Raw genomic sequence first — 84,025 nt, 5'->3', positions numbered from 1 at the left:
CAACCAGTACGCGGGTGCCCGGCCGGCACGCCGAGAGCACGCACCTGACGCCGCGCGGCCGCCCTTCGGGCGACGACGCGAATCGTCAGACAGGCCCCGGCGCCGTACGGGAAGATCCGCGAGGTCAGCGGTCAGTCGCGGGCCTCGCCGCCCAGGTGGTGGACCCGGACCATGTTGGTGGTGCCGGGGACACCGGGCGGGGAGCCGGCCGTGATGACCACGACGTCGCCCGGGCTGAAGCGGTTGAGCTTGACGACCTCCTGGTCGACCAGGTCGACCATCTCGTCGGTGCTGTTCACGAACGGCACCACGTGCGGGTCGACGCCCCAGCTCAGCGTCAGCTGGTTGCGGGTGCCCTCGTCCGTGGTGAACGCCACGATCGGCTGGGCCGCGCGGTAGCGGCACAGACGGCGGGCGGTGTCGCCGGACTGGGTGAAGGCGATCAGGCCCTTGCCGCCGAGGAAGTCGGCGATCTCGCAGGCCGCGCGGGCCACCGAACCGCCCTGCGTGCGCGGCTTCTTGCCCGGCACGAGCGGCTGCAGGCCCTTGCTGAGCAGCTCCTCCTCGGCCGCGGCGACGATCTTCGACATCGTCTTGACGGTCTCGATCGGGTACGCGCCCACACTGGACTCGGCGGACAGCATGACCGCGTCGGCGCCGTCCAGGATCGCGTTGGCCACGTCGGAGGCCTCGGCGCGGGTCGGACGGGAGTTGGTGATCATCGACTCCATCATCTGGGTCGCCACGATCACCGGCTTGGCGTTGCGCCGGCACAGCTCGATCAGGCGCTTCTGCACCATGGGGACCTTCTCGAGCGGGTACTCGACGGCGAGGTCGCCACGGGCGACCATGACACCGTCGAACGCCATCACGACGTCCTCCATGTTCTCCACCGCCTGCGGCTTCTCCACCTTGGCGATGACGGGGACGCGGCGGCCCTCCTCGTCCATGACGCGGTGGACGTCCTGCACGTCCTTGGCGTCGCGGACGAAGGACAGGGCGACCAGGTCGCAGCCCATGCGGAGGGCGAAGCGCAGGTCCTCGACGTCCTTCTCGGACAGGGCCGGGACGTTGACGGCCGCGCCGGGCAGGTTGATGCCCTTGTGGTCGGAGACGACACCGCCCTCGATGACGATCGTCCTCACGCGCGGGCCGTCGACCTCGGTGACCTTCAGCTCGACGTTGCCGTCGTTGATGAGGATCTGGTCGCCCTTGGCCACGTCGCCGGGCAGGCCCTTGTAGGTCGTGCCGCAGATGTGCTTGTCGCCCGGCACGTCCTCGGTCGTGATGACGAACTCGTCACCCCGCTCCAGCTCGACCGGACCCTCGGCGAAGGTCTCCAGACGGATCTTCGGGCCCTGCAGGTCGGCGAGGACGCCGACGGCGCGGCCGGTCTCCTTGGACGCGGCGCGCACCCGGTCGTAACGACCCTGGTGCTCGGCGTGGGTGCCGTGGCTGAAGTTGAAGCGGGCTACGTTCATGCCGGCTTCGATCAGCGCGACGAGCTGCTCGTGGGAGTCGACCGCGGGGCCGAGGGTACAGACGATTTTCGAACGGCGCATGGGGCGATCCTATCGGTTTGTTTCGCCGCGGAATATTCCGTCTGGCGGAAGATACAAATGGGCGTGGTGATGCTCAGGTGTTCTTTCCGACCAGTGCATAGGTCTGTGTCGCGATCTCCAGTTCCTCGTCCGTCGGCACCACGGCGACCGCCACCCGCGCGGAGTCGGGCGAAATCACCCGAGGCGCGTCCCCGCGCACCGCGTTGCGCTCCGGGTCGACCGCCAGCCCCAGGCCCTCCAGGCCCGCGACGGCCGCCTCCCGCACCGGAGCCGCGTTCTCCCCGACCCCGGCGGTGAACGCCACCGCGTCCACCCGGCCCAGCACGGCGTAATAGGCGCCGATGTACTTCTTCAACCGGTGAATGTAAATGTCGAAGGCGAGCGCCGCCTCTTCGTCGCCCTCGTCGATCCGCCGCCGGATCTCCCGCATGTCGTTGTCCCCGCACAGACCGAACAGACCGCTCCTCTTGTTGAGAAGAGTGTCGATCTCGTCCATGGACATATGGCCGACACGAGCCAAATGGAAGATGACCGCCGGATCCAGATCTCCCGAGCGCGTACCCATCACGAGCCCCTCCAAAGGCGTCAGCCCCATGGAGGTGTCCACACACCGGCCGCCGCGCACCGCCGACGCGGACGCCCCGTTGCCCAGGTGCAGCACGATGACGTTCACCTCTTCCGGCGACCTCCCGAGCAGCTCCGCCGTCGCCCGCGCGACGTACGCGTGCGACGTGCCGTGGAAGCCGTACCGGCGGATGCGGTGCCGATCGGCGATCTTCGGGTCGATCGCGTACCGGGCCGCCGACTCCGGCATCGTCGTGTGGAACGCGGTGTCGAAGACCGCGACCTGCGGCAGGTCCGGGCGCAGCGCCTGCGCGGTGCGGATGCCGGTGAGGTTGGCCGGGTTGTGCAGCGGGGCCACCGGGATCAGCCGCTCGATCTCGGCGATCACCTCGTCGTCGATGACGGTCGGCTCGGTGAAGAACATCCCGCCGTGCACCACCCGGTGCCCGATCGCGGCCAGCTCGGGGGAGTCCAGGCCCAGACCGTCCCGGGACAGCTCCTCCGCGACGGCCTTCAGGGCGGCGTCGTGGTCGGCGATCGGCCCGGTGTGCTCACGGGTGTCGCCGGAGGTCAGGCAGGTGTGCTTCAGCCGGGAGGTCTGCTCGCCGATCCGCTCGACGAGCCCCACCGCCAGCCGCCTGCTGTCGCGCATGTCGAGCAGCTGGTACTTCACCGACGAGGAGCCGGAGTTGAGGACGAGGACACGGGTGCCGGTCACTGCTGGGAAGCCTTCTGGGTGGGGGACTGGGCCTGGATCGCCGTGATGGCGACGGTGTTGACGATGTCCTGGACGAGCGCGCCCCGGGACAGGTCGTTGACGGGCTTGTTCAGGCCCTGCAGCACCGGCCCGACGGCGATCGCGCCGGCCGAACGCTGCACGGCCTTGTAGGTGTTGTTGCCCGTGTTGAGGTCCGGGAAGATCAGAACCGTTGCCTGCCCGGCCACCTCCGAACCGGGCAGCTTGGTCGCGGCGACCGAGGGCTCGACCGCGGCGTCGTACTGGATGGGCCCCTCGATCTTCAGGTCGGGCCGCCGCAGCCGCACGATCTCGGTGGCCTCGCGCACCTTGTCCACGTCGGCGCCCGAACCGGACGTCCCCGTCGAGTACGACAGCATCGCGATCCGCGGCTCCACGCCGAACTGCGCGGCCGTCGCCGCCGACTGGACGGCGATGTCGGCCAGCTGCTCGGCATCCGGGTCCGGGTTGACCGCGCAGTCGCCGTACACCAGCACCCGGTCGGCCAGGCACATGAAGAACACCGACGACACGATCGAGGAGTCCGGCTTCGTCTTGATGATCTCGAAGGCCGGCCGGATCGTCGCGGCCGTGGAGTGCACCGAACCGGACACCATGCCGTCGGCGAGCCCCTCCTGGACCATCAGCGTGCCGAAGTAGTTCACGTCGGACACCACGTCGTAGGCCAGCTCGACGGTGACGCCCTTGTGGGCGCGCAGCGCCGCGTACTGCTCGGCGAAACCGTCGCGCAGCTCGCTGGTGGCCGGGTCGATCAGCTGCGAGTCACCGAGGTCGATGCCGAGGTCGGCGGCCTTCTTGCGGATCTGGTCGACCGGCCCGAGCAGCGTCAGCTCGCACACCCCGCGGCGCAGCAGCACCTCGGCGGCGTGCAGCACCCGCTCCTCGGTGCCCTCGGGCAGCACCACCCGCCGCTTGTCGGTACGGGCCTGCTCCAGCAGCTTGTGCTCGAACATCATCGGCGTCACACGGTCGCTGCTCGGCGCCGACACCCGCTTGAGCAGGTCCGCGGTGTCGACGTACCGCTCGAACAGGCCGAGTGCCCGCTCCGCCTTGCGCGGGGTGGCCGCGTTCAACTTGCCCTCCAGCGAGAACAGCTGCTCCGCCGTCGGGAAGCTGTTGCCGGCCACCGACAGCACCGGGGTGCCGGGCGCGAGGCGGGCGGCCAGGGTCAGGATGTCCTCGCCCGGCACCTCGTTCAGGGTGAGCAGCACACCGGCGATCGGCGGGGTGCCGGCGCTGTGCGCGGCCAGCGTGCCGACGACCAGGTCGGCGCGGTCCCCGGGGGTGACGACCAGACAGCCCGGCGTCAGGGCGCCGAGGAAGTTCGGCAGCATCGCGCCGCCGAAGACGAAGTCGAGCGCGTCCCGCGCCAGCCCCGAGTCGTCGCCGAGCAGCACCTTCGCGCCGAGCGCCTGGCTGATCTGCGCGACCGTCGGCGCGGACAGGGCGGGCTCGTCGGGCACCACCCAGCAGGGCACCGGCAGCCGGTTCGCGAGCCGCTCGGCGATCCGGTCGCGGTCCTCGCGGGCGACCCGGTTGGTGACCATCGCCAGCACGTCGCAGCCCAGGCCGTCGTAGGCCCGGTAGGCGTTGCGCGTCTCGGCGAGCACCGACTCCGCGGTCTGCTTGCGCCCGCCGACGACGGGTATCACGGACGCGCCGAACTCGTTGGCCAGGCGCGCGTTCAGCGACAGCTCGTCGGGCAGCTGCGTGTCGGCGAAGTCGGTGCCGAGGACCAGGACGACGTCGTAGTCCCGGGCCACCAGGTGGAAGCGGTCGACGAGCGTGGACACCAGCTCGTCCGTGCCCTGCTCGGCCTGGAGCGCGGACGCCTCGTGGTAGTCCATGCCGTACACCGTCGCCGGGTCCTGCGACAGCCGGTACCGGGCGCGCAGCAGGTCGAACAGGCGGTCGGGCCCGTCGTGGACGAGCGGACGGAACACACCCACCCGGTCGACCTGGCGGGTCAACAGCTCCATGACCCCCAGCTCGACGACCTGGCGGCCGTCGCCGCGGTCGATTCCGGTCACGTACACGCTGCGCGTCACGTGTGCTCTCCGTTCCGTCTCCGTCGCTGCACAAAAATCGCCCACCGAGGTGAGCAGAACCCTCTTGACAATACCTCCGTCGCTAGCTAAGGCGCCCGTCAAGAGAGGGGAGCGGCACCGGGGTGCGCGCCATGAAACAATCAGGGGGAAGCTCACCGGTACCCACAGCGAGCAGGAGACACAGCACGATGCGCATCGGAGTTCTCACCGCAGGCGGCGACTGCCCCGGCCTGAACGCAGTGATCCGGTCGGTCGTGCACCGCGCGGTCGCCCACTACGGCGACGAGGTCATCGGCTTCGAGGACGGATACGCCGGCCTGCTCGACGGCCGCTACCGCGGCCTCGACCTCAACGCGGTGAGCGGCATCCTCGCCCGCGGCGGCACCATCCTCGGCTCCTCCCGCCTGGAGCGCGACCGGCTGCGCGAGGCCTGCGAGAACGCCGCCGACATCGTCAGCGACTTCGGCATCGACGCGCTCATCCCGATCGGCGGCGAGGGCACCCTGACCGCGGCCCGCATGCTGTCCGACGCGGGCCTGCCGGTCGTCGGCGTCCCCAAGACGATCGACAACGACATCTCCTCCACCGACCGCACCTTCGGCTTCGACACCGCCGTCGGCGTCGCCACGGAGGCCATGGACCGCCTGAAGACCACCGCCGAGTCCCACCAGCGGGTCATGGTCGTCGAGGTCATGGGCCGCCACGCCGGCTGGATCGCCCTGGAGTCCGGCATGGCCGCCGGCGCCCACGGCATCTGCCTGCCCGAACGCCCCTTCGACCCGGCCGACCTGGTCAAGATGGTCGAGGAGCGCTTCGCCCGCGGCAAGAAGTTCGCCGTCATCTGCGTCGCCGAGGGCGCCCACCCCGCCGAGGGCAGCATGGACTACGGCAAGGGCGAGATCGACCAGTTCGGCCACGAGCGCTTCCAGGGCATCGGCACCGCCCTCGCCCACGAACTGGAGAAGCGCCTCGGCAAGGAGGCCCGCCCGGTCATCCTCGGCCACGTCCAGCGCGGCGGCACCCCCACCGCGTACGACCGCGTCCTCGCCACCCGCTTCGGCTGGCACGCCGTCGAGGCCGCGCACCGGGGCGAGTTCGGCAAGATGACCGCGCTGCGCGGCACCGACATCGTCATGGTGCCGCTCGCGGAGGCGGTCACCGAGCTGAAGACGGTGCCGAAGGACCGGATGGACGAGGCGGAGTCGGTCTTCTAGGACGGTACCCACGGGCGGCGGGCCGGCTCTGCTAGGCCCGCTGCGCCACGGCCGCCCAGAAGTTCCCCACGATCCGGTCGAGGAACACCCGCCCGGTCTCACTGGAGTCACTGCTGCCGCCACCCCAGCTGAGGGTGGCGGCCATGTGCCCCTGATAGTCCTCGTGCAACCGCTGGAGCACCGCCTCCAGCACCGCCCGCTCCACCGGAGCCACCTTCCCCACCGGCTTCACATACGCCTGCCAGCGCGTCGTCACCGCACTGCGCAGCAGCTCCGCGAGCCGCTGCTCGCGCCCCGTCACCGCCACGAAGTCCGGCAGCGACAGCCGCAGCACCTGCGCGAGGGCGGCGGACTGGCGCTCGTTGCCGCGCCACTGCTCGCTCTCCTCCATCCGCAGATACGCCCGCAGGTCGAGCCCGGCCGCCCGCGCCACGTCCTCCGGCGCCACCCCGGCGGCGATCCGGTGCTCGCGCAGCGTGCGGGGCCGCCCGATCAGCTCGCCCGGCGCACACCACAGCACGCCCGCGAGCGCGGTCAGCTCCTGGTTGCCGGGCTGGGCGACGCCGCGCTCCCAGGCGACGACGAGATCCGGGGTGACGTACGGCAGCCCGTACGAGACCCGCATGCCGTGGGCGACGTGTTCCGGGCCCATGCCCAGCGCTGCGCGGAGGCGGCGGGCGGCGGGGGCGTTGAACGGGGGGCCGGGCTGCTGGTGAGGGCCGGCGCCGGGCTGGTGCTGGGGAGCTGAGGGATGGTGCACCCGCCACACCGTACGGATGCGGCGGGATGCTGGCTACGGTCCGTTCGGACAGGATCACGCATCGTAGGAACCTACGGTTCCGTAGGTTTTACCTTTCTTGACAGGTGTCACCTCTTGACCGGTGTCGTCCATGGGTCGATGTCGTCCATGGGTCGGTGTCGTCCATGGGTCGGTGTCACCCCTTCATCGCCCCGCCGAGGGCGAAGCCGCCGCCGAGCCGCCGGGCGATCAGCACGTACAGCAGGATCACCGGCGTCGAGTACACGACGGAGAACGCGGCGAGCTGGCCGTAGGCGACCATGCCGCGGTTGCCGAAGAACTCGTTGATGCTCACGGAGGCCGGCATCTGGTCCGGGGTGAGCAGCAGCATGAAGGGGACGAAGAAGTTCCCCCACATCATCACGAAGGAGAACACGGTCACGACGGCGACGCCGGGCCCCATGAGCGGCAGCACGATCCGGGTGAGGGACTGGAACGCGGACGCCCCGTCGGTCCAGGCCGCCTCCTCCAGCTCCTTCGGCACGCCGTCCATGAAGTTCTTCATCAGCCAGATGGCGAAGGGGAGTTGGGAGGCGGCGAAGAACAGGATGGTGCCCTGGAAGGTGTCGATCAGATCGATCCGCACGAACAGCGCGTAGACCGGCACCATGATCGCGGTGATCGGCAGCCCGGTCGCGAACAGGACCGCCAGCAGGAACGGCCGGTTGAGCCGGGACCGGAACCGGGACAGCGGGTAGGCGGCGAGCGCGGCGCACACGACGGTGAGGGCGGTGCCGCCGCCGCACAGGATCAGGCTGTTGAGCAGGGGCCGGAACGTGACGTCCGTCGTGAGGACCGCGTTGAAGTTGCCGAGCGTGAGCCCGTCCGGGGCTCTGACGGTGAGGCCGGCGTCCGGGTCGACCGACGACAGGAGCACCCAGGCGAGGGGGAGGCAGAAGGCGGCGGCTACGAGGAGGAGGGCGAGGTCGGCGGCGAGACGGTGGGTGGGGCGACGGGACATGGGTTCCTTACACCTCCGTCCGCAGAAGCCGCAGGTAGACGGCGGAGAACAGCGCACCGACAAGCAGGAGGAGCAGGGCGACGGCAGTGCCGTACCCGATCATGCTGTTCTGGAAGGCCTGCTCGTACATGAACAGCGGCAGCGTCTGGCTCTTGTCGCCGGGCCCGCCTCGGGTCATCACCCAGATCAGCCCGAAGACGGACAGGGTCTGGAGCGTGTTGAGCATGAGGTTGGTCCCGATGGACCGCCGGATCATCGGCAGCGTGATGTGCCACAGCCGCCGCCACCCTCCCGCCCCGTCGACCTCGGCGGCCTCGGTGATCTCCTTCGGTATCTCCTGGAGGGCGGCCGAGTACACGAGCATCGAGAAGGCGGTGCCGCGCCAGACGTTGGCGAAGGACACGGCGAGGATCGGCAGGGTGAACAGCCAGTTCTGGCGGGGGAGGTGGAGGGCGTCGAGGAGGGCGTTGAGGGTGCCCTCGCGCCGGAAGAAGGCGTAGAGCAGAAACCCGGCGACGACCTCGGGCAGCACCCACGCCGTGATCACGATGCCGCCGGTGAGGGTCCTGACGGGCTTGGACGCGCGCTGCATGAGCGAGGCGAGGGCCAGCCCGAGGGTGTTCTGCCCGAGGAGCGACGACAGCACGGTGAAGACGAGGGTCAGCCAGACGGCGTTGAGGAAACCGTCGTCGGTGAAGGCGGTACGGAAGTTGTCGAGCCCGACGTAGGAGGCGTGCGCCTGGCCGGTGAGCTGGAGGTCGGTGAAGGCGATGTAGGCGCAGTAGGCGATGGGGCCGGCGAGGAAGAGGAGCAGGAGGGCGAGGGCGGGGGCGAGGGGGAGGACGCGGGTTATGGGGAGGACGCGGGCGCGTGGGCGGGCCCGGGTGAGGGAGCGGGCGGTCACTGGGCTGTCACTTGGTTGTCGGTGACGTCCTTGAGGGTGCTGTCGTACTCGGCCGCGGCCTTGTCGACGGACAGGTCACCGGTCGTGACGGCCTCCATGGCCTCCTGGATGGCGGTGGAGACCTTCGGATAGGCCGGGTAGGCGGGCCGGTAGTGGGTCACGGACACGAGGTCGGTGAAGAACTTGGTGCCGGGCTGGGCGGTGACGTAGGAGGGATCGGCGGCGACGTCCTCGCGGACGGCGATCCCGGAGTTGGCGACGTACCACTTCTTGGCGTTCGCCTTGCTCTGCATGGTCTTGATGAACTCGAAGGCGAGGTCGGGGTTCCCGGCCTTGGCGGGGATCGCCCAGGTCCAGCCGCCGGACATGCTGACCTTGCCGGGCGCCTGCCCGTGCTGGGTGGGCATGGCGGCGAGCCCGAGCCTGTCCGGCCACTCCGGCCACTCGTGCCCGCTGCCCGGCAGCCAGTCCTGCGGCAGCCAGGAGCCGTCGAGGTCGATGCCGAGCTTGCCCTTGGGGAGGAGGTCGCCGCGGACGATGGTCTGGATGTTGGGGTCGAGGGCGGTGGAGACGTCGGGGCCGAGCTTGTCCTTGTAGACGGTTTCGACGAAGGCGAGCGCGTCCTTGAAGGCGTCGCTCCCGGCGATCCACTTCTTGGTCTTCTCGTCGTAGAGGGGGTCGCCGTGGGCGGCGGCGTCGGTGCCGTAGAGCAGCATCTCGAAGCCCTGCATGGTGGCGGCCTCGCCGGCGGGCTTGCCGGTGTAGACGTTGAGGGGGGTGACGCCGGGGACTTTCCGCTTGATGGCGCGGGCGGCATCGAGGACGTCGTCCCAGGTCTTGGGTTGCCAGGGGGTCGGGATCCCGGCCTTGGCGAAGATGCCCTTGTCGTACCAGAGGCCGCGGGTGTCGGTGCCGTCCGGGACGCCGTACGTCCTGCCGTCCTGGCCGCGGGCGGCGGTCTTGGCGGTGTCGATGAACCGGCCCCAGTCGGGCCACTTGGCGAGGTAGGCGTCGAGGGGCTTGAGATACCCGCTGGTGATGTCGGAGTTGATGAGGAAGGTGTCCTCGTAGACCAGGTCCGGGGCGGTCTTGGGGGAGCGGAGCATCTGCTGGAGCTTGGTGTAGTACTCCGAGTCCGGGGCCTTGATGGGGACGAGGTCGACCTTCTTGCCGGGATGGCTCTTCTCGAACTCCTCTTTGACGCCTTTGAGATAGTTGTCCATCACGTGGATGGAGTTGTCCGTCGACTGCTTGAAACTGACCTTCACGGTGTCCGGGCTGCTGCCGGAGCCGTTGCCGCAGGCGGTGAGGGCGGTGGCGGCGGTGGCGGCGAGGACGGACGTCAGGAACAGGGCGGCGGTGGGGCGCACGGGCATGACCTCCAGGCGGCGCACGTCGTTGTGGCGGTGGAGATGGCTGCCGTGTGAACGTAGGAGGAGTGGTCTAGTCAGGTCAATGGGGCGTGCAGCGGGGGCGGCGATCCACAATGAGTGGATGGTCGTGCTGGAGACACCTCGTTTGGTTCTGCGTCGCTGGCGCGAGGAAGACGTGGCACCCATGGCTGCCGTCAACGCTGATCCCGAGGTCATGCGGTGGATCCGTGACGGCAGAGTGCGTGACGAACAGCAGACGCGCGCGGGGATCCAGGCATGGGAGCGGGAGTGGGAGTCACAGGGCTTCGGCCTGTTCGCCGTCGAGATCCGGTCCACGGGTGAACTCGCCGGGTTCACCGGCCTTTCGGTGCCCGCCTACTTGCCGGAGGTACTGCCGGCGGTGGAGATCGGGTGGCGGCTGGGACGCTCCCACTGGGGGCAAGGCCTGGCCACCGAGGCGGCCGCGGCGGTCGTGCGGTTCGGGTTCGAGGAGCGCGGGCTGGAGCGGATCGTCAGCATCGCGCAGGTGGGCAACGACGCGTCCGAGCGGGTCATGGCCAAGCTGGGTATGCGTCCGGTGCGTGAGACCGTGAATACCGACGGGGGGCGGCGGGTCCGGGTGTTCGAGTTGTCGTCGGACCAGTACGAGTACGCCTAGAGGAGGTGGTCGGCTTCCCCGGCCTTGACGGCGCGGATGAGGGCGCGGAGGGCTTCGCGGGAGTCGACGAGGGGGTTTTCCTCCTGTCCGGCGATGGCGATGTAGGCGTTGCCGGTGGGGTCGGTGCCTATGCGGAAGCAGTTGGCGCCTTCGCCGCAGAAGGGGGCTTCCCAGGTGATGTCGTCCATGGGGGCTCAGGGCTCCTAGAGGTCGTCGGCCAGGGTGCGGATGAAGTCGCGCGAGGCGGAGGGCGCGAGGGCGAGGGACTGCGCGGCGTCCAATTGGGCCCGGTACTTGGCGAGTTGCTCGGTGGAGTCGAGGAACTCCGGGCCGTGCGTGCTGTCCAGCTCCACGGTGTCGAGGCGGGGGACGACGGACTCGGCGTAGACGACGGACTGCCCCGCCCCGGGGAAGCCGCCCGCCCTGAACGGGATGACGCGGAGCGTCACGTTCTTCCGCTCGGACATGCGGAGCAGATGTTTCAGTTGGCGCCGGGCGACTGCTGGGCCGCCGAACTCCATCCGCAGTGCGGCCTCGTGGAGTATCGCGTCGAGCGTCGGGGGCTCGGGCCTGTCCAGCACTTGCTGTCGGTCGAGGCGGTGTACGACGCGGACGTCGACCTCGTCGGGCGGCAGCTGTGGGATGACGGCTCCGAAGACGGCGCGGGCGTGATCCTCGGTCTGGAGCAGCCCCGGAAGGTGGACGGTGACGGCGACGCGCAGCCGTGTGGCGTGCCACTCCATCTCGGCGATGTCGAGGAAATCGTCCCTCAGCTGTCCTCTGTATGCCTCCCACCAGCCCTTCTCGCGGCCGGCTGCCATGGCGGCGAGCGCGTCGACAAGGTCGTCGTCGGTGCAACCGTAGTTCGCAGCGAGGGCGCGGACCCGCTCGGCGCTGATGCCTGAGCGTCCCGACTCCATGTTGGGGACGTTCGTACGCGGGACGCCCAGCAGCGCGGCAGCCTGCTCCGTCGTCATCCCGGCAGCGAGCCGAAGCTTGCGCAACTCGGCACCGAGCCGTCTCTGACGCTCCGTCGGAGCGCTCCTCGGTGGCATCCGCCCTCCTGTTCGGCCTGTGACGGGGACAGTCTGCCGCTGGTGCGAGTGATCGGTCCACCGATGCGTTCTGTGAACCGTAGTACATGTACTCCTCTCATGCTCTACAGTCGGTGACGAGTCGCCTACCGACCGGTGCCGTCGGAAGTGCATCGCGCGAGCCTGCCCGCGTCCTCCTGCCCCGGGAGGGGCGGGCCCGCGCCGGGGAGACGGGCCACCGGTGCCGGTCGGGTCGCCGGCTCACACACCTGACCTCGCGAAGGAGTTGCCCGTGTCCGCATCGGTCACCGTCTCGGCCTGCCCTCTGTCCGGCGACGAGCGAGAGATGCCGCCACCGTGCCCCGAGAGCCTCGCCTACAGCTTCACCCTGCCCCCGGGCACGGCCGGTCCGCGTATCGCCCGTGCGGCCACGCGGGTCGCCCTCCAGACGCACGGTCTGGCCGACATGACGGACGCGGTGGTGCAGGTGGTCGGCGAACTGGCCGCGTGTGCCTGCCGGTTCACCCCCGACGGGGAGGTGTACGTGTCGCTGCGGTACCGGGACGGGGAGGTGCGGGTGATCCTCTACGACGGGCACGCGCGGCACTCCCACCCCCGGCTGGCGGCAGCCTGCGATGCGCGGCGGCGGGCGGCGCTGCGGGTGCTGGGGTGCGTGGTGCGGGCGTGCGAGGGGGAGTGGGGGTTCGGGGAGGTGCGGGAGCCCGGGGGTGGGACGCGGATGTGGGCGGTGGTGCCTTGGCGGAGGGCTCGGCTATTCCGGTAGTTCGGCAGCGTAAGTGCGGGCATGGGCGGCTTCGGTGGGGGCGTTGGCGCGGGTGTAGGCGTCGGCTGATTGGAGATAGGCGGTGTGCGCCTCGGGATGGCGGCTGGCCCTCTCGTAGGTGAGGGCCAGGTTGAAGAAGGTTTGCCCCTCGCTGTACCAGTCCTCGAACTCCTGGAAGGCTTTCAGAGCCTCGCTGTACATCTCGATCGCCTCCTCCGCCCGGTCCGCCTTCATAAGAGAGTTGCCCAGGTTGTTCCAGGCCGTGGCCTCGCGGTGACGGTCCCCCGCGGCCTGGTACAGGTCACGGGCGCGGGTGTGGGCGTCGATGGCCTCCTCCACCCGGCCTGCCTCCTGCAGGGCGTTGCCGAGGTTGTTCCACGCCATGGCCTCACGGTGGCGGTCCCCGATGGTCCTGTGCAGGTCACGGGCGCGGGTGTGGGCGTCGATGGCCTCCTCGGCTCGCTCGGCCTCCTGCAGTGCGAGGCCGAGGCTGTTCCACGCTATGGCCTCGTAGTGTCGGCGCCCGGTGGCCTGGAACAGGTCACGGCCGTGGGTGAGGGCGTCGATGGCTTCCTCCGCCCGGCCCGTCCCGTAGAGGGCGAGGCCGAGGTTGTTCCACGCGGCTGCCTCGCCCAGCCGGTCCTCAACAAGTTGTGCGGCCTCACGCGCCGCCTCCGAGGTCGCGATCCAATCATCGAAATACCGCCGCCAGGACAGGTATTCACCCAGTGACTCGGCCAGCCTTATCGCCGCATTAGCGAACCGTTCCTCCCGCCCCCACCCGGCTGCCGCCACCAGCGCCGCCCGCTCCCCGTCCAACCAGGCCAATGCCTGCCCACGCTCCGGGAACCACGCCGGCTCCGCCCTCCCCGGCAGCCACCGCAAGCGGTCATCCGCCGCATCCGCCCGCTGTACGTAGAAGGCCAGGACCCGCTCCCGCGCCGCCTCCCCCTCCTCCCGCAACCCTGCATCCCCCGACACCACACCGGCCGCGAACACCCGCACCAAGTCATGCACCCGCCAGCGCACACCGGAAGCCGCACCATCACCACCCCGCACCGGGGTGACGAGATGTGTAGCCGCCAAGTCCTCCAACAGCGATAGCGCAGCCTCCATGTCGAGGTCGGCAAGCGCGGCGATGGCTTCCGTACCCGTCTCCGCACCGGGAGCCACACCGAGGAGGCGCAGCAACCGGGCCTGGTCGGGTGGCAGACGGCGATACGAGGTCTCCAGCACGGGACGCAAGATGAGCGACCGCCCGTACAGGTCCGTTCCGGGGCTGCCGCCATCGAGGACAGCGGTAGGGTCCCCGGCGCTCCGGATGTCCGCCACCAGGGAAGCGATGCGCCGGTGGCGTCTCCTGCGCAGCATGCCTGCGGCGATCTGCAGCGCCAGAGGCAGGTGGCCGCAAAGGTCCGTCAGTTCTCGCAGAGCGTCCGGTTCGCGTGCCGGGCGGTCGTCGCGCTCATCGGTGTGGTGAAGTGCACGGGTCACTAGGGTGACGGATTCGTCCGCGGCGAGTGTCTCCAGGTCGATGAGCCGCACCGCGAGTGAGTTGGGCCGGTCCCGGGACGTGATGAGTACACGGTGGCGGTCCGTGCCGGGGAGGAGGGGCAGGTATTGGTACGGGCCTGACGCGTTGTCCAGGATCAGCAGCGTTCGTTCCCGCCTTTCGGCGAGCAGCGCCCGGTACGCGTCGATTTGCCGCTCGGGCGTCGGCGGCAGGTCCTGGCCTCGTACCCCGAGTGCGTCCAGTAGGGCGAGGACCGCCTGGTCGGCCGTAACCGGGTCGTCGTCGTACCCCCGCAGGTCCACGAAGAGAGTCCCGCCGGGGAACCAGCCACGCGCTCGCGCCTGATGCGCCGCTTCAACTGCCAGCGCCGTCTTGCCGATGCCGCCCATGCCGGTGACTGCGGAGATCAGGACGGCGGTGTCGTCCGAGGAGTCGGGATCGAAGAGGGGGAGCAGGCGGTCCAGCTCCGCCGAACGCCCCGTGAAGCCGAGCGGACGCGGCGGCAGGGTCGCCGTCGCGCGCGGGACCGGGCCGTGGACCGTACCTCTAGCCCCTCCGCTCGTCCCGCTTGCCGGTGACGGGGCCGTGGAAGACCCCGCCCCGGAAGTCGATGTGGTCGCCCCCATAGGCGGCGCCGCCGTCGGCATGGGGACCCTCCTTGGCGTCGGCGCTGCCGCGTGGCTGCTGCTTCCGCAGGACGGCGACCGCGACCCGGGCCGCCTGCGTGGCGGCGAGTTCCTGGGAGCCCGACGCGTCCGCTTCGGCCTTTCGCGCATCGGCGTGGTCACTGATGCCGCGGATGACCAAGGCGTCCAGCCCGCCGTTGATCAGCGCGGCGTGGGACGCGCCGGAGCCTTCCATCTCGATGGCGTACGCGTCGTTGTAGTGCTGCCGGATGAACTCGGCGATCGCGGACCGGTCGTCGGCGAGGACGACGTCCCCGACCGCGATCGGCTTGCGATGCGCTCGTACGTCCTTCAGCTCCCGCAGCGCGGAGCGTGCCGCCTGCACCAGCCGGTGCGAGCCGTGCCAGACCTCGGGGCGGGTGTGGAAGCCCTCCGGCGTCTGCTTGCCGCCCTGGATGGCGTAGACCTTCGTGCCGACGACGACGTCCCCGATCTCCAGGTCCTTCCTCAGCCCGCCGGCGACTCCGACGAACAGCAGCACTTCCGGGCGCAGCCAGTCCACCAGCTGCGTCGCGATGGCCGCCGTGTTCAGTGCGCCCTCGCCCAGCTCCGCGACCGCCACCCGCCAGGCCGTGCCGTCGAGCCGGCCGACATCCACCCGGGTCCCGTCGCGGTGCACCTCTTCCTCGGGGTCTGTCAGGTGAGCGGCTACGGCGTCGTACTCCACCGGCAGCGCCGTGAGGACGACGGCGGTGGCGGTGTGCTGCGGGTGTGCCATCTGCCTAAGGTACTGCCCAGTCGAAGGGGGAGGGGGCGGTCCCGTTGGCCGAACAGGACGTAAGCGTGGGGCAGTTGCTGCTCGCCGAGTACCAGAGCGTCAAGGACGAGCAGAAGGCGCGGATCGGGTTCCGGGACAACCTGCTGTACGTCACGCTTGCCGTGGTCGCCGCCGTCATCGCCGCCGCGGCCCAGGCCAAGCAGTCGTCGATGCTGCTGGCGCTGCCGCCGGTGTGCGTGGTCCTCGGGTGGACCTACCTGGTCAACGACGAGAAGATCTCGGCGATCGGGCGGTATGTGCGGGACGAGTTGGGGCCGCGCCTGTCCCAACTGGCCGACACATCCGGCGGCTTCGCCGCCTTCGGGTGGGAGACCGCCCACCGCTCCGACGCCCGCCGGGGCACCCGCAAGGCCATCCAGTGCGTGGTCGACCTGACGGCCTTCTGCGCGGTGCCGCTCGCCGCGCTGGTGGTGTTCTGGGCGTCGGGGGACGGGGGTGGACTGCTGGTCGGGCTGTCGGTGCTGGAGGCGTTGACGGTGGTGGGGCTGGCCGTGCAGGTGGTTCTTTACACGAGGCCAGCATGAAGTTGTCGGCAGCGCCGTACCGTTGAGCCACGCGAGGTGCAGGGTGGGGTGACATGAGAGCAGCGTTGCTTGCGGCTCTGGCCGACGGGGCGGGCGGCGACGCCGGACGCCGGGCGGTGGAGGAGCTGGCGGCTTCGGTGGGGCGCGACGCCTGGGTGTCCGTCGAGGAACTGGCCGAGGCAGCAGGGGAGCCGGCGTGGCGGGACGCCGTGCGGCAGTGGGGCGATCGGCTCGCCGAGTTGTTGGCCGAAGATCCCTCTGCCGCCGCCGCTGTGGCACGGGCCATGGAGCGGAACGCTCCGGGCAGTACAGCAGCCTGGTACGAGGGGGACCACCTCGACTTCCGGGGCGGGGTCTTCCTGCGTGAAGTGGTCGGCGTTCAGATTGTGATCCAGCAAGGAGTCAGCGCCGTACCCGAGACCCCTTTCCACCTGCCGCCCAGACGGATCGGGTTCTGCGGGCGCAAGGCCGAGCTGGCGGCCCTGGAGGAGGCGCTGACCCCGGTTGGGCCGCGGTCCGTCCGATTACCGCTTGTCGCAGCAGTGTCCGGGCTGGGTGGCATTGGCAAGACAGCACTGGCCGTCGAGGCCGCATACCGGGCTTACGACAGCGGGTTCTTCCCCGGCGGCGTGCTCTTTGTCGACCTGCACGGATATGATCCCGCCCCCCTCAGCGCAGACCAAGCCCTTCACTCCGTTCTGAGGGCCCTCGGCATTGGGCCCGAGGACATCCCGGCGACGGCGGACGAACGGTCGGCGCTGTATCGGTCGGTGCTGGCCGAGCGAGCGCGGAGCCGAAAGGCCGTGCTTATCGTGGCGGACAACGCGTCGGCACCGGGCCAGGTGCGACCCCTGCTGCCCGGTGATGCCCCTCACCGCGTCCTGGTCACGTCCAGGAACCGGCTGCCGCATATGGAGGCCCGGCTCATCGCCATGGGCGAACTGTCACCCTTGGAGGCGTACGAACTTCTCGAACTGGCGTTGCGGCTCGCCCACCCGAACGACACTCGGATCGCCGATGAGGCAGACGCGGCCGAGCGGCTGGCATCCCTGTGCGGTCACTTACCGCTCGCCGTGCAGATCGCAGCCGCCATGTTGACGGTAAACCAGGGAAGGTCCGTGGCCGAACTCGTCTACGAGCTTGCTGATTCGCATGATCGCCTGGAACACCTGACCTACGGCGATCGCAGCGTTCGCGCCGTGTTCGACCTCTCCTACCGACGGCTCCCCGGCGAACAGGCACGGCTGTTGCGTCTGCTCGCGCTCGCGCCAGGACCTGAGGTGAGTGACGAGGTCGTCGCCGCGTTGGTCGGAGCCGAGCAGCCTCCCACACAGGAACTGGATGCGCTGAGAGACACGCATCTCGTCGAGCGGGGGAGCGGGCGGACTCGGTGGCGGCTGCACGACTTGGTGCGGGAGTTCGCGGCGGGGATGGCGGTGCGGGACCCGGTGCTGCGGGAAGAGGGAGACGCGGCGCGGGAGCGGGTGCTGGACTTCTACTGCCAGAGGGCGGATGCGGCAGACGACTGGGTAAGAGCGGTTCCGGGGAATCCGGATCCGGAGCGGTTCGCAACCCGTGAGCAGGCGTTCGCCTGGCTGGACGGGGAGCATGCTGGGTTGGTTGCTGCGGTGGGGTGGGCGCGGGAGGGCCGGTTCACGCGTCAGGCCGTACGGCTTGCCCAGTATCTCGGGCAGTACCTGGCACAGCGACGCCATTTCGACGACGAGATCGCGGTCGCGGAGACCGCATGGGAAACAGCGGACCTTCATGGTGAGGGCACTGGGAACCTGGCGACATTCTTCGGCTGTGCGCTACTGGAAGTGGGCCGGGCCGAGGAGGCGATCCAGATGCACACCCGCGCCCGGGACCTGTTTCACACCCGCGGTGATTTTCACGGCGAGGCGGTGGCATGGACCAACCTCGGCGCGGCTCTGGGTGAGGCCGACAGACGGGTGGCGGCGCTGCACGCCCACACCCGCGCCGCCGAGCTTTTCAGCGCGCTTGGCGACCTGCGCAGCGAGGCCGCGGCATACACCAATATCGGCGTGACTGTGCAGGAGTTCGGGCACCACGAGGCGGCAATCAAGGCTCATACGCTCGCCCGCGTCATATTCCAGGCGATCGGCGATCGGCGCTCCGAGGCCGGGGCGTTGACCAACCTCAGCATCGGCCTGCGGGAGGTGGGCCGCGTGGACGAAGCGATCGAGCTGTGCCGCAAGTCTCTCGAGATGCGCAGGGAGTCCGACGACTTCTACGGCGAGGCCAGGACACTCAGTAACTTGGCCCTGGCCCACGAGGCCGCCCACCATCACACCGAAGCGCGCAGCGCCTACCTCCAGTCCGCCGACGCCTACACGCGCGCCAACGCTCCGACCGAGGCGGCCGAAGCACGTGCCCGCGCCGAAGCGATCAGCGCCGACGGGTCACCCACCGATAAACCAACTCCGGCCTCCCCACCTGCCCATAAACCGGCTTCCGCTCAGCCCTCCCCGCCTCCACCAGGTGCTCCAGGTACCGCCGAGCCGTGATCCGCGATATCCCCACCGCCTCGGCCACCCCCGCCGCAGTGAGCCCTTCCTCCACCCCCCGCACCGCCCCCGTCACCCGCTCCAGCGTCGGGGCACTCAACCCCTTCGGCAGCGCCGCCGGCGACGGCGCCCGCAGGGCCGCCAGCGCCCGGTCCACCTCGTCCTGCCCGCTCGCCTCGCCCGCCGTCGCCCGGAACTCCGCGTACCGCACCAGCCGGTCCCGCAAGGTGGCGAACGTGAAGGGCTTCAGCACGTACTGCACGACCCCGAGCGACACCCCCTCCCGCACCACCGCCAGATCCCGCGCCGACGTCACCGCTATCACGTCCGCGTGATAGCCAGCGGCCCGAAGCGATCGCGCCAACTGCAGGCCGTGTACATCCGGCAAGTGCAGGTCCAGCAGCAGCAGATCCACCCGCGTCCGCTCCAGCGCCCGCCGCGCCTCCGCCCCCGTGTGCGCCTTGCCGACCGCGACGAAACCCGGCACCCGGCCGACGTACATCACGTGCGCGTCGGCAGCGACAGGGTCGTCCTCGACGACCAGCACGCGGATGGCGGCGTCGTCAGCGCTCATCGGCCACCTCCGCCACTACCGCCGCCCCCCGCCGCAACGGCAACCGCACCTCGAACTCCGCCCCGCCGTCCTCCGCCTCCGCCACCGACAGCACACCCCCGTGCCGCTGCACCGCCTGACGGACCAGGGCAAGGCCCAGGCCCCGCCCCCGACCGCCCGGCCCGGACGGCTTCGTCGAGAAGCCCCTCTGGAAGACCAGGTCCGCGTGGGCAGGGTCGACCCCCGGGCCGGTGTCCGCCACGCCCAGGACCAGTTCCGCGCCCCCCTCCGCATACGCAGTGACCGTCACCCGCCCCCGCACACTCCCCTGCGCCGCGTCCACCGCGTTGTCGATCAGGTTGCCGAGGATGGTGACCAGGTCACGCGCGGGCAGGTCCGGCGGCAGGACCCCGTCGTCCAGGCGGCTGTCGTCCGAGACCACCAGTTCCACGCCCCGCTCGTTCGCCTGGGCCGTCTTGCCCAGGAGCAGGGCGGCCAGTACCGGTTCCGCGACCGCCGCCACCACCTGGTCGGTCAAGGCCTGCGCCAGCTCCAGCTCCGCCGTCGCGAAGTCCACCGCCTCCTCCGCGCGGCCCAGCTCGATCAGGGACACCACCGTGTGCAGGCGGTTCGCCGCCTCGTGCGCCTGGGAGCGCAGGGCCTGGGTGAAGCCGCGCTCCGAGTCCAGCTCGCCCATCAGGGACTGGAGTTCGGTGACATCGCGCAGGGTCACTATCGTGCCGCGGTGCTCGCCGCCCGACACCGGGGACGTGTTGACCGCCACCACCCGGTCCGCCGTCAGGTGCACCTCGTCCACCCTCGGCGCGGACGACAGCAGCGCGCCCGTCAGCGGGGCCGGCAGGCCCAGGTCCGCCACCGATGTGCCCACCACCTCGCCGGTCACCCCCAGCAGCTCACGCCCGCCGTCGTTGATCAGCGCCACACGGTACTGCCCGTCGAGCAGCAGCAGCCCCTCGCGTACGGCGTGCAGCGCGGCCTGGTGGTAGTCGTGCATCCGGCTCAGCTCGGCCGCGTTCATGCCGTGGGTGTGGCGGCGCAGACGGGCGTTGATGACGTACGTGCCGACCGCGCCCAGCAGCAGTGCGCCCGCGGCGACGCCGATCAGCGCCGTCAGCTGGCCGCGCGCCCGCTCGCTGATCGCCTCCACCCTGATGCCCGCGCTGACCAGGCCCACGATCCGCTTGTCGTCGTCCTCGATCGGGGTGACCGCGCGGACGGACGGGCCGAGGGTGCCGGTGTAGGTCTCGGTGAACGAGATCCCCCGGAGAGCCGGGGCCGTGTTGCCGACGAAGTGGCGGCCGATCTGGGTGGGGTCGGGGTGGGTCCAGCGGATGCCCTTCGGGTTCATGATCGTGACGAAGTCGACGTCGGCGTCCCGCATGACGCGCAGGGCGTACGGCTGGAGCACGGCCGAGGGGTCCGGGGCGCGGACCGCCGCGCGGACCGAGGGGGAATCGGCCACCGTACGGGCCACCGCCATCGCCTGCCGGCCGGCCGCGTCCTCGGCCTGCCCGCGGTCGCTGACGTACGTGAACAGCGCGTATCCGGCCACCAGGACCGCGATGAGGACGGCCTGCATGGCGAAGAGCTGGCCCGCCAGGCTGCGGGGTCTCGGCCGGGGTATGCGCATGCCGCCAGTCTGCCTCCTCTCCTCGGCGGCTGATCCAGGTGGCCGATTACGAACTCAATGAACGTAAGGGTGACCGGCCTCACAGGGCGCGACATAGTCACGGCAATCCCCGAATCGGCGGGGGTCCGGGAGCCCCACTCTCCGGGACCCCCGCGTCCCCCGATCCCCCGGACGTGAGCCGCACGCCGGTAATGGTCGTACCGACGAAGACGTCAAGGAGGGCAGCCGTGGCCGCCAGCACCCCCGATACGGCACCTGCCGCGCCCGCGCAGAAGCGGGACCGCAGGGACCGCACCCACTACCTGTACATCGCGGTGATCGTCGCGGTCGCCGTCGGCATCGTCGTGGGCCTGGCCGCGCCCGACTTCGCCGTGGAGCTCAAGCCGATCGGCACGGGCTTCGTGAACCTGATCAAGATGATGATCTCGCCGATCATCTTCTGCACGATCGTGCTGGGCATCGGCTCGGTGCGGAAGGCCGCGAAGGTCGGCGCCGTGGGCGGTATCGCGCTGGCGTACTTCCTCGTGATGTCGCTGGTCGCGCTCGGGATCGGCCTCCTCGTCGGCAACATCCTGGAGCCCGGCAGCAGCCTCGCCGTCACCGACGCCGTCAAGAACGCCGGTCACGCTCAGGTCGACGCCGAGGCCAAGGACACCACCGAGTTCCTGCTCGGCATCATCCCGAAGACGATCGTCTCCGCCTTCACCGAGGGCGAGGTGCTCCAGACGCTGCTGATCGCGCTGCTGTGCGGGTTCGCGCTGCAGGCCATGGGCAAGGCCGGGCAGCCGGTGCTGCGCGGCATCGAGCACATCCAGCGGCTCGTCTTCCGCGTCCTCGCCATGATCATGTGGGCTGCCCCGATCGGTGCCTTCGGCGCCATGGCCGCCGTCGTCGGCTCGGCCGGCGTCGACGCCCTCAAGAGCCTCGCCGTGCTGATGCTCGGGTTCTACGTCACCTGCTTCCTGTTCGTCTTCCTCGTGCTCGGCGCGCTGCTGCGGGCCGTCGCCGGTCTGAACGTGTTCTCCCTGTTCAAGTACCTGGCCCGCGAGTTCCTGCTGATCCTGTCCACCTCCTCCTCCGAGTCCGCGCTGCCGCGGCTCATCGCGAAGATGGAGCACCTGGGCGTCAGCAAGCCGGTCGTCGGCATCACCGTCCCGACCGGCTACTCCTTCAACCTCGACGGCACCATGATCTACATGACCATGGCGTCCCTGTTCATCGCCGACGCCATGGGTACGCCGATGTCGGTGGGCGAGCAGATCCCGCTGCTGCTGTTCCTGCTGGTCGCCTCCAAGGGCGCGGCCGGTGTCACCGGTGCCGGGCTGGCGACGCTCGCCGGTGGTCTGCAGTCGCACAAGCCCGCCCTCGTCGACGGCATCGGCCTCATCGTCGGCATCGACCGGTTCATGAGCGAGGCCCGCGCCCTGACCAACTTCGCGGGCAACGCGGTCGCCACCGTCCTGATCGGCACCTGGACCAAGGAGATCGACAAGGCCCGCGTCCGGCAGGTGCTCGCCGGTGAGATCCCCTTCGACGAGAAGACGCTCCTGGACGAGGGCGAGCCCGTCTCCGACGCCCCCGAGGCCGGTCTGCCGGCCCCGCGGGAGGACGGCGAGAAGGAGCTGGCCAAGGCCTGAGCCCTAAGGGGACAACCCCTGGACCCACCCCCCTGACGGCCACCTGGCCGCCCGAAGAGCCCCACCCCTGACGGCCACCTGGCCGCCCGAAGAACTCCGGACGCCCGGACCCGCCTGAACCGGGGCCGGGCGTCCGGCCGTTCCGGCCCGGGGGACGGTCACTCGCTCAGCTCGGCCACCAGTGCCGTGGCCTTCGAGGCGGGCACGCCCGCCGCGGTCAGGACCGTGACCGCGGCCGAGCGGCCCGCCTCCCGCGTGTCCAGCAGGCCGTCGTTCACGGCCTCCATCAGCCCGAACAGCACCTGCTCGTGCACATACGCCAGCGCCGGCGCCGGCAGCGGCGAGGTGAAGACGCCCTCGTCCAGGCCCCGCTGGAGGACCCGGACGCTGTTCTCCCGGACCGGTGCCAGCCGCTCCCGGATGCCCTGCATGGTGACCGTGCGCTGCGCCAGCGCCACCAGCAGCCGGTAGCGGTCGGCGATCTCCCACACCCTCAGCACCGACCGGGCCACCGACTCCGCCGGGTCCTCGACGCCCTCACGGCCGGCCGCGTGCGCCGCCGCCAGCGCCTGAACCGCCTCGTCGACCAGCGTGCTGATCAGCGCCTCACGGCTCGGGAAGTGGCCGTACACGGTCCGTCGTACGACGCCCGCGGCGCGTGCGATCTGGTCCATGGACGCGTCCGGGTCGCGCAGCAGCTCGGCGAGGGCCACGTCGAGGATGCGGCGGCGGTTGGCGTCGGCGCGTGTGGGGGTACCCGCGTTACCCGTGTTACCCGAGGTCATGGCTGACATTCTGCCCTCCCGTGCCCCTCCATCGATTTGCACATCCTTGTGCAACGACGTACATTGCACAGTGTTGTGCAATTGCACTTCAGTGTGCAAGTTCCATGCAGCTTCGGTGTGCACGTTCGTGGAGGAAGGCGACCCCTGGCCATGCGACTCGTCATGAACCAACCGGTCGAGAGGATGGAGCGGCCCTACGCCCGCCGCTGGTGGGCCCTGCTGGTGCTCTGTCTGAGCCTGCTGATCATCGTGATGGCGAACACCGCCCTCACGGTCGCCGCGCCCGACATGACCGAGGACCTCGGTCTGTCCAGCGCCGACCTGCAGTGGGTCATCGACGGCTACACCGTCCCGTACGCGGCGCTGATGCTGCTGCTGGGCGCGATCGGCGACAAGTACAGCCGCCGGGGCGCGCTCGTCCTCGGGCTCGTCGTGTTCGGCGGCGGCGCCGTCTCCGGCTACCTCGCCGGCAGCGCCACGGCGGTCATAGCGGCCCGCGCGGTGATGGGCGTCGGCGCGGCCCTCATCATGCCCGCCACCCTCTCGCTGCTCGCCGCGACCTTCCCGCGCGCCGAACGCGCCAAGGCGATCACCCTGTGGACGGCCACCGCCGGACTCGCCATCGCGGCGGGCCCGCTGGTCGCCGGCGCGCTGCTGGAGGACCACGGCTGGTCCTCCACCTTCCTGATCAACGTGCCGATCGCCGCGCTCGCGATCGTCGGCGCCTTCGTCCTCGTACCGCCGTCCAAGGCCGACCACCACGACCGCATCGACTACGTCGGCGGGCTGCTGTCCGTCGTCTGGATCGGCGCGCTCGTCTACATGATCATCGAAGGACCGCACTTCGGCTGGGGCGCCAAGGCGATCGGCGCCGCCGTCCTCGCCGGCGTGGGTCTGGTCGCGTTCGTGCTGTGGGAGCTGCGCCACCCGCGCCCGGTGCTGGACGTCCGCCGCTTCACCGAACGCCGCTTCGCCGGGTCCAACCTCGCCGTGGCCCTGTTCTTCCTCGCCGTCTTCGGTGCCTTCTACTTCCTCACCCAGCACCTGCAGTTCGTCCTCGGCTACGACGCCCTGGACACCGGCCTGCGCATGCTGCCGCTCGCCGGCGCGGTCTTCGTCGGCTCGGCCCTGACCGGCTACCTCACCCCGCGCGTCGGCATGAAGTGGACGGTGAGCGCGGGCATGGTCGGCGGCACGGTCGCGCTGGCCCTGCTGACCCGCGTCGACGCGGGCTCGTCGTACGGCGATTTCGTCGTCCCCCTCGTCGTCCTCGGCCTCGCGATCGGCCTCGCGCTCTCGCCCTGCACGGACGCGATCATGGGCTCCTTCCCCGAGTCCGAACTCGGCGTCGGCGGCGCGGTGAACGACACCTCGCTGGAGCTGGGCGGCTCGCTCGGCATCGCGATCCTCGGCTCGCTGCTCGGCACGTCGTACTCCGACCACCTCGCCGACGCCACCCGGGGCGGCAAGCTGCCCCCCTCCGCGCTGGCCACCGCGCAGGATTCCGTCGGCGCCGGGTACGCCGTCGCGCAGGGCATCGGCGACAAGGCCCGCGAGGCCGCCGGGCAGGCGGCCCGGGCCACCGACCCGCAGCAGGCCGCGCAGCTGAAGGCGCAGGCCGGGCAACTCGGGCAGGGCGCACGCCAGATGGCCGACGCCGTCGGGTCCTCCTTCTCCGACGCCGTCGCCCACACCAGCCTGGTCGGCGCGATCGTCCTCGGCGCCGGTACGGTCCTCGTCGCGCTGCTGCTGCCGCGGAAGGAAAAGCCGGCCGAGGAGCCCGCGGAGCAGGAGGAGCGGGAGCCGGCCGACGTGTGCTGAGGTCCTGAAACGCTAGGAGGCCCAGGGGTCCGTGATCTCGCGCAACAGGGTCAGCGCCTCCCGCAGCTGCCGGTAGCGGCGGCGGCCCAGGTGCTCCTCCCACTCCCGCTCGACCTCGGCGACCACCGCGTCCGCGATCTCCTTCGCCGCCCACAGCTTCTCCGCCCCGCACACCAGCCGGGCCCGACGGTCGGTCGGGTCCGGCTCGCGGCGTACGTACCCCGCCTTCTCCAGCTGGTCCACCAGGAAGCCCGCCGTCTGCTTGGTGATCTGCGCCTGCGCGGCCAGCTCCGTCAGCCGGGTGCCGTCCGGGCTGATCCGCTGCATCACCCGGGCCTGGGCGGGCGTGAAGTCGTCGTAGCCGGCCTCGGCGAGCGCGGCGAAGATCCGGTCCTCCAGCGCCCGGTACGGGAGGAACAGCAGCAGCCCCGTGTTGGGCCCGCCGTCCGCCTCCGGCCCGTCCTCCGCCGTCATCACCGGCACTCCCTCCGACACCCTCGACGACCCTTGACGATGGTCAGAGTCTCTGACTAATTTGGTCAGAGAAGCTTACCACTCCAGTGGACAGTGGACGGTGATCGCATGGGCGGCGTGACCGGGGTCGTGCTCGACGAGGACAGGTGCTGGCAGGTCGTCGACCGGGAGCGCGCGAGCCTCGCGGAGCTGCTGGAGGGGCTGAGCGCCGAGGAGTGGGACACGCCGACGGGGTGCGGCGACTGGCGGGTGCGGGAGGTGGCCGCGCACGTCTCCGCCGGGGCCCGCTTCGGGTACGGCACCGTGCTGCGGGAGCTGCTGCGGGCCCGCGGGAGCGTCGACCGCATGATCCACGACACCGCCGTACGGGAGGGCCGGCTGCCCGCCGAGCAGATCGTCGCCCACCTGCGGTCGATCATCGGCTCCCGCCGCTGGGCCCCCGGCACCACCCGCCGCGAGGCCCTGCTCGACATCCTCGTCCACGGCCAGGACATCGCTCTCGCCCTCGGCCGCACCCGCGCGATGCCCCCCGAGGCCGCCCGCGACGCCTGCGAACGCGTCTGGACGATGCGCTTCCCGCCCCGCCCCTGGCCGCTGCCGCGCGCCCGGCTCGTCGCCACCGACATCGAGTGGACCCGGGGCACCGGCGAGGAGGTCCAAGGCCCCGTCGCGGCGCTGCTCCTGCTGCTCACCGGCCGGCCGGACGCGGCCCGCGTGTGGTGCGAGCGGGACGGCGGGCAGGAGGGCCGGCTGCCGGAGATGCTCTGAGGGGCGACCGCGGCGGACAGACGCCAAGAGCGGCCGCTCACGACGGACGGCTACGCGGCGGCCGGGAGACCCGCGTCCAGGCGCGCCAGCTCCGGCTCCGTCAGCTCCAGGTCCGCCGCGCCCGCCGAGTCCCGGATCGTCTCCGGCCGGCTGGCGCCCGGGATCGGGATCACCGCCGGGGACTTCGCCAGCAGCCAGGCCAGAGCCACCTGCTGCGGGCTCACCCCGCGCTCCCGTCCGACGGCATGGAAGGCCCCCTCGGCGCCCGGCGCCCCCGACAGCCCGTCCAGCGCGCTGCGCGAGATCCCGCCGAGCGGGCTCCACGGCAGGAACGCCAGGCCCAGCTCGGCGCAGAGCCGCAGCTCCGGCTCGCTGTCGCGGACGGCCGGCGAGTACCGGTTCTGCACCGACACCAGCCGGTCACCGAGGATCTCCCGCGCCGCGCGGATCTGGTCCGCGTCGACGTTGGACAGCCCGGCCAGCCGGATCACCCCCTCGTCCAGCAGCTCCTTCAGCGCCCCGACCGACTCGGTGAAGGGGACGGCCGGGTCGGGCTTGTGCAGCTGGTACAGGCCGATCGCCTCGACGCCGAGCCGCCGCAGGGACGCCTTGGCGGCGGCCTTGAGGTGGGCGGGGTCGCCGTTCACCGTCCAGCTGCCGTCGGCCGGCCGGCCCCGGCCGCCCTTGGTGGCGACCAGCACACCGGAGGTGTCACCGCCGTAGGAGGCCAGCGCGCGGGCGAGCAGCAGCTCGTTGTGGCCCGGTCCGGCCCCGGGCAGGGTGTAGGAGTCGGCGGTGTCCAGCAGGGTCACGCCCGCGTCCAGCGCCGCGTGCACGGTGGCCACGGCCCGTGCCTCGTCCGGGCGGCCCTCGATGGACAGCGGCATCGCGCCGAGCCCGACCGCGCCGACCCGCAGCCCGCCAAGGTTCCTGTGCTGCACGTCAGTTGTCCTTCCCGAGGGTTTCGGCGACGGCCCGGGCGAGCCACTGCCGGGCGGGGGAGAAGCGGTAACCGAGCCGGACGGCCCGGGAGTTGTCCATGCCGTAGAAGCGGAAGAAGGAGAACGGCGAGACCTGGCCGACCTCGACCGGGCTCAGGACCGTACGGCCGCCGCCGAGGTGCGCCTCGACCGCCGCGCACAGGTCCTCGGTGCTCAGCGTGGAGTGGGAGGCCGCGTTGACCGGCCCGGTGAAGTCCTGGCCGGCCGCCCAGAACAGGAAGCCGGCGATCTCCTCGACGTGGATGTAGGTCGCCGGACGGTTCCGTGCGGGCACGGCGATCGGTTCCCCGGCGGCGATCCGGTCCGCGTAGTGCTTCAGCCGCCCCGTGAAGTCGTCCTCGCCGCCCAGCACATGGGCGACCCGCACCGACGTCCACGGCAGGGCCGGACCGGCGGCGGCGAACACCGCCTCGGCCTGCCGCTTGCCCTCCCCGTAGTGGGTGTCGAGGAACGCCGGGTCGTCCCAGGGCAGGTCCGGGTCGACGGCGACGGTGAGCGGGTCGACGGCGTCCTCGGGGACCGGCGCGATCGAGTCCTCGTACTCGTACACCTCGACCGTCGACGTCAGCACATAGCGTCCGGTGCGTCCGGTGAACACCCGGCGGGCGATCTCCGCCTGGCGCGGGGTGTAGCAGACCTGGTCGACGACCACGTCGAAGGTCCGCTCCCCGAGCGCCGCCCGCAGCGACGCCTCGTCGTCCCGGTCGGCGACCAGGTGAGCGGCGCCCGGGGGAGGGGGTGACGACCCGCGGTTCAGTACGGTCACCCGGTCCCCGGCGGCCAGCAGCCGCTCCACCAGCCGCTTGCCGAAGTAGCGGTTCCCCCCGATGACCAGCACGTTCCTGCCTTGATTCATGACCATAATTCTCGTGGTCACCCACCACGTCCTGAAGGGGAAGACATGGGAGTTCCGGCCTCCGCACCGAAAGAACATCGGCATCTGCGGCCTGCCGCCAACGAAACCTCGGCCGCCTTCGACGCGCTGGACCGGCAGATCCTCCAGCTGCTGCAGACCGACGGCCGGATCAAGCTCAGCGAGCTGGGGCGGCGGGTGCGGCTGAGCCCCGCCGCGGTGACCGAGCGGGTGCGCCGGCTGGAGGCGGCGGGCGTGATCACGGGGTACGGCGCCCATGTCGCCCCGGCCCGGCTCGGGTACGGCATCCAGGCCTTCATCCGGGTCAACCCGCACGGCGGCTACACCCTGAAGCACCCGAGGACCCTGGAGCTGATCGAACGGCCGGAGATCACCGAGGTGCACCACGTGGTCGGCGAGGACTGCTGGATCCTCAAGGTCGCGGTCACGGACACCGTGCACCTGGAGGAGGTGCTGGAGGCGGTGTCCGCGCTCGGCCGCACGACCACGTCGATCGTGCTGACGTCCCCGGTGGAACGCAAACCGCTGTTGCCTTGACGTCGGCGTCAAGGCTTACCGTCGTCGGCATGCGAATCGGCGAGCTGGCCGCACGGGCCGGGACCACCACGCGGACGCTGCGGTACTACGAGGCGCGGGGCCTGCTGCCCGCGCGGCGCGGGGAGAACGGGTACCGGACGTACGACGAGGACGACCTGCGGCTGCTGCGGCAGATCCGCACGCTGCAGGACTTCGGGTTCGACCTGGAGGAGACGCGGCCGTTCGTGGAGTGCCTGCGGGCCGGACACCCCGAGGGCGACTCCTGCCCGGCCTCGCTCGCGGTCTACCGGCGCAAGCTGGCGGAGCTGGACGCGCTGATCGGCGAGCTGGAGGCCGTACGGACCAAGATCGGCCTGCGGCTGGCGACGGCCGAGGCGGAAGAACCGATGTGCGAACTGGGAGGGCAGGGACTGTGATCAAGGCCGCTGGTGTGGACGAGGTGACCGACGCGGACTTCGCGGCGGAGGTGCTGGGCTCGGAGCGTCCGGTGCTGGTGGAGTTCACCGCCGACTGGTGCGGGCCCTGCCGGCAGCTCGCGCCGGTGCTGAGCAGCATCGCCGCCGAGGAGGGCGAGCGGCTGCGGATCGTGCAGCTCGACGTGGACCGCAATCCGGGCACGGCCCTTACCTACAACGTGCTGTCGATGCCCACCCTCATGGTGTTCCGGGGCGGTGAGCCGGTGAAGTCCATGGTGGGCGCCCGGCCGAAGCGACGACTCCTTGAGGAGCTGGCCGACGTGCTGTGACGCGCCCCGCACCCCACAAAGAAATCCCCCGGGCAATTGCGCCCGGGGGATTTCTCTGCGTATATTCGATGTTTCGCATTGTCCCGCTAAATCGGGGCACGGAGAAGTTCAGTGAGCACAGTATATCCGGGCGGGAGTGGAATTGTCAAACACCGAATTTCCGGACGATGAATTGCGGCGCGAGCAGGAATTCATCGACGGTCTGTACGCGCGGGTCGACGCGCTGCGCGGCGACACCGAGACCTCCGTCGCGGACGCCCTCGCCCAGGGCGACAAGCCGATGCAGGCGCGGCTGGAGCGGGACATCCTGGTCGCCGAGCGCTCGGGACTGCTCGCCGCGCTGAACGCGGTGGACGGCTCGCTGTGCTTCGGCCGGATCGACCTCACCTCCGGCGCCGGCCACCACATCGGCCGGATCGGCCTGCGCGCCGACGACGCCGAACGCACCCCGGTCCTGATCGACTGGCGGGCGGACGTGGCCCGCCCCTTCTACCTGGCGACCGGCCACACCCCGCTCGGCCTGCGCCGCCGCCGGCACATCAGCACCGACGGCCGCACGGTCACCGCGCTGCACGACGAGATCCTCGACCTCGGCGACCGGGAACGCACCGGCCACGAGGACCCGAGCGGCGACGCCGTGCTGCTCGCCGCGCTCGACGCCGCGCGCACCGGCCGGATGCACGACATCGTGCAGACCATCCAGGCCGAGCAGGACGAGATCATCCGCGCCCCGCACCGCGGGATCCTGGTCGTCGAGGGCGGCCCCGGCACCGGCAAGACGGCGGTGGCCCTGCACCGGGCCGCGTACCTGCTGTACGAGCACCGGGAACTGCTCGCCAAGCGCGCGGTCCTGATCGTCGGCCCGAACCCCGCCTTCCTCGGCTACATCGGCGAGGTGCTGCCCTCCCTCGGCGAGACCGGCGTGCTGCTCGCCACGGTCGGCGAGCTGTTCCCCGGCGTGAAGGCGACGGCGGCGGACACGCCCGAGGCGGCGGCGGTCAAGGGCCGCGCCGACATGGCCGACGTGCTCGCCGCGGTCGTCCGCGACCGGCAGGCGCTGCCCGACCCGGTCATCGCGATCGAGCACGACCGCGAGGTCCTGATGCTCGACGAGGGCCTGGTGGCCGTCGCCCGCGAGCGGAGCCGTGCCGCGAAGCTGCCGCACAACGCGGCCCGCGAGCACTTCGAGGGCCACATCCTCAACACCCTCACCGAGCTGTACGCCGAGCGCGTCGGCACCGACCCCTACGACGGCAGCAGCCTGCTCGACCCGGCGGACATCACCCAGATCCGCGACGAACTCGCCGAGAACCCCGAGGTCTGGGCCGCCATCGACCAGCTGTGGCCGCGGATCACCCCGCAGCGCCTGGTCGCCGACTTCCTCGCCGAACCGGAGGGATACGTCGGCGACGCGGACGCGGCCGCGATCCGCCGCCCGGTGACACGGCGGTGGACGGTCGCGGACATCCCGCTGTTGGACGAGGCGGCCGAACTCCTCGGAGAAGACGACCGCCTGGCCCGGGCGCGCGCCGAACGCGAACGCGAGCAGCAGGTGGCGTACGCGCAGGGCGTGCTGGACGTGTCGTACGCGTCGCGCACCTACGAGTTCGACGACAAGGACGACGAGGCCAGCGAGGTGCTGTCCGCGCACGACATCATCGACGCCGAGCGCTTCGCCGAACGCCAGGAGGAGGACGACCACCGCAGCGCCGCCGAGCGGGCCGCGGCCGACCGCACCTGGGCCTTCGGGCACATCATCGTCGACGAGGCGCAGGAGCTGTCCCCGATGGCGTGGCGGCTGCTGATGCGGCGCAGCCCCACCCGCTCGATGACCCTGGTCGGCGACCCGGTGCAGACGGCGGAGGCGGCGGGCGTCGGCTCCTGGCAGGACATCCTCGCCCCGTTCGTCGAGGACCGCTGGGAGCACACCCGCCTCGGCGTCAACTACCGCACCCCCGCCGAGATCATGGAGCTGGCCGCGGCCGTGGTCCGCGCCGAGCACCCGGACTTCGAGCCGCCCATCTCCGTGCGCTCCACGGGCGTACGGCCGTGGATCCGCGCGTCCGCGGCCGACGAGCTGCCGGCCGCGGTGGCGAAGGCGGTCGCCGAACTCACCCCGGCCGAGGGCCGCCTCGCGGTCATCGCCCCGCGCGACCTCCACCGCCGGCTGGCCGCCCACCTGGACGGCGTCACGGCCGGCGAGGAACCCGACCTGACGCGGACGGTCGTCCTGCTGGACCCCCGCCAGTCCAAGGGCCTGGAGTTCGACTCGGTCCTCGTGGTCGAGCCGTCCCGCTACGGCACGAGCGACCTGTACGTGGCCCTGACCCGGGCCACGCAGCGCCTCGGCGTCCTGCACACGGGCACGCTGCCCGACGGGCTCAGGCAGGCCGCAGCCACACCGTAGCCAGCGGGGGCAGGGTCACGCGGATGCTGGCCGGGTGGCCGTGCCAGCCGCGGGGTTCCGGCTTGATCGGGTCGGGTCGGGTGACGTCGCTGCCGCCGTAGCGGGTGGCGTCGGTGTTCAGGACCTCGTGCCAGGCCGGAACCTCGTCGGGCACGCCGAGGCGGTAATCCGGGCGCACGACCGGCGCGAAGTTGCAGACCGCGAGGAGCGGGGTGCCCTCGGCGTCGTAGCGCAGGAACGCGAAGACGTTGTCCTCGGTGGCGTCCCCCACCACCCACTGGAAGCCGTCGGGGTGGACGTCCCGCTCCCACAGGGCCGGCGTCGCCCGGTACACCGCGTTCAGGTCCCGGACCAGGTCGAGCACGCCGCGGTGGTCGGCCTCGGCGCCGTAGTGCGGGTCGAGCAGCCACCAGTCCGGGCCGCGCGTCTCCGACCACTCGGCGCCCTGCGCGAACTCCTGGCCCATGAAGAGCAGTTGCTTGCCGGGGTGGGCCCACATGTAGGCCAGGTAGGCCCGGAGGTTGGCGCGCTGCTGCCACCAGTCGCCCGGCATCTTCGACACCAGGGAGCCCTTGCCGTGCACGACCTCGTCGTGGCTGATCGGCAGGACGTAGTTCTCGCTGTAGGCGTACACCATCGAGAACGTCATCTCGTGGTGGTGGTACCTGCGGTGGATCGGGTCGTGGCTCATGTACTGGAGCGAGTCGTGCATCCAGCCCATGTTCCACTTCAGGCCGAAGCCGAGGCCGCCGAAGCCGCTCGGGCCCATGTGGTGGGTGGCGCGCGTGACCCCGTCCCACGCCGTGGACTCCTCGGCCACCGTCACCACGCCCGGCACCCTGCGGTACACCGTGGCGTTCATCTCCTGGAGGAAGGCCACCGCGTCCAGGTTCTCCCGGCCGCCGTGCTCGTTCGGCGTCCACTGGCCCGGCTCACGCGAGTAGTCCAGGTACAGCATGGAGGCGACCGCGTCCACGCGCAGGCCGTCGATGTGGAACTCCTCGCACCAGTACACGGCGTTGGCGACGAGGAAGTTGCGCACCTCGTTGCGCCCGAAGTCGAACTCCAGCGTGCCCCAGTCGGGGTGCGCGGCCCGCAGCGGGTCCGCGTGCTCGTACAGCGGACGCCCGTCGAACTCCGCCAGCGCCCAGTCGTCGCGCGGGAAGTGCGCCGGCACCCAGTCCATCAGGACGCCTATCCCGGCCTGGTGCAGCCGGTCGACCAGGTACCGGAAGTCGTCCGGGCCGCCCATCCGGGCCGTCGGCGCGTAGAAGCCGGTGACCTGGTAGCCCCAGGAGCCGCCGAAGGGGTGCTCGGCGACCGGCATCAGCTCCACGTGCGTGAAGCCCAGGTCCTTGACATAGGCGGGGAGCTGCTCGGCCAGCTGACGGTACGTCAGACCGGGCCGCCAGGACGGCAGGTGCACCTCGTACACCGAGAACGCCGCCTCATGCGCCGGGCGTTCGGCGCGCCGGGCCAGCCACTCCTCGTCGCCCCACTCGTACGCCGACGACGTGATGATCGACGCCGTCTCCGGCGGGACCTGGGTGCGGCGGGCCATCGGGTCCGCGCGCAGCGTCTTCGAGCCGTCCGGGCGGGTGATCTCGAACTTGTACAGCTCGCCCTCGCCGATGCCCGGCGCGAACAGCTCCCACACCCCGGACGAGCCGAGCGACCGCATCGGCCAGCCCGTGCCGTCCCAGAAGTTGAAGGTGCCGGCCACCCGCACGCCCCGCGCGTTCGGCGCCCACACCGAGAAGCGGGTACCGGCCACGCCCTCGTGGGTCATCGGATGCGCGCCGAGCACCTCCCACAGCTGCTCGTGCCGGCCCTCGCCGATCAGATGCAGGTCCAGCTCGCCCAGCGTCGGCAGGAAGCGGTAGGCGTCCTCCGTCTCCAGCACCGTGCCCTCGTAGGCGACCAGCAGGCGGTATTCGGGAACCTCCTCCAAGGGCAGCAGCCCGGAGAAGAAGCCGTTCCCGTCGTGGTGCAGGTCCGCCCGCAGCTCCCCGGCGACCACGCTGACGCCCAGCGCGTACGGCCGGAACGCCCGGAAGACGACCCCGCCGTCCACCGGGTGGGCGCCCAGGACGGAGTGCGGGGAGTGGTGGGTGCCCGCGAGCAGCCGCTCACGGTCCTCGGGGTCGAGGACGGGGGCGACGGCCACGGAGACGGGCGCCGGGGCGGCGGCGGGGGCGGGAGCGGGTGCCGCGGCGGCCCGGGCGGGTGCCTTCTTGGCCGGCGCCTTCGCGGGCCGGGCCGCCTTGGCCTCGGCCGTCCTGCCCTGTGCTGTCTTGCCCTGGGCCGTCTTGGCCTGGGCTTTCTTGGCCTGGGCCTTTTTGACTCCCTTGACGGTCTTCCCGGCCGTCTTCTTCGGATCCGTCACGGGCGGAGCCTCCTCGGCGAAGGTCGGGTCAGATCAGGTCGGATGTGGCGTACCGCTCGACCGCGGCCATCGGCACCGGCAGCCAGTCGGGGCGGTGCCGGGCCTCGTACAGGACCTCGTAGATCGCCTTGTCGGTCTCGAAGGCCCGCAGCAGCACCGGCTCGGTACGCGGATCGGCGCCGCTGACCTCGCCGTACCCGGTGCAGTAGGCGGCCCGGCAGCGCCGCGCCCACTCCGGGTCGGGCGGGCTCACGGAGTACGCCGCGTAGTCGAAGGAGCGGAGCATCCCGGCGACGTCCCGGATCACCGGCTGCGGCATCCGCCGCTCCGCCAGCGGCCGGGCCGGCTCCCCCTCGAAGTCGATCAGCGACCACTGCCCGTCGGGCGAGCGCAGGCACTGCCCGAGGTGCAGGTCGCCGTGGACGCGCTGGGCGGTGAGCGTACGGCCCTCCGCGGCCAGGTCGGCCACCGCCGTGAACGCGGTGCGCAGCCCCGCCGCGTACGGCCGCAGCGCCGGCACCGCGTGCACCGCCGCCTCCAGCCGCTCGATCATGCCGGCGACCAGCGGCTCCAGCTGTGTGTGCCCCAGCGTGACGGTGGGCAGGGCGCGGGCCAGCGCGGTGTGCACCTCGGCCGTGGCGCGGCCCAGCGCGTGCGCCTCGGCGGCGAAGTCCTCGCCCTTGGCCAGCTCCCGCAGGGCCAGGTCCCAGCCGTCGGAGGCGCCCTGCACGAAGGGCTGCAGCACGCCGAGGACGTATGTCTCCCCGTGCACGTCGGCCTGCATCCAGGCCGTCGGCGCGGGCACCCGGGCGCACCCCTCGCGGGCGAGGGCGAGCGGCAGCTCCAGGTCGGGGTTGACGCCGGGCACGACCCGGCGCAGCAGTTTCAGGATGAACGTATCGCCGTAGACGATCGAGGAGTTCGACTGCTCGGCGGTCATCAGGCGGGGCACCAGGCCCGGGCGTATCTCCCGGCTCTGGTCCCGGTCGAAACGCAGCCCGCCGATGCGGGCCTGGGAGCGCAGGGCCTCCAGGAGCACCTCGGCGGGCCGGGAGTCGTAGAGGGCGTCGTACACCGTGTGTCCGGTGAGCGGGCCCTCGGTCACGTGGCCGATCAGCGCGGGCGCCAGCCGGGGCGGCAGCGCCTCGCGCACGCCTATGAGCAGCTGGTAGCAGTCGGCGGGGTGGGTGGCCGCGCCGACCACGGGCACGGTCGGCTGGTGGGCCCGCACCAGCAGGTGGTACAGGCCGAGCCGGCCGCCGAGCGGCAGCAGCTCCACCGCCGCGACCAGGGAGAATCCGGTGACCGGCCGTCCTTTGCCGGCGAACCAGCGCTGCCGCGGCAGCCACTCGCGCAACAGCGGATCGAGTGACGCGAGGAGGCTGGGGCTGACAGCGCCAGAGACTGTGACCGTTTCCGCCATGGGCGTCACGTCCTTTCCCCGGTGGGAGGCCGTCGGGGTGTTACTGATGCGTGCCCCGGGCGGGGCGGGGGAAACCGCCCCGCCCCGGGGTTCCTACGGGGCTTCCTTGCGGAGGCGGAACCAGTAGAAGCCGTGGCCCGCCAGGGTCAGCAAGTACGGCAGCTCGCCGATGGCCGGGAATCGCACCCCGCCGAACAGCTCGACCGGGTGGCGGCCGGTGAACGCCTGGAGGTCCAGTTCCGTGGGCTGGGCGAAGCGGGAGAAGTTGTTGACGCACAGCACGAGGTCGTCCTCGTACTCGCGCAGGAACGCCAGCACGGCCGGGTTCGACGAGGGCAGCTCGGTGAAGGAGCCCAGGCCGAAGGCCGGGTTCTGCTTGCGGATCTCGATCATGCGGCGGGTCCAGTGCAGCAGTGACGACGGCGACGCCATGGACGCCTCGACGTTGGTGACCTGGTAGCCGTAGACCGGGTCCATGATCGTGGGGAGGTAGAGCCGCCCGGGGTCGCAGGAGGAGAAGCCCGCGTTGCGGTCCGGGGTCCACTGCATGGGCGTGCGGACGCTGTCCCGGTCGCCGAGCCAGATGTTGTCGCCCATGCCGATCTCGTCGCCGTAGTAGAGGATCGGCGAGCCCGGCAGGGACAGCAGCAGGGCCGTGAACAGCTCGATCTGGTTGCGGTCGTTGTCCAGCAGCGGGGCCAGCCGGCGGCGGATGCCGATGTTGGCGCGCATCCGCGGGTCCTTGGCGTACTCCGCGTACATGTAGTCGCGCTCTTCGTCGGTGACCATCTCCAGGGTCAGCTCGTCGTGGTTGCGCAGGAAGATGCCCCACTGGCAGCCCGACGGGATCGCCGGGGTCTTCGCCAGGATCTCCGACACCGGGTAGCGCGACTCACGCCGTACCGCCATGAAGATGCGCGGCATGACCGGGAAGTGGAACGCCATGTGGCACTCGTCGCCGCCGGACTCGAAGTCGCCGAAGTAGTCGACGACGTCCTCCGGCCACTGGTTGGCCTCGGCGAGGATCACCGTGTCCGGGTACTGCGCGTCGATCTCCTTGCGCACCCGCTTGAGGAACTCGTGGGTTGCCGGAAGGTTTTCGCAGTTCGTTCCCTCCTCGGCGTACAGGTACGGCACCGCGTCCAGCCGGAAGCCGTCGATGCCCAGGTCCAGCCAGAACTTCAGCGCGGAGATCATCTCCTCCTGCACGGCCGGGTTCTCGTAGTTCAGGTCCGGCTGGTGCGAGAAGAAGCGGTGGAAGAAGTACTGCTTGCGGACCGGGTCGAAGGTCCAGTTCGACACTTCCGTGTCGACGAAGATGATCCGCGCGTCCGCGTACTGCTTGTCGTCGTCGGCCCACATGTAGTAGTCGCCGTACGGCCCGTCGGGATTGCTGCGGGACTCCTGGAACCACGGGTGCTGGTCGCTGGTGTGGTTCATGACGAAGTCGATGATCACGCGCATGCCGCGCTGGTGGGCGGCGTCGACGAACTCGACGAAGTCGGCCAGGTCACCGAACTCGGGCAGCACCGAGGTGTAGTCGGAGACGTCGTAGCCGCCGTCACGCAGGGGTGACTTGAAGAAGGGCGGCAGCCACAGGCAGTCGACGCCCAGCCATTGCAGGTAGTCCAGCTTGGCGGTGAGGCCCTTGAGGTCGCCCACGCCGTCGCCGTTGCTGTCCTGGAAGGAACGGACGAGGACCTCGTAGAAGACGGCGCGCTTGAACCAGTCGGGGTCCCGGTCCTTGGCCGGGGTGTCCTCGAAGGTGTCCGGGACGGGTTCGTTGACGATCATGTTGTGGGTGACCCTCCGATCTGCGGGGTGGACGGTCGCAGGACGGTGAAGACATGCGCGGGCCGGATGCCCGGTTCGAGTCGCACGTAGTTGGCCCTGCCCCAGTGATAGGTCTCGCCGGTGAGCTCGTCGCGCACCGGCACCGACTCGTGCCAGTCCAGGCCGAGTTGCGGCATGTCCAACGAGACCGTGGCCTCCTGGGTGTGGTGGGGGTCGAGGTTGGCGACCACCAGAACCGTGTTCGAACCGCTCCGCCTGGAGTACGCGATCACCGCGTCCTGGTCGGCGTGGTGGAAGTGCAGATCACGCAGCCGGCGCAGGGCCGGGCTGCCGCGGCGGATCTCGTTGAGTCGGGTGATCAGGGGCGCGATGGTGCGGCCCTCGCGCTCGGCGGCCTCCCAGTCGCGGGGGCGCAGCTGGTACTTCTCCGAGTCCAGGTACTCCTCGCTGCCCTCGCGGAGCGGGGTGTTCTCGCACAGCTCGTAGCCGGAGTAGATGCCCCAGGTGGGGGAGAGGGTGGCGGCCAGCACGGCGCGGACCTCGAAGGCGGGCCGGCCGCCGTGCTGGAGGTATTCGTGCAGGATGTCGGGGGTGTTGGCGAAGAAGTTCGGCCGCATGTAGGCGGCGGCCTCGCCGGACAGCTCGGTCAGGTACTCGGTGAGCTCCTGCTTGCTGTTGCGCCAGGTGAAATACGTGTACGACTGCTGGAAGCCGATCTGGGCCAGGGTGTGCATCATCGCGGGCCGGGTGAAGGCCTCCGCCAGGAAGATCACGTCCGGGTCGGCCGCGTTGATCTCGCCGATCACCCGCTCCCAGAACACCACCGGCTTGGTGTGCGGGTTGTCCACCCGGAAGATCCGCACCCCGTGGTCCATCCAGTGCCGCAGGACGCGGACCGTCTCGGCGACCAGGCCGTCCATGTCGGCGTCGAAGGCGATGGGGTAGATGTCCTGGTACTTCTTCGGCGGGTTCTCCGCGTAGGCGATCGTCCCGTCCGGGCGGTGGTGGAACCACTCCGGATGCTTGTGCACCCACGGGTGGTCGGGGGAGCACTGGAGCGCGAAGTCGAGGGCGACCTCCAGACCGTGCTCCGCGGCCCGCTGCACGAACCAGTCGAAGTCCTCGATCGTGCCGAGGTCGGGGTGCACGGCGTCGTGGCCGCCCTCCGGCGAGCCGATCGCCCAGGGCACGCCCACGTCGTCCGGGCCGGGGTCGAGCGTGTTGTTCTTGCCCTTGCGGAAGGTGGTGCCGATCGGATGGATCGGCGGCAGGTAGACGACGTCGAAGCCCATCTCCGCGATCTTCGGCAGACGCCGGGCCGCCGTGCGGAACGTGCCGTGCGGGCGCTCCGGCGTCCCCTCGGAGCGGGGGAAGAACTCGTACCAGGAGCCGAACAGCGCCCGCTCCCGCTCCACCTGCAGCGGCAGCGGCTCGGACGCGGTCACCAGCTCCCGCAGCGGATACCGGGCCAGCACCGCGTCCACCTCCGGGGTCAGCGCCCCGGCCAGCCGGGCCGCCGCGGGCCGCGTCTCGTCCCGCAAGGCCGCCACGGCCCCCAGGACGACGTCGCGCCGCCCGTCCTCCTCGGGGACGCCGGCGGCGGCCCGCTCGTACAGCCGCGCGCCCTCCTCCAGGACGATGTCCGTGTCCATCCCCGCGGGGATCTTGATCCGGGCGTGGTGCCGCCACGTCGCGACCGGATCGGCCCACGCCTCCACCTGGTACGTCCACCGGCCCGGCTCACCGGCCGTGACCGGGGCGCCCCAGCGGTCGGTGCCGGGGGCGAGCTCCCGCATCGGGGTCCAGGGGCCCGCACGGCCCTCCGGATCGCGCAGGACGACGTTGGCGGCCACGGCGTCGTGCCCCTCGCGGAACACGGTCGCGGTGATCTGGAACGTCTCCCCGGTCACCGCCTTCGCGGGGCGGCGGCCGTGCTGCACGATCGGCCGGACGTCCAGGACGGGTATGCGCCCGACGGCGGTGGCGCCGGACGCGCCGGACGCGCCGCGTGCGGCGGGCGGATCCGGCGGGGGCACGGGGGCGGCGGCCGGGCGCGACACGGGCGCGTCGGTGCGTGAGGTCGTGGGGGCTGACGAGTGGTGCGTGGCGGGCATGACCGCTCCTGTCCGCGTCAGACGTATGTGGGCGGATGGCTGTGGGAGAGGCGGGTCGTGCTGTCTGTGCCTGGAGGGGTACCCCCTTGGCTACCGGTGGAGCCTTCCCACTCTGTTCGGGTGGGCAATCCGGCACTTTGTTAACTACCCAGGCGTATGTCTACACACAAGACCGGCCCTGTTCCACAGGAACGAGACCGGTGGCGGCGGTCGGCCACCAGGACGCCGGGACCGGGAGGAATTCATCCCGCGCACCGGGCCCCCGGCCGGACACCTTCCCGGGCACGCCCGCTGTGACCAGTGCTTTTGTGTAACGTGCCGGTGACGCCTTCGGGTGACCGGCCGGGCGGAGGGCGCCCGCGCCCGCCGCGCGCGGCGCCCGAGACGGCGCGGACGTCCCCGGTTCGCGCCCGTCTCGGCGGTGTACCGGACCGGGACCGCGCCGCAGGTTGGCTGATTCCGGCCCGTGCGAGGCGGCGCGCCGCTTCCCGGCCGCGGGCGGCGACGGGCGCCACCGCGGGCGTGACGACCGGCCACCCGGCGGGAACGGCGCCCGCGCGGCAGCGTCCCGTGCGCGGCGGACGGTTACAAGAGGGCCCGCGGGACACGCGCCTGGAATCGGTCGTTCCGCCCGAAAGAGGGGTGCATCGGCTCAGCCCCCGGCGAGCCGGACACCGACGCCGGTACCGTCGTAAGGGACGACGCACCAAGGCTCACCGCCGCACCGAAGAGGTGGAATGTGAAGGCGATCCGTCGTTTCACCGTCCGACCCGTCCTCCCCGAGCCCCTGAGGCCCCTGAGCGACCTGGCCCGCAACCTGCGCTGGTCCTGGCACGCGGAGACCCGCGACCTGTTCCAGTCGGTGGACCCCGAACGCTGGGCCTCCTCGGGCGGCGACCCGATAAAGCTCCTCGGCAGCGTGCGCCCCGCCCGGCTCGCCGAACTGGCCGAGGACCGCCGCTTCCTGCGCCGCCTCGCCGCGGCCGCCGACGACCTGCACGACTACGTCACCGGCGCCCGCTGGTACCAGGCGCAGTCCGCCGAACTGCCCGCCGCGATCGCCTACTTCTCGCCCGAGTTCGGCATCACCGCCGCCCTGCCCCAGTACTCCGGCGGCCTCGGCATCCTCGCCGGCGACCACCTGAAGGCCGCCAGCGACCTCGGCGTGCCGCTGATCGGCGTCGGGCTGCTCTACCGGCACGGCTACTTCCGGCAGACCCTGTCCCGCGAGGGCTGGCAGCAGGAGCACTACCCGGTCCTCGACCCCAATGAGCTGCCCGTCGTCCTGCTCGACGAGGAGGACGGCACCCCCGCCCAGGTCAGCCTCGCGCTGCCCGGCGGCAAGCGGCTGCACGCCCGGATCTGGCTGGCCCAGGTCGGCCGGGTGCCGCTGCTGATGCTCGACTCCGACGTCGAGGAGAACGACCTCGGCGAGCGCGGGGTGACCGACCGGCTCTACGGCGGCGGCAGCGAGCACCGGCTGCTCCAGGAGATGCTGCTCGGCATAGGAGGTGTCCGGGCGGTACGGACGTACTGCCGCCTCACCGGCCACCCGGCGCCGGAGGTCTTCCACACCAACGAGGGCCACGCCGGCTTCCTCGGCCTGGAGCGCATCGCCGAGCTGTGCGACGAGGGCCTCGACTTCGACGCGGCGCTGGAGGCGGTCCGCGCCGGGACCGTGTTCACCACGCACACCCCCGTCCCGGCCGGCATCGACCGCTTCGACCGGGAGCTGGTCGCCCGCCACTTCGGGCCCGGCGCCGAGCTGCCGCGCATCGAGGTGGAGCGGGTGCTGCGGCTGGGCATGGAGACCTACCCCGGCGGCGAGCCCAACCTGTTCAACATGGCCGTGATGGGGCTCAGGCTGGCCCAGCGCGCCAACGGCGTGTCACTGCTGCACGGCCACGTCAGCCGGGAGATGTTCTCCGGCCTGTGGCCCGGCTTCGACCCCGACGAGGTGCCGATCACCTCGGTGACGAACGGCGTGCACGCGCCGACCTGGGTGGCGCCGGAGGTCTTCCGGCTCGGCGCCCGGCAGATCGGCGCCCAGCGCGCCGAGGACGCGCTGGCCGTGGGCGGCTCCGAACGCTGGGACTCCGTCGCCGACATCCCCGACCAGGACATCTGGGAGCTGCGCCGCTCCCTGCGGGAACAACTGGTCGACGAGGTGCGCGAGCGGCTGCGGGCCTCCTGGCGGCAGCGCGGCGCGGGCACGGCCGAGCTGGGCTGGATCGACCAGGTCCTCGACCCCGACGTGCTGACGATCGGATTCGCCCGCCGCGTCCCGTCGTACAAGCGGCTGACCCTGATGCTGCGCGACCGGGACCGCCTGATGGACCTGCTGCTGCACCCCGAGCGGCCGATCCAGATCGTGGTCGCGGGCAAGGCCCACCCCGCCGACGACGGCGGCAAACGCCTCGTGCAGGAGCTGGTCCGCTTCGCCGACGACCCGCGGGTGCGCCACCGGATCGTCTTCCTCCCCGACTACGGCATGGCGATGGCGCAGAAGCTCTACCCCGGCTGCGACATCTGGCTGAACAACCCGCTGCGCCCGCTGGAGGCCTGCGGCACGAGCGGTATGAAGGCCGCCCTCAACGGCTGCCTGAACCTGTCCGTGCTGGACGGCTGGTGGGACGAGTGGTTCCAGCCCGACTTCGGCTGGGCGATCCCCACGGCCGACGGGCAGGGCACCGACACCGACCGCCGCGACGACCTGGAGGCGGCGGCCCTCTACGACCTGCTGGAACAGCGGATCACCCCGCGCTTCTACGAGCGCGGCGGCAGCGGTCTGCCCGACCGGTGGATCGAGATGGTCCGCCAGACCCTCACCCACCTCGGGCCGAAGGTGCTGGCCGGCCGCATGGTCCGCGAATACGTCGAACGGCTGTACGCCCCCGCCGCGCACGCCCACCGCGCGCTCAGCACGGACGCGGCACGCGAACTGGCGGAGTGGAAGGCGCGGGTGCGCGGGGCCTGGCACGGGGTGACCGTCGACCACGTGGAGACCTCGGCGACGACGGCCACGGCCGAACTGGGCACGACGCTCACCCTGCGGGTACGGGTGGCGCTCGGTGACCTGAGCCCCGAGGACGTCGAGGTGCAGGCGGTGTCGGGCCGCGTCGACGCGGAGGACCGCATCACGGACGCGACGGCGGTCCCGCTGAAGCCGGTGGGCGGCCCCGACATGGAGGGCCGCTGGAGCTACGAGGGCCCCCTGTCCCTGGACCGCACGGGCCCGTACGGCTACACGGTGCGCATCCTTCCCGACCACCGCCTGCTGGCGTCCCACGCCGAGCTGGGCCTCGTCGCCGTACCGGCGGAGGACGTGGTGGAGGGGGCAGGGGTGTTGCTGAGGTAGCAAAAGACGTTCCGGGCCGGTGGTGGTCCCGCGCAGCATGGCGGCATGACCACCACCCGGCTCGTCGCCGCTCCTCCCCAGGGTCTCGGCCCGCGCAGACGCCGCACGGTTCTCGCCGTGTGCTGCCTCAGCCTCTTCCTCGTCGGCATGGACACCACCATCGTCAACATCGGGCTGCCGGCCATCGGACGGGACCTCGGGGGCGGGACCCGGGGACTGGAGTGGATCGTCGACGCCTACACGCTCGTGCTCGCCGGGTTGCTGATCACCTCCGGGGCGGTGGCCGACCGGGTGGGGCGGCGGCGGGTGTTCCAGACGGGTCTTGTGGTGTTCGGGGTCGCCTCCGTGGGGTGTGCGGTGGCGCCCTCGCTGGGGGTGCTCGTCGCCGCCCGGGTGGTGCAGGGGGTGGGGGCGTCCATGCTCAGTCCCGTCGCGCTCGCCATCGTGGTCAACGCCATCACCGACCCGAGGGAGCGGGCCCGGGCCATCGGGGTGTGGGCCGCCGTGTTCGGGGTGAGCATGGCCGCGGGGCCCGTCGTGGGCGGGGCGCTCGTCTCCGCCGTGGGCTGGCGGGGCGTCTTCTGGGTCAACCTGCCCGTGATCGTGGGTGCGTTGGTGCTCAGTGCCGTGTTCGTGCCCGAGTCGCGGGCCGCGCGGGCGAGGCGGCTCGATCCGCCCGGGCAGGTCCTGCTGATGCTGCTGGTCGGGCTGACGGTCGGGGTGCTCATCGAAGGGCCGCGCCTCGGGTGGGGGTCGGACCGGGCGCTCGCCGGGTACGGGGCCGTCCTGGGGCTGGGAGTGGTGTTCGTGCTCGTCGAGTCCCGGCGGGCCGAGCCGCTCATGGACCCCCGGCTGTTCCGGCGGCGGTCGTTCGCCGGGGCCGTGTTCGGGGCGGTCGTCGTCTTCGTCGCGCTGAACGTGACCCTGCTGCTCAACACCCTGTACCTGCAGCACGTGCGGGGCATGTCGCCCGCCGCGGCGGGCGCGCTGACCTTGCCGATGGCGGTCGGGGCGACCGTGTGTGCGCCGTGGGCGGGGCGGATGGTCGGGCAGCGGGGGCCGCGTCTGCCGTTGGCTCTGGCGGGTGCGTTCACGGCGGCCGGGGGCCTGGTGCTGGCGGGGGTGGACGCGCGGACGCCCTGGCCGGTGCTGCTCTGTGCCTACCTCGCGATCGGGGTCGGGTTCGGCTTCGCCAACGCTCCGCTGACCAACACCGCCGTCAGCGGGCTGCCGGCCGAGCGGGCCGGGGTGGCGGGGGGTACGACGTCCACCGCGCGGCAGGTGGGGGCGGCGGTGGGGATCGCGGTCGCCGGGGCGTTTGTCTCCGACGGTGGGGGTGGGGGGCTCGTGGCTGCCGCCCGGCCGGGGTGGCTGGTGGTTGCGGGGTGTGGGGTGCTGTTGGTGGGGGTGGCGGCGGTGGCAGCCGGGTGAGGTGGTGGGGCGTCTGCGGGTGGGTGGGGGCTGGTCGCGCCCACGCGGCGGAGCCGCATATCGATACAGCCCCGCGCCCCTGTATGCCTGCGGCGGCCCGTTGCGGTTGCGTTGTGGCGTGCGTAGCGCCTACGGGCGGTTTGTGGGTCGGGGCCGCGCCGGGGGGTGTCCGTCCTCGGTGCGCCGCTGGGTACGGTCACATTCTTGCCGCTTCTTTACGGCGCCCGCTGCGGGCGGACACCCCCCGACACGGCCCCTCGCCGTCGTACGCGAGTGCGGGCCGTCACGCCTCATGGGGCGCGCAGAGTTTGCGCAGGACCGTTCCGCAGCGGCGGGCGTAGGCGTTCTGGAGGCCGCGGGTGGCGGGGCCGCCCGCTCTGGCGTACCACTTGGCCGGGCGGCTGAACGCGGCGATCGTCAGCCAGACCGTGCCGTCCCCGGTGCGCTCCACCAGGAAGGCCTCCTCGCCGCACTCGGGGTGGCCGGTCAGGGTGCCGTAGGCCCAGCCGGCCCGGCGGGGCTCCTCGGCCGTCCAGACGATGCGGCAGGGGGCCTTGATCATGCCGGCCAGGGTGACCGTGACGTCGACGCCCTCGGCGGCGCGGGGGGCCGTGGCGTCGATGCCGACGCCCAGCGCACGGTGCATCTCCCAGGTGAGGACCGCCTCCGCGGCCCGGCGGAAGACCGGCTCGCCCTCGCCCAGGCGGGTGCGGACGTGCAGGGGGTGGAAGCCGGGCGGGCAGGCGGTGACGTTCTCGCGGGTCGCGCCGACCGCGTCGTACGTGAAGTCCTCCGAAGACATGGGGTCCAAGCGTACGGCCCCCGGGAGACGCGCTCTCCCGGGGGCCGTCGTCAGGTCAGCTGACGTTGACCGCGGACCAGGCGGCGGCCACCGCCTTGTACTCGGTGCTGGTGGAGCCGTACAGCGCCGACGCCGCGTTCAGGGTCGCCGTGCGGGCGCCCTTGTAGTTCGTCGTGGAGGTCATGTACGTGGTGAGCGCCTTGTACCAGATCTGCAGCGCCTTGGCGCGGCCGATGCCGGTGACCGTGGAGCCGTTGTACGTCGGGGAGTTGTAGCTGACCCCGTTGATCGTCTTCGAGCCGCTGCCCTCCGACAGCAGGTAGAAGAAGTGGTTCGCGACACCGGACGAGTAGTGGACGTCCTTGCTGCCGACGGAGGAGGACCAGTAGTCGGCCGAGCCGCCGTCCTTGCTGGGCTTGTCCATGTAGCGCAGCGGGGTGCCGTCGCCGTTGATGTTGATCTTCTCGCCGATGAGGTAGTCGCCGGCGTCGGAGCTGTTGCCGGCGTAGAACTCCACGCCGGTGCCGAAGATGTCGGAGGTCGCCTCGTTCAGGCCGCCGGACTCGCCGGAGTAGTTCAGGCCCGCGGTGTTGGAGGTGACGCCGTGGCTCATCTCGTGGCCGGCCACGTCGAGCGACGTCAGCGGGTGGGTGTTGCCCGAGCCGTCGCCGTACGTCATGCAGAAGCAGCTGTCGTCCCAGAAGGCGTTGACGTACGCGTTGCCGTAGTGGACGCGGGAATAGGCGGCCTTGCCGTCGTTCTTGATGCCGGAGCGGCCGAAGGTGTTCTTGTAGAAGTCCCAGGTGACCTGGGCGCCGTAGGCCGCGTCGACGGCCGCCGTCTGGTCGGTGGAGGAGCTGGAGGCGGTGCCGGTGCCCCAGATGTCGTCCGCGTCGGTGAACAGGCTGCCGGTGCCGGACGTGCCGTGCGCGAGGTTGTACGTCTTGTGGCCGCCGCGCGTGGTGTCGTACAGCTGGTACGCCGTGCTGGCCTTGTAGGTGCCGAGGGTGACGGTGCCCGAGTACAGGCTCTTGCCGGTGCCCGTCTCGATGCCCTGGTACTCGTAGAGCTTCTTGCCGGTCGCAGCGTCGGTGATGACGTGCAGCTCGTTCGGGGTGCCGTCGTCCTGGAGGCCGCCGACGACCGTCTCGTAGGCGAGGACCGGCGTGCCGGTCGCCGCCCAGATCACCTTGCGGGGCGCCTGGGTGGCGGTGGTCTGGTCCGAGCCCGCCGCCTGGGCCGCGGTGAGGGCCTGGGCCTGCGCCTTCGACGCGGTGACCTTCGGGGTCAGCGTGGCCGGCTTGACCGACGCCTGGACCGCCTTCGTCACGCCTCTGGTCTCGCCGGACGCGCTCTGGTGGACGACCAGGTCGCCGCCGAGGACCGGCAGGCCCGCGTAGGTGCGCTCGTAGCGGGTGTGGACCGAGCCGTCGGCGTCCTTCACGACGTCCTTGACGACCAGGCTCTCCTGCGAGGCCAGGCCTATCTCGCGGGCCGTCGTCGTCGCCTCGGACTGCTTCTCCTGGATCAGCGTCGTGCGGGCGGCCGACGAGAGCAGGACGGGGGCCGCGGCGAGCTTCGGCGCCGGGGTCTGCGCGGCCGCGGAACCGGTGGTCAGACCGGTGGTAAGGAGGGCTCCGGCCGCGACGGCGGTGGCGACGGCCAGTGTCGTGCGCTTGTGACGCGCGTAGAGGGAGGACACACAAGCTCCTTTGTGGGGGAGTCCGGGCCGGAGTGGGGCAACCGGCCGGAGTGGCGGTGAAGTTGTGCGGCGGGTGAGGTGAAGCGTGGCAGAGAGGGCGCGTACATGTCATGACCCTGACGTGATGTTGGCCGAAATTCGGCTGTCCGGTAAACGTTTCAGGAATGTAAAAACGGGCGCCGCCCCGGGGAGTCGAACCTCCGGGGCGGCGCCCTGTCTCAGGGGCCGGTACGGCCTACGGGAAGGTCAGCTTCCACCCGTTGATGTAGCCCGTGTCGTAGGTCGCCTGGTCCTGGACCCGCAACTTCCAGGTGCCGTTGGCGACTTCGGAGGAGGCGTTGACCGTGTAGGTCGTCTGGACGTTGTCCGCCGAGTCCGAGGAGCTGAAGTTCTTCAGGCGGTACGCCGTGCCGTCCGGGGCCACCAGGTCGATCACCAGGTCACCGCGCCAGGTGTGGATGATGTCGACGCCGACCTGGAGGTTGGAGGGGGCGTTACCGGACCGGCCGGACACCGTGATCGAGGAGGTCACGGCCGCGCCGTTGTCCGGAATCGATACGTCGGCGGTGTTCTCGAAGACGGTGCCGCCACCGCCGCCGCCACCCGAGCGCGAACCGACCGCGACGCCGGCCCAGGCGTCCTGTACCGCCTTGTACTCGGCGGAGGAGGTGCCGTACAGCTCACCGGCCGCCGCGAGGGTGCCGGTGCGGGCGCCCGCGTAGTTGGTGGTCGAGGTGAACTTCGTGGTCAGCGCCCGGTACCAGATCTGCAGCGCCTTGTCCCGGCCGATGCCGGTGACCGGGAGGCCGTCCGCGGTCGGCGAGTTGTAGCTCACGCCGTTGATGACCTTGGCGCCGCTGCCCTCCGACAGGAGGTAGAAGAAGTGGTTGGCCGGGCCCGAGGAGTAGTGCACGTCGACCGAGCCGATGCCGGAGTACCAGCTGTCCTTGGACGCGCCGTCCTTGCTGGGCTTGTCCATGTAGCGCAGCGGGGTGCCGTCGCCGTTGATGTCGATCTTCTCGCCGATGAGGTAGTCACCGACGTCCGTGCTGTTGTTGGCGTAGAACTCCACGCCGGTGCCGAAGATGTCGGAGGTCGCCTCGTTCAGGCCGCCGGACTCGCCGGAGTAGTTCAGGCCCGCGGTGTTGGAGGTGACGCCGTGGCTCATCTCGTGGCCGGCCACGTCGAGGGAGGTCAGCGGGTGGGTGTTGCTGGTCCCGTCGCCGTAGGTCATGCAGAAGCAGCTGTCGTCCCAGAACGCGTTGACGTACGCGTTGCCGTAGTGGACGCGGCTGTACGCCGCCACCCCGTCGTTGCGGATGCCGCTGCGGCCGAAGGTGTTCTTGTAGAAGTCCCAGGTGACCGCCGCGCCGTAGTGCGCGTCCGCGCCCGCGGTGGCGGAGTTGGACGCCGTGCCGTTGCCCCAGGTGTCGCTGGTCTGCGAGAACAGGGTGCCGGTGCCGGAGGTGCCGCGGTTGAGGTTGTACGTCTTGTGACCGCCGCGCGCCCCGTCGTTGAGGGTGTACGTCGAGCCCGACAGGGTCGTGGTCAGGGGCACCGTGCCGCTGTACATGGTGTTGCCGGTGCCGTTCCTGACGCCCTGGTACTCGTACAGCTTCTGGCCGGTGGCCGCGTCGGTGATGACGTGCAGTTCGTTCGGCGTGCCGTCGTCCTGGAGGCCGCCCACGACCGTCTCGTACGCCAGGACCGGCTTGCCGCTCGCCGCCCAGATCACCTTGCGCGAGGAGTCCGCCGCCGACTTGGTGCCGCCGAGGGCCTTGGCGCGGGCCACGGCCTGCTGCTCGGCGGCGCTCTTGGTGACGTCCGGGGTCAGGTCGGAGACCTTCAGCGCGGCGTTCGTCGCCTTGATGACCCGCTGGGTCTCACCCGACTTGGCGGTGTCGACGATCAGGTCGCCGCCGAGGACCGGCAGACCGGCGTAGGTGCGCTCGTAGCGGGTGTGCAGCGTGCCGTCGGCGTCCTTGACGACGTCCCGCACGACCAGCCGCTCCTGGTCGCCCAGGCCTATCGCCGCGGCCGTGCGGGCGGTGCCGGAGGAGGCGTCGCGCAGCAGCTCCGCGCGCTGCGACGGGGAGAGCTGGACGGAGGCGTGCGCGGCGGCGGCCGACGGTGCCTGCTGCGGGGCGGCGGTCGCCGCGCCCGACTGGATCGCCGCGGTCAGGAGCGCGGCCACACCGACCAGGGCGGCGCCGGCCGTCCGGCGGTGCAGTGTGTGGGAGGTGCGTCTGCGCGAGGAACTGCTTCTCAACACTGACTCCTTCTGCGTGGCCGCGGGTCGCGCGGCCAGGGGAGATCCGGACGGGGGGATGCGCCGTCCGGGCAGAACAGGGTGGTGCAGGTGGTACGGGAAACCACGTGCGGCAGTGCGGGTCCGGCGCCACAGCGGTGGTGGATCTGTGGGGTTGCTGTGACGCGGCCGTGGGAAGAGTGGCAGGAGTCTCCCGGTCCTGTCAGGAGCGCGTCAGAAAGTTGGCCGGAAATCGTTCGTTGTCCGGATGTTCATGTTCGGTATACGGACTCGTGGCCCATGGGGCGAACGGGGCGCCAACCGCTGAACGGTCCTATCGCGCCACGGTGGGCGTCTCGCCGAGGCGCCGGGCGGCGGCCGCCACGGCCGGCGCCTCCATGGCCGCCGCCACCTGGGTCAGCCAGCGGATCTCCGCGTCCAGATCCGGCGCCCCCGGCCCCTTCGGCCGGTCGCCGGGCACCTCCCGGCGGCCCGCCAGCTCCGCCTCCAGGGCGTAGCGCAGCAGTACCGCCTCGACGGCCGGGGCGAGCAGGGTCTCGTCCACGCCGGCCGCCCGCAGCTCCGCCTCGGCGGCCGGCGGATGGCTCGCGTCCAGGTGCCGTTCGAGGTGCAGCACACCGTCCTGGATCTCCACCACGTACCGGTACAGCCGCAGCCGGGGGTGGTTGCGCCGCAGTTCGTCCGGCAGCGGCAGCACCACACCCGGAGCGCCCGTCTGCAGCATCCGCCACAGCGGCGCGATCCCGTCGGCCTGCCGCGCCGCCGCCCGCCGGAGCCGGTGCTCCGCGAGCGCCGGCCAGATCACGGCCAGCGCGAACAGCAGCCAGGACAGCCCCAGCAGCGCCTGGGTCGTCCCGGTCACCACGGCGGAGTCCGGCACGGGCCAGCGCAGGTGACGTGCCGTCACATAAGTGAAGCGGTGCAGCAGGTAGACGGCGTCCGCCGCGATGGCCACCCGCATCAGCCGCAGCGAGATCCGGGCCGGGCCGGGCACGGCGTACCGGCCGTGCGTCCAGCAGACCCACGCGGACACCAGCAGGCCGATCGCGGAGTACCCGGTCTGCACCGTCCAGTAGACGTACCCCGCGGTGGAGTCCTGGCTGTAGGTCAGCAGATCGACCTCGCCGTCCGGCCGGGGCATCACCGCGAACGCGACGGCCAGCGTCGCCGCCCCGGCCGCGAGCCCGGCCAGATTCCACCGCGACACCCGGCCCCGCGCCTGTCCCGTCACCTCACGGATGAACTCCAGCACCGCGGCCGTCGCGGTCAGCCCGAGCAGATGCACCAGGAGGTTCGTGACGCTGGCGACCCCGAGCACCGCGTCCACCACCCGCCGCACGGCGGGCGTGCCCAGCGTCACGGCCAGCGTCCAGCACAGCCACATCGTCGACAGCACCCGGTTGCGCCGGGGCGCGGACCGCCACCTGCCGACGCCGTACAGGGTGAGCAGCCACATCGGCGGCAGCATCACCAGCTCATACGGCCTCACTCGGCCCCCTCCACTCGTACGCGTCGGCGAAGGTGCACCACGCCAGGGACAGGGTGTCGGCCGACTTCCGCGAAGCACTGGGCAGCGCCGCCGGGGCGGCGTCGAAGTGCTGCCACAGCAGCGAGGCCAGCAACTCGGCCTCCTCCTCCTGCCCCGTCGTCGAGCGGGTCCGGTCCCGGGCCAGCAGCCGGGCCACCGTCGCCGGGTCGAGGTCGGGGAACAGCCGCCGCAGACCGTCGTGGTCCGGTTCGCCGTCCTGCCGGTGGTCCAGCAGGACGTGGGCCAGCTCGTGCAGCACGATGTGGACCTGGTGGACGCGGCTGGTCACGACCGAGTAGTAGACGTGGTCGGCGTCGGCGAGGGCGATCCACACCCCGCAGATCCCCGCCCCGGTGGACTGCGTGCCGGGCAGCGGGATCAGCCGGAGCGGCCGGCCGCGCGGCCGGGCCACCGCCGCGGCCAGGTCCTCGATACGGAACGGCCTCGGAACGTCCAGCTGCCCGATGAGGCTGTCACAGCGCGCCTTGAACCGGCGCCAGTACCGCTCCTCCACACCGCCCCCCGCGCGCCCGGGCGCGCGGTCGCGCGGCCCCTCCCTGCCCGAACGGAGTTTAGGACACCCGTTCGGCGGAGCCCGGTGACGGCTCCGGCGGACCGGACGGCCCGCCCCCGCCCTCCCGGGCGCCGCGTACCGTCGGCCGGCGGCGCGGAGGGCGGCCGGGACGCCCTCACACCAGACTGTCCCGCCACGCCCGGTGCAGGTCCGAGAACCGCCCGCGGCCCGCGACCAGCTTGGCCGGGCTGCCGTCCTCCACGATCCGCCCGTGCTCCATCACCAGCACCCGGTCGGCGATCTCCACCGTCGACAGCCGGTGCGCGATCACCACCGCGGTACGGCCCTGCAGCACCGTCGCCATCGCCCGCTGCACCGCCCGCTCCCCGGGGATGTCCAGCGAACTCGTCGCCTCGTCCAGGATCAGCACCGCCGGGTCGGCGAGCAACGCCCGCGCGAACGCCACCAGTTGCCGCTGTCCGGCGGAGATACGGCCGCCCCGCCGGCGCACGTCGGTGTCGTAGCCGTCGGGCAGGGCGCTGATGAACTCGTGCGCGCCGATCGCCTTCGCCGCCCGCTCGATCTCCTCGCGGGTGGCGTCGGGCCGGCCGAGCGCGATGTTGTCGGCGACCGAGCCGGAGAACAGGAACGCCTCCTGCGTCACCATCACCACCCCGCGCCGCAGCTCGGGCGTGGCCAGCTCGCGCAGGTCCACCCCGTCCAGCAGCACCCGCCCCTCGGTCGGGTCGTAGAACCGGGCGAGCAGCTTGGCCAGCGTCGACTTGCCGGCGCCGGTGGTGCCGACGACCGCGACCGTCTGCCCGGCCGGCAGGGTCAGGTCGAAGCGGGGCAGCACCTCGCCACCGGTGCGGTACGCGAAGCGCACCCCGTCGAAGACGACCTCGCGGCCCGGCATGTCGCCCTTGAGCGGCGGCAGTTCCCTCGGCGCGGACGGCTCCGGCACCGACGGCGTCTGCGCGAGCAGGCCCGCGATCTTCTCCAGGGACGCGGCGGCCGACTGGTAGGAGTTGAGGAACATGCCGAGCCGGTCGATCGGGTCGTACAGGCGCCGCAGGTACAGCACCGCCGCGGCCAGCACACCCAGCTCCAGTGAGCCGTCCGCGACCCGGTAGGCGCCCCACAGCACGATGAGCGCGACCGCCGTGTTGGCGACCAGCCGGGAGCCGACGACATAGCGGGCCATCTCCAGCAGCGCGTCGCCGTTGCTGCGCTCGTGCCGCCGGTTGAGCACCCGGAACTCGGCGTCGTTGGCGTCCTCGCGGCGGAAGGCGCGCACCGGGCGGATGCCGTTCATCGTCTCGACGAACTTCACGATCACCGCAGCGATCGCGGTGGACCGCACGCGGTACACCTCGCCCGCCCGCCGCTGGTACAGCCGTACCAGCAGGTACAGCGGCACGAAGGAGGCGACGGCCACCGCGCCCAGCCCCAGGTCCAGCCAGAGCAGCATCGCCGAGATGTAGACGAAGGACAGGATGACCGTCACCAGCTCCTGCAGCCCCTCGCTGAGCAGTTCCCGCAGCGACTCGACGTCCGTGGTGGAGCGGGAGATCAGTCGGCCGCTCGTGTAGCGCTCGTGGAAGTCGATGCTCAGCGCCTGCGCGTGGCGGAAGATCCGGCCGCGCAGGTCGAGCAGCACGTCCTGGTTGACGCGCGCGGAGGCGGTGATGAACGCGTACTGCAGCGCGCCGGAGGCGGCCGCGCTCAGCAGGTAGCCGACGGCCACCGCGATCAGCGGGCCGTGGTCGTCGCGGCGGAAGGCGGGGACGGCGCGGTCGATGGCGTACGCCACCAGCAGCGGGCCCGCCTGCACGGCCGCCTGCTGGAGCAGCAGCAGAAGCGTGGTGACCGCGACGCGGGCCCTCATCGGCGCGAGCAGGGACCGCAGCAGGGCGGCGGTCGCGCCGGGCGGGGTGGGCAGGACGTCGCGGTCGAAGGGGTCGCCCGCGCCGCCCTGGGGGCGGGGGGTGCTGTCGTCGTCGGAGGGGGTGACGGAGGTGGTGGGGGCCGTCATCGGGTGGGGTCCTCCTGGTACTCCTCGGCGCCGGACATCAGGTGGGCGTACTCGGCGTTCGTGCGCAGGAGCTCGTGGTGGGTGCCGACGGCGGTGATCCGGCCGCCGGACAGCAGGGCGACGCGGTCGGCGAGCAGCACGGTGGACGGGCGGTGCGCCACGATCAGCGCGGTGGTGTCGGCGAGCACCTGCCGCAGCGCCGCCTCCACGGCGGCCTCCGTGTGCACGTCCAGCGCGGACAGCGGGTCGTCAAGGACGAGGAACCGCGGCCGCCCGACGACCGCCCGGGCCAGAGCGAGGCGCTGCCGCTGCCCGCCGGACAGGCTGTGGCCCTGCTCGCCGACCTGGGTCGCGGTGCCCTGCGGGAGGGCGTGGACGAAGTCGGCCTGGGCGACGGCGAGCGCGCGGTCCAGGTCGTCGGGGCCGGCGTCGGGGCCGGCGCCCATGAGGACGTTCTCGCCGACGCTCGCGGAGAAGAGGGTGGGTTCCTCGAAGGCGACGGCGACCTTGGCGCGCAGCTCGGCACGGCTCATGGCGCGGATGTCCTCGCCGTCGAGCGTGATCCGACCCTCCGTCACCTCGTGCAGCCGGGGCACGAGCGCGGTGAGCGTCGTCTTGCCGCTGCCGGTCGCGCCGACCAGGGCCAGGGACTCGCCGGGGCGGATGTGCAGGTCGACGCGGTCGAGGACGGGCGGGGAGCCGGGGGGCGCGTCGGGGTAGCGGAAGCTGACACTCTCGAACCGGATCCCGCCGGCGTCTGCACCCTTGGACGCCCCGTCAGCGGGGACCGTGACCTCGGCGGCGACCGCCGCCCCGGCATCCTTCCTCATCCCGCCCCCGGCGACCGCGACCGGCGTGGTCGACTCCGGCAGCTCGTCCATGACCTCGAAGTACCGCTCGGTGGCGGTCGCCGCCTCCTGGCTCATCGCCAGCAGGAAGCCGATCGACTCCACGGGCCACCGCAGGGCGAGCGCGGTCGACAGGAAGGCGACCAGCGTCCCCGCGGACAGCTCCCCGTCGGCCACCTGCACGGCCCCGACCACCAGCGCCGCGCCGATCGCGACCTCGGGCAGGGTCACGATCACCGCCCAGATGGCGGCCAGCAGCCGCGCCTTGCGCAGCTCCGTGCCGCGCAGGGTGGCGGACAGCTCGCGGAAAGCGCGCGCCTGGCTGCGGTGGCGTCCGAAGCCCTTGATGATGCGGATGCCGAGGACGCCCTCCTCGACGACGGTGGTCAGATCGCCGACCTGGTCCTGGGCGAGGCGGGCGACATCGGCGTACCGCTTCTCGAAGACGACGCACATCACGATCATCGGGACGACCGGTCCCAGGATGACCACGCCCAGCGTCCAGTCCTGGGCCAGCATGATGATCACGCCGACGAGGATCGTCACGCCGTTGACCAGCAGGAAGGTCAGCGGGAAGGCGAGGAACATGCGCAGCAGCATCAGGTCGGTCGTCCCGCGGGACAGCAACTGCCCCGAGGCCCACCGGTCGTGGAAGGCGACCGGCAGCCGCTGCAGATGCCGGTAGAGGCCGGCCCGCATCTCCGCCTCGACGTGCGACAGCGGCCGGGCCACCAGCCACCGCCGGAGTCCGAACAGCAGCGCCTCGGTCAGGCCGAGCAGCAGCAGGTACAGGGCGCCGAGCCACACCCCGGCCGGGTCGCGGTCGGCGACCGGCCCGTCCACCATCCACTTCAGCACGAGCGGGATCACCAGCCCCACACAGGAGGCGACGACGGCGACGCCGGCGGCGGTGAACAACCGCACGCGCACGGGCCGCACGTACGGCCACAGGCGCAGCAGCGTGCGCACGGCGGAGCGGGGGTCGGTTTCCCGGGCGGCGGTGGCAGGTGTCGTGGACATCAGCAGCGAGCCTACGGTTCACCACTGACATCGCCCACCGAGTTTCGGACGGTCCCCGCTCCTCCCGTGGTCCTAGGACCCGCCACGGCGCCGGGTTCTGAGTATCCGTACGGATAGCGCGTTCCCGAACGCGTGCGCGATGATCGACCGTCGTCCGCAAGATCCGCAAGATCCGCGAGATCCGCAAGATCCGCAAGATCCGCGAGATCCACAGCAGCCCGAGGAGAAACCGACGTGAGACGTCGCTGGGTGAAGGTGCTCACTGTCACGGTCGTCGTACTCGCCGTGCTGTTCACGGTCGTGGACCGCGTGGCCGTGCACTACGCGGACGGCGAGGTCGCCGACCTCGCGGCGCAGAAGTACGGCTACGACAGCGCCACCGACGCGAACCTGGACGTGTCCATCACCGGCTTCCCCTTCCTCACCCAGGCCCTGGGCCGCGACTTCGACCACGTCACGCTGGACGCCGACCACCTGCTGCTGAACAGCGAGGCCAACCGCACCGGCGACTACCTCGACCTCACCGGCCTGCACATCGACCTCTACGACGTCAGCGTGCCGTCCTTCACCGCCCGCTCGGCGGAGGCGAACCGCGCCTCCGGCCGCGTGACCCTGCCCTACGCCAACCTGGCCGCGGTCCTCGGCCGCCTCGCCAACGGGAAGTTCACCGTCACCCCGGCCGGCGACGACCAGGTCACCGTCGCGGGTGACCTGGTCGACTTCGAGACCGGGGCACGCACCCCGGTCCGCTCCACGGGCCGCCTCCAGCTGGCGGGCGACGAGTTCGGCATCACCGTCCCCGGCGCCCGGAAGGCCGACGCGATGTGGCGCGTCCCCCTCCCGGAGGGCGTCTCCATGACCGCCGTCCACACCAGGGAGACGGGCGTCGAGGTGACCCTGGAGGGCCACCTGGTGACCTTGGGCAGCAGCCGCTTCACCCGCTGAGCCCGGGAGACGACCGCGTACGGCGTTCAGCGCACCCGCAGCAGCAGCACCGCCCGCTCCGGCACCGTGATCTCCGTCCCCGCGGCGTGCACCGCGCCCGGTCCCTCCGGCTGCTCCTCGCGTGAGGTGTCCACCACGACCTCGTAGTGTTCCGCCCACGGGGGGCCCGGCAGCAGGAACCGGACCGGTTCCTCCCCGGCGTGCAGCACGGCGAGGAAGCTGTCGTCGAGGATCGGGTCGCCGCGCTCGTCACGGCCGGGGATGTCCCGGCCGGAGAGGTACATGCCGAGGGTGGCGGCGGGGGCGTACCAGTCGCCCTCCGTCATCTCCGTGCCCCGGGCGGTGAACCAGGCCAGGTCGCGCAGCCCGTCCGCCGAGTGCGCCCGGCCGGAGAAGAACGCGCGGCGGCGCAGCACCGGGTGGCGGTGGCGCAGGGCGATGAGGCGGGAGGTGAGGTCGTACAGGGCCCGCCAGCCGGGGTCGTCCAGCAGGCTCCAGTCCAGCCAGCTGATCTCGTTGTCCTGGCAGTAGGCGTTGTTGTTGCCGCGCTGGGTGCGGCCCAGTTCGTCGCCCGCGACCAGCATGGGCACGCCGGTGGAGAGCAGGAGGGTGGTGAGCAGGTTCCTCAGCTGCCGTCGCCTGAGCGCGAGGACCCGCTCGTCGTCGGTCTCGCCCTCCACCCCGCAGTTCCAGGCGCGGTTGTCGTCCGTGCCGTCCCGGTTGCCCTCGCCGTTGGCCTCGTTGTGCTTGCGCTCGTACGACACCAGGTCGCGCAGGGTGAAGCCGTCGTGGGCCGTCACGAAGTTGACGGAGGCGTACGGGCGGCGCCCGCCCCAGGCGTACAGGTCGCTGGAGCCGGACAGGCGGTAGCCCATCTCGCGGACGTCGGGCAGCGCGTGCCGCCAGAAGTCGCGGACGGCGTCGCGGTAGCGGTCGTTCCACTCGGTCCACAGCGGGGGGAAGGCGCCCACCTGGTAGCCGCCCGAGCCCACGTCCCACGGCTCGGCGATGAGCTTCACCCGCCGCAGCACCGGGTCCTGCGCGATGACCGCCAGAAAGGGCGACAGCATGTCCACGTCGTGCATGGAGCGGGCCAGCGCCGCCGCCAGGTCGAAGCGGAAGCCGTCCACGCCCATCTCCGTCACCCAGTAGCGCAGCGAGTCGGTGATCAGGCGCAGCACGTGCGGCTGCACGACGTGCAGGGTGTTGCCGCAGCCCGTGTAGTCGGCGTAGCGGCGGGCGTCGGTCTGCAGGCGGTAGTAGCCGCGGTTGTCGATGCCCTTCAGGGACAGCGTCGGGCCGTACTCGCCGGCCTCCGCGGTGTGGTTGTAGACCACGTCGAGGATGACCTCGATGCCGGCCGCGTGCAGCGCCCGCACCATCCGCTTGAACTCGCCGACCTGCTGGCCGGTGGTGCCGGAGGCGGCGTACGCGGCGTGCGGGGCGAAGTAGCCGATGGAGTTGTAGCCCCAGTAGTTCTTCAGCCCCCGCCGCAGCAGGTGGTCCTCGTGCGCGAACTGGTGGACCGGCAGCAGCTCCACCGCCGTCACGCCGAGCTTCACCAGGTGCTCGATCGCCGCCGGGTGCGCGAGTCCGGCGTACGTGCCGCGCAGCTCCTCGGGGATGCCCGGGTGCAGCCGGGTGAAGCCGCGCACATGCAGCTCGTAGATGACCGAGTCGGCCCACGGCGTCTTCGGGCGCCGGTCGTCCGCCCAGTCGTCGTCATCGTGGACGACGACGCCCTTCGGGACGTACGGCGCCGAGTCGCGGTCGTCCCGGACGGTGTCGGCGACGTGCTGGTCCGGCCAGTCCCGTACGTGCCCGTACACCTCCGGCGGCAGCGAGAACTCGCCGTCGACCGCCCGCGCGTACGGGTCGAGGAGCAGCTTCGCCGGGTTCCAGCGGCCGCCGGTCCACGGGTCCCAGCGGCCGTGCACCCGGTACCCGTACCGCTGCCCGGGCAGCACACCCGGCACGAAGCCGTGCCAGATCTCATGGGTCAGCTCCGTCAGGCGGAGACGGGTCTCGACGCCCGCGTCGTCGAACAGGCACAGCTCGACACCCTCCGCGCCGCCCGCCCACAGGGCGAAGTTGGTGCCGGCCACGCCGCCCGGGCCGACCCGGAACCGTGCGCCCAGCGGCATCGGCGTCCCCGGCCACACGGGCCCGGCCGGCGGGCGCCGCGTCCCGTTCACCACGGCGGCCGGGCGCCGCTCGCCGGCGGTCCGCCCCTCGGCGACCGCCTCCTGCTCGGCTGCGCTCGACACCTGATATCGGCCCTTCGTCGGTCCGGCTCTGGCACGGCATGCCGGGGCGGCGGCGTCCCGGCCGCGGCGCCCCCGTACGGCGTCCTTCTCACAGTTCTGCCCAGACGGGCGCTCGCACTCACGTTTCCCCAGGGCGGGCCCGTCGTTGGGCAGGCCGTGAGGCACGTACACGGACGCGCACGGCGCGCGGGGGCCGCCCTGGCCGCCGTACTGACATGGGCGGGACTGCTGGCCGGAGTGGCCGGCTGCACCGCCGACGGCACGACACCGATCGACAGCGTGTTCGGCAAGGCACCCGCCCCCGAGGACGTCATCCGGGTGACCCCCGACGACGGCAGCAAGGAGGTGCGCCCCGACCGGCCGCTGCGGGTTCACGTCCCGGACGGGCGCCTGGAGTCGGTGAAGGTGGTGAAGTCGCAGGACGCCCAGGAGTCCCCGGTGCCCGGCCGGATCTCCGCCGACGGCCTGACCTGGCAGCCCGCCGAGGACCGGCTCGCGCTCGCCGCCGAGTACACCGTCGACGCGGTCGCCGTCGACGGCGAGGGCCGCCGCTCCGCCCGCCACACCACCTTCACCACCCATGTCCCCGAGGAGCGGTTCGTCGGCTACGTCACCCCCGAGAACCGTGCCGTCGTCGGCACCGGGATGATCGTCTCCGTCGAGTTCAACCGGGAGATCACCCGCCGGGCCGCCGTCGAGCGCGCCATCGAGGTGAGCGCCGAACCCGCCGTCGAGGTCCGCCCGCACTGGTTCGGCAGCGGGCGCCTGGACTTCCGGCCCGAGCACTACTGGAAGCCCGGCACCCGCGTCACCGTCGCGCTGAGGCTGCGGGACGTGGAGGGCGCGCCCGGCGTCTACGGGCTCCAGTACAAGACGTTCTCCTTCACCGTCGGGCGCAGCCAGGTCTCCCTGGTCGACGCCGCCGAGCACACCATGCAGGTGCGGCGTGACGGGGAACTGCTGGCCACCGTGCCGATCACGGCGGGCGCCCCGAAGACCACCACCTACAACGGCAAGATGGTGGTGATGGAGATGCTGGACGTCACCCGGATGAACGGGGCGACGGTCGGCTTCCGCAAGAGCAACGGCAAGAGCGAGTACGACATCCCCGACGTGCCGCACGCCATGCGCCTGACCGACTCCGGCACCTTCCTGCACGGCAACTACTGGGCGCCGGACGCCTTCGGCCGGGTGAACGTCAGCCACGGCTGCGTCGGACTGCGGGACGTGAAGGGCGGCGGCTCGGACACGCCCGCGGGCTGGTTCTTCGACCGCAGCCTCGTCGGGGACGTCGTCGAGGTCGTGCACAGCAAGGACAAGACGGTCGCTCCCGACAACGGCCTCGGCGGCTGGAACATGGGGTGGAAGGAGTGGAAGGCGGGCAGCGCGGTCAAATGAACCCGAACCGGCGGGCGCGCGGTTGGGACCGAACGGTGACAATCTTGCCCCGCCGACCCCCCTGACCATGCAGTTAATATGCGCCCACAGCGTCCGCGCGAGCCGCGGCGACGCTGCGGTGCGGGCCCGGACCGGGCCCGGGGGAGGGGAGACACAACTTGAACGTGCGTCCGATACGGGGGGCGTCGGTTGACGCGCGCGGACGGCGGCGCAGGCTGACGGCGGTCGCCGTCGGCGCGCTGCTGCTGGCCGCGACGGCCTGCGGCGGGGGCGACTCGGACTCCGGGTCCGGGGACGGCAAGAGCCCGGGGAAGGGCTCCACCGCCGCGCAGAGCGGTCAGTCCGACGCCGTCGTCACGATCGCGCCGAAGAACGGCGCCGCCTCGGTCGACACCAGCGGGGCCCTCAAGGTCACCGCGGCCAAGGGCAAGCTGACGGAGGTCGTCGTCAAGGACGACAAGGGCACGAGGATCGACGGGGCGATATCCGCCGACGGCAGCGGCTGGACGCCCGCGACCCACCTCGCCGCGTCCACGAAGTACCAGGTGCACGCGGTCGCCAAGGACGCCGAGGGCCGTACGGCGGCCGAGGATGCGAGCTTCACCACCCTCACCCCGCAGAACACCTTCGTCGGCACCTTCACCCCCGAGGACGGCTCCACCGTCGGCGTCGGGATGCCGTTCTCCGTCCGCTTCACCCGGGGCATCACCCACCCGGAGGACGTCGAGAAGGCCATCAAGGTCACCACCGAGCCGGCCGTCGACGTCGAGGGCCACTGGTTCGGCAACGACCGCCTCGACTTCCGCCCCGAGAAGTACTGGCAGGAGGGCACCAAGGTCACCGTCCGGCTCAACCTGGACGGCGTCGAGGGCCGCCCCGGCGTCTACGGCAAGCAGGCGAAGACGGTCTCCTTCACCATCGGCCGCAACCAGGTCTCCGTCGTCGACGCCAAGACCCACAAGATGCAGGTCACGCAGGACGGCAAGGTCGTGAAGACCATCCCGGTCACCACCGGCAAGCCCGGGTACGCCACCTGGAACGGCGAGATGGTCATCAGCCAGAAGTTCACCGTCACCCGGATGAACGGCGACACGGTCGGCTACGACGGCGAGTACGACATCAAGGACGTCCCGCACGCCATGCGCCTGACCGACTCCGGCACCTTCGTGCACGGCAACTACTGGGGCGGCGACGCCTTCGGCAACTACAACGCCAGCCACGGCTGCATCGGCCTGCGCGACGTGCGCGGCGGCTACGACGGCGGGGTGCCGGCCGCCTGGTTCTTCGACCACTCGATGATCGGTGACGTCGTGGTCGTGAAGAACTCCACCGACCCGGTCGTCGACCCGTCCAACGGGCTCAACGGCTGGAACATGTCCTGGGAGAAGTGGAAGGCCTGACCCGGCGACCGGCGCGGCCGGCGCACACGCGCCCGGCCGCGCCGGTACGGCAGGTCCGCGGCCGTCACCTCAGGAGCCGGCCTCGATCGCGTCCAGGGAGGCCAGCACGGCCTGCACGTTCAGCCGGCCGGAGGCGACCAGCTGGGCGCCGCCGCGCCGCAGGGCGGCCGCGAAGGGGGCCGCCCACGTGTTCTCGTAGATCAGCAGGCCCGCCGAGTTGCCCGGCTCCACCGCCGCGGCGGCCTCCTCCAGGTCGTCCTGGCCGAGAAGCCCGGAGTTGACCCCCTCGAAGACGGCGAGGTCGAGCAGCCCGTCACCGGTGAGGTCGGCGATCTCCAGGGCGGTCACCGAGCCGTCCTCGTCCTTCCTGATGAACCTCAGGTCCAGGATCCGGATGATGCCCCGGTCCACCAGGTCCACCAGCAGCGGCAGGCCCTCGCCCGTCATGCGGTTGCCGGGGAACTCCACGACCAGGTAGTCGATGGGTCCCGTCTCGTCGAGTGGCTCGCTCATACTCGGTCACCTCTGGCGCTCGTCGCCCCCTGAGTGCCATTGCATCACCGGCGGCGGACCCGTGCACCTCCTGCCCGCCTCGCCTAGCCCCGGGCCGGCTCAGGACACCAGCTGGTGGATGCTCCTGCCGACCAGGAACAACCCGGCCGCCAGGGCCACGGCCACGATCGCCTGGTCCTGGTGCGTCTGGAGCCAGACGCGCAGTCTCCCCAGGCGCGCCCGGGCGCTCGCGGGGGCGAAGGTGGCGTAGACCTCCATGGCCAGCAGACTGCTCGTGGCGAGGACGCAGTACGCGAACAGCGCCAGCGTGGAGGAGGTCTCCGACAGATCGGCGTCCACCACGGTCGCCGCTCCGGCCGCGACCAGTCCCCAGGGCTGGAGCAGCGGCGCGAGGCCCGCCGCGGTCCACAGGGAGATCCGGTCGAGCCGCGCCGTCAGCCCGCCCGGGGACGCGGACGGCCCGTTCCCGCCCGTCCGCCCGCGTCGCACGTGCCGGTACCAGCCGTACCCGACCAGTCCGACGCCGATGGCCAGCTTGACGGCGGAGGAGGCGGTGGACGGCGGTGAATCGGGCGCCGGCGGCTTGCCGCCCGTCGTGAGCAGGACGGCGGCGAGGACGGCCACGAAACAGGCCAGCCAGGAGAGGATGAACACCAGGCCCTTCCAGATGCCGCCCTCGGTCGACAGCACCAGGACGAACGCGGTTACCGACAGCGGGAACACCGCGATCGCCAGCCCGATGAGCACCAGGTCAAGCACCATCGGGGCCCCCGCGCCGCGTCGAGGCCCCGGCCGGCGGGCCGTTCCTGCCCATGCACCCATCCTCGGCGCCGCGTCGGGGCCGCACAAACGCTCGCCCGCGGCGCCCCCGCGCGCGGGCGGCCGGCGGGCGAGGTGCCGCCGGGACCCGGCGGTGCTCTACTGGAGGTGCTGTTCTTCGTTCGGTTGCCGGTGGGAGGCGATCACCATGCCAGGCCTGCTCCGCGGAATCGCCCGCACCGCCGTGATCTCGGGCACGGCGACCGCGGTCTCCAACCGGGTGTCACGCCGCCAGCAGGGCCGCTGGGCCGCCCAGGCCGCCCAGCAGTCCTACGAGCAGCCCCCGCAGTACCAGCAGCCGTCCTACCAGGAGCCGCCGGCGGCGGAGACGACCACGTCCACGCCGGACGAGATGACCGCCAAGATCGAGCAGCTCAAGCAGCTCGGCGAGCTGAAGGCCCAGGGCGTGCTCACCGACGCCGAGTTCCAGGAGCAGAAGCGCAGGCTGCTCGCCTGACGGCCCCGCCCGCCGGCCCCGCGCGGTGTGACGGACCGCACCGGACCCGGTCCCGTTAGTGGCCGTTAACCTGGCTGCCATGACCGTGAATCTCGAAGTCGCCGAGGGCGTCGGCACGCTGCGCCTGGACCGCCCGCCCATGAACGCGCTGGACGTCGCCACCCAGGACCGGCTGAAGGAACTCGCCGAGGAGGCCGCGCGCCGCGACGACGTGCGCGCGGTGGTGATCTACGGCGGGGAGAAGGTGTTCGCGGCGGGCGCGGACATCAAGGAGATGCAGGCCATGGACCACACCGCGATGGTCCTGCGCGCCCGCGCCCTGCAGGACTCCTTCACCGCGGTCGCCCGCATCCCCAAGCCGGTCGTCGCGGCCGTCACGGGGTACGCGCTGGGCGGCGGCTGCGAGCTGGCCCTGTGCGCGGACTACCGCATCGCCGCCGACAACGCCAAGCTCGGCCAGCCGGAGATCCTGCTCGGCCTGATCCCCGGCGCCGGCGGCACCCAGCGCCTGTCCCGGCTGGTCGGCCCGTCCAAGGCCAAGGACCTCATCTTCACCGGCCGGATGGTCAGGGCCGACGAGGCCCTGACGCTCGGCCTGGTCGACCGCGTGGTCGCGCCCGAGCAGGTGTACGCCGAGGCCCACGCCTGGGCGGCGAAGCTGGCGCAGGGCCCGGCGATCGCGCTGCGCGCGGCGAAGGAGTCGATCGACACCGGTCTGGAGACCGACATCGAGACCGGCCTCGCGGTCGAACGGAACTGGTTCGCGGGCCTGTTCGCCACGGAGGACCGCGAGCGCGGGATGCGCAGCTTCGTGGAGGAGGGGCCGGGGAAGGCCAAGTTCCTCTGACGGGGCCGCAAGTACGGCCGGAGCGCTCGTCATTGACGCGATGTCTGATGCGGGTCCCTCGAAGGGGCGGTTTGTGGGAACCTTGGGACGACCTTGAGCCTGTCTCGACGAGGGAGCCCGTCGATTGCCTCCGGCCGAGCCGTCACCGCAGGTCACAAGCGCCGCGGCGGAGAACGAAGTGCCGTTGTCATATGCCGGTGGAATGGAGCGTTACCGGCGCGTCCAGGGGGCGTATTCCTCCAGAACGCCTCCGCCGCCCGCGCCCGACGGCCATGATGGGGGCATGGCGGGGCTGGAGGGCATCGAACAGCCGCGGGGACACGGCCGTGCCGCGGCGGCGCGCTGGTCGCCCGCGGTCGAGGACGAACGGGCGCTGAAGGCGCTGGAGTTGTTCGGCAACCCGACGGAGGCGGAGGTCCCGCTGCCGTCCCGCCCCGAGTCCGCCGCCACCGCCCGCCGTCTCGTCCAGGTCGTGGTCCTGCGGCACTGGGGGCTGAGCCCCAAACTGACCGAGGACGCGGTCTTGTTGGTCTCCGAACTCGTCGGCAACGCGGTACGGCACACCGGCGCCCGCGTCTTCGGCCTCCGTATGCGCCGCCGCCGCGGCTGGATCCGCGTCGAGGTCCGCGACCCCTCCCGGGGCCTGCCCTGTCTGCTGCCGGTCCGGGACCTCGACATCAGCGGCCGCGGCCTCTTCCTCGTCGACAAACTCGCCGACCGCTGGGGCGTGGACCTGCTGCCGCGGGGCAAGACGACGTGGTTCGAGATGCGGGTGGTGGACCGCTAGGGGGCATTCCTCCGCCCCAGGGGGCGACCCGCGTCCTCACCGCCGACCGGGTGAATCACCCCTTTTTGCCCTATAACGCGCCTTAAATGGTCCGGTGACCTCCACCGACCGCCGCGCAGCGCTCCGCGCCGGCGCCGCCCTCCTCGCGGGGGCCGCCGTCACCCCCGCCTGCACGCCCACCGGCGCCGGCACCGTCATGTCCCCCACACCGGAACAGCCCACCCAGGAGCAGCCCGGCCCGAAGCAGCCCGGTCCGGGACAGCCCACCCCGGAACACAAGCCGCCCGCGGCACCCGGCCCCCGTCGCTTCCCCGGCCAGCCGGACCAGATTACCCACGGCCCCCGCACCCACCCCCGCGTCGCCCTCACCTTCCACGGCCAGGGCGACCCCGCCACCGCCCGCGCCCTGCTCACCGAGGCCGAACGGCACGGCGCCCGCGTCACCGTCCTCGCCGTCGGCACCTGGCTGGACGACCACCCCGAGCTGGCCCGCCGCATCCTCGACGGCGGCCACGACCTCGGCAACCACACCCACCGCCACCTCGACATCGACGCGATGCCGGAAGCCGAGGCCCGCGCCGAGATCACCGCCTGCGCCGAGCGGCTGAAGCGGCTCACCGGATCCATCGGCACCTGGTTCCGCCCCTCCCGCGCACCCCGCGCCTCCCCCCTCGTCGCCCGCCTCGCCCGCGAGGCCGGCTACCCCCACGTCCTCTCCTACGACGTGGACTCCCTCGACTACACCGCGCCCGGCGCCGACGCCGTCACCCGCACCGTCCTCGCCCGGGTCCGCGCCGGATCCGTGGTGAGCCTGCACTTCGGCCACCCCGACACGGTCGCCGCGCTCCCCGCCGTACTGAACGCACTCGACCGCCGCGGCCTGCGCGCGGTCACCACCACGGAGCTGCTCAGCTGATGCCCACCATGCGCCCCACCCGCGCCCTGCTCACCGGCACCGCCCTGCTCGCCGCCGCGGCCCTCGCCGCCTGCGGCACCGGGGGCGAGGACCGGCAGGCCGACGGGACCACCAAGGCCGCCGTGCCCGCCCCGGCGAAGAAGAGGCAGCCGCCGGCCGTCCAGGGCCTGCCCGGCATGCCGCCCGTCCTCGACCCGAAGGACGTCTACGCCGCCGACCGCCCCAACCGGCTCTCCCCGGTCGTCAAGGGCTTCCCGTCCCGGGTGTACGTGCCCAACACCGAGTCGGACACGGTCTCCGTCATCGACCCGAAGACGTACAGGATCATCGACACGATCCGGGTCGGCCGGCAGCCCCAGCACGTCGTGCCCTCCTGGGACATGAAGACCCTGTGGGTCAACAACAACCGGGGCCACACCCTCACCCCCATCGACCCGAAGACGGGGAAGGCGGGGAAGCCGGTCGACGTGCACGACCCGTACAACCTGTACTTCACGCCCGACGGCAAGTACGCCGTCGTCATGGCCTCCCTCGACCGCGAACTGGTCTTCCGCGACCCGCACACCATGGCGCGCAAGAAGACCGTCCCCGTCACCTGCTACGGCGTCAACCACGCCGACTTCTCCCTCGACGGCCGCTACTTCATCGTCTCCTGCGAGTTCAGCGGCGAACTGCTGAAGGTCGACACCGCGAAGATGAAGGTGATCGGGCAGCAGAAGCTCCCGTTCAAGGGGGCCATGCCGCAGGACGTCAAGGTCTCGCCCGACGGCAAGCGGTTCTACATCGCCGACATGGTGGCCGACGGCATGTGGGTGCTGGACGGCGACAAGTTCACCCAGCCGACCCTGCTGCCCACCGGCAAGGGCACCCACGGCCTGTACGTCAGCCGCGACTCGCGCGAGATGTACGTCTCCAACCGCGGCGAGGGCACCATCTCCGTCTTCGACTTCCAGCAGCAGAAGGTCACCAGGAAGTGGCGGCTGCCCGACGGCGGCAGCCCCGACATGGGCGGCGTCTCCGCCGACGGCAAGGTGCTGTGGCTGTCCGGCCGCTACAACTCCGAGGTGTACGCCGTCGACACCCGCACCGGCGAACAGCTCGCCCGCATCAAGGTCGGCAGCGGCCCGCACGGCCTCGCCGTCTACCCCCAGCCCGGCCGCTACTCCCTCGGCCACACCGGCATCTTCCGCTGACCGCGCCGCCTGCCGGGGCAGCCCGCAGCAGCGGCCGCACCGCCTACCGGGGCAGCCGCAGCAGCGCCTCCGCGCCCACCTGCCGGTAGCCCGCCGCCTGGAACGCCCGCGCGCTGCGGGCGTTCCCCGGCGAGACCTGCGCCCACAGCGGCTCGTCCGCCAGCTGCCGCGCCGCCGCCACCAGGGCGCGGCCCAGCCCCCGGTGCCGTACGTCCTCGTCCACCTCCACGGACACCTCAAGACGCCCGGCGACCCCGCGGCCCATGACCAGGACCCCGCCCTCGGCCGTCCAGGCCCGCACGCCGTCGCGGCGCGCGCGGGCGTAGGCCACCCGGGGATGGTCCGAGCCGACCTCCCGCAGCGCGAGCGGCGGCTCGCCCGGCAGCGGGTCGGCGACCAGCACCGCGTCGATGGTCTCGGTCGTGCGTCCGGTGCGGTCCAGGAAGGCGGCGAGGAAGCGCGGGTTCATCGTGGCGGCGAGCGGGTCGCAGTCCAGGGCGCCCAGCGTGCCGTACACCCAGTCCGGGTCCTCGTCGGTGAAGACGACCGAGTGCGCGGTGAACGCCATCACCCCCGCGTCGCGCCGGTCGTGCTGCGGCACGACGGTCGTCCCGCCGTCCGCGGGCGGGAAGACGCCCCGCGCCGCCGCCTGAAGAATGTCCCGCAGCCCCTGCCCCACGCCCGCTCCTCGTCTCTTCGTACCGCAGCAGGCCAAGACTCACACAGGGCAGCCGCACGGGAGGCACCCACGGGCCGTTAATCTGACCTGCGGCACTACGCCAGGTGTACCGGAAAAACGCGACAAAAGGGGCGGATCGGTGGCGGACATCGAGGAAGCACGCAAGCAGTTCGAGCGGATCGACACGGACGGGGACGGCCAGATCACCGCTGCCGAGTTCAAGACCGCGCTCGCCCAGGGCGGCGACTGGAACGTCACGGACACGGTCGCCGAGGCGATCATCGCCAGCCGTGACCTGGACGGCGACAAGCAGCTGTCCTTCGACGAGTTCTGGGCCTACCTGAACAAGTGAGGCACGGCACAAGGGGCGCCCATCCGTTCACCGGAGGGGCGCCCCTTCGCCGTGCCGGGACGGCCCTCAGGCCCGGCGCCGGATCCGTACGCTCCAGCGTCCGTCGTGCCGCTCCAGGGCCAGCGGCAGGCCGAAGCACGCGCCGACCCGCTCGCCGGTGAGGACGCCGGCCGCCGGGCCGTGGGCGAGCACCCGGCCCTCGCGCAGCAGCACGGCGTGCGTGGTGTGCGCCGGCAGCTCCTCCAGGTGGTGGGTGACCAGCACCGTCGCCAGCCGCGGGTGCTCCCGGCGCAGCGCGTCCAGCGCCTCCAGCAGCCGCTCCCGGCCCGGCAGGTCCAGGCCCGTCGCCGGCTCGTCCAGGAGCAGCAGCCGCGGCTCGGGCATCAGCGCCCGGGCGATCAGGGTCCGGCCCCGCTGCCCCTGCGAGAGGACGGGCCAGCGGGCCGTGCGGTGCCCGGCCAGGCCCAGTGTCCCGATCAGCCGGTCGGCGCGGGCCTCCTGCGCGGGCGTGGGACGCCACCGGGGGAGCGGTGCCACGGAGTTGGTCAGGCCGGTCAGGACGACGTCCCGCACGGTGAGCGGCTCGGTGAGCGGATGACGGGGATCGACATGGCCGACGTACGAGCGCAGCTCCCGCACGTCCACCCGGCCCAGCCGGCGGCCCAGCACCTCCACCGTGCCGTGCGTCGGATGGAAGCGGGCGCCGAGCAGGCCGAGCAGCGTGGACTTGCCGGCGCCGTTGGCGCCGAGCAGCGCCCAGTGCTCGCCCGCCCGGACGGTGAGGGAGACGTCCTGGAGCACCGGCCGCCCGTCCCGCACGACCCGCACCTGCCGGGCCCGCAGGACCTCCGTCACCGGGCGGCCGCCCGGTTCACCGCCGAGACGACCGCCTGGACCCGGGCCGCGAGGGCGGAGGTCTCGACGCCGGCGCCCCAGACCGCGGTGCCGTTGACGCGGCACTCGGCGTAGGCGGCCGTGCCCCCGTCCAGCGGGTGGTCGGTGACCTCCAGGACCTCGACGGTGTACCCGGCGCCGGTCAGCGCGTCGGCGAACGCGGTCAGCGGCCCGCTGCCGGTGCCCTCCAGGTCGGCGGTCCGGTCGCCGGTGTCCAGCGTGCAGACGAAGCGGTGGGCGCCGGACGGGTCGGTGTGCACCGACCAGACGGCCGGCCGGACCCCGCCGTCGGCGAGATACGTCGCCCGGAACAGCTCCTCCAGCTCCTTCGGCGTGGCCTCGGCACCGCTGTCGTCCGTGGCCTCCTGCACCACGCGGGCGAAGTCGGGCCGCATCCGCTCCGGCAGGTCCAGCCCGGCCCGCGTGCGCAGCAGGTACGCCACCCCGCCCTTGCCGGACTGGGAGTTGACCCGGATCACCGCCTCGTAGGAGCGGCCCACGTCGCCCGGGTCGATCGGCAGATACGGTACCGACCAGGGCGCCTCACCCTCCGGCACCCCCGACTCCCGTGCCGTGCGCGCGTGATGGGCGAGCCCCTTGCTGATGGCGTCCTGGTGGGTGCCGGAGAACGCCGTGTACACCAGGTCGCCGGCGTAGGGGTGGCGGGGGTGCACCGGGAGCCGGTTGCAGTGCTCGGCCGTCTCGCGCACCGCGTCGATGTCGCCGAGGTCGACCATGGGGTCGACGCCTTGGGCGTACAGGTTCAGCGCGAGGGTCACCAGGTCGACGTTGCCGGTGCGCTCGCCGTTGCCGAAGAGGCATCCCTCGACGCGCTGCGCCCCCGCCAGCACGGCGAGTTCGGCGCACGCGACGCCGGTGCCGCGGTCGTTGTGCGGGTGGACGGAGAGGATGACGGAGTCGCGCCGGGCCAGGTTCCGGTGGATGTACTCGATCTGGTCGGCGTAGACGTTCGGGGTGGCGATCTCCACGGTGGCCGGCAGGTTGTGGGTGACCGGCCGGTCCGGGCTCGCGTCCCAGAACTCCGTCAGCTCGTCGCAGAGTTCGAGGACGAAGTCCGGCTCGGTCAGGTTGAAGGTCTCGGGCGAGAACTGGAACCGCACCGACGGCGTGTCCCCGGCGCGCCGGGCCATCAGCTCGGCCGCCTCCCGCACGATCCGCCGCACCCCGTCGCGGTCCCGGCCGAGCACGACCTCGCGCCACACCGGCGAGGTGGCGACGTACAGATGGACCACGGCCCGCGGCAGGCCCTCGATGGACGCGAAGGTGCGCTCGATCAGGTCGGGCCGGGCCGCGGTGAAGACGACCGGGGTGACGTCGTCGGGAAGCCCGGCATCCGCGCTCGCCAGGTGGCGTACGAAGTCGAAGTCGGTGCGGCTGGCGGACGGGTAGCCGACCTCGATCTCCTTGTAGCCCACGCGGACCAGCAGGTCGAAGAAGCGCCGTTTGCGCGCCGGGTCCATCGGCTCGGCCAGCGCCTGGTTGCCGTCGCGCAGGTCGACCGGGACCCACAGCGGGGCGCGCTCGATGCGGGCGGCGGGCCAGCCGCGTTCGGACACGGGCACACGCACGCGCTCGTGGTGGGGGCGGTAGCGGTGGTACGGCATCCCGCTGGGCCGCTGCGGATTCCATACGTCGGTCGGGGTCATCGTCTGCTTGCCTCTCCGGCTCGGTCGGACGGTGACCGGCGGCACGGCACCCCGCGGCGGGGTGCCGGTCAGGTCAGGCCCCGCCGCGGCAGCCGAGGAGGAGCAGACCGCGGAGCGTCATGACCGGTACGCTAGTCACCCCTCAGGTCCTCAGACAAGTGATTTCGAGACACTCCTCAGACAAGTTGGTGACCCCCCGATGGAGACCGGCCCGCTCCGCCCCAGCCCCCTGGTCGAACAGGCCGCCGCCCGCCTGCGCGCCCGGATCGCCGACGGCACCTGGCCCGTCGGCGCGAAACTCCCCGGCGAGACGACCCTCGCCAAGGAACTCGGCGTCGGCCGCTCCACCGTCCGCGAGGCCCTGCGGGCCCTCGCCGGCGCGGGGCTCGTGCGGCCGAGGCAGGGCGCCGGGGTCTTCGTCACCGCCACCGCGCCCGTCGAGGACTTCCCCGCGCAGCTGCGCCGGGCCGCCGTCACCGACGTCTACGAGGTCCGCATCGCCGTCGAGGTGCACGCCGCCCGGCTGGCCGCCCGGCGCCGCACCGACGAGGACGTCACCGCCCTCCGGGCCGCGCTCCAGGCACGGCGCGCCGCCGCCGCGGCCGACGACCAGACCTTCGTCGACGCCGACATCGCCTTCCACGCGGCCGTGGTCGCCGCCGCGCACAACGTCGTCCTGTCCGGACTGTTCGCGCAGTTCACCCCCGTCCTGCGCAAGGGCCTGACCGAACTGCTCGCCCTGACCGGCCTGCGCGCGGACGATCCCAACCACGCCGACGACGCCCACGAGGCGATCCTGCGCGCCGTCGCGGACGGCGACGCGGAGGCCGCGGTGGCGGTGGTGACCGAGGAACTGGAGGACCCCTTCGGACAATTGGGGGGCGGGGAAGGCTAGGGGGCGAGACAGCCCCTAGGACGCCCGCCGGCGGTACTGCCCCGGCGTCACCCCGAACTCCCGCTTGAAGGCCTTGGCGAAGGCGAACTCCGAGGTGTAGCCCGTGCGCTCGGCCACCCGGCGCAGCGGCACGTCCTCGCCCCGCAGCAGCCGGCCGGCCGTGGTCATCCGCCACCAGGTGAGGTACGCCAGCGGCGGCGACCCCACCAGCGCGGTGAACCGGCGGGCGAACGCCGCCCGGGACAGCCCGCCGACCGAGCCCAGCTCCTCCACCGTCCACGGGTGCGCCGGGTCCGCGTGGATCGCCCGCAGCGCCGCCGCCACCGCCGGGTCGGTCAGCGCGGCCGCCCAGCCGGTGGGATGTCCGTCGCCGTGCCGCGCCCCCTCCCACCAGGCGCGCAGGATGTACAGCAGCAGGGTGTCCAGGAGCGACGTCACGATGGTGTCCGAGCCGGGCCCGCGCTCCTCCAGCTCCCGCCCGAGCAGCTCCACCGCCGTCCGCAGCGAGCCGTACGCGCCCACCCGGGCCGGCAGGTGCACCACCTCCGGCAGCTCGGCGAGCAGCGGATGCGCCCGGGAGCGGTCCAGGGTGTACGCGCCGCACAGCATCACCGTGTCCGCCGGGGGCGCCCCGGGCTCCGGCGGGGGCAGCGAGGGCCAGCTGCCGTCCGCCTCCAGCCGTACGTCCTCCAGCTCCACGCCGGGCCCGCTGGCCAGCGCGTGCCCGCGACCGTGTGCCAGGAACACCACGTCCCCCGGACCCAGCGCGACCGGCTCGCCCTCCGAGGGCCGCAGCCACGCCGACCCGCGCAGCACGACATGGAACCCCGCGCCCTCCGACGCCGCGAACCGCAGCCCCCAGGGCGCGTACTTGTCCCGGAGACCGGAGTGCGGCCGCCCGCTGCGCATCGCGGCGACGGCGTCGCTCAGTACGTCCATGGCCGTACGGTAGCGGCCGTCGGCCCCGGCGAGACGAACGGACAGGAAAGCGAGACCGGCGGGCATGGATCGTCTCCCGGGCGCCCCATAGCGTCGACGGCATGTCAACCACCGCACGCACCGTGCTCTTTCACGAACTCGGCGGCCCCGGCGTCCTGACGGTCGAGGAGGTCCGGCTGCCCGCCCCCGGCCCCGGCGAGGTCCTCGTCCGCGTCGCCGCCGTCGCCCTCAACCGCGCCGAGGCGCTCTTCCGCTCCGGCGGCTACTTCTACCAGCCCACCTTCCCCGCCTCCCGCAACGGCTACGAGGCCGCCGGCACCGTCGAGGCCGTCGGCGAGGGCGTCACCGCGTTCGCGCCCGGCGACCCGGTCATGTCCGCGGCCAACTTCGAGCTCAGCGCGCACGGCGTGTACGGCGACCGGGTCCTGCTGCCCGACACCATGGTCGTGCCGCGCCCCGCCGGCGTCGACGAGGTGACGGCGGCGGCGGTCTGGGTCACCTACACGACGGCGTACGGCGCCCTCGTGGAGCGCGCCGCGCTCGCCCCCGGCGACCACGTCCTGGTCACCGGCGCGGCCGGCGGCGTCGGCACCGCCGCGCTCCAGGTCGCCCGGCGCGCCGGTGCCGTACCGATCGCCACCACCCGCTCCGAGGCCAAGCGGCGGCAGCTGCTCGACCTGGGCGCCGAGCATGTGATCGTCAGCGACGGCGAGGACGTCGTGAAGGAGACCCGGCGGCTGACCGGCGGGCGGGGCGCCGAGATCGTCCTGGACGCGATCGGCGGCCCCGGCTTCGCCGAGCTGGGCGGGGCCGCGGCCGAGGACGGCCGGATGATCTGCTACGGCTGGCTCGACGCGCAGCCCGCGCTGCTGCCCATGCAGTGGCCGCTGACCGTCCACGGCTACAGCAACTTCGCGCTCCTCGGCACCGCCGAGGGCCGCCGCCGCGCCGCCCACTACGTCGGCTCCGGCCTGGCCGACGGCACCCTGCGCCCCGTCGTCGCCGAGGTCTTCGACGGCCTGGACCGCATCGGCGACGCCCACCGGCTGATGGAGTCGAACCGGCACACCGGGAAGATCGTCGTGCGGGTGTGAGCAGGAGGGGCGCGGGCCGGACGGGTGCGGGCCGGACGGGTGCGGTCCGGGTGCCGGTGGAATAGCCCGTGGCCGGGCCGGGTTGAGCCCCACCAGAAACATGCGTATGCATCCACTCTGGAAGGGCGTCCCGGCATGAAGATCGGCATCATCGGCGCGGGCCACATCGGCGGCAACCTCACCCGGCGGCTCACCGCCCTCGGCCACGACGTCTCCGTCGCCAACTCCCGCGGCCCGCACACCCTCACCGCCCTCGCCGAGGAGACGGGCGCGACACCGGTGCGGGCCGGGGACGCGGCACGCGACGCGGAGATCGTCGTCGTCACCGTGCCCGTGAAGGCCGTGCCCGACCTGCCCGACGGCTTCCTCGACCACGCCGCCGAGGGCGTGGCCGTCATCGACACCGGCAACTACTACCCGCGCGAGCGGGACGGCCGTATCGACGAGATCGAGGACGAGGGCATCACCGAGAGCCGCTGGACCGAGCGCCGCATCGGCCACCCGGTGATCAAGGCGTTCAACGGCACCTACGCCCAGGACCTCCTGGACCGCCCGCTGCCCGCCGGACACCCCGAGCGGCTGGCGCTGCCGGTGGCCGGCGACGACGAGGCGGCCAAGGCGAAGGTGCGGGCTCTCATCGACGAGCTGGGCTTCGACACCGTCGACGCGGGCGGCATCGACGACTCCTGGCGGCAGCAGCCCGGCACCCCGGTCTACGGCCTGCGGGCCGGCGCGGAGGACGTGCGCAAGGCGCTCGCGGAGGCCTCGCCGCAGCGCCCGGAGGCGCTGCGCGGCTGACCGCCCTCAGACGATCTCCAGGGGCCGGTGCGGCCCCTCCGGCAGCAGGACCCGGACGGGGTCCCCGGGCCGCACCACGCCCCCGCCGACGACGACACCCATGATCCCGGACCGGAAGCTGGGCCGGCCGTCGGCGTCCTTCCCCACCACCTGCTTCAGCAGCCCCTTGCGGAAGCCGTCGATCTGCGCGCACGGATTGCGCAGGCCGGTCACCTCGACGACCGCCTCCTCACCGAGGACCAGCCGCGTCCCCCGCGGCAGGCCGAGCAGATCGATTCCACGGGTCGTCACGTTCTCCCCGAGCTGACCGGCCGCCACATCGAAGCCGGCCTCGCGCACCTCGTCGAACAGCTCCGCGTGCATCAGGTGCACCTGGCGCAGGTTCGGCTGCGAGGGGTCCTTCTTCATCCGGAAGCGGTGCTTCACCGTCGTCCCCGCGTGCACGTCGCCCTCCACGCCGAACCCGGCGAGCAGCGTGATGCTCTCCCGGTTCGGCTTGGTGAAGCTGTACGTGCTGTTCCTGCTGACCGCGACGACCGTCCCACTCATGGCCGAGCCGCTCCCCTCGTCGCGCGGCTCCGAGTCGAACCGCAGGTCAGAGCCTACGGCCAGGGCGGGGGCGGCGCGGCGACGGGGGTTGCAGGTCGAAGGCCGCGCTGCGCAGGGAGCGCCGCATGGCCTGCGCGAGCGGACGTTCCAGGAAGCGCTGGACCAGATACGACAGGACGACCAGCCCGGCCACGGTCACGCCGACCAGCACCCAGGGGTCCATACGGCGGCCGAAGTGGTGGGCGACCGTCATGCCGATGATGTCGTGCAGCAGGTACAGCGGGAACGTCAGCGTCCCCAGCACCGTCAGCCCGCGCCAGCGGATCCACCGCGTCCAGCCCAGCGCGATCGCGGCGATCAGCACGAAGAACACCGTGACCACCAGGACCAGCCAGCCGCGCCACGGCGCCCAGGTCGCCCAGTTGTTGCGCCCGTGCGGGTTGAGCAGGAAGTGCAGCGCCAGCAGCCACGACATGGCGACGATGCCCCACAGCAGCGGGGTCGGCCGGAAGCGGTACATCAGGTAGAAGGCCATGCCCGCGATGAAGTACGGCGCCGAGGTCGGGTTGATCAGCAGCGTCAGCAGCGGGATGTGCGCGGCGGGCGCCAGCACGGCGGCGACCGTCCACACACCGCAGAACACCACCACGCGCTGGTAGCTGAGGCCCTTCCACACCACGACCGCGAACGTCAGGTAGAAGCACAGCTCCGGCCAGAGCGTCCAGTAGACCGGGTCCAGGCTGTCCACGCCGAGCGGCACCTGGAGCATCGTGAAGTTGGCGAACAGCACGCGCGGGTTGGGCCGCCCGAAGGGCGTCTCGACGGCGTAGATCACACACGCCGACACCACGATCGCGATCCAGTACATCGGGTACAGCCGCGTCACCCGCGAGATGAAGAAGTCCCGCGGGCTGCGCCCCCAGGCGCTCATACAGATCACGAAGCCGCTGATCAGGAAGAACAGATCGACCCCGAGCCGGCCGAAGGCGAACCAGCGGTGCGCCTCCGGGAACAGCTCCTGGTACGGCCGCCCCCAGATCTCGATCATCGCCCAGCGCGTCTGCCCGATGAAGTGGAAGAGGACGACCGACAGCGCGGCGAGGAACCGCAGCCCGTCCAGCGCGGCGAGCCGGTTCTCACGGACGGCGGGCCGCCCGACGACCACCCTCGGCGCCACCACCTCCTCGTCCGCCCGCCCCGAGGCGGTCCCGATCACTGCCCTGTGTTCCGTCTGCGTCATGCGTCCACCGTTCGGCGTCCTGTCTCCACTGCCCAGTCTCGGGCCGCCCGCCTGCCAAGAAGGCTGTACGCGCCATGAAACTCTCGCTCATTCGACCGATGGAGCGATGAAATGGTTGTGGGACTGCTGTGGACGGTTGGGGGCGAGTGACGCGATTCACTCGGGCAGAGCCCAGGAGCGCAGGGCCGCCGCGCTCGCGAAGTCCGCCACGTTCTTGTCGTGCGGCTCGGAGCTGTACTGGTGGAAGCGCCACTTCGCCTTGATGCGGGGCTTGCCCGCGGTGACGTAGTCGGCGATCCACAGGCCGTCGCCGGCGTAGGACGTCGAGTCGACCGTCAGCCAGTAGTGCCGGTTGCAGTACAGGACCACCCGGTTGTGCGGGCGCAGCTTCTTCAGGGTGCGGAGGAAGGTGTCCTTCTCCGCGTTCGTGGCGTGGGTGCCCGCGCCCGTCGTCTCCCAGTCGACGGCCAGGATGTCGCCGCGGCGCTCCGGGGCCTTGCTCAGGAAGTACTCGGCCTGGGCCGTCAGGTTGCCCGGCCACAGGAAGTGGTAGAAGCCGACGACCAGACCTGCGTCGCGGCCGTGCTTGGCCTGGGCGGTGAGCTTGGGGTTCACGTAGGAGCGGCCCTCCGTCGCCTTGACGAAGACGAAGGAGAGGCCGTGCGTGTCGTAGGCGGAGGGCTGGTACGCGCTCACGTCGATGCCGCGCAGCATGGGGGACTCCCGTACGAGCGAGTGGGGGGACGGGAGTTGTTGTATGCCCGGCATCAACGCCGCTGACGCCTGCGGTCGTTCAGCATTCGATGATGTTCACCGCGAGGCCGCCGCGCGCGGTCTCCTTGTACTTCACCGACATGTCGGCGCCGGTGTCCTTCATCGTCTTGATGACCTTGTCCAGGGACACCTTGTGCGAGCCGTCGCCGCGCATCGCCATCCGGGCCGCCGTGACCGCCTTGACCGCCGCCATGCCGTTGCGCTCGATGCACGGGATCTGGACGAGCCCGCCGACCGGGTCGCAGGTCAGGCCCAGGTTGTGCTCCATGCCGATCTCCGCGGCGTTCTCCACCTGCTCCGGGCTGCCGCCCAGCACCTCCGCCAGCGCGCCCGCCGCCATCGAGCAGGCCGAGCCGACCTCGCCCTGGCAGCCGACCTCGGCGCCGGAGATGGACGCGTTCTCCTTGAAGAGCATGCCGATCGCGCCCGCGGCCAGCAGGAAGCGCACCACGCCGTCCTCGTCGGCGCCCGGCACGAAATTGATGTAGTAGTGCAGCACCGCCGGGATGATGCCGGCCGCGCCGTTCGTCGGGGCGGTCACCACCCGGCCGCCGGCCGCGTTCTCCTCGTTGACCGCCATCGCGTAGAGGGTGATCCACTCCATCGCGAGCGCCTGCGGGTCGCCCTCGGAGCGCAGCTTGCGGGCCGTCGTCGCCGCCCGCCGCTTCACCCGCAGGCCACCGGGCAGGATGCCCTCGCGGGACATGCCGCGCGCCACGCACGCCTGCATCACGCGCCAGATGTCGAGCAGACCCTCGCGGATCTCCTCCTCGGTGCGCCAGGCGCGCTCGTTCTCCAGCATCAGCGCGGAGATCGACAGGCCGGTCTCCTGCGTCAGCCGCAGCAGCTCGTCACCCGTGCGGAACGGGTACTTCAGCACCGTGTCGTCCAGCTTGATGCGGTTCTCGCCGACCGCGTCCTCGTCGACGACGAAGCCGCCGCCCACCGAGTAGTAGGTCTTCGACAGCACCTCGGCGCCGTCGGCGTCGTACGCCCAGATCGTCATGCCGTTGGCGTGGTACGGCAGCGCCTTGCGGCGGTGCAGGACGAGGTCGTCGTCGAAGGAGAAGGGGATCTCGTGCTCGCCGAGCAGCCGGATCCGGCCCTGCGCCTTGATCGACTCCACCCGCTCGTCGGCGGACTCCACGTCGACCGTGCGCGGCGAGTCGCCCTCCAGGCCCAGCAGCACCGCCTTGGGGGTGCCGTGGCCGTGGCCGGTCGCGCCCAGCGAGCCGTACAGCTCGCAGCGCACCGAGGCGACGGAGCCCAGCAGGCCCTCGTTGCGCAGCCGGCGGGCGAACATGCGGGCCGCGCGCATCGGGCCCACGGTGTGGGAGCTGGACGGGCCGATGCCGATCGAGAACAGGTCGAAGACCGAGATGGCCACGGTCACTCCTCAGGACGGGGTGGCGGGGACCCGGGATCGCCGGGTGCCCCCGCCGGGGACTTACTTGTTCAGGCCGGGGTACAGCGGGTGCTTGTCGGCGAGCGCCTTCACCCGGGCCTTGAGGCTCTCCGCGTCGTAGGACGGCTTCAGGGCCTGCGCGATCACGTCCGCGACCTCGGCGAAGTCCTCGGCCGTGAAGCCGCGGGTCGCCAGGGCCGGCGTACCGATGCGCAGACCGGAGGTCACCATCGGCGGACGCGGGTCGTTGGGCACGGCGTTGCGGTTGACCGTGATGCCGACCTCGTGCAGCCGGTCCTCGGCCTGCTGGCCGTCGAGCTCCGACTCGCGCAGGTCGACCAGGATCAGGTGCACGTCCGTACCACCGGACAGCACGTTGACCCCGGCCTCACGGGCGTCCGCGGCGGTGAGCCGCTCGGCGAGGATGCGCGCCCCCTCCACCGTACGCCGCTGGCGTTCCTTGAAGTCCTCCGAGGCGGCGACCTTGAAGGAGACCGCCTTGGCCGCGATCACGTGCTCCAGGGGACCGCCCTGGAAGCCCGGGAAGACGGACGAGTTCAGCTTCTTCGCGAAGGCCTGCTTGGCGAGGATGATGCCGCCGCGCGGCCCGCCGAGCGTCTTGTGCGTGGTGGAGGTCACCACGTCCGCGTACTCCACCGGGTTGGCGTGCAGACCGGCCGCGACCAGGCCCGCGAAGTGCGCCATGTCGACCCACAGGTAGGCCTCGACCTCGTCGGCGATCCGGCGGAACTCGGCGAAGTCCAGCTCGCGCGGGTACGCCGACCAGCCGGCGATGATCACCTTCGGGCGGTGCTCCTTGGCGAGCCGCTCGACCTCGGCCATGTCGACCAGGCCGGTCTCCACGTCCACGTGGTAGGCGACCACGTTGAACTGCTTGCCGGAGAAGTTCAGGCGCATGCCGTGGGTCAGGTGGCCGCCGTGCGCCAGGTCCAGGCCCAGGATGGTGTCGCCGGGCTGGGCCAGCGCGAACAGCGCGGCCTGGTTGGCGGAGGCGCCGGAGTGGGGCTGCACGTTGGCGTACTCGGCGCCGAACAGCTCCTTGACCCGGTCGATGGCGATCTGCTCGGTGACGTCGACGTGCTCGCAGCCGCCGTAGTAGCGGCGGCCCGGGTAGCCCTCGGCGTACTTGTTGGTGAGGACCGACCCCTGGGCCTCCATCACCGCGAGCGGCGCGAAGTTCTCGGAGGCGATCATCTCCAGGGTGGACTGCTGGCGCGCCAGCTCGGCGTCGACGGCCGCGGCGACCTCGGGGTCCAGCTCGTGCAGGGACGTGTTCAGGACAGTCATCGGCTCTTCGACCCCTCAGCCGGCGGAGAACTCGGTGTACTCGTCGGCGGAGAGCAGGTCGGCCGGCTCCTCCGCGACGCGCACCTTGAACAGCCAGCCGCCCTCGAAGGGGGCCGAGTTCACCAGCGACGGGTCGGCGACGACGTCCTCGTTGACCTCGGTGACCTCACCGGTCACGGGCGAGTACAGGTCGGAGACGGACTTGGTCGACTCCAGCTCGCCGCAGGTCTCGCCCGCGGTGACCGTGGCGCCGACCTGCGGGAGCTCGACGAAGACGACGTCGCCGAGGGCGTTCGCCGCGTGCTCCGTGATGCCGACCGTCGCCACGCCGTCCTCGGCGGCCGACAGCCACTCGTGCTCCTTGCTGTAACGCAGCTGCTGGGGGTTGCTCATGGCCTGAATTCTCCTGTACGCGGGGGAGTGCTGGTGAATGGGGACTGCGCAGGACATGCGTGACCAGGGCAGATGTGCCCTATGTCACGGCCGGACCTTACGACGGTGTCACTTCTGCCGCTTGTAGAACGGCAGCGCCACGACCTCGTACGGCTCGTGGGTGCCGCGGATGTCCACGCCGACACCCGGCGTGCCGGGGGCCGCGTGGGCGGCGTCGACGTAGGCCATGGCGATCGGCTTGCCCAGCGTGGGGGAGGGGGCGCCGGAGGTGACCTTCCCGATGACCTCGCCGCCGGCGACGACGTCGTACCCGGCGCGCGGGACCCGGCGGCCCTCGGCGACCAGACCGACCAGGACGCGCGGCGGGTTGTCCGCGGCCCGCTCGGCGGCCGCGGCGAGCGCCTCGCGGCCCACGAAGTCGCTCTCCTTGTCGAACTTCACCACCCGGCCGAGCCCGGCGTCGAAGGGGGTCAGCTCGGCGGTCAGCTCGTGCCCGTACAGCGGCATGCCGGCCTCCAGGCGGAGCGTGTCGCGGCAGGACAGGCCGCAGGGGACCAGTCCGGCGCCCTCGCCGGCCTTGGTCAGCGCCTGCCACAGCTCGACGGCGTGCTCCGGCTTCACGAACAGCTCGAAGCCGTCCTCGCCGGTGTAGCCGGTGCGGGCGATGAGGGCGGGCACGCCGGCGACGGTGCCGGGTAGGCCGGCGTAGTACTTCAGGCCGTCGAGGTCGGCGTCGGTGAGGGAGGCGAGGATGCCGGGCGACTCGGGGCCCTGCACGGCGATCAGCGCGTAGGCGTCGCGGTCGTCGCGGACCTCGGCGTCGAAGCCGGCGGCGCGCTCGGTCAGCGCGTCGAGGACGACCTGGGCGTTGGAGGCGTTGGCGACGACCATGTACTCGGTCTCGGCGAGCCGGTAGACGATCAGGTCGTCCAGGATGCCGCCGTCGGCCTGGCAGATCATGGTGTAGCGGGCACGGCCGGTCTTCACCGCGCCGATGTTGCCGACCAGCGCGTGGTCGAGGAGGGCGGCGGCCTGCGGGCCGGTGACGGTGATCTCGCCCATGTGGGAGAGGTCGAAGAGGCCGGCCTTGGTGCGGACGGCGTTGTGCTCGTCTCGCTCGGAGCCGTAGCGCAGCGGCATGTCCCAGCCGGCGAAGTCGGTCATGGTCGCGCCGAGCGAGCGGTGCACGGCGTCGAGCGCGGTGTGCCGCGGCGCGGCGGATTCGGTACTGCTCATCGGACGGTCGTCTCCCAGGGAACAGGACAGGCGAGGAAGCGTTCCTCCCCATCTGTCATCGGAACCTGAGAGGTTCGCCATGACCACCGGGTGGCCCTGGCTTGCACCTTGGGTGGGACCGCCGCGGGCGGCGGTCCGCTTTTCAGATGTGCCTCGCCCGCGCGGTAACGGGGCCTGAGAGATTCAAGGGAGGGACTTGCTCCTTCGGCGCCCCGGACCCCCTGGGGGCCGGGAACTCTCCCGCGCGGATTCAAACGGCCGGTATGCAGTTGGCGCGGACATCATTGCACGCCCGGCCCGATCGCGGCAGGCCGCATCTGTAACCGGCTTGTGGCGGTACGCGAACAAAAACGCGGGGCATCCGGCATTACCTTCTCTTTACGCTCGACGGGCAGGTTCATTGCCTGGCCCAGGGGAGGACGATGACGGTGGACAGGACGACGGCGTACGCGACCACATCGGGCATCGCGGTGCCCCGGCAGCCGGCCGCCCCCGCGGCGCCGGCCCGCCCGGCCCCGGTCGTCCGCGACCTGCGCGACCGCGGGGGGCGCGGGCTGCACGCGCTGCTCTTCGGCGCCCGGGACGTGGTCGTGATCACGGGTCTGCCCGGCAGCGGCAAGTCCACCCTGATGCGCCGGGCGGTGCGGGGCCTGCGCGTCGACTCCCAGGACACCCGCGACCGCTGGGACGCCCGCCTGTCCCGCGTCCTGCCCTACGCCGTCTACCGCCCCCTGGTCCGCCTCGCCCACTACGCCGGGCTGCGCCGCGCCCTGCGCACCGGCGAGGGCGTGGTCGTGCACGACTGCGGCACCCAGGCCTGGGTTCGCGCCTGGCTGGCCCGGGAGGCCCGCCGCCGGGGCGGCGCACTCCACCTGGTCCTCCTCGACGTCCCGCCGCAGGAGGCCCTGGAGGGCCAGCGCGAACGCGGCCGGGGCGTCTCCCGCTACGCCTTCCTGCGCCACCGCAGGGCGGCGTCCCGCCTGGTGCACGCCGTGGAGACCGGCGCCCTGCCCCCCGGCTGCGCCTCGGCCGTCCTGCTGGACCGCGAGGCGGCGACGGCCCTCCGGCGCATCGCGTTCACGGGCTGACGGGCCCTGTCGGCGGTACCCGTTAGCCTTTCCGCCACAGGAGCGGTCTTCCGGCATCCGGCGGACGGCAGTTGGCAGACGGCAGGCGGACGGTAGGGAGAGATGGACTTCCCGGCGGATCTTCCCGCGGAGTTTCCCGCGCAGGCGCACCCCCACCCGCACGGCGGGTGGCCCGGCAACGAGCTGGAGGAGGTGCTGTCCGCCTCCCTCGGCGTGCCCGGCGCGGGCGGGCGGATCATCGAGGTGCTGGGGCGCAGCTTCGTGTGGGTGCCGCTGCCCAGCGGCGGCGGTCCGCACAGCGGCCCCCTCGACCTGCCGACCACCGAGATCGACGGCCAGGCCTACGTCCCGGTGTTCAGCTCCGAGGAGCAGTTCCGGCAGGTCACCGGCGCCCACATGGCGTACACCATCGCCCCCGCCGTGGAGTTCGCCCGCGGTCTGCCCCCGCAGGTCGGCGTCGCGGTCAACCCCGGCGGCGTGGTCGGGGTCCCGCTGCCGCCGGAGGCCGTCGCCGAGCTGTGCCGGGTCGGGCGTACCCCGCTGGACGGGCCCGCGAGCGGCGGCCGGGTGCGGCTGTTCGAGCCCGACTGGCAGGACGACCCCGTCGACTTCCTCGCCGCCGCCTCCGCCGAGTTCGAGGCGATCGGCGTCGTCCTGACGGCCCGCCGCTGCCTGGCCGCCGTGGAGACCGCCGACCCGGTGATGTTCGTCGGCGTGGAACTCTCCCAGTGGGAGGGCGACCTGCGCACCGCCCCCCTGGACGCCCTCGGCCGCGCCCTCGGCAAGGTCCCCGTGCGGTGGCCGGTCAACCTGATCCTCATGGACGTGGCCCAGGACCCCGTCGCGGACTGGCTGCGGGAGCGGGTCCGGCCCTTCTACCAGCGGGCCCTGTGACGCCGGGCGGCGCGGGGCGGCCGGGCCCGCGCAACCGGCCCGGCCCTCCCGACCCACCGCTTAACCTGATTTCATAGCTCGGCCGAGGGTGTTGAACGAAGGGGCGATACAAAGTGAGCGCTGGCACGGCCGCGACCGGGCAGGTCGAGCACATGCTGCGCCAGGTGACGCCCGGGCGCTACGACGCCTACGAGGCGCTCCTGCGCGCGCTCGCCACCCCCGGCTCCGGCCAGGTCTGGATGCTCCTGTGGCACGGCCAGGCCGGCTCCCCGGACGCCCAGTACGGCAACATGGAGGTCGGCGGCCACGGCTACGCGCCCTGCGTCACCTCCGCCCAGGAGCTGAGCGCCAGCGGCTGGAACCGTTCGTACGAAGTGGTCGACGGGCTCGACGTGGCCCGCACCCTGTACCCCGACCACTACGGCCTCTGGCTCAACCCGCACGCCCCGGGCGGCGGCGTCGGCATCCCCTGGCTGGACCTGCGCCGCATCGCCACCGGCCTGGACCGCCAGCCGGCCGGCCCGCTCCGGCTGTCCGAGCCGGCCATCGAGATCCCCCAGTTCTACGCCCTGCTCGCGCAGAACGCCCACCGTACCTCCGCGGTGCGCGCGCTGCGCCGCGCGTGGGTGCAGCCGGCCCTCGGCGCGCCGTACCTCGCCATCGGCCTGGAGGTGTACGACACCTCCCCGCAGGCCGTGGACGCCGTACGCGCGATGATGCAGCAGTCCGTCACCGCCGTGCCGGACGGGCTGCCCGTCTCCACCGTGGCGATGTCGGACGACCACGACCCGGTCGTGATGTGGATGCGGGCGAAGGCCCGGCCCTTCTACGACCGCGAGGCCCACGCGACCGCCCCGGTCCAGGCCCCGGCGGCCGGCTACGGCTACCCGCCGCCCGCCCCCGGCCGGTACTGAGCGTCACCGCGCCCCGAGCGCCCCTCCGGCACTCTTCGCGCGTAGATGCAGGGTAATCAACCGCATCTGCCCCAATTGCCCCAGATCATCCGCGTCCGACCGGCGTAATCTGCTGTCCGGATAACGGAACCCCCAGGACAGCATCACGTTTACGCATCCATTCACCGCCAAGTCTGGCAACAGATCGCCAAAGCGTTGAA

71 protein-coding genes and 2 riboswitches are annotated in these 84,025 nt (G+C 71.9%); of the genes, 29 read left to right on the top strand and 42 right to left on the bottom strand.

Features of this window, described 5'->3' with window-relative positions; genetic code table 11:
* Positions 1-131: 131 nt before the first annotated feature.
* The 3 genes from pyk to pta form a co-directional block, all read right to left on the bottom strand.
* A complete protein-coding gene (gene pyk / locus IE308_RS16380; protein WP_110630722.1) occupies positions 132-1,562 on the bottom strand; it encodes a pyruvate kinase in 1,431 nt (476 codons plus the stop codon).
* Between the two features lie 73 nt (positions 1,563-1,635).
* A complete protein-coding gene (locus IE308_RS16375) occupies positions 1,636-2,844 on the bottom strand; it encodes an acetate kinase (protein ID WP_190218527.1) in 1,209 nt (402 codons plus the stop codon).
* On the bottom strand, positions 2,841-4,931 hold the full coding sequence (gene pta, locus IE308_RS16370) for a phosphate acetyltransferase (protein WP_110630726.1): 2,091 nt from the start codon (positions 4,929-4,931) through the stop codon (positions 2,841-2,843). Before pta ends, IE308_RS16375 begins: the two co-directional genes overlap by 4 nt.
* A 188-nt stretch (positions 4,932-5,119) precedes the next feature.
* Here pta and IE308_RS16365 point away from each other — a divergent pair, with 188 nt between their 5' ends.
* Positions 5,120-6,145 carry an ATP-dependent 6-phosphofructokinase gene (locus IE308_RS16365; protein WP_110630727.1) on the top strand — a complete coding sequence of 342 codons (1,026 nt, stop codon included), beginning with the start codon at positions 5,120-5,122 and terminating at the stop codon, positions 6,143-6,145.
* A gap of 31 nt (positions 6,146-6,176) precedes the next feature.
* On the opposite strand, the gene IE308_RS16360 is transcribed toward IE308_RS16365, so the two are convergent.
* The 4 genes from IE308_RS16360 to IE308_RS16345 all read right to left on the bottom strand — a co-directional run bounded on the left by IE308_RS16360 (position 6,177) and on the right by IE308_RS16345 (position 10,185).
* Positions 6,177-6,905 (bottom strand): helix-turn-helix domain-containing protein, encoded by a 729-nt coding sequence (locus tag IE308_RS16360; protein ID WP_190218526.1) that lies wholly within the window; start codon positions 6,903-6,905, stop codon positions 6,177-6,179.
* Positions 6,906-7,080: 175 nt separating this feature from the next.
* Positions 7,081-7,905, bottom strand: a complete 825-nt coding sequence (locus tag IE308_RS16355) for a carbohydrate ABC transporter permease (RefSeq protein WP_190218525.1) — start codon at positions 7,903-7,905, stop codon at positions 7,081-7,083.
* Between the two features lie 7 nt (positions 7,906-7,912).
* Positions 7,913-8,809, bottom strand: coding sequence for a carbohydrate ABC transporter permease (locus tag IE308_RS16350; protein WP_229908901.1), 897 nt, complete (start codon positions 8,807-8,809; stop codon positions 7,913-7,915).
* Positions 8,806-10,185: an extracellular solute-binding protein gene (locus tag IE308_RS16345; protein WP_190218524.1), complete on the bottom strand. Its 1,380-nt coding sequence runs from the start codon at positions 10,183-10,185 to the stop codon at positions 8,806-8,808. Before IE308_RS16345 ends, IE308_RS16350 begins: the two co-directional genes overlap by 4 nt.
* A 118-nt stretch (positions 10,186-10,303) precedes the next feature.
* Here IE308_RS16345 and IE308_RS16340 point away from each other — a divergent pair, with 118 nt between their 5' ends.
* A complete protein-coding gene (locus IE308_RS16340; protein WP_190218523.1) occupies positions 10,304-10,840 on the top strand; it encodes a GNAT family N-acetyltransferase in 537 nt (178 codons plus the stop codon).
* Here IE308_RS16340 and IE308_RS16335 read toward each other — a convergent pair.
* Positions 10,837-11,028 carry a hypothetical protein gene (locus IE308_RS16335; RefSeq protein ID WP_190218522.1) on the bottom strand — a complete coding sequence of 64 codons (192 nt, stop codon included), beginning with the start codon at positions 11,026-11,028 and terminating at the stop codon, positions 10,837-10,839. The genes IE308_RS16340 and IE308_RS16335 overlap by 4 nt on opposite strands.
* A gap of 15 nt (positions 11,029-11,043) precedes the next feature.
* Positions 11,044-11,817: a helix-turn-helix domain-containing protein gene (locus tag IE308_RS16330; protein WP_308440108.1), complete on the bottom strand. Its 774-nt coding sequence runs from the start codon at positions 11,815-11,817 to the stop codon at positions 11,044-11,046.
* A gap of 349 nt (positions 11,818-12,166) precedes the next feature.
* Between IE308_RS16330 and IE308_RS16325 the strand changes: the two genes are divergently transcribed.
* Entirely contained in the window at positions 12,167-12,658 is a 492-nt protein-coding gene (locus tag IE308_RS16325) for an ATP-binding protein (RefSeq protein WP_373314508.1), read from the top strand.
* Here the strand turns inward: IE308_RS16325 and IE308_RS16320 are convergent.
* Entirely contained in the window at positions 12,647-14,560 is a 1,914-nt protein-coding gene (locus IE308_RS16320) for an ATP-binding protein (protein WP_190218520.1), read from the bottom strand. The two genes, IE308_RS16325 and IE308_RS16320, sit on opposite strands and share 12 nt — an antisense overlap.
* A gap of 157 nt (positions 14,561-14,717) precedes the next feature.
* Positions 14,718-15,575 (bottom strand): 5'-methylthioadenosine/S-adenosylhomocysteine nucleosidase, encoded by an 858-nt coding sequence (locus IE308_RS16315; protein WP_190218519.1) that lies wholly within the window; start codon positions 15,573-15,575, stop codon positions 14,718-14,720.
* A 44-nt stretch (positions 15,576-15,619) separates the two neighbouring features.
* On the opposite strand from IE308_RS16315, the gene IE308_RS16310 reads away from it, so the two are divergent.
* Positions 15,620-16,159, top strand: coding sequence for a hypothetical protein (locus IE308_RS16310; protein WP_190218518.1), 540 nt, complete (start codon positions 15,620-15,622; stop codon positions 16,157-16,159).
* Between the two features lie 53 nt (positions 16,160-16,212).
* Positions 16,213-18,687: a tetratricopeptide repeat protein gene (locus tag IE308_RS16305; protein ID WP_190218517.1), complete on the top strand. Its 2,475-nt coding sequence runs from the start codon at positions 16,213-16,215 to the stop codon at positions 18,685-18,687.
* Here the strand turns inward: IE308_RS16305 and IE308_RS16300 are convergent.
* Together IE308_RS16300 and IE308_RS16295 are read right to left on the bottom strand one after the other, a co-directional pair.
* Positions 18,569-19,261, bottom strand: coding sequence for a response regulator (locus IE308_RS16300; RefSeq protein ID WP_190218516.1), 693 nt, complete (start codon positions 19,259-19,261; stop codon positions 18,569-18,571). The genes IE308_RS16305 and IE308_RS16300 overlap by 119 nt on opposite strands.
* Positions 19,251-20,891: an ATP-binding protein gene (locus IE308_RS16295; protein WP_190218515.1), complete on the bottom strand. Its 1,641-nt coding sequence runs from the start codon at positions 20,889-20,891 to the stop codon at positions 19,251-19,253. The genes IE308_RS16300 and IE308_RS16295 overlap by 11 nt, the downstream gene beginning before the upstream one ends.
* A gap of 191 nt (positions 20,892-21,082) precedes the next feature.
* Between IE308_RS16295 and IE308_RS16290 the strand changes: the two genes are divergently transcribed.
* On the top strand, positions 21,083-22,528 hold the full coding sequence (locus IE308_RS16290) for a cation:dicarboxylate symporter family transporter (RefSeq protein WP_190218830.1): 1,446 nt from the start codon (positions 21,083-21,085) through the stop codon (positions 22,526-22,528).
* A 158-nt stretch (positions 22,529-22,686) separates the two neighbouring features.
* Here the strand turns inward: IE308_RS16290 and IE308_RS16285 are convergent, their stop codons facing one another.
* Positions 22,687-23,322 (bottom strand): TetR/AcrR family transcriptional regulator, encoded by a 636-nt coding sequence (locus tag IE308_RS16285; RefSeq protein WP_190218514.1) that lies wholly within the window; start codon positions 23,320-23,322, stop codon positions 22,687-22,689.
* A gap of 141 nt (positions 23,323-23,463) precedes the next feature.
* Between IE308_RS16285 and IE308_RS16280 the strand changes: the two genes are divergently transcribed.
* The gene (locus IE308_RS16280; protein ID WP_190218513.1) at positions 23,464-25,134 is read left to right on the top strand and encodes an MFS transporter; all 1,671 of its coding nucleotides are present in this window, start codon (positions 23,464-23,466) and stop codon (positions 25,132-25,134) included.
* A 12-nt stretch (positions 25,135-25,146) separates the two neighbouring features.
* On the opposite strand, the gene IE308_RS16275 is transcribed toward IE308_RS16280, so the two are convergent.
* The gene (locus IE308_RS16275) at positions 25,147-25,608 is read right to left on the bottom strand and encodes a MarR family winged helix-turn-helix transcriptional regulator (RefSeq protein WP_190218512.1); all 462 of its coding nucleotides are present in this window, start codon (positions 25,606-25,608) and stop codon (positions 25,147-25,149) included.
* A gap of 108 nt (positions 25,609-25,716) precedes the next feature.
* On the opposite strand from IE308_RS16275, the gene IE308_RS16270 reads away from it, so the two are divergent.
* The gene (locus IE308_RS16270) at positions 25,717-26,376 is read left to right on the top strand and encodes a maleylpyruvate isomerase family mycothiol-dependent enzyme (protein WP_190218511.1); all 660 of its coding nucleotides are present in this window, start codon (positions 25,717-25,719) and stop codon (positions 26,374-26,376) included.
* Between the two features lie 50 nt (positions 26,377-26,426).
* Here the strand turns inward: IE308_RS16270 and IE308_RS16265 are convergent, their stop codons facing one another.
* Both IE308_RS16265 and IE308_RS16260 read right to left on the bottom strand, forming a co-directional pair.
* Complete coding sequence (locus IE308_RS16265) at positions 26,427-27,317, bottom strand: aldo/keto reductase (protein WP_190218510.1); 891 nt, start codon at positions 27,315-27,317, stop codon at positions 26,427-26,429.
* Position 27,318: 1 nt separating this feature from the next.
* The gene (locus tag IE308_RS16260) at positions 27,319-28,233 is read right to left on the bottom strand and encodes an NAD-dependent epimerase/dehydratase family protein (RefSeq protein ID WP_229908900.1); all 915 of its coding nucleotides are present in this window, start codon (positions 28,231-28,233) and stop codon (positions 27,319-27,321) included.
* A 45-nt stretch (positions 28,234-28,278) separates the two neighbouring features.
* Between IE308_RS16260 and IE308_RS16255 the strand changes: the two genes are divergently transcribed.
* The 4 genes from IE308_RS16255 (at position 28,279) to IE308_RS16240 (ending at position 31,940) form a co-directional block, all read left to right on the top strand.
* Positions 28,279-28,788 carry an Lrp/AsnC family transcriptional regulator gene (locus IE308_RS16255; RefSeq protein ID WP_190218509.1) on the top strand — a complete coding sequence of 170 codons (510 nt, stop codon included), beginning with the start codon at positions 28,279-28,281 and terminating at the stop codon, positions 28,786-28,788.
* Positions 28,789-28,817: 29 nt separating this feature from the next.
* The gene (locus IE308_RS16250; protein WP_190218508.1) at positions 28,818-29,204 is read left to right on the top strand and encodes a MerR family transcriptional regulator; all 387 of its coding nucleotides are present in this window, start codon (positions 28,818-28,820) and stop codon (positions 29,202-29,204) included.
* On the top strand, positions 29,201-29,533 hold the full coding sequence (trxA, locus tag IE308_RS16245; RefSeq protein WP_308440107.1) for a thioredoxin: 333 nt from the start codon (positions 29,201-29,203) through the stop codon (positions 29,531-29,533). The genes IE308_RS16250 and trxA overlap by 4 nt, the downstream gene beginning before the upstream one ends.
* A gap of 124 nt (positions 29,534-29,657) precedes the next feature.
* Positions 29,658-31,940, top strand: coding sequence for a HelD family protein (locus IE308_RS16240; protein ID WP_190218827.1), 2,283 nt, complete (start codon positions 29,658-29,660; stop codon positions 31,938-31,940).
* On the opposite strand, the gene glgB is transcribed toward IE308_RS16240, so the two are convergent.
* From glgB to IE308_RS16220, 4 genes are all read right to left on the bottom strand, one after another.
* Positions 31,915-34,326: a 1,4-alpha-glucan branching enzyme gene (gene glgB, locus IE308_RS16235; protein WP_190218507.1), complete on the bottom strand. Its 2,412-nt coding sequence runs from the start codon at positions 34,324-34,326 to the stop codon at positions 31,915-31,917. The two genes, IE308_RS16240 and glgB, sit on opposite strands and share 26 nt — an antisense overlap.
* 28 nt (positions 34,327-34,354) lie before the next feature.
* Positions 34,355-35,749 carry a maltokinase N-terminal cap-like domain-containing protein gene (locus IE308_RS16230; protein WP_190218506.1) on the bottom strand — a complete coding sequence of 465 codons (1,395 nt, stop codon included), beginning with the start codon at positions 35,747-35,749 and terminating at the stop codon, positions 34,355-34,357.
* 93 nt (positions 35,750-35,842) lie between these two features.
* A complete protein-coding gene (gene treS / locus IE308_RS16225) occupies positions 35,843-37,543 on the bottom strand; it encodes a maltose alpha-D-glucosyltransferase (RefSeq protein ID WP_110630775.1) in 1,701 nt (566 codons plus the stop codon).
* A complete protein-coding gene (locus IE308_RS16220; RefSeq protein WP_190218505.1) occupies positions 37,540-39,657 on the bottom strand; it encodes an alpha-1,4-glucan--maltose-1-phosphate maltosyltransferase in 2,118 nt (705 codons plus the stop codon). The genes treS and IE308_RS16220 overlap by 4 nt, the downstream gene beginning before the upstream one ends.
* A 739-nt stretch (positions 39,658-40,396) precedes the next feature.
* Between IE308_RS16220 and IE308_RS16215 the strand changes: the two genes are divergently transcribed.
* Both IE308_RS16215 and IE308_RS16210 read left to right on the top strand, forming a co-directional pair.
* Complete coding sequence (locus IE308_RS16215; protein WP_110630779.1) at positions 40,397-43,015, top strand: glycosyltransferase family 1 protein; 2,619 nt, start codon at positions 40,397-40,399, stop codon at positions 43,013-43,015.
* 45 nt (positions 43,016-43,060) lie between these two features.
* Complete coding sequence (locus tag IE308_RS16210; RefSeq protein WP_190218504.1) at positions 43,061-44,446, top strand: MFS transporter; 1,386 nt, start codon at positions 43,061-43,063, stop codon at positions 44,444-44,446.
* A 283-nt stretch (positions 44,447-44,729) separates the two neighbouring features.
* Here IE308_RS16210 and IE308_RS16205 read toward each other — a convergent pair whose 3' ends face one another.
* From IE308_RS16205 to IE308_RS16175, 7 genes are all read right to left on the bottom strand, one after another.
* Entirely contained in the window at positions 44,730-45,248 is a 519-nt protein-coding gene (locus tag IE308_RS16205; protein WP_190218503.1) for a DUF1990 domain-containing protein, read from the bottom strand.
* Between the two features lie 55 nt (positions 45,249-45,303).
* The gene (locus IE308_RS16200; RefSeq protein WP_190218502.1) at positions 45,304-46,950 is read right to left on the bottom strand and encodes a M4 family metallopeptidase; all 1,647 of its coding nucleotides are present in this window, start codon (positions 46,948-46,950) and stop codon (positions 45,304-45,306) included.
* 235 nt (positions 46,951-47,185) lie between these two features.
* Complete coding sequence (locus IE308_RS16195; protein WP_110630786.1) at positions 47,186-49,219, bottom strand: M4 family metallopeptidase; 2,034 nt, start codon at positions 49,217-49,219, stop codon at positions 47,186-47,188.
* A gap of 313 nt (positions 49,220-49,532) precedes the next feature.
* On the bottom strand, positions 49,533-50,708 hold the full coding sequence (locus IE308_RS16190) for an MAB_1171c family putative transporter (RefSeq protein WP_190218501.1): 1,176 nt from the start codon (positions 50,706-50,708) through the stop codon (positions 49,533-49,535).
* Positions 50,695-51,261: a hypothetical protein gene (locus tag IE308_RS16185; RefSeq protein ID WP_190218500.1), complete on the bottom strand. Its 567-nt coding sequence runs from the start codon at positions 51,259-51,261 to the stop codon at positions 50,695-50,697. The genes IE308_RS16190 and IE308_RS16185 overlap by 14 nt, the downstream gene beginning before the upstream one ends.
* A 175-nt stretch (positions 51,262-51,436) precedes the next feature.
* A complete protein-coding gene (locus IE308_RS16180) occupies positions 51,437-53,296 on the bottom strand; it encodes an ABC transporter ATP-binding protein (RefSeq protein WP_190218499.1) in 1,860 nt (619 codons plus the stop codon).
* Entirely contained in the window at positions 53,293-55,164 is a 1,872-nt protein-coding gene (locus IE308_RS16175; RefSeq protein WP_190218498.1) for an ABC transporter ATP-binding protein, read from the bottom strand. The genes IE308_RS16180 and IE308_RS16175 overlap by 4 nt, the downstream gene beginning before the upstream one ends.
* 234 nt (positions 55,165-55,398) lie before the next feature.
* On the opposite strand from IE308_RS16175, the gene IE308_RS16170 reads away from it, so the two are divergent.
* The gene (locus IE308_RS16170) at positions 55,399-56,109 is read left to right on the top strand and encodes an LmeA family phospholipid-binding protein (protein WP_229908899.1); all 711 of its coding nucleotides are present in this window, start codon (positions 55,399-55,401) and stop codon (positions 56,107-56,109) included.
* 26 nt (positions 56,110-56,135) lie between these two features.
* On the opposite strand, the gene glgX is transcribed toward IE308_RS16170, so the two are convergent.
* A complete protein-coding gene (gene glgX, locus IE308_RS16165) occupies positions 56,136-58,376 on the bottom strand; it encodes a glycogen debranching protein GlgX (protein WP_190218497.1) in 2,241 nt (746 codons plus the stop codon).
* A 156-nt stretch (positions 58,377-58,532) separates the two neighbouring features.
* Here glgX and IE308_RS16160 point away from each other — a divergent pair, with 156 nt between their 5' ends.
* Both IE308_RS16160 and IE308_RS16155 read left to right on the top strand, forming a co-directional pair.
* Complete coding sequence (locus IE308_RS16160; protein WP_190218496.1) at positions 58,533-59,774, top strand: L,D-transpeptidase; 1,242 nt, start codon at positions 58,533-58,535, stop codon at positions 59,772-59,774.
* A 158-nt stretch (positions 59,775-59,932) separates the two neighbouring features.
* Positions 59,933-61,174 carry a L,D-transpeptidase gene (locus IE308_RS16155; protein ID WP_190218495.1) on the top strand — a complete coding sequence of 414 codons (1,242 nt, stop codon included), beginning with the start codon at positions 59,933-59,935 and terminating at the stop codon, positions 61,172-61,174.
* Between the two features lie 69 nt (positions 61,175-61,243).
* Here the strand turns inward: IE308_RS16155 and IE308_RS16150 are convergent, their stop codons facing one another.
* A complete protein-coding gene (locus IE308_RS16150; RefSeq protein ID WP_110630805.1) occupies positions 61,244-61,687 on the bottom strand; it encodes a DUF6325 family protein in 444 nt (147 codons plus the stop codon).
* Between the two features lie 99 nt (positions 61,688-61,786).
* Positions 61,787-62,449: a GAP family protein gene (locus IE308_RS16145; RefSeq protein WP_190218494.1), complete on the bottom strand. Its 663-nt coding sequence runs from the start codon at positions 62,447-62,449 to the stop codon at positions 61,787-61,789.
* 205 nt (positions 62,450-62,654) lie between these two features.
* Here IE308_RS16145 and IE308_RS16140 point away from each other — a divergent pair, with 205 nt between their 5' ends.
* From IE308_RS16140 to IE308_RS16120, 5 genes are all read left to right on the top strand, one after another.
* The gene (locus tag IE308_RS16140; RefSeq protein ID WP_190218493.1) at positions 62,655-62,963 is read left to right on the top strand and encodes an SHOCT domain-containing protein; all 309 of its coding nucleotides are present in this window, start codon (positions 62,655-62,657) and stop codon (positions 62,961-62,963) included.
* A 79-nt stretch (positions 62,964-63,042) separates the two neighbouring features.
* Positions 63,043-63,810 carry an enoyl-CoA hydratase/isomerase family protein gene (locus IE308_RS16135; protein WP_110630810.1) on the top strand — a complete coding sequence of 256 codons (768 nt, stop codon included), beginning with the start codon at positions 63,043-63,045 and terminating at the stop codon, positions 63,808-63,810.
* 283 nt (positions 63,811-64,093) lie between these two features.
* Entirely contained in the window at positions 64,094-64,597 is a 504-nt protein-coding gene (locus tag IE308_RS16130; RefSeq protein WP_162655613.1) for an ATP-binding protein, read from the top strand.
* 94 nt (positions 64,598-64,691) lie between these two features.
* On the top strand, positions 64,692-65,513 hold the full coding sequence (locus IE308_RS16125) for a polysaccharide deacetylase family protein (RefSeq protein WP_190218492.1): 822 nt from the start codon (positions 64,692-64,694) through the stop codon (positions 65,511-65,513).
* Complete coding sequence (locus tag IE308_RS16120; protein ID WP_190218491.1) at positions 65,513-66,706, top strand: YncE family protein; 1,194 nt, start codon at positions 65,513-65,515, stop codon at positions 66,704-66,706. Before IE308_RS16125 ends, IE308_RS16120 begins: the two co-directional genes overlap by 1 nt.
* Positions 66,707-66,749: 43 nt before the next feature.
* Here IE308_RS16120 and IE308_RS16115 read toward each other — a convergent pair whose 3' ends face one another.
* Positions 66,750-67,385, bottom strand: coding sequence for a GNAT family N-acetyltransferase (locus IE308_RS16115; protein WP_190218490.1), 636 nt, complete (start codon positions 67,383-67,385; stop codon positions 66,750-66,752).
* Between the two features lie 139 nt (positions 67,386-67,524).
* On the opposite strand from IE308_RS16115, the gene IE308_RS16110 reads away from it, so the two are divergent.
* On the top strand, positions 67,525-67,737 hold the full coding sequence (locus IE308_RS16110; RefSeq protein WP_110630818.1) for an EF-hand domain-containing protein: 213 nt from the start codon (positions 67,525-67,527) through the stop codon (positions 67,735-67,737).
* A 66-nt stretch (positions 67,738-67,803) separates the two neighbouring features.
* Here the strand turns inward: IE308_RS16110 and IE308_RS16105 are convergent, their stop codons facing one another.
* Positions 67,804-68,592, bottom strand: coding sequence for an ABC transporter ATP-binding protein (locus IE308_RS16105; RefSeq protein ID WP_190218489.1), 789 nt, complete (start codon positions 68,590-68,592; stop codon positions 67,804-67,806).
* Positions 68,589-70,298 (bottom strand): 2-isopropylmalate synthase, encoded by a 1,710-nt coding sequence (locus IE308_RS16100; RefSeq protein WP_190218488.1) that lies wholly within the window; start codon positions 70,296-70,298, stop codon positions 68,589-68,591. The genes IE308_RS16105 and IE308_RS16100 overlap by 4 nt, the downstream gene beginning before the upstream one ends.
* Positions 70,299-70,497: 199 nt before the next feature.
* Here IE308_RS16100 and IE308_RS16095 point away from each other — a divergent pair, with 199 nt between their 5' ends.
* The gene (locus IE308_RS16095; RefSeq protein ID WP_190218487.1) at positions 70,498-71,193 is read left to right on the top strand and encodes a FadR/GntR family transcriptional regulator; all 696 of its coding nucleotides are present in this window, start codon (positions 70,498-70,500) and stop codon (positions 71,191-71,193) included.
* A 15-nt stretch (positions 71,194-71,208) separates the two neighbouring features.
* On the opposite strand, the gene IE308_RS16090 is transcribed toward IE308_RS16095, so the two are convergent.
* On the bottom strand, positions 71,209-72,132 hold the full coding sequence (locus IE308_RS16090) for an AraC family transcriptional regulator (protein ID WP_190218486.1): 924 nt from the start codon (positions 72,130-72,132) through the stop codon (positions 71,209-71,211).
* Positions 72,133-72,233: 101 nt separating this feature from the next.
* Between IE308_RS16090 and IE308_RS16085 the strand changes: the two genes are divergently transcribed.
* Both IE308_RS16085 and IE308_RS16080 read left to right on the top strand, forming a co-directional pair.
* Entirely contained in the window at positions 72,234-73,226 is a 993-nt protein-coding gene (locus IE308_RS16085) for a zinc-dependent alcohol dehydrogenase family protein (RefSeq protein WP_110630826.1), read from the top strand.
* A 135-nt stretch (positions 73,227-73,361) separates the two neighbouring features.
* Positions 73,362-74,024: an NADPH-dependent F420 reductase gene (locus IE308_RS16080; RefSeq protein ID WP_110630828.1), complete on the top strand. Its 663-nt coding sequence runs from the start codon at positions 73,362-73,364 to the stop codon at positions 74,022-74,024.
* A 6-nt stretch (positions 74,025-74,030) separates the two neighbouring features.
* Here the strand turns inward: IE308_RS16080 and IE308_RS16075 are convergent, their stop codons facing one another.
* The 7 genes from IE308_RS16075 to gcvT form a co-directional block, all read right to left on the bottom strand.
* Positions 74,031-74,573 (bottom strand): MOSC domain-containing protein, encoded by a 543-nt coding sequence (locus IE308_RS16075; RefSeq protein ID WP_190218485.1) that lies wholly within the window; start codon positions 74,571-74,573, stop codon positions 74,031-74,033.
* Between the two features lie 46 nt (positions 74,574-74,619).
* Positions 74,620-75,813, bottom strand: a complete 1,194-nt coding sequence (locus IE308_RS16070) for an acyltransferase family protein (protein ID WP_110630832.1) — start codon at positions 75,811-75,813, stop codon at positions 74,620-74,622.
* Between the two features lie 156 nt (positions 75,814-75,969).
* Positions 75,970-76,527, bottom strand: coding sequence for a glycoside hydrolase family 25 protein (locus IE308_RS16065; protein WP_110630834.1), 558 nt, complete (start codon positions 76,525-76,527; stop codon positions 75,970-75,972).
* 79 nt (positions 76,528-76,606) lie between these two features.
* The gene (locus tag IE308_RS16060) at positions 76,607-77,974 is read right to left on the bottom strand and encodes an L-serine ammonia-lyase (RefSeq protein WP_110630836.1); all 1,368 of its coding nucleotides are present in this window, start codon (positions 77,972-77,974) and stop codon (positions 76,607-76,609) included.
* A 60-nt stretch (positions 77,975-78,034) separates the two neighbouring features.
* Positions 78,035-79,300, bottom strand: coding sequence for a serine hydroxymethyltransferase (glyA, locus tag IE308_RS16055; protein WP_110630838.1), 1,266 nt, complete (start codon positions 79,298-79,300; stop codon positions 78,035-78,037).
* Positions 79,301-79,315: 15 nt separating this feature from the next.
* A complete protein-coding gene (gene gcvH, locus IE308_RS16050) occupies positions 79,316-79,693 on the bottom strand; it encodes a glycine cleavage system protein GcvH (RefSeq protein WP_110630840.1) in 378 nt (125 codons plus the stop codon).
* A gap of 108 nt (positions 79,694-79,801) precedes the next feature.
* Positions 79,802-80,929 (bottom strand): glycine cleavage system aminomethyltransferase GcvT, encoded by a 1,128-nt coding sequence (gcvT, locus tag IE308_RS16045; protein ID WP_190218484.1) that lies wholly within the window; start codon positions 80,927-80,929, stop codon positions 79,802-79,804.
* A 42-nt stretch (positions 80,930-80,971) separates the two neighbouring features.
* Positions 80,972-81,081, bottom strand: a riboswitch (glycine riboswitch).
* A riboswitch (glycine riboswitch) is annotated at positions 81,082-81,182 on the bottom strand. It lies immediately after the preceding riboswitch.
* Between the two features lie 169 nt (positions 81,183-81,351).
* Here gcvT and IE308_RS16040 point away from each other — a divergent pair.
* From IE308_RS16040 to IE308_RS16030, 3 genes are all read left to right on the top strand, one after another.
* Positions 81,352-82,017 (top strand): AAA family ATPase, encoded by a 666-nt coding sequence (locus IE308_RS16040; protein WP_190218483.1) that lies wholly within the window; start codon positions 81,352-81,354, stop codon positions 82,015-82,017.
* Between the two features lie 102 nt (positions 82,018-82,119).
* Positions 82,120-82,911, top strand: a complete 792-nt coding sequence (locus tag IE308_RS16035) for an enhanced serine sensitivity protein SseB (protein WP_190218482.1) — start codon at positions 82,120-82,122, stop codon at positions 82,909-82,911.
* Positions 82,912-83,063: 152 nt separating this feature from the next.
* Positions 83,064-83,825 carry an enhanced serine sensitivity protein SseB C-terminal domain-containing protein gene (locus IE308_RS16030; RefSeq protein ID WP_110637131.1) on the top strand — a complete coding sequence of 254 codons (762 nt, stop codon included), beginning with the start codon at positions 83,064-83,066 and terminating at the stop codon, positions 83,823-83,825.
* The last annotated feature ends 200 nt before the right edge of the window (positions 83,826-84,025 follow it).

Origin of the sequence: Streptomyces griseosporeus (genome assembly GCF_014656055.1) — a bacterium.
GTDB lineage: Bacteria > Actinomycetota > Actinomycetes > Streptomycetales > Streptomycetaceae > Streptomyces > Streptomyces griseosporeus.
The sequence above is the reverse complement of the archived record's forward strand: the minus strand, read 5'-3'. Positions and strand labels throughout refer to the sequence as shown.

Excerpts from the sequence above, each read along its gene's own strand:
- IE308_RS16335 (WP_190218522.1), bottom strand. The coding sequence starts at position 11,028 with ATGGACGACATCACCTGGGAAGCCCCCTTCTGCGGCGAAGGCGCCAAC.
- IE308_RS16080 (WP_110630828.1), top strand. The coding sequence starts at position 73,362 with ATGAAGATCGGCATCATCGGCGCGGGCCACATCGGCGGCAACCTCACC.
- IE308_RS16040 (WP_190218483.1), top strand. The coding sequence starts at position 81,352 with ATGACGGTGGACAGGACGACGGCGTACGCGACCACATCGGGCATCGCG.
- IE308_RS16250 (WP_190218508.1), top strand. The coding sequence starts at position 28,818 with ATGCGAATCGGCGAGCTGGCCGCACGGGCCGGGACCACCACGCGGACG.
- treS (WP_110630775.1), bottom strand. The coding sequence starts at position 37,543 with ATGATCGTCAACGAACCCGTCCCGGACACCTTCGAGGACACCCCGGCC.
- gcvH (WP_110630840.1), bottom strand. The coding sequence starts at position 79,693 with ATGAGCAACCCCCAGCAGCTGCGTTACAGCAAGGAGCACGAGTGGCTG.
- IE308_RS16320 (WP_190218520.1), bottom strand. The coding sequence starts at position 14,560 with ATGGGCGGCATCGGCAAGACGGCGCTGGCAGTTGAAGCGGCGCATCAG.
- IE308_RS16270 (WP_190218511.1), top strand. The coding sequence starts at position 25,717 with ATGGGCGGCGTGACCGGGGTCGTGCTCGACGAGGACAGGTGCTGGCAG.
- IE308_RS16315 (WP_190218519.1), bottom strand. The coding sequence starts at position 15,575 with ATGGCACACCCGCAGCACACCGCCACCGCCGTCGTCCTCACGGCGCTG.
- pyk (WP_110630722.1), bottom strand. The coding sequence starts at position 1,562 with ATGCGCCGTTCGAAAATCGTCTGTACCCTCGGCCCCGCGGTCGACTCC.
- IE308_RS16355 (WP_190218525.1), bottom strand. The coding sequence starts at position 7,905 with ATGTCCCGTCGCCCCACCCACCGTCTCGCCGCCGACCTCGCCCTCCTC.
- IE308_RS16145 (WP_190218494.1), bottom strand. The coding sequence starts at position 62,449 with ATGGTGCTTGACCTGGTGCTCATCGGGCTGGCGATCGCGGTGTTCCCG.
- IE308_RS16230 (WP_190218506.1), bottom strand. The coding sequence starts at position 35,749 with ATGGCGGAAACGGTCACAGTCTCTGGCGCTGTCAGCCCCAGCCTCCTC.
- IE308_RS16135 (WP_110630810.1), top strand. The coding sequence starts at position 63,043 with ATGACCGTGAATCTCGAAGTCGCCGAGGGCGTCGGCACGCTGCGCCTG.
- IE308_RS16130 (WP_162655613.1), top strand. The coding sequence starts at position 64,094 with ATGGCGGGGCTGGAGGGCATCGAACAGCCGCGGGGACACGGCCGTGCC.
- IE308_RS16220 (WP_190218505.1), bottom strand. The coding sequence starts at position 39,657 with ATGCCCGCCACGCACCACTCGTCAGCCCCCACGACCTCACGCACCGAC.
- IE308_RS16120 (WP_190218491.1), top strand. The coding sequence starts at position 65,513 with ATGCCCACCATGCGCCCCACCCGCGCCCTGCTCACCGGCACCGCCCTG.
- IE308_RS16085 (WP_110630826.1), top strand. The coding sequence starts at position 72,234 with ATGTCAACCACCGCACGCACCGTGCTCTTTCACGAACTCGGCGGCCCC.
- IE308_RS16065 (WP_110630834.1), bottom strand. The coding sequence starts at position 76,527 with ATGCTGCGCGGCATCGACGTGAGCGCGTACCAGCCCTCCGCCTACGAC.
- IE308_RS16090 (WP_190218486.1), bottom strand. The coding sequence starts at position 72,132 with ATGGACGTACTGAGCGACGCCGTCGCCGCGATGCGCAGCGGGCGGCCG.
- IE308_RS16100 (WP_190218488.1), bottom strand. The coding sequence starts at position 70,298 with ATGACCCCGACCGACGTATGGAATCCGCAGCGGCCCAGCGGGATGCCG.
- IE308_RS16070 (WP_110630832.1), bottom strand. The coding sequence starts at position 75,813 with ATGACGCAGACGGAACACAGGGCAGTGATCGGGACCGCCTCGGGGCGG.
- IE308_RS16095 (WP_190218487.1), top strand. The coding sequence starts at position 70,498 with ATGGAGACCGGCCCGCTCCGCCCCAGCCCCCTGGTCGAACAGGCCGCC.
- IE308_RS16285 (WP_190218514.1), bottom strand. The coding sequence starts at position 23,322 with ATGTCAGCCATGACCTCGGGTAACACGGGTAACGCGGGTACCCCCACA.
- IE308_RS16210 (WP_190218504.1), top strand. The coding sequence starts at position 43,061 with ATGACCACCACCCGGCTCGTCGCCGCTCCTCCCCAGGGTCTCGGCCCG.
- glyA (WP_110630838.1), bottom strand. The coding sequence starts at position 79,300 with ATGACTGTCCTGAACACGTCCCTGCACGAGCTGGACCCCGAGGTCGCC.
- IE308_RS16150 (WP_110630805.1), bottom strand. The coding sequence starts at position 61,687 with ATGAGCGAGCCACTCGACGAGACGGGACCCATCGACTACCTGGTCGTG.
- IE308_RS16260 (WP_229908900.1), bottom strand. The coding sequence starts at position 28,233 with ATGAATCAAGGCAGGAACGTGCTGGTCATCGGGGGGAACCGCTACTTC.
- IE308_RS16255 (WP_190218509.1), top strand. The coding sequence starts at position 28,279 with ATGGGAGTTCCGGCCTCCGCACCGAAAGAACATCGGCATCTGCGGCCT.
- IE308_RS16280 (WP_190218513.1), top strand. The coding sequence starts at position 23,464 with ATGCGACTCGTCATGAACCAACCGGTCGAGAGGATGGAGCGGCCCTAC.
- IE308_RS16140 (WP_190218493.1), top strand. The coding sequence starts at position 62,655 with ATGCCAGGCCTGCTCCGCGGAATCGCCCGCACCGCCGTGATCTCGGGC.
- IE308_RS16365 (WP_110630727.1), top strand. The coding sequence starts at position 5,120 with ATGCGCATCGGAGTTCTCACCGCAGGCGGCGACTGCCCCGGCCTGAAC.
- gcvT (WP_190218484.1), bottom strand. The coding sequence starts at position 80,929 with ATGAGCAGTACCGAATCCGCCGCGCCGCGGCACACCGCGCTCGACGCC.
- IE308_RS16205 (WP_190218503.1), bottom strand. The coding sequence starts at position 45,248 with ATGTCTTCGGAGGACTTCACGTACGACGCGGTCGGCGCGACCCGCGAG.
- IE308_RS16300 (WP_190218516.1), bottom strand. The coding sequence starts at position 19,261 with ATGAGCGCTGACGACGCCGCCATCCGCGTGCTGGTCGTCGAGGACGAC.
- IE308_RS16030 (WP_110637131.1), top strand. The coding sequence starts at position 83,064 with ATGCTGCGCCAGGTGACGCCCGGGCGCTACGACGCCTACGAGGCGCTC.
- IE308_RS16180 (WP_190218499.1), bottom strand. The coding sequence starts at position 53,296 with ATGACGGCCCCCACCACCTCCGTCACCCCCTCCGACGACGACAGCACC.
- IE308_RS16035 (WP_190218482.1), top strand. The coding sequence starts at position 82,120 with ATGGACTTCCCGGCGGATCTTCCCGCGGAGTTTCCCGCGCAGGCGCAC.
- IE308_RS16345 (WP_190218524.1), bottom strand. The coding sequence starts at position 10,185 with ATGCCCGTGCGCCCCACCGCCGCCCTGTTCCTGACGTCCGTCCTCGCC.
- IE308_RS16075 (WP_190218485.1), bottom strand. The coding sequence starts at position 74,573 with ATGAGTGGGACGGTCGTCGCGGTCAGCAGGAACAGCACGTACAGCTTC.
- IE308_RS16330 (WP_308440108.1), bottom strand. The coding sequence starts at position 11,817 with ATGACGACGGAGCAGGCTGCCGCGCTGCTGGGCGTCCCGCGTACGAAC.
- IE308_RS16295 (WP_190218515.1), bottom strand. The coding sequence starts at position 20,891 with ATGCGCATACCCCGGCCGAGACCCCGCAGCCTGGCGGGCCAGCTCTTC.
- IE308_RS16305 (WP_190218517.1), top strand. The coding sequence starts at position 16,213 with ATGAGAGCAGCGTTGCTTGCGGCTCTGGCCGACGGGGCGGGCGGCGAC.
- IE308_RS16340 (WP_190218523.1), top strand. The coding sequence starts at position 10,304 with ATGGTCGTGCTGGAGACACCTCGTTTGGTTCTGCGTCGCTGGCGCGAG.
- IE308_RS16275 (WP_190218512.1), bottom strand. The coding sequence starts at position 25,608 with ATGACGGCGGAGGACGGGCCGGAGGCGGACGGCGGGCCCAACACGGGG.
- IE308_RS16175 (WP_190218498.1), bottom strand. The coding sequence starts at position 55,164 with ATGTCCACGACACCTGCCACCGCCGCCCGGGAAACCGACCCCCGCTCC.
- IE308_RS16290 (WP_190218830.1), top strand. The coding sequence starts at position 21,083 with ATGGTCGTACCGACGAAGACGTCAAGGAGGGCAGCCGTGGCCGCCAGC.